This window comes from Pantoea sp. NGS-ED-1003, from assembly GCF_000738765.1.
Taxonomy (GTDB): Bacteria; Pseudomonadota; Gammaproteobacteria; order Enterobacterales; family Enterobacteriaceae; genus Pantoea; species Pantoea septica.
This window is the reverse complement of the sequence record NZ_JPQA01000006.1, coordinates 1-115,343: the sequence shown is the minus strand read 5'-3', so window position 1 is coordinate 115,343 and position 115,343 is coordinate 1. Positions and strand designations below refer to the sequence as shown.

97 protein-coding genes, 5 tRNA genes, 1 other RNA gene, 2 pseudogenes and 1 other annotated feature are annotated in these 115,343 nt (G+C 59.9%); of the genes and pseudogenes, 78 read left to right on the top strand and 27 right to left on the bottom strand.

Going from position 1 to position 115,343, the window contains the following annotated elements; all coding sequences use genetic code 11:
* Window positions 1-63: 63 nt before the first annotated feature.
* A complete protein-coding gene (locus JS46_RS13715; protein WP_033752211.1) occupies window positions 64-969 on the bottom strand; it encodes a LysR family transcriptional regulator ArgP in 906 nt (301 codons plus the stop codon).
* A gap of 207 nt (window positions 970-1,176) precedes the next feature.
* Here JS46_RS13715 and rpiA point away from each other — a divergent pair, with 207 nt between their 5' ends.
* Both rpiA and serA read left to right on the top strand, forming a co-directional pair.
* Window positions 1,177-1,836: a ribose-5-phosphate isomerase RpiA gene (gene rpiA, locus JS46_RS13710; protein WP_033752210.1), complete on the top strand. Its 660-nt coding sequence runs from the start codon at window positions 1,177-1,179 to the stop codon at window positions 1,834-1,836.
* A gap of 280 nt (window positions 1,837-2,116) precedes the next feature.
* Window positions 2,117-3,355 carry a phosphoglycerate dehydrogenase gene (serA, locus tag JS46_RS13705; RefSeq protein ID WP_033752208.1) on the top strand — a complete coding sequence of 413 codons (1,239 nt, stop codon included), beginning with the start codon at window positions 2,117-2,119 and terminating at the stop codon, window positions 3,353-3,355.
* A 75-nt stretch (window positions 3,356-3,430) separates the two neighbouring features.
* Here the strand turns inward: serA and JS46_RS13700 are convergent, their stop codons facing one another.
* The 3 genes from JS46_RS13700 to zapA all read right to left on the bottom strand — a co-directional run bounded on the left by JS46_RS13700 (window position 3,431) and on the right by zapA (window position 4,653).
* The gene (locus JS46_RS13700; protein WP_033752205.1) at window positions 3,431-4,024 is read right to left on the bottom strand and encodes a 5-formyltetrahydrofolate cyclo-ligase; all 594 of its coding nucleotides are present in this window, start codon (window positions 4,022-4,024) and stop codon (window positions 3,431-3,433) included.
* Between the two features lie 76 nt (window positions 4,025-4,100).
* A non-coding RNA gene (gene ssrS / locus JS46_RS23430) (6S RNA) lies at window positions 4,101-4,284 on the bottom strand.
* A gap of 39 nt (window positions 4,285-4,323) precedes the next feature.
* Entirely contained in the window at window positions 4,324-4,653 is a 330-nt protein-coding gene (gene zapA, locus JS46_RS13690) for a cell division protein ZapA (protein WP_033752202.1), read from the bottom strand.
* Between the two features lie 170 nt (window positions 4,654-4,823).
* Between zapA and JS46_RS13685 the strand changes: the two genes are divergently transcribed.
* The 8 genes from JS46_RS13685 (at window position 4,824) to JS46_RS13650 (ending at window position 14,878) form a co-directional block, all read left to right on the top strand.
* On the top strand, window positions 4,824-5,402 hold the full coding sequence (locus tag JS46_RS13685) for a YecA family protein (protein WP_033752199.1): 579 nt from the start codon (window positions 4,824-4,826) through the stop codon (window positions 5,400-5,402).
* Between the two features lie 50 nt (window positions 5,403-5,452).
* Window positions 5,453-6,775 (top strand): Xaa-Pro aminopeptidase, encoded by a 1,323-nt coding sequence (gene pepP, locus JS46_RS13680; RefSeq protein ID WP_033752197.1) that lies wholly within the window; start codon window positions 5,453-5,455, stop codon window positions 6,773-6,775.
* Entirely contained in the window at window positions 6,772-7,950 is a 1,179-nt protein-coding gene (gene ubiH, locus JS46_RS13675) for a 2-octaprenyl-6-methoxyphenyl hydroxylase (RefSeq protein ID WP_033752195.1), read from the top strand. The genes pepP and ubiH overlap by 4 nt, the downstream gene beginning before the upstream one ends.
* 13 nt (window positions 7,951-7,963) lie before the next feature.
* Window positions 7,964-9,166, top strand: coding sequence for an FAD-dependent 2-octaprenylphenol hydroxylase (gene ubiI, locus JS46_RS13670; protein WP_033752193.1), 1,203 nt, complete (start codon window positions 7,964-7,966; stop codon window positions 9,164-9,166).
* Between the two features lie 441 nt (window positions 9,167-9,607).
* Complete coding sequence (gene gcvT / locus JS46_RS13665; protein WP_033752190.1) at window positions 9,608-10,702, top strand: glycine cleavage system aminomethyltransferase GcvT; 1,095 nt, start codon at window positions 9,608-9,610, stop codon at window positions 10,700-10,702.
* 22 nt (window positions 10,703-10,724) lie between these two features.
* Window positions 10,725-11,111: a glycine cleavage system protein GcvH gene (gene gcvH, locus JS46_RS13660; protein WP_033752187.1), complete on the top strand. Its 387-nt coding sequence runs from the start codon at window positions 10,725-10,727 to the stop codon at window positions 11,109-11,111.
* A gap of 82 nt (window positions 11,112-11,193) precedes the next feature.
* On the top strand, window positions 11,194-14,067 hold the full coding sequence (gene gcvP / locus JS46_RS13655) for an aminomethyl-transferring glycine dehydrogenase (protein ID WP_033752184.1): 2,874 nt from the start codon (window positions 11,194-11,196) through the stop codon (window positions 14,065-14,067).
* 58 nt (window positions 14,068-14,125) lie between these two features.
* Window positions 14,126-14,878 carry an SDR family oxidoreductase gene (locus JS46_RS13650; protein WP_033752180.1) on the top strand — a complete coding sequence of 251 codons (753 nt, stop codon included), beginning with the start codon at window positions 14,126-14,128 and terminating at the stop codon, window positions 14,876-14,878.
* Window positions 14,879-14,917: 39 nt separating this feature from the next.
* Here JS46_RS13650 and JS46_RS13645 read toward each other — a convergent pair whose 3' ends face one another.
* A complete protein-coding gene (locus tag JS46_RS13645; RefSeq protein WP_033752178.1) occupies window positions 14,918-16,357 on the bottom strand; it encodes a 6-phospho-beta-glucosidase in 1,440 nt (479 codons plus the stop codon).
* A 113-nt stretch (window positions 16,358-16,470) separates the two neighbouring features.
* A complete protein-coding gene (locus JS46_RS13640; RefSeq protein WP_033752177.1) occupies window positions 16,471-17,190 on the bottom strand; it encodes a MurR/RpiR family transcriptional regulator in 720 nt (239 codons plus the stop codon).
* A 177-nt stretch (window positions 17,191-17,367) separates the two neighbouring features.
* Here JS46_RS13640 and JS46_RS13635 point away from each other — a divergent pair, with 177 nt between their 5' ends.
* Complete coding sequence (locus JS46_RS13635; RefSeq protein WP_369799167.1) at window positions 17,368-18,018, top strand: hemolysin III family protein; 651 nt, start codon at window positions 17,368-17,370, stop codon at window positions 18,016-18,018.
* A 48-nt stretch (window positions 18,019-18,066) separates the two neighbouring features.
* Here JS46_RS13635 and ygfZ read toward each other — a convergent pair whose 3' ends face one another.
* Window positions 18,067-19,050: a tRNA-modifying protein YgfZ gene (gene ygfZ / locus JS46_RS13630; RefSeq protein WP_033752176.1), complete on the bottom strand. Its 984-nt coding sequence runs from the start codon at window positions 19,048-19,050 to the stop codon at window positions 18,067-18,069.
* Window positions 19,051-19,267: 217 nt separating this feature from the next.
* Between ygfZ and sdhE the strand changes: the two genes are divergently transcribed.
* Together sdhE and JS46_RS13620 are read left to right on the top strand one after the other, a co-directional pair.
* Window positions 19,268-19,534, top strand: coding sequence for an FAD assembly factor SdhE (sdhE, locus tag JS46_RS13625; RefSeq protein WP_033752174.1), 267 nt, complete (start codon window positions 19,268-19,270; stop codon window positions 19,532-19,534).
* On the top strand, window positions 19,509-19,922 hold the full coding sequence (locus JS46_RS13620) for a protein YgfX (RefSeq protein ID WP_033752172.1): 414 nt from the start codon (window positions 19,509-19,511) through the stop codon (window positions 19,920-19,922). Before sdhE ends, JS46_RS13620 begins: the two co-directional genes overlap by 26 nt.
* Before the next feature lie 8 nt (window positions 19,923-19,930).
* On the opposite strand, the gene fldB is transcribed toward JS46_RS13620, so the two are convergent.
* A complete protein-coding gene (gene fldB / locus JS46_RS13615) occupies window positions 19,931-20,449 on the bottom strand; it encodes a flavodoxin FldB (RefSeq protein ID WP_033752170.1) in 519 nt (172 codons plus the stop codon).
* A gap of 68 nt (window positions 20,450-20,517) precedes the next feature.
* On the opposite strand from fldB, the gene xerD reads away from it, so the two are divergent.
* Genes xerD through recJ form a run of 3 tightly spaced genes read left to right on the top strand, consistent with a single transcriptional unit; the run spans window position 20,518 to window position 23,916 of the window.
* The gene (gene xerD, locus JS46_RS13610) at window positions 20,518-21,444 is read left to right on the top strand and encodes a site-specific tyrosine recombinase XerD (protein ID WP_161801252.1); all 927 of its coding nucleotides are present in this window, start codon (window positions 20,518-20,520) and stop codon (window positions 21,442-21,444) included.
* 21 nt (window positions 21,445-21,465) lie between these two features.
* Window positions 21,466-22,176 (top strand): bifunctional protein-disulfide isomerase/oxidoreductase DsbC, encoded by a 711-nt coding sequence (gene dsbC / locus JS46_RS13605; RefSeq protein WP_033752164.1) that lies wholly within the window; start codon window positions 21,466-21,468, stop codon window positions 22,174-22,176.
* 6 nt (window positions 22,177-22,182) lie between these two features.
* On the top strand, window positions 22,183-23,916 hold the full coding sequence (recJ, locus tag JS46_RS13600; RefSeq protein ID WP_033752545.1) for a single-stranded-DNA-specific exonuclease RecJ: 1,734 nt from the start codon (window positions 22,183-22,185) through the stop codon (window positions 23,914-23,916).
* Between the two features lie 5 nt (window positions 23,917-23,921).
* Here recJ and JS46_RS13595 read toward each other — a convergent pair whose 3' ends face one another.
* On the bottom strand, window positions 23,922-24,884 hold the full coding sequence (locus tag JS46_RS13595; RefSeq protein ID WP_152560708.1) for an Rpn family recombination-promoting nuclease/putative transposase: 963 nt from the start codon (window positions 24,882-24,884) through the stop codon (window positions 23,922-23,924).
* Between the two features lie 271 nt (window positions 24,885-25,155).
* On the opposite strand from JS46_RS13595, the gene prfB reads away from it, so the two are divergent.
* Both prfB and lysS read left to right on the top strand, forming a co-directional pair.
* Window positions 25,156-26,254 (top strand): peptide chain release factor 2 gene (gene prfB / locus JS46_RS13590; RefSeq protein WP_152560705.1). Its coding sequence is split into 2 segments (ribosomal slippage): window positions 25,156-25,230 and window positions 25,232-26,254, totalling 1,098 coding nucleotides; the frame shifts between segments, so codons are not numbered across the junction.
* Between the two features lie 9 nt (window positions 26,255-26,263).
* Complete coding sequence (lysS, locus tag JS46_RS13585; RefSeq protein WP_033752159.1) at window positions 26,264-27,784, top strand: lysine--tRNA ligase; 1,521 nt, start codon at window positions 26,264-26,266, stop codon at window positions 27,782-27,784.
* Between the two features lie 429 nt (window positions 27,785-28,213).
* Here the strand turns inward: lysS and JS46_RS13580 are convergent, their stop codons facing one another.
* Window positions 28,214-28,840, bottom strand: coding sequence for a hypothetical protein (locus JS46_RS13580; RefSeq protein WP_033752157.1), 627 nt, complete (start codon window positions 28,838-28,840; stop codon window positions 28,214-28,216).
* 355 nt (window positions 28,841-29,195) lie between these two features.
* Between JS46_RS13580 and JS46_RS13575 the strand changes: the two genes are divergently transcribed.
* Window positions 29,196-30,359 (top strand): MFS transporter, encoded by a 1,164-nt coding sequence (locus tag JS46_RS13575; RefSeq protein ID WP_033752155.1) that lies wholly within the window; start codon window positions 29,196-29,198, stop codon window positions 30,357-30,359.
* On the opposite strand, the gene JS46_RS13570 is transcribed toward JS46_RS13575, so the two are convergent.
* Window positions 30,356-31,276 (bottom strand): LysR family transcriptional regulator, encoded by a 921-nt coding sequence (locus JS46_RS13570; protein WP_033752541.1) that lies wholly within the window; start codon window positions 31,274-31,276, stop codon window positions 30,356-30,358. The two genes, JS46_RS13575 and JS46_RS13570, sit on opposite strands and share 4 nt — an antisense overlap.
* Before the next feature lie 98 nt (window positions 31,277-31,374).
* Here JS46_RS13570 and lysA point away from each other — a divergent pair, with 98 nt between their 5' ends.
* Window positions 31,375-32,631, top strand: coding sequence for a diaminopimelate decarboxylase (gene lysA / locus JS46_RS13565; protein WP_033752152.1), 1,257 nt, complete (start codon window positions 31,375-31,377; stop codon window positions 32,629-32,631).
* A 6-nt stretch (window positions 32,632-32,637) separates the two neighbouring features.
* Window positions 32,638-33,090 carry a GNAT family N-acetyltransferase gene (locus tag JS46_RS13560; RefSeq protein ID WP_033752149.1) on the top strand — a complete coding sequence of 151 codons (453 nt, stop codon included), beginning with the start codon at window positions 32,638-32,640 and terminating at the stop codon, window positions 33,088-33,090.
* Here JS46_RS13560 and galR read toward each other — a convergent pair.
* Window positions 33,087-34,088, bottom strand: coding sequence for an HTH-type transcriptional regulator GalR (gene galR / locus JS46_RS13555; protein WP_033752146.1), 1,002 nt, complete (start codon window positions 34,086-34,088; stop codon window positions 33,087-33,089). The two genes, JS46_RS13560 and galR, sit on opposite strands and share 4 nt — an antisense overlap.
* A gap of 178 nt (window positions 34,089-34,266) precedes the next feature.
* Here galR and JS46_RS22915 point away from each other — a divergent pair.
* The 8 genes and pseudogenes from JS46_RS22915 (at window position 34,267) to lplT (ending at window position 51,338) form a co-directional block, all read left to right on the top strand.
* Window positions 34,267-36,540 (top strand): annotated as a pseudogene (locus tag JS46_RS22915) (molybdopterin guanine dinucleotide-containing S/N-oxide reductase).
* Between the two features lie 273 nt (window positions 36,541-36,813).
* Entirely contained in the window at window positions 36,814-38,541 is a 1,728-nt protein-coding gene (locus tag JS46_RS13545; protein ID WP_033752143.1) for a penicillin-binding transpeptidase domain-containing protein, read from the top strand.
* Between the two features lie 450 nt (window positions 38,542-38,991).
* Window positions 38,992-40,221 (top strand): MdtA/MuxA family multidrug efflux RND transporter periplasmic adaptor subunit, encoded by a 1,230-nt coding sequence (locus JS46_RS13540; protein ID WP_033752140.1) that lies wholly within the window; start codon window positions 38,992-38,994, stop codon window positions 40,219-40,221.
* Window positions 40,218-43,421 carry an efflux RND transporter permease subunit gene (locus JS46_RS13535; protein ID WP_033752137.1) on the top strand — a complete coding sequence of 1,068 codons (3,204 nt, stop codon included), beginning with the start codon at window positions 40,218-40,220 and terminating at the stop codon, window positions 43,419-43,421. The genes JS46_RS13540 and JS46_RS13535 overlap by 4 nt, the downstream gene beginning before the upstream one ends.
* The gene (locus JS46_RS13530) at window positions 43,418-46,519 is read left to right on the top strand and encodes an efflux RND transporter permease subunit (RefSeq protein ID WP_033752134.1); all 3,102 of its coding nucleotides are present in this window, start codon (window positions 43,418-43,420) and stop codon (window positions 46,517-46,519) included. The genes JS46_RS13535 and JS46_RS13530 overlap by 4 nt, the downstream gene beginning before the upstream one ends.
* Window positions 46,520-46,522: 3 nt before the next feature.
* Window positions 46,523-47,911, top strand: a complete 1,389-nt coding sequence (locus JS46_RS13525) for an efflux transporter outer membrane subunit (RefSeq protein ID WP_033752132.1) — start codon at window positions 46,523-46,525, stop codon at window positions 47,909-47,911.
* A gap of 77 nt (window positions 47,912-47,988) precedes the next feature.
* Complete coding sequence (gene aas / locus JS46_RS13520; protein ID WP_033752131.1) at window positions 47,989-50,139, top strand: bifunctional acyl-ACP--phospholipid O-acyltransferase/long-chain-fatty-acid--ACP ligase; 2,151 nt, start codon at window positions 47,989-47,991, stop codon at window positions 50,137-50,139.
* Window positions 50,136-51,338, top strand: coding sequence for a lysophospholipid transporter LplT (gene lplT, locus JS46_RS13515; protein WP_033752130.1), 1,203 nt, complete (start codon window positions 50,136-50,138; stop codon window positions 51,336-51,338). Before aas ends, lplT begins: the two co-directional genes overlap by 4 nt.
* Here lplT and JS46_RS24195 read toward each other — a convergent pair.
* Both JS46_RS24195 and barA read right to left on the bottom strand, forming a co-directional pair.
* Entirely contained in the window at window positions 51,335-51,502 is a 168-nt protein-coding gene (locus JS46_RS24195; RefSeq protein ID WP_152560704.1) for a type II toxin-antitoxin system CcdA family antitoxin, read from the bottom strand. The two genes, lplT and JS46_RS24195, sit on opposite strands and share 4 nt — an antisense overlap.
* Window positions 51,492-54,221 carry a two-component sensor histidine kinase BarA gene (barA, locus tag JS46_RS13510; protein WP_033752129.1) on the bottom strand — a complete coding sequence of 910 codons (2,730 nt, stop codon included), beginning with the start codon at window positions 54,219-54,221 and terminating at the stop codon, window positions 51,492-51,494. The genes JS46_RS24195 and barA overlap by 11 nt, the downstream gene beginning before the upstream one ends.
* Before the next feature lie 78 nt (window positions 54,222-54,299).
* Here barA and rlmD point away from each other — a divergent pair, with 78 nt between their 5' ends.
* The 6 genes from rlmD (at window position 54,300) to queE (ending at window position 62,806) form a co-directional block, all read left to right on the top strand.
* Window positions 54,300-55,613 carry a 23S rRNA (uracil(1939)-C(5))-methyltransferase RlmD gene (rlmD, locus tag JS46_RS13505; protein ID WP_033752128.1) on the top strand — a complete coding sequence of 438 codons (1,314 nt, stop codon included), beginning with the start codon at window positions 54,300-54,302 and terminating at the stop codon, window positions 55,611-55,613.
* Between the two features lie 33 nt (window positions 55,614-55,646).
* Window positions 55,647-57,878, top strand: coding sequence for a GTP diphosphokinase (gene relA / locus JS46_RS13500; RefSeq protein ID WP_033752126.1), 2,232 nt, complete (start codon window positions 55,647-55,649; stop codon window positions 57,876-57,878).
* Between the two features lie 63 nt (window positions 57,879-57,941).
* A complete protein-coding gene (mazG, locus tag JS46_RS13495; protein WP_033752125.1) occupies window positions 57,942-58,730 on the top strand; it encodes a nucleoside triphosphate pyrophosphohydrolase in 789 nt (262 codons plus the stop codon).
* A gap of 229 nt (window positions 58,731-58,959) precedes the next feature.
* The gene (gene pyrG, locus JS46_RS13490; RefSeq protein ID WP_033752123.1) at window positions 58,960-60,597 is read left to right on the top strand and encodes a glutamine hydrolyzing CTP synthase; all 1,638 of its coding nucleotides are present in this window, start codon (window positions 58,960-58,962) and stop codon (window positions 60,595-60,597) included.
* A 76-nt stretch (window positions 60,598-60,673) separates the two neighbouring features.
* Window positions 60,674-61,972 (top strand): phosphopyruvate hydratase, encoded by a 1,299-nt coding sequence (eno, locus tag JS46_RS13485; RefSeq protein ID WP_033752120.1) that lies wholly within the window; start codon window positions 60,674-60,676, stop codon window positions 61,970-61,972.
* 162 nt (window positions 61,973-62,134) lie between these two features.
* Complete coding sequence (gene queE, locus JS46_RS13480) at window positions 62,135-62,806, top strand: 7-carboxy-7-deazaguanine synthase QueE (RefSeq protein ID WP_033752539.1); 672 nt, start codon at window positions 62,135-62,137, stop codon at window positions 62,804-62,806.
* A 39-nt stretch (window positions 62,807-62,845) separates the two neighbouring features.
* On the opposite strand, the gene JS46_RS13475 is transcribed toward queE, so the two are convergent.
* Together JS46_RS13475 and queD are read right to left on the bottom strand one after the other, a co-directional pair.
* Window positions 62,846-63,442, bottom strand: coding sequence for an inorganic diphosphatase (locus JS46_RS13475; protein ID WP_033752117.1), 597 nt, complete (start codon window positions 63,440-63,442; stop codon window positions 62,846-62,848).
* 129 nt (window positions 63,443-63,571) lie between these two features.
* Window positions 63,572-63,931, bottom strand: a complete 360-nt coding sequence (gene queD / locus JS46_RS13470; protein WP_033752114.1) for a 6-carboxytetrahydropterin synthase QueD — start codon at window positions 63,929-63,931, stop codon at window positions 63,572-63,574.
* Window positions 63,932-64,227: 296 nt separating this feature from the next.
* Here queD and cysJ point away from each other — a divergent pair, with 296 nt between their 5' ends.
* Genes cysJ through JS46_RS13455 form a run of 3 tightly spaced genes read left to right on the top strand, consistent with a single transcriptional unit; the run spans window position 64,228 to window position 68,488 of the window.
* Entirely contained in the window at window positions 64,228-66,033 is a 1,806-nt protein-coding gene (gene cysJ, locus JS46_RS13465; protein WP_033752111.1) for an NADPH-dependent assimilatory sulfite reductase flavoprotein subunit, read from the top strand.
* Window positions 66,033-67,757, top strand: a complete 1,725-nt coding sequence (gene cysI / locus JS46_RS13460; protein WP_033752108.1) for an assimilatory sulfite reductase (NADPH) hemoprotein subunit — start codon at window positions 66,033-66,035, stop codon at window positions 67,755-67,757. The genes cysJ and cysI overlap by 1 nt, the downstream gene beginning before the upstream one ends.
* Complete coding sequence (locus JS46_RS13455) at window positions 67,754-68,488, top strand: phosphoadenylyl-sulfate reductase (RefSeq protein ID WP_033752105.1); 735 nt, start codon at window positions 67,754-67,756, stop codon at window positions 68,486-68,488. Before cysI ends, JS46_RS13455 begins: the two co-directional genes overlap by 4 nt.
* A 73-nt stretch (window positions 68,489-68,561) precedes the next feature.
* Here the strand turns inward: JS46_RS13455 and JS46_RS13450 are convergent, their stop codons facing one another.
* Window positions 68,562-69,581: an aminopeptidase gene (locus JS46_RS13450; RefSeq protein ID WP_033752102.1), complete on the bottom strand. Its 1,020-nt coding sequence runs from the start codon at window positions 69,579-69,581 to the stop codon at window positions 68,562-68,564.
* 254 nt (window positions 69,582-69,835) lie between these two features.
* Between JS46_RS13450 and cysG the strand changes: the two genes are divergently transcribed.
* The 13 genes and pseudogenes from cysG (at window position 69,836) to rpoS (ending at window position 80,984) form a co-directional block, all read left to right on the top strand.
* A complete protein-coding gene (cysG, locus tag JS46_RS13445) occupies window positions 69,836-71,251 on the top strand; it encodes a siroheme synthase CysG (protein WP_033752100.1) in 1,416 nt (471 codons plus the stop codon).
* A 9-nt stretch (window positions 71,252-71,260) separates the two neighbouring features.
* A complete protein-coding gene (gene cysD / locus JS46_RS13440; protein ID WP_033752098.1) occupies window positions 71,261-72,169 on the top strand; it encodes a sulfate adenylyltransferase subunit CysD in 909 nt (302 codons plus the stop codon).
* A gap of 10 nt (window positions 72,170-72,179) precedes the next feature.
* Window positions 72,180-73,607, top strand: a complete 1,428-nt coding sequence (gene cysN / locus JS46_RS13435; protein WP_033752095.1) for a sulfate adenylyltransferase subunit CysN — start codon at window positions 72,180-72,182, stop codon at window positions 73,605-73,607.
* On the top strand, window positions 73,607-74,212 hold the full coding sequence (gene cysC, locus JS46_RS13430) for an adenylyl-sulfate kinase (RefSeq protein WP_033752092.1): 606 nt from the start codon (window positions 73,607-73,609) through the stop codon (window positions 74,210-74,212). The genes cysN and cysC overlap by 1 nt, the downstream gene beginning before the upstream one ends.
* A 55-nt stretch (window positions 74,213-74,267) precedes the next feature.
* Window positions 74,268-74,588 (top strand): DUF3561 family protein, encoded by a 321-nt coding sequence (locus JS46_RS13425; protein ID WP_033752090.1) that lies wholly within the window; start codon window positions 74,268-74,270, stop codon window positions 74,586-74,588.
* Window positions 74,589-74,759: 171 nt separating this feature from the next.
* Window positions 74,760-75,074, top strand: a complete 315-nt coding sequence (gene ftsB / locus JS46_RS13420; RefSeq protein WP_033752087.1) for a cell division protein FtsB — start codon at window positions 74,760-74,762, stop codon at window positions 75,072-75,074.
* Between the two features lie 3 nt (window positions 75,075-75,077).
* The gene (ispD, locus tag JS46_RS13415) at window positions 75,078-75,794 is read left to right on the top strand and encodes a 2-C-methyl-D-erythritol 4-phosphate cytidylyltransferase (protein ID WP_033752084.1); all 717 of its coding nucleotides are present in this window, start codon (window positions 75,078-75,080) and stop codon (window positions 75,792-75,794) included.
* Window positions 75,794-76,276 (top strand): 2-C-methyl-D-erythritol 2,4-cyclodiphosphate synthase, encoded by a 483-nt coding sequence (gene ispF / locus JS46_RS13410; RefSeq protein ID WP_033752536.1) that lies wholly within the window; start codon window positions 75,794-75,796, stop codon window positions 76,274-76,276. Before ispD ends, ispF begins: the two co-directional genes overlap by 1 nt.
* Entirely contained in the window at window positions 76,273-77,322 is a 1,050-nt protein-coding gene (truD, locus tag JS46_RS13405; RefSeq protein WP_033752081.1) for a tRNA pseudouridine(13) synthase TruD, read from the top strand. Before ispF ends, truD begins: the two co-directional genes overlap by 4 nt.
* Window positions 77,303-78,064, top strand: a complete 762-nt coding sequence (surE, locus tag JS46_RS13400) for a 5'/3'-nucleotidase SurE (RefSeq protein WP_033752078.1) — start codon at window positions 77,303-77,305, stop codon at window positions 78,062-78,064. The genes truD and surE overlap by 20 nt, the downstream gene beginning before the upstream one ends.
* Window positions 78,058-78,684 carry a protein-L-isoaspartate(D-aspartate) O-methyltransferase gene (locus tag JS46_RS13395; protein WP_033752075.1) on the top strand — a complete coding sequence of 209 codons (627 nt, stop codon included), beginning with the start codon at window positions 78,058-78,060 and terminating at the stop codon, window positions 78,682-78,684. The genes surE and JS46_RS13395 overlap by 7 nt, the downstream gene beginning before the upstream one ends.
* A gap of 164 nt (window positions 78,685-78,848) precedes the next feature.
* Entirely contained in the window at window positions 78,849-79,940 is a 1,092-nt protein-coding gene (nlpD, locus tag JS46_RS13390) for a murein hydrolase activator NlpD (RefSeq protein ID WP_033752073.1), read from the top strand.
* A 50-nt stretch (window positions 79,941-79,990) separates the two neighbouring features.
* A pseudogene (gene rpoS, locus JS46_RS22910) lies at window positions 79,991-80,984 on the top strand (RNA polymerase sigma factor RpoS).
* A 101-nt stretch (window positions 80,985-81,085) separates the two neighbouring features.
* Here the strand turns inward: rpoS and mutS are convergent.
* Window positions 81,086-83,647, bottom strand: a complete 2,562-nt coding sequence (gene mutS, locus JS46_RS13380) for a DNA mismatch repair protein MutS (RefSeq protein ID WP_033752071.1) — start codon at window positions 83,645-83,647, stop codon at window positions 81,086-81,088.
* A gap of 332 nt (window positions 83,648-83,979) precedes the next feature.
* Window positions 83,980-84,768 (bottom strand): A24 family peptidase, encoded by a 789-nt coding sequence (locus JS46_RS13375; protein ID WP_033752068.1) that lies wholly within the window; start codon window positions 84,766-84,768, stop codon window positions 83,980-83,982.
* A 290-nt stretch (window positions 84,769-85,058) separates the two neighbouring features.
* On the opposite strand from JS46_RS13375, the gene mltB reads away from it, so the two are divergent.
* Both mltB and JS46_RS13365 read left to right on the top strand, forming a co-directional pair.
* Complete coding sequence (gene mltB, locus JS46_RS13370) at window positions 85,059-86,141, top strand: lytic murein transglycosylase B (RefSeq protein WP_033752066.1); 1,083 nt, start codon at window positions 85,059-85,061, stop codon at window positions 86,139-86,141.
* Between the two features lie 77 nt (window positions 86,142-86,218).
* Entirely contained in the window at window positions 86,219-86,557 is a 339-nt protein-coding gene (locus JS46_RS13365; RefSeq protein WP_033752063.1) for a zinc ribbon domain-containing protein YjdM, read from the top strand.
* A gap of 33 nt (window positions 86,558-86,590) precedes the next feature.
* Here the strand turns inward: JS46_RS13365 and JS46_RS13360 are convergent, their stop codons facing one another.
* Window positions 86,591-87,478 (bottom strand): dihydrodipicolinate synthase family protein, encoded by an 888-nt coding sequence (locus JS46_RS13360; RefSeq protein ID WP_033752060.1) that lies wholly within the window; start codon window positions 87,476-87,478, stop codon window positions 86,591-86,593.
* A gap of 145 nt (window positions 87,479-87,623) precedes the next feature.
* On the opposite strand from JS46_RS13360, the gene tam reads away from it, so the two are divergent.
* The 15 genes from tam to luxS all read left to right on the top strand — a co-directional run bounded on the left by tam (window position 87,624) and on the right by luxS (window position 98,694).
* Window positions 87,624-88,403, top strand: coding sequence for a trans-aconitate 2-methyltransferase (gene tam / locus JS46_RS13355; protein WP_033752057.1), 780 nt, complete (start codon window positions 87,624-87,626; stop codon window positions 88,401-88,403).
* 99 nt (window positions 88,404-88,502) lie between these two features.
* The gene (gene pncC, locus JS46_RS13350) at window positions 88,503-88,997 is read left to right on the top strand and encodes a nicotinamide-nucleotide amidase (protein WP_033752054.1); all 495 of its coding nucleotides are present in this window, start codon (window positions 88,503-88,505) and stop codon (window positions 88,995-88,997) included.
* A 95-nt stretch (window positions 88,998-89,092) separates the two neighbouring features.
* A complete protein-coding gene (recA, locus tag JS46_RS13345) occupies window positions 89,093-90,166 on the top strand; it encodes a recombinase RecA (RefSeq protein WP_033752052.1) in 1,074 nt (357 codons plus the stop codon).
* Window positions 90,167-90,278: 112 nt separating this feature from the next.
* Window positions 90,279-90,791: a regulatory protein RecX gene (locus JS46_RS13340; RefSeq protein WP_081876066.1), complete on the top strand. Its 513-nt coding sequence runs from the start codon at window positions 90,279-90,281 to the stop codon at window positions 90,789-90,791.
* A 136-nt stretch (window positions 90,792-90,927) separates the two neighbouring features.
* A complete protein-coding gene (gene alaS / locus JS46_RS13335; protein WP_033752050.1) occupies window positions 90,928-93,555 on the top strand; it encodes an alanine--tRNA ligase in 2,628 nt (875 codons plus the stop codon).
* A 250-nt stretch (window positions 93,556-93,805) separates the two neighbouring features.
* Window positions 93,806-93,991, top strand: coding sequence for a carbon storage regulator CsrA (gene csrA, locus JS46_RS13330; RefSeq protein WP_004155916.1), 186 nt, complete (start codon window positions 93,806-93,808; stop codon window positions 93,989-93,991).
* 305 nt (window positions 93,992-94,296) lie between these two features.
* Window positions 94,297-94,389: transfer RNA gene (locus JS46_RS13325), tRNA-Ser, on the top strand.
* A 9-nt stretch (window positions 94,390-94,398) separates the two neighbouring features.
* Window positions 94,399-94,475 (top strand) — tRNA-Arg (locus tag JS46_RS13320).
* Between the two features lie 92 nt (window positions 94,476-94,567).
* A tRNA-Arg gene (locus tag JS46_RS13315) sits at window positions 94,568-94,644 on the top strand.
* A 95-nt stretch (window positions 94,645-94,739) separates the two neighbouring features.
* Window positions 94,740-94,816: transfer RNA gene (locus JS46_RS13310), tRNA-Arg, on the top strand.
* 105 nt (window positions 94,817-94,921) lie between these two features.
* Window positions 94,922-94,998: transfer RNA gene (locus JS46_RS13305), tRNA-Arg, on the top strand.
* 403 nt (window positions 94,999-95,401) lie between these two features.
* Window positions 95,402-95,968 carry a fructose-1-phosphate/6-phosphogluconate phosphatase gene (gene yqaB / locus JS46_RS13300; protein ID WP_033752042.1) on the top strand — a complete coding sequence of 189 codons (567 nt, stop codon included), beginning with the start codon at window positions 95,402-95,404 and terminating at the stop codon, window positions 95,966-95,968.
* Window positions 95,965-96,393, top strand: a complete 429-nt coding sequence (locus JS46_RS13295) for a YqaA family protein (RefSeq protein WP_033752039.1) — start codon at window positions 95,965-95,967, stop codon at window positions 96,391-96,393. Before yqaB ends, JS46_RS13295 begins: the two co-directional genes overlap by 4 nt.
* 31 nt (window positions 96,394-96,424) lie before the next feature.
* Window positions 96,425-98,029 (top strand): glutamate--cysteine ligase, encoded by a 1,605-nt coding sequence (gene gshA, locus JS46_RS13290; protein WP_033752036.1) that lies wholly within the window; start codon window positions 96,425-96,427, stop codon window positions 98,027-98,029.
* 149 nt (window positions 98,030-98,178) lie between these two features.
* Complete coding sequence (gene luxS, locus JS46_RS13285) at window positions 98,179-98,694, top strand: S-ribosylhomocysteine lyase (RefSeq protein ID WP_033752034.1); 516 nt, start codon at window positions 98,179-98,181, stop codon at window positions 98,692-98,694.
* Between the two features lie 67 nt (window positions 98,695-98,761).
* On the opposite strand, the gene JS46_RS13280 is transcribed toward luxS, so the two are convergent.
* Window positions 98,762-100,048: an HlyC/CorC family transporter gene (locus tag JS46_RS13280; RefSeq protein ID WP_033752031.1), complete on the bottom strand. Its 1,287-nt coding sequence runs from the start codon at window positions 100,046-100,048 to the stop codon at window positions 98,762-98,764.
* A gap of 18 nt (window positions 100,049-100,066) precedes the next feature.
* Window positions 100,067-100,864, bottom strand: a complete 798-nt coding sequence (locus JS46_RS13275) for an inner membrane protein YpjD (protein ID WP_033752029.1) — start codon at window positions 100,862-100,864, stop codon at window positions 100,067-100,069.
* Between the two features lie 168 nt (window positions 100,865-101,032).
* Between JS46_RS13275 and ffh the strand changes: the two genes are divergently transcribed.
* From ffh to rplS, 5 genes are all read left to right on the top strand, one after another.
* On the top strand, window positions 101,033-102,394 hold the full coding sequence (gene ffh / locus JS46_RS13270) for a signal recognition particle protein (RefSeq protein ID WP_033752026.1): 1,362 nt from the start codon (window positions 101,033-101,035) through the stop codon (window positions 102,392-102,394).
* 144 nt (window positions 102,395-102,538) lie between these two features.
* Window positions 102,539-102,787 (top strand): 30S ribosomal protein S16, encoded by a 249-nt coding sequence (gene rpsP, locus JS46_RS13265; RefSeq protein ID WP_007893313.1) that lies wholly within the window; start codon window positions 102,539-102,541, stop codon window positions 102,785-102,787.
* Window positions 102,788-102,805: 18 nt separating this feature from the next.
* Complete coding sequence (rimM, locus tag JS46_RS13260) at window positions 102,806-103,354, top strand: ribosome maturation factor RimM (RefSeq protein WP_033752018.1); 549 nt, start codon at window positions 102,806-102,808, stop codon at window positions 103,352-103,354.
* A 35-nt stretch (window positions 103,355-103,389) separates the two neighbouring features.
* The gene (trmD, locus tag JS46_RS13255; protein WP_033752014.1) at window positions 103,390-104,151 is read left to right on the top strand and encodes a tRNA (guanosine(37)-N1)-methyltransferase TrmD; all 762 of its coding nucleotides are present in this window, start codon (window positions 103,390-103,392) and stop codon (window positions 104,149-104,151) included.
* 42 nt (window positions 104,152-104,193) lie between these two features.
* Entirely contained in the window at window positions 104,194-104,541 is a 348-nt protein-coding gene (rplS, locus tag JS46_RS13250; protein WP_033752010.1) for a 50S ribosomal protein L19, read from the top strand.
* Between the two features lie 68 nt (window positions 104,542-104,609).
* Here rplS and JS46_RS13245 read toward each other — a convergent pair whose 3' ends face one another.
* Window positions 104,610-105,149: a GNAT family N-acetyltransferase gene (locus JS46_RS13245; protein ID WP_033752007.1), complete on the bottom strand. Its 540-nt coding sequence runs from the start codon at window positions 105,147-105,149 to the stop codon at window positions 104,610-104,612.
* 287 nt (window positions 105,150-105,436) lie between these two features.
* On the opposite strand from JS46_RS13245, the gene JS46_RS13240 reads away from it, so the two are divergent.
* Together JS46_RS13240 and tyrA are read left to right on the top strand one after the other, a co-directional pair.
* Complete coding sequence (locus JS46_RS13240; protein WP_033752005.1) at window positions 105,437-106,516, top strand: 3-deoxy-7-phosphoheptulonate synthase; 1,080 nt, start codon at window positions 105,437-105,439, stop codon at window positions 106,514-106,516.
* Between the two features lie 6 nt (window positions 106,517-106,522).
* A complete protein-coding gene (gene tyrA, locus JS46_RS13235; protein ID WP_033752002.1) occupies window positions 106,523-107,644 on the top strand; it encodes a bifunctional chorismate mutase/prephenate dehydrogenase in 1,122 nt (373 codons plus the stop codon).
* 67 nt (window positions 107,645-107,711) lie between these two features.
* Here the strand turns inward: tyrA and pheA are convergent, their stop codons facing one another.
* From pheA to bamD, 4 genes are all read right to left on the bottom strand, one after another.
* Window positions 107,712-108,878 carry a bifunctional chorismate mutase/prephenate dehydratase gene (gene pheA, locus JS46_RS13230; protein WP_033752000.1) on the bottom strand — a complete coding sequence of 389 codons (1,167 nt, stop codon included), beginning with the start codon at window positions 108,876-108,878 and terminating at the stop codon, window positions 107,712-107,714.
* Window positions 108,879-108,900: 22 nt separating this feature from the next.
* Window positions 108,901-109,025, bottom strand: a sequence feature (Phe leader region).
* Window positions 108,977-109,024 (bottom strand): pheA operon leader peptide PheL, encoded by a 48-nt coding sequence (gene pheL, locus JS46_RS24185; protein ID WP_100279143.1) that lies wholly within the window; start codon window positions 109,022-109,024, stop codon window positions 108,977-108,979. (Overlaps the previous feature by 48 nt.)
* Window positions 109,026-109,123: 98 nt before the next feature.
* Window positions 109,124-109,450, bottom strand: coding sequence for a ribosome-associated translation inhibitor RaiA (gene raiA, locus JS46_RS13225; protein ID WP_033751998.1), 327 nt, complete (start codon window positions 109,448-109,450; stop codon window positions 109,124-109,126).
* A 272-nt stretch (window positions 109,451-109,722) separates the two neighbouring features.
* Complete coding sequence (gene bamD / locus JS46_RS13220; RefSeq protein WP_033751996.1) at window positions 109,723-110,457, bottom strand: outer membrane protein assembly factor BamD; 735 nt, start codon at window positions 110,455-110,457, stop codon at window positions 109,723-109,725.
* Between the two features lie 131 nt (window positions 110,458-110,588).
* On the opposite strand from bamD, the gene rluD reads away from it, so the two are divergent.
* The 3 genes from rluD to clpB all read left to right on the top strand — a co-directional run bounded on the left by rluD (window position 110,589) and on the right by clpB (window position 114,993).
* Window positions 110,589-111,569, top strand: a complete 981-nt coding sequence (gene rluD / locus JS46_RS13215; protein ID WP_033751993.1) for a 23S rRNA pseudouridine(1911/1915/1917) synthase RluD — start codon at window positions 110,589-110,591, stop codon at window positions 111,567-111,569.
* Window positions 111,566-112,294, top strand: a complete 729-nt coding sequence (gene yfiH, locus JS46_RS13210) for a purine nucleoside phosphorylase YfiH (protein ID WP_033751990.1) — start codon at window positions 111,566-111,568, stop codon at window positions 112,292-112,294. Before rluD ends, yfiH begins: the two co-directional genes overlap by 4 nt.
* A gap of 125 nt (window positions 112,295-112,419) precedes the next feature.
* Window positions 112,420-114,993, top strand: coding sequence for an ATP-dependent chaperone ClpB (gene clpB / locus JS46_RS13205; protein WP_033751987.1), 2,574 nt, complete (start codon window positions 112,420-112,422; stop codon window positions 114,991-114,993).
* The last annotated feature ends 350 nt before the right edge of the window (window positions 114,994-115,343 follow it).

The following is a 115,343-nucleotide window of genomic DNA, read 5'->3' as shown; positions in this document are numbered from 1 at the left end:
TACGTCAGATAACAAATAAATCAAACGCGGGTAGCGTGCGCTCCTTGCTTAAGGCGCGCTTGCTCAGGCCGCTAAATCATCCTGGCGCAGCACGCGATGGCCGTGGGAGATCAGCGCGTCGGTGACGCGGCGCATCAGGCGGCTCTCCGGCGCAAAGCGGTGCCAGTAGAGCATGCGGCGCTGACACAGGCCCGGCGTTAAATCGAGCAGTTCGCCGCCCGCCAGCTCGCGCTCAATCTGCAGATGCGGGATCATACAGCAGGTCGACCCCTGACGCGCCAGCTGCACAAAGGCTTCCGAGGAGTTAACGATATGGCAGGGCACGCTGCCGGGCGACAGATCGAAATTCTGCTGTAAAAAGGCCTGATGCATATCGTCGAGATGGTCGAAAGCGACCGCTGGCGCCTTGAGCAGCGCCGAGCGGGTGACGCCGTTGGGAAAGTAGCGCGCGGCGAACTCCGGCGAGGCGACGAACAGATAGTCGAGCGCGCCAAGCTGATCGACCAGGCAGCTCGGCAGCGGCTGCGGCTGAATACTGACCGCGCCCACCACTTCGCCGCGGCGCAGCCGTTCCTGGGTGCGGGTTTCATCTTCGACCTGCAAATTAAGGCGCACTGGCGAGTCCGCCAGCACATCTTTCAGCGCAGGCAGTAGCCAGGTCGCCAGACTGTCGGCGTTAACCGCCAGCGACAGCAGCAGCGGCGTGGTGCCGCCGTTCTCGTCGCTCAGCCACTCCTCTTCCAGCAGCTCTACCTGATGCAGCAGCGCCAGCAGCTTCTGTCCCTGTTCGGTGGGGCGCGGCGGCACGGTGCGCACCAGCAGCGGCTGGCCGAACAGGTTCTCCAGCTGCTTGATACGCTGCGATACGGCCGACTGCGTAATGCATAATTTCTGTGCGGCGCGCTCAAAGCCGCGTTCGCGAATCACTGCATCCAGCGCCTGAAGCGTTCGATAATCGGGGCGTTTCATTGTTGTTCTCTCTCCTTCAGGGTGGACGATACTATGCCACAAAATATTCATCTGGCGCGCGTCGAAGGCGCTTTCCCTGCGCCGCGCGTCGCCTTTTTTGCGGGCTGGCTTCCAAAGCGATCACGCCAGCGGAAACAGCCGCGCACATTCGGCGGGCGTTGCTTTATACTACGCGCACTTCGTTGTCGCACAGGTTTTAAACATATCATGACCCAGGATGAACTGAAAAAAGCCGTAGGCTGGGCCGCACTGAAATATGTGCAGCCGGGTAGTGTGGTCGGCGTCGGCACCGGCTCCACCGCCGCGCACTTTATCGACGCGCTCGCCACCATGAAACATCAGATTGAAGGCGCGGTCTCCAGCTCGGAAGCGTCGACGCTCAAGCTGAAGGCGCTCGGGATTCCGGTCTTCGATCTCAACGAGATCGACGATCTCGCGATCTACGTCGACGGCGCGGATGAGATCAACCCGCAGATGCAGATGATCAAAGGCGGCGGCGCGGCCCTGACGCGCGAGAAGATCGTGGCGGCCGTCGCGCGCAAGTTCATCTGTATCGCCGACGCCTCGAAAGAGGTGGACGTGCTGGGACATTTCCCGCTGCCGGTCGAGGTGATCCCGATGGCGCGCGCCTTCGTCGCCCGCGAGCTGGTTAAGCTCGGCGGCCTGCCGGAGTATCGCCAGCATGTCGTTACCGATAACGGCAATATTATTCTCGACGTGCATAACCTGACGATCCTCGATCCCGTCGCGCTGGAAAAAAGCATCAACGCGCTGCCCGGCGTAGTCACCGTCGGCCTGTTTGCTACGCGCGGCGCCGATATCGCCCTGATCGGCACGGCGGACGGCGTAAAAACCATCGAAAAATGATCTGTCCGGCGCGCTAAACGCGCCGGTTATTTCCCTGCGCAAAACATCTTTTCTTTCGCTGCCTAAATTCGGTGACTTATGTCACATAACCGTCATCCACAGCAGGTTCGTTCTTTGTTCGTCGTTCAGCTCCCGATTTTGTGCGGCAATGTGCTGGCCTCAGGCTTGCCCATGCTGGGCGCAAGGCAATCGGTTGTATTGCCGCAGGCGTAAATTTTGATATTTTGACAGAAGGCGCGCTTATGGCGGCCATTGTTGAAATCACAATAGGGTCGGGGAAATGGCAAAGGTATCACTGGAAAAAGACAAGATTAAGTTCCTGCTGGTGGAAGGCGTTCACCAGAGCGCGCTGGAAAATCTGCGCGCGGCGGGTTACACCAACATCGAATTCCATAAAGGCGCGCTGGATGACGAAGCGCTGAAAGCCTCCATTCGGGATGCGCACTTCATCGGCATCCGCTCCCGCACCCAACTGACGGAAGAGATTTTCGCCGCGGCGGAAAAACTGGTCGCCGTAGGCTGTTTCTGCATCGGCACCAACCAGGTCGATCTTAACGCGGCGGCGACGCGCGGCATTCCAGTGTTTAACGCGCCGTTCTCTAATACCCGCTCGGTCGCCGAACTGGTTATCGGCGAAATGCTGCTGATGCTGCGCGGCATTCCTGAAGCGAATGCCAAAGCGCATCGCGGCATCTGGAACAAAAACGCCGTCGGCTCGTTTGAGGCGCGCGGTAAAAAGCTCGGCATCGTCGGCTATGGCCATATCGGCATGCAGCTTGGCGTACTGGCGGAAAGCCTGGGCATGCATGTTTATTTCTACGATATCGAAAACAAACTGCCGCTCGGCAACGCCACGCAGGTGCGTCATCTCGCTGACCTGCTGAATATGAGCGACGTGGTGAGCCTGCACGTGCCGGAAACCCCCTCGACGCAGGATATGATCGGCGCGCAGGAGCTGGCGCAGATGAAGAAGGGCGCGTTGCTGATCAACGCTTCGCGCGGCACCGTGGTCGATATTCCGGCGCTGTGCGACGCGCTGGGGAGCAAACACCTGGCGGGCGCCGCGATCGACGTCTTCCCGCTTGAGCCGGCGACTAACAGCGAACCCTTCAATTCGCCGCTGTGCGAGTTCGATAACGTGATCCTGACGCCGCACATCGGCGGATCCACCCAGGAGGCGCAGGAGAATATCGGTATCGAAGTGGCAGGCAAGCTGGCCAAATATTCCGATAACGGCTCAACGCTCTCGGCGGTCAACTTCCCGGAAGTGTCGCTGCCGATGCACGGCGCCAGCGCCAGCCGTCTGCTGCACATTCATGAAAACCGTCCGGGCGTGCTGACGGCCATCAACCAGATCTTCGCTGAGCAGGGCATCAACATCGCTGCGCAGTTCCTGCAAACCTCGCCGATGATGGGTTATGTGGTTATCGATATCGATGCGCCGCAGGATCTGGCGGACAAAGCGCTGCAGCTGATGAAGGCGATTCCGGGCACCATTCGCGCCCGTCTGCTCTACTGATTCCGCTTTACTGAAACCGGGCCGTCTGCCTTTTTTACAGACGGCCCGTCTGTTTCCGCCTCTGGCTCACGCCTGCTATTCCCACTGCCACAGGCGCGACGGCGTCAAGACGGCGGGCAGCGGCACATCCCATTCCTCCGCGGGTAACCGCTCTACCTGCTGGCAGTCATGCGCCACGCCCACCGGTAAAAAACCGTGCCGACGCCAGTTCTGCAGGGTGCGGTCGTAAAAGCCGCCGCCCATGCCGAGTCGCTGCCCGCTGCTGTCAAAGGCCACCAGCGGCACCATCATCACATCCAGCCGATCCAGGGTAATCAGCTGGCGGATATCGAGCGGCGGTTCGGGAATACGCAGTTTATTCGGCGTCAGCGTGGTTTCCGGCGTATAGCGCAGAAACAGTAGCTGGCCAGCGGAGAAAGGGTGCAGCACCGGCAGATAGACCTGCTTTTTCTGCTGCCACAGCTTAGCGATAAGCGGACGGGTGTTGAGTTCGCCATCTACCGATAAAAAAAGCGCGATATGGCTGGCGTTGGCGAGAGGGGCGAAGTTAACGGCGTGTTCCGCCAACAGAGCGGCGGCTTGTTCCTGCTGCTCAGGCGTCAGGGCGCGGCGCAGGTGGCGTACGTGCTGGCGGATATGGTGGCGATCGAGCAGAGAGGGCTGAGACACGAGAACCCCGTTGATATAGTCGCTGATTAAGCAACTATATCATTCATAACGGGGAAAGACAGATGCAGAACAGAAGGAGATCTCCGAGATGCCGCCGCAGGCTGTAACCCTTGAACCCTTGGTTCAAGGTGAATGTGCCGTCGCAACCATCAGGCTTCTCGGACGAACCGAGCATGCTCACAGGTTACAGAGCGCCACACTCTGTTGGTATGAAATATCGGCTCAGGGGACTGGCCCGCTTGCAAACATCTCAGAGAAAATGGACTTTACCGTTGCCGCTGCGCAGCAACCATAAAGTATTATTCGAACTTCGCACCCTGGCGGTCGGTTATGCGACCTTGCTCAACAAGAGCCTGTTCAATCGTCTGCTGCAGGATACGGATACGCTGTTCCATATTAGCAGCATAATCGCGCGTTTTCATTTTCTCTTGCGCCAGTTCATGGCAAATGTTTAACGCGGCGATGAACACCAGTTGCTCGGTATTTGTGACTCTAGTGCGAACTTTTAAATCTTGCAACCGTTGATTGAGGTCATCGGCAGCCGCATTCAGCGCATCTTGCTGTTCAGGCGGACAATTCACTCTCAATGAACGACCAAAAATTTGTATATCTACTGGTTGTGCAGACATGCCACCTTCCTGACTGATTACTTCGCCCGCAGCTCCCTTTGGGCTCAATGCCTTGGGAGGCGGGCAACTATATAGACCCGCGAAATAACTTACAACCCCTTTTCTGGAAACCTTGAGGCAGCTAGTGGTAGCATAACACGAACTTATTCTGCCAACGACGACGAATCCTTATGTCTTTACAGAACGTAACCCCCGATTACAACGCGCTGGCTTCAGCGCTCTCTCAACAAGGCGTGGGGATGACGCCAGCTGAAATGCATGGCCTGCTCAGCGGCATTCTGTGCGGCGGCAATCAGGACGCCAGCTGGAAAACGCTGGTGCACGATCTCACCAACGAAGGCATGGCCTTCTCGCAGAGCCTTGCGTCACCGCTTCAGGCGCTGCGCGACAGCACCGCCAGCACGCTGGAAGAAGAGGGCTACCTGTTTCAGCTGATGCTGCCGGACGACGAAGACATCAGCGTCTTCGACCGCGCCGACGCGCTGGCGGGCTGGGTTAACCACTTCTTGCTCGGCCTGGGCGTCACGCAGCCGAAACTAGAGAAAGTGACCGGTGAAACCGGCGAGGCGATTGACGATCTGCGCACCATCGCTCAGCTTGGCTATGATGAAGATGAGGACCAGGAAGAGCTGGAGCAGTCGCTGGAAGAGGTGATTGAATATGTGCGCGTGGCGGCGCTGCTGTGCCACGACACCTTCACCCGTCCGCAGCCTACCGCCCCCGAAGTGAAAAAACCGACGCTACACTAAGCCAGATATCTCAGGGCGCGAACGCGCCCGTTTCTACAGGGAGTGCAAACATGATTTCTCTGGATACTTTCCAGCAGCGTCGTCAGGCGCTGCTGGCGAAAATGGCTCCCGGCAGCGGCGCCTTGATCTTTGCTGCGCCGGCAGTGACCCGCAGCAACGACAGCGAATATCCGTTCCGGCAAAACAGCGACTTCCTCTATTTCACCGGTTTCAACGAGCCGCAGGCGCTGCTGGTGCTGATCAAAAGCGACGAAATGCACAACCACAGCGTGCTGTTCAATCGCGTGCGGGATCTCACCGCGGAGATCTGGTTCGGCCGTCGGCTAGGACAGGATGCCGCGCCTGAAAAGTTAGGCGTCGATCGCGCGCTGCCCTGGGATGATATCGGCCAGCAGCTGCACCTGCTGCTGAACGGGCTTGACGTGGTTTATCACGCGCAGGGCGAATACGCGGAAGCGGATGCGCTGGTGTTCGCGGCGCTGGATAAGCTGCGCCGCGGTTTTCGCCAGAATTTCAGCGCGCCGGCGACGCTCACCGACTGGCGTCCCTGGGTGCATGAAATGCGCCTGTTTAAGGACGAGGAAGAGATCGCCATCCTGCGCCGCGCCGGGCAAATCAGCGCGCTGGCGCATACCCGCGCGATGGAAGCCTGCCGTCCCGGCCTGTTCGAATACCATCTGGAGGGCGAAATCCACTACGTCTTCAACCGCCACGGCGCGCGCTTTCCCTCCTATAACACCATCGTCGGCTCGGGCGAAAACGGCTGTATCCTGCACTACACCGAAAATGAGAGCGAGCTGCGCGACGGCGATCTGGTGCTGATTGACGCGGGCTGCGAACTTCACGGCTACGCCGGCGATATCACCCGCACCTTCCCGGTCAACGGCAAATTCACCGCGCCGCAGCGCGCCATTTACGACATCGTGCTCGCCTCGCTTTACAAAGCGCTGGCGCTCTTCGGTCCCGGCGTCAGCATTCGCGACGTCAACGAAGAGGTGGTGCGCATTATGGTCAGCGGACTGGTAGAGCTGGGCATTCTGCAGGGCGAAGTAGAGACGCTGATCGCCGAAGAGGCGCACCGGCAGTTCTTTATGCATGGGCTGAGCCACTGGCTCGGCCTCGACGTGCATGACGTCGGCCACTACGGCACTCCTTCGCGCGACCGTATTCTGGAGCCGGGCATGGTGCTGACCGTTGAGCCGGGGCTCTATATCGCGCCGGATGCCGACGTGCCTGCGGAATATCGCGGCATCGGCATTCGCATCGAAGATGACATTCTGATCACCGAAACCGGCAACGAGAACCTGACCGACAGCGTGGTCAAGGACGCGGACGCAATCGAGGCGCTGATGGCAGCGGCGCGTCAGGCATGACGGTAATTATCGCCGGAGGCGGCATGACCGGCGCGACCCTGGCGCTGGCTATTTCCCACCTCACGCAAGGGCAACTGCCGGTGACGCTGATTGAGAACAGCGCGCCCGACAGCCGCGCCCACCCAGGGTATGACGGCCGCGCCATCGCGCTGGCCGCCGGCACGCGTCAACAGTTGCTCGATATCGATCTCTGGCGCAGCATCGAGAAATACGCCACGCCCATTACCGACATCCACGTCTCCGATCGCGGCCATGCCGGCTTCGTCACGCTGGATGCCGGGACCTATCAGATTCCGGCGCTCGGCTACGTCGTCGAGCTTTTCGACGTGGGGCAGCGGCTGTTTGAGCGCCTGAAAAGCGCGCCGGGCGTGACGCTACGCTGTCCGGCGCGCGTCATCAACGCGCAGCGCCATCAGGAGAGCGTGCAGGTGACGCTGGAGAGCGGCGAACAGCTGGAAGGGGCGCTGCTGGTGGCCGCAGACGGCTCGCGCTCGCCGCTCGCCGCCTCGTTCGGCATTCAGTGGCAGCGCGAGGATTATCAGCAGCTGGCGGTGATCGCCAATGTTTCGACTCAGTTACCGCATCAGGGACGCGCCTTTGAGCGCTTCACCGAACACGGCCCGCTGGCGCTGCTGCCGATGTCGGACAATCGCCTGTCGCTGGTGTGGTGCCATCCGCTCTCGGCGCGTGAAAAAATAGCACGCTGGAGCGACGACGAATTTCTGGCGCAGCTGCAGCGCGCGTTCGGCTGGCGGTTGGGGCGTTTTACCCATACGGGTCAGCGCGAGAGCTATCCGCTGGCGCTGCAAAGCGCCGGGCAGCAGACGTCGCACCGGCTGGCGCTGGTGGGCAATGCGGCGCAGACGCTGCATCCGATCGCCGGACAGGGCTTCAACCTCGGGCTGCGCGACGTGATGTCGCTGGCGGAGACTTTGGCGGCCGCGCATCGTCAGCAACAGGATGTGGGCAGCTACGCCGTCCTGCATCGCTATCAGCAGCGTCGTCAGCCCGATCGCGCGACGACGATCGGCATCACCGACGGGCTGGTGCGGCTTTTCGCCAATCGCTATGCGCCGCTGGTGGCGGGACGAAATCTGGGGCTGATGGCGATGGATCATCTGCCGTGGCTGCGTAATCAACTGGCCGAGCGCACGCTTGGCTGGGTTAAGCGTTAACTAAGGGGCACCGATGCAAAGTTTTGATGTGGTTATCGCCGGCGGCGGCATGGTAGGACTGGCGGTCGCCTGCGGTTTGCAGGGCAGCGGGCTGCGCGTCGCCGTGCTGGAAAAAACGGCGGAGCCGCAGTTCGACGCCGGCGCTGCGCCGTCGATTCGCGTATCGGCAATCAACGCCGCCAGCGAGCGGCTGCTGCAGAAGCTGGACGTCTGGTCCGATATTCTGGCGCAGCGCGCCAGCGCTTATCACGGCATGGAGGTGTGGGATCGCGACAGCTTCGGCGCCATTAGCTTCGATGACGAACAGCAGGGACTGACCCATCTGGGACACATTGTCGAGAACCCGGCGATTCACAGCGCGCTCTGGCAGCGCGCCAGCCGCTGCAGCGACGTGACCCTTATGGCGCCTTCGCAGCTGCAGCAGGTGGCGTTCGGCGAAAATGAAGCCTTTGTGACCCTGCAGGACGGCACCATGCTGACCGCGCGCCTGCTGATCGCCGCGGACGGCGCCAACTCCTGGTTGCGCAACAAAGCCGATATTCCTTTAACCTTCTGGGATTACGATCACCATGCGCTGGTGGCGAATATCCGCACCGAGCAGCCGCATAACGCGGTGGCGCGCCAGGTTTTCCACGGCGACGGCATTCTGGCGTTCCTGCCGATGCAGGATCCGCACCAGAGCTCTATCGTCTGGTCGCTCTCGCCGCAGGAAGCGAGCCGGCTGGAGAGCATGCCGCAGGCGCTGTTCAATCAGCAGCTGGCGGTGGCGTTCGATATGCGCCTCGGTCTCTGCGAACTGGCGAGCGAGCGTAAAACCTTCCCGCTGATGGCGCGCTACGCCCGCAATTTCGCGGCGCATCGTCTGGCGCTGGTGGGCGACGCCGCGCATACCATTCATCCGCTGGCGGGGCAGGGCGTGAATCTCGGCTTTATGGACGCCGCAGAGCTGATTGGCGAAATTCGCCGCCTGCACCAGCAGGGCAAGGATATCGGTCAGCATCTCTATCTGCGTCGCTACGAGCGCAGCCGCAAACACAGCGCGGCGCTGATGCTGGCGGGCATGCAGGGCTTTCGCGAGCTGTTCGCCGGCAGCCATCCGGCGAAAAAGCTGCTGCGCGATCTGGGGCTGAAGCTGGCGGATACGCTGCCCGGCGTTAAACCCACTATGCTGCGTCAGGCGATGGGGCTAAACGATATGCCTGCCTGGCTGCGCTAAGCCGCACATTGCTTTCGTTGAGCCAGCCTTGCGCTGGCTTTTTTACGCCTTTTGATCGCCCTGCACCAAAAACGAGCGGGACTGCACCTTTAGCGAGCCTCGTTTGATTTATTCTAATTTCACCCCCTTGTTCGCATTAGTTTTATTTATTACATGGCGATATCTGCCGAGTGCGTTGTTAACATTTTGCGCGCCATCGCTGATTATCTTGCTGCGCATAACGGCGATACGCCTCTTTCCTGCGTGGTAAATCACAAAAACGCAGTTAATTATGCTGTCATCTTTGCGCGCCGCTCAAGAGACATGCTTCAATTCGACCCTGTACAGCTTATGGTTAAATCGTCTTTTCAATGATAACGTCAGGGAAAAGAGAACGTTTGCGCCGGGCGATAAGCAGGCTGACGCCCGCCCGAAACTTACCCGCTTCGAGACAGGATGGTTATGACTCAGCAAACCCCTTTGTTTGAACAGCATCAGGCCTGCGGCGCCCGCATGGTCGACTTCCACGGCTGGATGATGCCGCTGCACTACGGTTCGCAAATTGACGAACACCATGCCGTGCGTCAGGACGCCGGGATGTTCGACGTGTCGCATATGACTATCGTCGATCTGCACGGCGCGCAGACGCGCGACTTTCTGCGGCATCTGCTGGCGAACGATGTTGCTCGCCTGACGCAGCCCGGCAAAGCGCTCTACACCGGCATGCTGAACGCCTCCGGTGGCGTCATTGACGATTTGATTGTTTACTTTATGACCGACGACTTTTTCCGTCTGGTGGTCAACTCGGCCACGCGCGAAAAGGATCTGGCGTGGATCGGCAAGCATGCTCAGGCCTATGGCGTGGCGCTGACCGAGCGTGACGACCTGGCGCTTATCGCCGTACAGGGGCCGCAGGCGCAGCAGAAGGCGCAGACGCTGTTCAGCGCGGAGCAGCGCGACGCGGTCGCCGGGATGAAGCCCTTTTTCGGCGTGCAGTCCGGCGACCTGTTTATCGCCACCACCGGTTACACCGGCGAAGCGGGCTATGAAATCGCGCTGCCAGCCGCCGCCGCCGCGGATTTCTGGCAGCGTCTACTTGAAGCGGGCGTCAAGCCGGCTGGACTGGGCGCGCGCGACACGCTGCGTCTGGAAGCGGGCATGAACCTCTACGGCCAGGAGATGGACGAAGGCGTTTCGCCGCTGGCGGCCAATATGGGCTGGACCATCTGCTGGGAGCCGACCGATCGCGATTTTATCGGGCGCGAAGCGCTGGAGATGCAGCGTGAAAGAGGCACCGACAAGCTGGTTGGCCTGATCATGACAGAGAAAGGGGTGCTGCGCGGCGGGCAGCCGGTACGCTTTACCGACGCGCAGGGCCAGCCGCAGCAGGGCGTGATCACCAGCGGCTCCTTCTCGCCGACGCTCGGCTACAGCATTGCGCTGGCGCGCGTGCCGGCAGGCATTGGCGAAAGCGCTATCGTCGAGATCCGCCAGCGCGAAATGCCGGTAAAAGTAACCAAACCTGTTTTTGTACGCGGCGGCAAGCCGGTTCAGTAATCTATTTTCAGGAGAAAGGGCGATGAGCAATGTGCCAAACGAATTGAAATACCGTGACAGCCATGAGTGGGTGCGTAAGGAAGCGGACGGCACCTTTACCGTCGGCATTACCGAGCACGCTCAGGAGCTGTTAGGCGACATGGTCTTTGTCGATCTGCCGGATGTCGGCAACAGCTACTCAGCCGGCGACGAATGCGCCGTCGCGGAATCGGTCAAAGCCGCGTCGGATATCTACGCGCCCGTCAGCGGCGAGATCGTCGCCGTCAATGACGCGCTGGGCGACGCGCCGGAGCTGGTCAACAACGAGCCCTACGCAGCCGGTTGGCTGTTCAGAATCAAACCCAGCGACGAATCCGAGCTCGATTCGCTGCTGGACGCGGACGCCTATAAAGCCTCCATCGACGAATAAGCAACAGGGCGGCCAGACCTCGCTGGCCGCTTTTTATTCCTTGCTTTCTCTGTACTCCAGCCCGATTCAGGATTGACTGCAAATGACCCAGACTTTGAGCCAGCTCGAACACAACGGCGCCTTTATTGAACGCCATATCGGTCCCTCGCCGGAACAACAGGCTTTGATGCTGGAGGCGATCGGCGCCAGCTCGCTGGACGCGCTGATCGGCGCCATTGTGCCGGCGGACATCCAGCTGCCTGGCCCGCCCGCCGTCGGCGATGCGGCGACCGAGCAGCAGGCGCTGGCCGAGCTCAAGGCGATCGCCGGTCAGAATCAGCGTTACAAATCCTGGATCGGCATGGGCTACAGCGCGGTGATCACGCCGCCGGTGATCCTGCGCAATATGCTGGAAAATCCGGGCTGGTACACCGCCTATACCCCCTATCAGCCGGAAGTATCGCAGGGCCGCCTGGAGGCGCTGCTTAACTTTCAGCAGGTGACGCTCGATCTGACCGGTCTGGACGTCGCCTCCGCCTCGCTGCTGGATGAAGCCACGGCGGCGGCGGAAGCGATGGCGATGGCGAAGCGCGTCAGCAAGCTTAAAAACGCCGGTAAATTCTTTATCGCCGACGATATCCATCCGCAAACGCTGGATGTGGTGCGCACCCGCGCCGAAACCTTCGGCTTCGAGCTGATTATCGACCGCGCCGAGAAAGCGCTGGATCACGACGCGCTGTTCGGCGTGCTGCTGCAGCAGGTCGGCACCACCGGCGAAGCGCACGACTACAGCGCGCTGATCGCCGAGCTGAAAAGCCGCAAAATCGTGGTCAGCGTCGCCGCAGACTTTATGGCGCTGGTGATGCTGGAAGCGCCCGGCAAGCAGGGTGCGGATATCGTGTTCGGATCGGCGCAGCGCTTCGGCGTGCCGATGGGCTACGGCGGTCCGCACGCCGCCTTTTTCGCCAGCCGCGACGAGCATAAGCGCTCAATGCCGGGCCGCATTATCGGCGTCTCGCGCGATGCCGCCGGTAACACCGCGCTGCGTATGGCGATGCAGACGCGCGAGCAGCATATCCGCCGTGAAAAAGCGAACTCCAACATCTGCACCTCGCAGGTGCTGCTCGCCAATATTGCCGGACTCTACGCGGTTTATCACGGTCCGAAAGGGCTGAAGCGTATCGCCTCCCGCATCCATCGTCTGACGACTATTCTGGCGGCCGGGCTGCAAAACGGCGGGCTGAAGCTGCGTCATAGCAGCTGGTTCGACACCCTGACGGTCGAGGTGGAAGATAAAGGCGCGGTGCTCAACCGCGCGCAGAGTTTCGGCGTCAACCTGCGCAGCGATATCCATCACGCGGTCGGCATTACGCTGGACGAAACCACGCGTCGCGAAGATGTGCAGGCGCTGTTCGCCATTCTGCTGGGCGACGAGCACGGCCAGGATATCGATAAGCTGGACGCCGCCGTCGCGGCCGACAGCCAGGCGATTCCCGCCGCGCTGCAGCGTCAGAGCGCCATCCTGACCCATCCGGTCTTTAATCGCCATCACAGCGAAACCGAGATGATGCGCTACATGCATAGCCTGGAGAAAAAGGATCTGGCGCTGAACCAGGCGATGATCCCGCTCGGCTCCTGCACTATGAAGCTGAACGCCGCCGCCGAGATGATCCCCATCACCTGGCCGGAGTTCGCCGAGCTGCATCCGTTCTGTCCGGCGGAGCAGGCTACGGGCTATCTGCAGATGATTGGCCAGCTGTCGCAGTGGCTGGTGCAGCTCACCGGTTACGACGCGCTTTGCATGCAGCCGAACTCCGGCGCGCAGGGCGAATACGCCGGGCTGCTGGCGATCCGTCGCTATCACGAAAGCCGTAACGAAGGCGCGCGCAACCTCTGCCTGATCCCCAGCTCCGCGCACGGCACTAACCCCGCTTCGGCGCAGATGGCGGGCATGGAAGTGGTGGTGGTGGCCTGCGACAAGCAGGGCAATATCGACCTCGGCGACCTGCGCGAAAAAGCGGCGCAGGCGGGCGAGCAGCTCTCCTGCATTATGGTGACCTATCCTTCGACGCACGGCGTTTATGAAGAGACCATCCGCGAAGTTTGCCAGATCGTGCATCAGCACGGCGGCCAGGTCTATCTCGACGGCGCCAATATGAACGCGCAGGTGGGCATTACCACGCCGGGCTACATCGGCGCGGACGTGTCGCACCTCAACCTGCACAAAACCTTCTGCATCCCGCACGGCGGCGGCGGTCCGGGCATGGGCCCGATCGGCGTGAAAGCGCACCTGGCGCCGTTTGTGCCGGGCCACAGCGTGGTGCAGATTGAGGAGATGCTGACGCAGCAGGGCGCGGTATCGGCGGCGCCGTTCGGCAGTGCCTCTATTCTGCCGATTAGCTGGATGTATATCCGCATGATGGGCGCGGAGGGGCTGAAGCGCGCCAGTCAGGTCGCGATTCTCAACGCCAACTATATCGCCAGTCGTCTGCAGTCGGCTTATCCGATCCTCTATGCCGGCCGCGACGGCCGCGTGGCGCACGAATGTATTCTCGACATTCGCCCGCTGAAAGAGCAGACCGGCATCAGCGAGCTGGATATCGCTAAACGACTCATCGACTACGGCTTCCACGCGCCGACCATGTCTTTCCCGGTCGCCGGCACCCTGATGGTGGAGCCGACCGAGTCTGAGAGCAAAATCGAGCTGGATCGCTTTATCGACGCGATGCTCTCTATCCGCATGGAGATCGATCGCGTGGCCGACGGCGAATGGCCGGCGGAGGATAACCCGCTGGTGAACGCGCCGCATACCCAGGTCGAAATCGTCGGCGAGTGGAGCCATCCTTACAGCCGGGAGCTGGCGGTCTTCCCGGCGGGCAGCGACAATAAGTACTGGCCGACGGTGAAGCGCCTCGACGACGTATTCGGCGATCGCAACCTGTTCTGTTCCTGCGTGCCGATGAGCGATTATCAGTAAACACCGCGCAACGCTGTTATCAAGGGCCGCTTATTCGGCCCTTTTTTATGGAGAAAATATGAGACTGGCTCTGGTGACCGGCGCAAGCCGGGGAATTGGCCGCGCGACGGCGCTAAAGCTGGCGCAGCAGGGCTACCGCGTGGCGGTTAACTATCTGAAGCGCGCAGACGAGGCGCAGCAGGTGGTGGCGCAGATCCGCGAGCAGGGCGGCGAAGCCTTTGCCGTGCGGGCGGATATCGCCGAGGAGGCGCAGATTATGGCGCTGTTTCAGCGGCTGGACGAGGAATCGATGCCGCTCGGCGTGCTGGTCAACAACGCGGGCATCCTCTTTACGCAGTGTCGGGTAGAGGACCTCAGCGCCGAACGCCTGCAGCGCGTCTTCGCCACCAACGTCACCGGCGCCTTTCTCTGCTGCCGCGAAGCGGTGAAACGCATGGGCACGCAGCACGGCGGTCTGGGCGGTTCGATTATCAACGTCTCTTCCGCCGCGTCGCGTCTTGGCGCGCCGGGAGAATATGTCGACTATGCAGCGTCGAAAGGGGCGATGGATTCGCTGACGAAAGGATTATCGCTGGAGGTCGCGGCGCAGGGCATTCGCGTCAACAGCGTCCGGCCCGGATTTATCTATACCGAAATGCATGCGGACGGCGGCGAGCCGGGACGCGTCGATCGCGTGGCGGCCACAGCGGGCGTCATCCCGATGGGGCGCGGCGGAGAAGCGGAAGAGATTGCTGAAGCGATTGCCTGGCTGGCGAGCGAGGCGGCCTCCTATATTACCGGCACCTTTATCGACGCCGCCGGCGGCCGCTGACCGCGAGGCCGCGCCCGTTGCGGCGCGGCCCTGCGAGGATCAGAGCGTTTCGCCGTTGCTGGCGATAACCTGCTGATACCAGCCGAAGCTCTTCTTGCGCGAGCGGGCGAAGTCGCCGCTGCCGTCGTCGTTTTTATTGACGTGGATAAAGCCGTAACGCTTGTCGTACTGACCGGTGGTAAACGAGACGCAGTCGATGCAGCCCCACGGCGTATAGCCCATCAGCTCGACGCCGTCGTGCGCCACCGCTTTTTTCATCTCGGCGATATGCGCGCGCAGGTAGTCGATGCGGTAGTCATCCTCAATCACGCCGTTCTCATTCGGTTTGTCGATGGCGCCAAAGCCGTTTTCGACGATGAACAGCGGCTTCTGGTAACGCTCATAAAGCGCGTTCAGCGCATAGCGCAGCCCCGTCGGGTCGATCTGCCAGCCCCAGTCCGACGCGCCGACGTGCGGGTTTTTTACCACGCCGTCAAAGCCGGTAATAGGATCGTCAACGCCGCTGGCGTCATGTTTTACCGCGTTGCTCATGTAGTAGCTAAAGCCGACGTAATCGGCGCAGCCGTTGCGCAGCGTCTCGGCGTCGTCCGCATCCATTTCAATCTGATAGCCTTTGCGCGCCCACTCTTTCAGGGTATAGGCCGGATAGATTCCGCGCATCTGCACGTCGCTGAAGACATAGCGCTGATGCATCGCTTCCTGCGCCAGCATCACGTCGTCAGGATGGCAGGAGTAGGGGTAAATCGGCACCATGGCGATCATGCAGCCGATCTGGAAATCGGGATTGATGGCGTGGCCGAGGCTGACCACTTTGGCGCTGGCGACAAACTGGTGATGCATCACCTGATACATTACCTCTTCCGGCTTCTCGTGTTCGGTGAACACCACGCCGGAGCAGCAGTAGCCAAACAGCGGATATTGCCAGTTGCGCTGGTTATTGATCTCGTTAAAGGTCATCCAGTACTTCACTTTGTGCTGATAGCGGCGCATCACCACGTCGCTAAAGCGCACGAAGAAATCCACCACTTTGCGGCTGCGCCAGCCGCCGTACTGTTTCACCAGATGGTAAGGCATCTCAAAGTGGGAGAGGGTGATAACCGGCTCGATGCCATACTTCAGCAGTTCGTCGAACAGATCGTCGTAAAACTGCAGGCCCGCCTCGTTCGGCTCCTGCTCGTCGCCCTCAGGGAAGATGCGCGTCCAGGCGATAGAGGTACGAAAACACTTAAAGCCCATCTCGGCAAACAGCGCGACGTCCTCTTTGTAGCGCGAGTAGAACTCCACGCCCTGATGGTTGGGATAGTGGTTGCCCGGCTGCACGCCGTCGGTGATGACGCGGCTGACGCCGTGAGAGCCGCCGGTCAGCACGTCGGCGATGCTGACGCCTTTGCCGCCCTGATCCCAGCCGCCTTCGACCTGATGCGCCGCCACCGCGCCGCCCCATAAAAAGTGTTGCGGAAAGCCTGATTCGTTATGCATACGTCCCTCTCAGCGAAATAGATCTTGCCGCGAGTGTAGCAAAGCAAAAAAGGAAGTCACGCTATAACACCGGCGCGCCAGAGTAATATGTTACGCCGGTAAAACAGCCTGTTTTATTTATTCAGCAGGCGGCCGATGGCCTCGAGAATATACATAACCGGCACCTGCGTCGTGATGTCGGAATTGTCGCTCAGACGGATTACCGGCACATGATAGGCCAGAGTAAAATCGCTCATTTTCGCCAGCGAGCTGCTCTCTGAATGGGTTATCGCCATGATCTGGCAGCGCCGCAGGCTGAACTGGCTGGCAAGGCGTAATATTTCCGGCGTCTCGCCAGAGACGGAGAGCAATATCGCCAGCGTATTTTCATCCACGTTGCCGCTGACGGGATAATAGGGATCGTCGATATAGTGGCTGAATTTTCCGACGTTAGAAAAAAAACGCGCGCCATATTTCGCCAGGCTGCCCGAGGTGCCGGCGCCAATAAAGAAAAGCTGTTCGGCGAGATTAATCATCTGCGCGGCGCGGGAAATAAGCTCGCTGAATTCATCGTTATTAATACTTTTAAAAAAGCTCAGCATTTCGCTGACGCCGACGTTCGCCTGCGCGGGCTGCGCCTGCTGCTGCGCCAGCCGGAAACGAATGCGAAATTCCGACCAGCCGTCGCACTGCATCTTGCGGCAGAAACGCAGCACGGTGGTGGTCGAGACGCCCGCCCGTTCCGCCAGTTCGCGGATGGTCATATAGCTGACGCTTTCCGGGTGTTTAATGATGTCGTGATAAACCTGCATCTCGAGGTCATTCAGGCTGGCAAGATCGTGATGAGAGAACATCTGCGGGCGCGCTCATAAAAACGAAACTGCGCGCAGTGTAGCAGATTTGCGCGCTCCGCAGGCGGTAACACGCATTCACAGATTAATTTTAGCGTACACGTGTACTCTCAAAATATTCCTGGCTATGCTGGAGGTCAGAAAATCCGCACTCATCACGACGTTGAGGAACGTGCCATCATGAAAAATCGCCTGGCCCTTGAGGGCTACTCGCTCGCTGAGGAGATCGCCAACAGCATCAGCCACGGTCTCGGCTGCCTGTTCGGCATTGTCGGTCTGGTGCTGCTGCTGGCGCAGGCGACCGAAGCGGGCGCTAACGCTATCGCTATCACCAGCTACAGCCTCTATGGCGGCAGCATGATACTGCTGTTTCTCGCCTCTACGCTCTATCACGCTATTCCCCACCAGCGCGCCAAACGCTGGCTGAAAAAACTCGACCACTGCGCCATCTATCTACTGATCGCCGGCACCTACACGCCTTTTCTGCTGGTAGGGCTGAAGTCGCCGCTGGCGCATGGGCTGATGGTGGTGATCTGGGGGCTGGCGCTGGCGGGCATCATCTTTAAGCTCACTATCGCGCACCGCTTCAAGGCGCTGTCGCTGGTGACCTATCTCTGTATGGGCTGGCTGTCGCTGGTGGTGATCTATCAGCTGGCGCTGACGCTCTCGCCGGGCGGCGTCTGGCTGCTGGCGGCTGGCGGCATCATCTATTCGCTCGGCGTCATTTTCTACGTGGCGCGGCGTATCCCCTATAACCACGCTATCTGGCACGCCTTTGTGCTGGGCGGCAGCGCCTGTCACTTCTGCGCCATCTACTTTTATGTGGCGTAACCTGGCGCGCCCGGCACCCTGACGACGGGATCCGGGCGCGGCCAGAGATTACTCTTCCAGCGAATAGGGCAGCGGCTTGATCAGCAGCCGTCCGCCTTCGTCGCCCTCAACGCGCAGTACGCTATCCGCTTCCAGGTCGTTGTTCATCACGACCTGCACCCACACTTCGCCATCGTCGAGCTGAACGGCGGCCAGCACCGTGCCGGTGCGGCGCCAGCGCTCGCCCATCTGCAGCTCCAGCGAATCGTTCGCCGCAGGTACCCGGCTCGCCTGACCGGCAAGCCAGTAAAGGGCGCGCTTGTTAGCGCCGCGGAATTTGGCGCGCGCCACCATCTCCTGGCCGGTATAGCAGCCTTTTTTAAAGCTGATGGCGTCAAGCGCCTGCAGGTTAGCGGCCTGCGGAATCAGCTGCGCGGCGGTGGCCGGCTCGATTACCGGGATGCCCGCTTCGATATCGAGCGCCAGCCACTGCGCGCTGTCATTTAGCTGCGCGTCGTCGGCCAGCTTCTGCTGCAGCGCCTGCGCCTGCTCGCGCGTGGTCACGATCAGGAAACGCTCCGCGGGCGTCGGGAACCACAACAGCGTGCTCTCCGCCTGCTGCACCACCGGATGGTCGCCGTCCGGCAGGGCGTCGAACAGGCTGGTCAGCGCCGCGCGCGCCTGGAACCCCGCCACGCCGAGCAGCACCGCGTCGTCGTCCGGCGCCAGCGTCACTTTCGAAAACACCGCATACTTTTTCAGTTCCGTCAGCTGCGTGTCGCGCAGTTCGCGGCGCACCAGATAGGCGTAACCTTCTCCGCGATGGAACAGGCGCAGATTGCTCCACATCTTGCCTTTCGCGTCGCAGTGCGCCGCCGGGCGATGCTGATCCGCGCCCAGCGCGGCGACGTCCAGCGTGAGCTGGCCTTGCAGATAAGAGGTGCTGTCGGCGCCCTGCACCGATACCAGCGCCCAGCCGTCCAGCGACATCAGGGTTAACGGCAGGCGAGAGGCGGCCACGGGCTGGCGCGGGGGTAAGCTGAAAATAGGCATTGGCTGTCCTGATTAAAAAGGTGAATCCTGAACTCAATGTTAAAAGAGCGCACTGGCTTTGCAACAGGTTTACGGAATCGGGCGCACAAATCGCGAGTCGGCGCGGCAACGGCAGGCCGACGCGTGCGGCGCGTCGCACAGCCCCACAACGGGCGCCTGCAGGCGTAAGAAAACCAGGTTACACTAGCCGCCTGTCTGAAATGCGGAAATCACACACATGGATATTCATGATAAATCGCGCATTCACTGGGCCTGCCGCCGCGGCATGCTGGAGCTGGATGTCGCTATTATGCCTTTCTTCAAATATGAATATGACAGCCTCAGCGACAGCGACAAAACGGCGTTTGTCGCGCTGCTTAAGGCGGACGATCCCGATCTCTTCAACTGGATGATGAATCACGGCGAACCGGCCGACCCGGAGCTGAAGCGCATTGTCCAGCTGATCCAGCAGCGCAACCGTGAACGCGGCCCCGTGGCAATGTAAGCTGCAACCGTCGCGCCAGGCGCGCCTGCTGCACGGCGCGCTGGCGTCTGGCGCGCTGCTAATCGTGGCGATCGCGCCGCTGCCCGCCGCGTTCTGGCTGGTTAAAATCCCGCTTTTGCTGCTGATGCTGCATGAATACCGACAGCAGCAGCGCCGGCTGACGCAGCGGCGCGGCATGCTGCAGCATAAAAGCGACGACAGCTGGCGCTGGCAGGGCGCGCGCTGGCGCATCAGCGGACCGATCCGCTGGCTGCCGGGCGCGGCGCTGCTGGTGTTGCGTAGCGAGAAAGGAGAGACGCGCAGGCTGTGGCTAATGCAGGATATGATGCCGCACGCGCGGTGGCGTCAGCTGCGCGCCCGTTTGCTCAGCCGCGCCGAGGGGCAGTAGCCCGGGCGCTACAGCAGCGCGGCGGTCTCGGTCAGGATCTGCTCGCACCACTGCTCGATACGCTCGTCGGTGACGTCGAACTGATTCACGTCGTCCAGCGCCAGGCCGACGAACTGCGTGCCGTCGGCGCTAAGCGGACGCGGGCTGGTAAATTCATAACCTTCCAGCGGCCAGTAGCCGACGAACTTCACGCCCATCGGCTGCAGCAGCTCATGCAGCATGCCCAGCGCGTCGAGAAACCATTCGCCATAGCCAAGCTGGTCGCCCATGCCGTAGAGCGCGACGATTTTTCCGCGCAGGTTGAGCGTCGACAGCTGCGGCCAGATCGCTTCCCAGTCCTCCTGCAGCTCGCCGAAATCCCAGGTAGGGATGCCTAAAATCAGCAGGTCGTACTGCTCCATCAGCAGCGGATCGTCATCTTTCACGTTGTGCAGCGTGACCAGCTCAGCGCCGATAAAGTCGCGGATTTTCTCTGCGGCCATTTCGGTATAGCAGGTGCTTGAGCCGTAAAAAAGACCAATTTTCATGCAGATAATGCTCGGATTAAGACTGACTTTGGCGCAATTGTATCAGAAGCAGGGCGGATTCAGGCATAATGAGCACGATTTCACCTCAAGGCGGGGATACCGTGCAAGACAGCGACCTGACAGAACAGTTTCTGGATGCGCTCTGGATTGAACGCAATCTGGCGCAAAATACCTTGTCCTCGTATCGTCAGGATTTAAAAACCCTGACCGACTGGCTGACGCATCGCGGGCTGACGCTGCTGACGCTGCAGGCCGAGGATTTGCAGCAGTTTCTCGCCGAACGGCTGGAAGGCGGCTATAAAGCCAGCAGTTCGGCACGGCTGCTCAGCGCCATGCGCCGCATTTTTCAGTATCTCTACCGCGAGAAGCTGCGCAGCGACGATCCCAGCACGCTGCTGGCCGCGCCGAAGCTGCCGCAGCGGCTGCCGAAAGATCTCAGCGAAGCGCAGGTGGAACGACTGCTGCAGGCGCCCAGCACCGATATTCCGCTGGAGCTGCGCGACAAGGCGATGCTGGAACTGCTCTACGCCACCGGACTGCGCGTCTCTGAACTGGTCGGCCTGACCCTGAGCGACGTCAGCCTGCGCCAGGGCGTGGTGCGCGTTATCGGCAAAGGCAATAAAGAGCGTCTGGTGCCGCTGGGCGAAGAGGCCGTTTACTGGCTGGAGCACTACCTTGAACACGGCCGCCCTTGGCTGCTCAACGGGCAGACGCTGGACGTGCTGTTTCCCAGCAGCCGCGCGCAGCAGATGACGCGCCAGACCTTCTGGCATCGCATCAAGCACTACGCCGTGCTGGCGGGCATCGACAGCGAAAAACTGTCGCCGCACGTGCTGCGGCACGCCTTCGCCACCCATTTGTTGAACCACGGCGCCGACCTGCGTGTCGTACAGATGTTGCTGGGACACAGCGATCTCTCTACCACGCAAATTTATACGCACGTCGCGACCGAGCGGCTGCGTCAGTTGCATCAACAGCATCATCCGCGCGCCTGACGCGGACATTAAGGAAAGAAGATGAAGAAATTTCTCCTGCTGGCCCTGTTGGCTGGCGCCTTCAGCAGCGTAGCTCAGGCCGATGACGGCGCGATCCTGCAGTCGCTGAAAAAGCTGGGACTGAAGCAGACGGAAATCGTGCCGTCGCCGCTGCCGGGATTTAAAACCGTGCTGACGGAAAGCGGCGTGATTTACGTTACCGAAGACGGCAAGCATATGATTCAGGGCCCGCTCTACGATGTTAGCGGCGCGCAGCCGGTCAACGTCACCAATCAGCTGCTCGACAAAAAGGTCGAGGCGCTGGCGCCGCAGATGATCGTCTATAAAGCGGCGAAAGAGCAGCACGTCATTACCGTTTTCACCGACATCACCTGCGGCTATTGCCGCAAGCTGCATGAGCAGATGGCTGACTACAACGCGCTGGGCATCACGGTGCGCTATCTCGCCTTCCCGCGTGAAGGGCTGCACGGCCAGGTGGAAAACGCCATGAAGGCGATCTGGTGCGCCGCCGATCGCAACAAAGCGTTCGACGAAGCGATGAAGGGCAACGCGCCGCAGATGAGCGCGCCAGACAGCTGCAAGATCGATCTCGACCAGCACTACAAGCTGGGCATTCTTTACGGCATCCAGGGCACCCCGGCGATCCTGACCGACTCCGGCATGATGATCCCGGGCTATCAGGGGCCGCAGGAGCTGAAGCAGGTGTTGGATCAGCAGAAGCGCGGTGGCTAATTGGCAGTGATTAAAACAGTAGAACTGCGGCGGCGCGAGATCGGCGTCGAGGATCAGCTCCCAGCAGATCTTCCGCCGCTGCTTAAACGTCTCTATCTGCAGCGCGGCGTGCGCAGCGCGGCTGAGCTGGAGCGCGGCGCGAAGCATCTGCTGCCGTTCTCCTCGCTCAACGGGCTGGATGCGGCGGTCGAGCTGCTGCATCAGGCGCTGCTCGACGGACGCCGCATTATGGTGGTGGGCGATTTCGACGCCGACGGCGCCACCAGCACCGCGCTAACGGTGTTGGCGCTGCGCAGCATGGGCGGCCACAACGTGCAGTATCTGGTGCCTAACCGCTTCGACGACGGCTACGGCCTGAGTCCGGAAGTGGTGGAGCAGGCGCGCGCGCGCGGCGCGCAGCTGATCCTGACGGTGGATAACGGCATCTCGTCCCATAGCGGCGTCGCCTGCGCCCATCAGCACGGCATTCCGGTGCTGGTCACCGATCACCATCTGCCTGGCGACACCCTGCCTGAGGCGGAAGCGATAGTGAACCCCAACCTGCGCGACTGCGAATTCCCGTCGCGCGCGCTGGCGGGCGTCGGCGTCGCCTTCTACCTAATGATGGCGCTGCGCGCGCATCTGCGTAAGCTGGGCTGGTTCGGCGCCACGCGCGCGGAGCCGAATCTGGCGGAGCTGCTGGATCTGGTGGCGCTCGGCACCGTCGCCGACGTGGTGCCGCTCGACGTCAATAACCGCATCCTGGTGTGGCAGGGGCTGAGCCGCATTCGCGCCGGAAAATGCCGTCCCGGCATTCGCGCGCTGCTGGAGATCGCCAATCGCGACGCGCGCCAGCTGGTGGCGAGCGATCTCGGTTTCGCCCTTGGTCCGCGCCTGAATGCGGCGGGGCGGCTCGACGATATGTCGGTCGGCGTCGCGCTGCTGCTTACTGACGACATTACCCAGGCGCGAATGCTGGCCAACGAACTCGATGCGCTCAATCAGACGCGCAAAGAGATTGAGCAGGGCATGCAGAGCGAGGCGCTGGCGCTCTGCATGGAGCTGGAGCGTAAGCAGACCGATTTGCCGCTGGGGCTGGCTTTCTACCATCCCGAATGGCATCAGGGCGTGGTGGGCATTCTCGCCTCGCGGCTGAAAGAGCGCTTTTATCGTCCGGTTATCGCGTTCGCGCCTGCGGGCGACGGCACGCTAAAAGGCTCTGGACGGTCGATTCCCGGTCTGCACCTGCGCGACGCGCTGGAGCGACTCGATACGCTCTATCCCGGCATGATGCTAAAGTTCGGCGGACACGCCATGGCGGCGGGCCTGTCGCTGGAAGAGACGCAGTTTGAGGCGTTTCGCCAGCGCTTCGCCGACCTGCTGGGCGAGTGGCTGAGCGAAGAGTCGCTGCAGAGCGTTATCTGGTCAGACGGCGCGCTGCAGCCGGGCGAATTCAGTTTGCAGACCGCCGAACTGCTGCGCGAAGCGGGCCCCTGGGGACAGGCGTTTCCCGAGCCCGCTTTCGACGGCAAGTTTAAGCTGCTGCAGCAGCGGCTGGTGGGCGAGCGGCATCTGAAAGTGATGCTGGAGCCGCTCGGCGGCGGCCCGCTGATCGACGGCATCGCTTTTAACGTCGATACCACCCTGTGGCCCGACAACAGCGTGCGTCAGGTCGAGCTGGCCTTTAAGCTCGATATCAACGAATACCGTGGCAATCGCTCGGTGCAGCTGATTATCGATCACCTCTGGCCGCTGAGTTAACGCTCTTAGTGACGGATCTGCTGCAGATCCGCCGCCGACAGCCCGGTCACTTCCTGCACCAGCTTCAGGTCGATTCCTCTGGCCAGCATATTGCGCGCAATCGCCAGCGTCGCCTCGCGCTGGCCTTTATTGCGTCCCTCGGCAAGGCCTTCATTGCGGCCCTTTGCAAGGCCTTCGTGACGGCCTTCGCTAAGGCCCTGCTCGCGTCCCATTTGCTTAAGCTGTTCTGCAATCGTCATCAGTTCCTCCTTTTGCTGCGGCACGCGCCGCGCCAGCTGCTCAATAAAGCTTTTCGCCTGCGGCGCTTCGCCCGCCTGAATCATATAGTTAATCAGCGCCAGCCGCTGTTTGCGGCTCACTGAATCTTGCAGCATAAGCGTCATCAGCTGCTCAAACAACTCGGTGAGATCACGCTGGCGAATATGTTTCTGCAGCAGCGTCAGTGCCGCCATACTGCGATGACGCGCAATCTCGCTGTCGGCGATAACGGTAACGTCGACCAGCGGAAAGGGGCCGCCATAGAGGCGCGCGGCCAGTTCCGGCTCGCTGAAAAGCGCGGTCCAGCGCATGCTGAAAGGCCAGGGACGTTGTTTGCCGTGATAGAAGAGCAGCGGGATCACCAGCGGCAGATGACGATGACCCGCATCCAGATGGCGCTGCATCACCGCGACGGCGTAACGCATCAGCCGGAATGCCATCAGCCGGTCCGGCGAGCTTTGATGTTCGATGAGGACGTAGACATAGCCTTTTTTTCCTATGGTTTGTAGCGAGTAGAGGATGTCGCTGTAGTAAGCGCGCAGATCTTCTTCGATAAAACTGCCAGAGGTCAGGTGCAGGGTCGAGAGATCGCAGATGCGCAGCAGCCAGTCGGGCAAGTGCAGCGCTAAAAAGTCGCGCGCGGTATGCGCATGGGTAAGAAAGGTTTTGAATACTACGTCGTGCGGCGTGGCGCTTTTTTTTGCTGTCATCATCGTCCCTTTGTTTTCGCTCCTGTAGCGCCCAGGCTAGCACCATCCTTTCAGCAGCGGTGGCGGGGAGAGAGAGTAAACGTCATCCGTGCGGCGCACTGCACAGCGCGGACTGCGCTGTGCCTGTCCATCCCATAAAAGCACGCGCCGCGCCGCACATTTCGCCGGCCGCTGCTGCTGTCGGCGCGCGACTGAAACCCTACAATCTCACGGCTATTTCAGTTAGACTGCGGGGTTTCCATCCCGACATTCAGCGAAAAGACCCGAAGCCATGTTTGAAATTAATCCGGTTAAAAACCGCATCCAGGACCTCACCGAGCGCAGCGCCGTTCTTAGGGGGTATCTTTGACTACGATGCCAAGAAAGAACGCCTCGAAGAAGTAAACGCCGAACTGGAGCAGCCAGACGTCTGGAACGAGCCTGAACGCGCTCAGGCGCTGGGCAAAGAGCGCTCGTCGCTGGAGGCGATCGTGCAGACCCTGGATCAGATGTCGCAGGGCCTGGAAGATGTGCAGGGTCTGCTTGAGCTTGCCGTAGAAGCCGAAGACGAAGAGACATTCGACGAAGCGGTCGCTGAGCTCGATACGCTGGAAAGCAAACTGGGCGAGCTGGAATTCCGCCGCATGTTCTCTGGCGAATATGACAGCGCCGACTGCTATATCGATCTGCAGGCAGGTTCCGGCGGCACCGAAGCGCAGGACTGGGCCAGTATGCTGATGCGTATGTATCTGCGCTGGGCCGAATCCAAAGGTTTTAAAACCGAAATTATTGAAGAGTCAGAAGGCGAAGTGGCGGGCATCAAGTCCGTAACGATTCGCGTCTCAGGCGACTACGCCTTTGGCTGGCTGCGTACCGAAACCGGCGTGCATCGCCTGGTGCGTAAGAGTCCGTTTGACTCCGGCGGCCGCCGCCACACCTCATTCAGCTCTGCGTTTATCTATCCGGAAGTGGATGACGATATCGATATCGACATCAACCCAGCGGATCTGCGCATTGACGTCTACCGCGCGTCGGGCGCGGGCGGTCAGCACGTTAACCGTACGGAATCGGCGGTGCGTATCACCCATATTCCCACCGGCACGGTGACGCAGTGTCAGAACGATCGCTCTCAGCATAAAAACAAAGATCAGGCGATGAAACAGATGAAGGCGAAGCTGTACGAGCTTGAGATGCAAAAGAAAAATGCTGAGAAGCAGGCGCTGGAAAACAACAAGTCCGACATCGGCTGGGGCAGCCAGATCCGCTCCTATGTGCTGGACGACTCCCGCATCAAAGATCTGCGCACCGGCGTTGAAACCCGCAACACCCAGGCGGTGCTGGATGGCGATCTCGACCGTTTTATCGAAGCAAGTTTAAAAGCAGGGCTATAAGGAACCGACATGTCTGAACAACAACCGCAGAGCGCTGATGCCGCCCTTGAGTTAAATAACGAACTGAAAACGCGTCGCGAAAAACTCAGCGCGCTGCGTGAAAACGGCGTGGCGTTTCCTAACGATTTCCGCCGGGACACCACCTCGGACGCGCTGCACGCGCAGTATGACGAGAAGAGCAACGAAGAGCTGGAAGATTTAGGCGTTGAGGTCAGCGTCGCTGGTCGTATGATGACCCGCCGCATTATGGGCAAGGCGTCGTTCGTGACGCTGCAGGACGTGGGCGGCCGCATTCAGCTTTACGTGGCGCGCGACGATCTGGCGGAAGGCATTTATAACGAGCAGTTCAAAAAGTGGGATCTCGGCGATATCCTCGGCGCGCGCGGCAAGCTGTTCAAAACCAAAACTGGCGAGCTGTCGATCCACTGTCACGAACTGCGCCTGCTGACCAAAGCGCTGCGTCCGCTGCCGGACAAATTCCACGGACTGGCCGATCAGGAAACTCGCTACCGTCAGCGCTATCTGGACCTTATCGCCAACGACGAGTCGCGCAACACCTTTAAAATTCGCTCGCAGATCATGGCAGGTATCCGCCAGTTCATGGTCGGCCGCGACTTTATGGAAGTCGAAACGCCGATGATGCAGGTGATCCCGGGCGGCGCCTCTGCGCGTCCTTTTATCACCCATCACAACGCGCTCGATATCGATATGTATCTGCGTATCGCGCCGGAACTCTACCTGAAGCGTCTGGTGGTCGGCGGCTTTGATCGCGTATTCGAGATCAACCGCAACTTCCGCAACGAAGGCATCTCGCCGCGCCATAACCCTGAGTTCACCATGATGGAACTCTATATGGCCTATGCGGACTACAAAGACCTGATCGAGCTTACCGAAAGCCTGTTCCGCACGCTGGCGCAGGACGTTCTCGGCACCACAAAAGTGCCTTACGGCGACCAGGAGTTCGATTTCGGCAAGCCGTTTGAGCAGCTGACCATGCGCGAAGCGATCAAAAAGTACCGCCCGGAAACCGATCTGGCGGATCTGGATGATTTCGATAAAGCGGTGGCGATTGCGCAGTCTATCGGCATCAAGGTCGAGAAGAGCTGGGGTCTGGGCCGCGTAGTGACGGAGATTTTTGAAGAGACGGCGGAAGCGCATCTGATTCAGCCGACCTTTATCACCGAGTACCCGGCGGAGGTGTCGCCGCTGGCGCGCCGCAACGACGAGAACCCGGAAATCACCGATCGCTTTGAGTTCTTTATCGGCGGCCGCGAAATCGGCAACGGCTTTTCCGAGCTGAACGACGCGGAAGACCAGGCGGAGCGTTTCCAGCAGCAGGTCAACGCCAAAGACGCAGGCGACGACGAAGCGATGTTCTACGACGAAGATTACGTGACGGCGCTGGAGCACGGTCTGCCGCCGACGGCGGGTCTGGGCATCGGCATCGACCGCATGGTCATGCTGTTCACCAACAGCCATACCATCCGCGACGTGATCCTGTTCCCGGCGCTGCGTCCGACCGCGAAGTAATTAATAACCAGCTGCTAACAGGTTTTTCAGCAACGCCTAAGCCTGAAACGCGGCTGGCAGGGCCAGATGAGCAAAGCGTCCCACGACAGGGACAAAAACGCAGGGAGCGTTTTTGAACAACGCGGCGCGTTGGCCCGTTTACGGGCGCACTTCAGGGATGAGGTGCGTAATTGTGCGGGCCGAGCTGGCAGGGATGCCGCTTCTTGCGTCTTTGCGATCTGGCCCTGCCAGCCGCGTCAGCATCAAGCTAACAGCCACTAAGGCCGGATATTCCGGCCTTTTTCTTTGGGCTTTGCGCTAGCACGGCGAGTAGCGTCCGATCGCAAAGTCGCTCAAGGCATCCCAGCGCGCTCGGCCCGCGACATCCCTGTCGCGGGACGCTTTGCTCTTCGGACGCTACTTACCGTGCCATGGCTTCTGAGCAGGCGGTCAGGACTTCACCACGCCGTTCAGCCAGGCCTCAAAACGCGCATAGGGCACATAGAGCGCGACGTCGTGATAGAGCGTCTTCCCACTCTGGTTATCATCAATGCGGCTGCTGTAGCCGACAATCACGCCCGCCAGGGTATCGTCCGACGCGTTATAGACCGCGCCGCCCGACATGCCTTTCACCACGCCCGCACTGGCCGCCACCACCACGCACTGCGCCTTGTTCCAGCTATTCGCCAGCGAGGTATTAATCAGGTTCTCGCCGCTGGAGCTGACCGGCATCGCGCTAATAAAGCTATAGCCGTAAAGATTCACCTTGTCGCCGATGCGGCTGTTGCGAAAACGCGGCGGCAAATTCGCTTCGGCATTCTTGTGGTACACCACGGCGATATCGCACTCTGGATGCCAGGCCTTAACGCGATAGAGCGAAAATTTGGCGACGTGCGCGGCGGTCAGGCTGTACTCCGCCGTCAGCGGAATCGTCGTGCCCAGCGTCCCCAGACCGAGCGCGGTGGGAATGCCGGTATAGGTCATATCGACGCGCTTTTGCGCTTCGCTGCTGTACTCGTAGTGGCCGACGGAGCAGCCGCTGAGACAGAGCGCCGTCAGGGCGATTAGCCGCTGCATATTCTCTCCCCGCATAAGAATGGCTTCACATTACCGGATAGGGCAACTGGGGTATCGGCAGCACGCGCCATTCCTTTACCTGATTGAATCCACACGCAAAGCGCGCCTTCGCGCCACGCGCCTGGCGCTTACCATCAAGCGTAGCGCGTAAAAGAGAAGGGGATTGTTAAGATTCCATCACGCGTACGGCGCGCCATTATTGCGTCTGCGGCAAAAGATCCTTGCCGCACGCAGGGTGTATGCAAGCTGACGGCTATGATTTAATACTCACCGTGACGAAGTTCAAATTTTTATAACCGTCCGCGCCCGGCGTCCGCTGCGGCGTTCACCTGCATATCGATTGGGAGAGTGTGTTATGCCTGTTGCTTTACTGGCGCTGGCGCTGAGTGCGTTTGCGATTGGAACCACCGAGTTCGTCATTATGGGCCTGCTGCCCGACGTGGCGGGCGATCTGCAGGTCTCGATCCCGTCAGCGGGCTGGCTGATTAGCGGCTATGCGCTGGGCGTCGCCATCGGCGCGCCGATTATGGCGCTGTTAACCGCAAAGCTGCCGCGTAAAAAGACACTTATCCTGCTGATGATCATCTTTATTATCGGTAATGTGCTCTGCGCGCTCGCCTACACCTACAACCTGCTAATGATGGCCCGCGTGATTACCGCGCTCTGTCACGGCGCCTTCTTCGGCATCGGCGCAGTGGTAGCGTCGAGCCTGGTGGCGCCGGGCCGTCAGGCGTCTGCGGTGGCGCTGATGTTCACCGGCCTGACGCTGGCGAACGTGCTCGGCGTACCGCTCGGCACCTGGTTTGGTCAGCTGTTCGGCTGGCGCGCCACCTTCTGGGGCGTCGCCATTATCGGCGTACTCGCCTTTATCGCGCTGATTGTCAGCCTGCCCACCAATAAAGAAGAGAAGCCGGTGCATCTGGCGAGCGAAATCAGCGCGCTGGCCAACGGCAAACTGTGGCTTTCGCTGCTGATGACGGTATTCTTCGCCGCGGCGATGTTCGCGCTGTTCAGCTATATCGCGCCGCTGCTGCTGCAGGTGACCGGCATCAGCGCGCGCGGCGTCAGCTGGACGCTGTTCCTGATCGGCGCCGGTCTGACCGTCGGCAATATTCTCGGCGGCAAGCTGGCGGACTGGAAGGTCTCCTTCAGCCTGATTTTAAGCTTCTCGCTGATCGCCATCTTCTCGCTGCTGTTTAGCTGGACCAGCCATGCGCTGTGGCTGGCGGAGGTGACGCTGTTCCTGTGGGCGATGGCGACGTTCGCCACCGTGCCGGGCCTGCAGATCAACGTGGTGCGCCACGGCAAAGAGGCGCCGAATCTGGTCTCGACCCTGAATATCTCTGCCTTTAACGTCGGCAACGCGCTGGGCGCATGGGTCGGCGGCGCGGTGATCGGTCGAGGCTACGGCCTGACCGCCGTGCCGGTGGCCGCCGCCGCGCTGGCCGCTATTGGCCTGATTATTTGCCTGATCACCTTCCGTAAATCGGGCGGCAACGCCGCCGCAGTGCGCGCTTAAGCCAGCCGTTCGGCGATGCGCTGAGGAAAATCGGCCACCTGCGCTTGCAGGTGGTCGATAAAGGCCGCCACCAGCGCCGACGCGGGGCGGTGCAGCGGCCGCACCAGGCTCACGGTAAAGGGCACTGCGACGCTGAAGCGGCGCATAACCACGCCGCTGTCGGCATAGTCGAGCGCCGTCAGCGGATTCACCACTGAAATGCCCACGCCTGCGCGCACCATGGCGCACACCGACGCCGCGCTGTGCGTCTCCAGCGCCAGCCTGCGCTCCACGCCCTGCTCATGAAACAGCGTATCCAGCAGCTGACGATAGCTGTCGGCACGCGACAGGCTGACGTAGTTCTCTCCGGCGAAATCCTGCGGCGTCAGCACCGCGCGCGCGCAAAGCGGATGATCCTGCGGCAGTACGCAGACCTCGTCGCAGGTCAGCAGCGGCAGCCGCTCCGTGCCGGCGGGCGCATGCTGGGTTTCGGTCAGGCCGAGATCGTAGCGCTGCGCCGACAGCCACTCCTCCAGCAGCGGCGACTCCTGCGGAATAATATTCAGGCTGACGTCGGGATAGCGCTGCATAAAAGGCTGCACCAGCGGCGGCAGCAGCGACTGCGAAAAGACCGGCAGGCAGGCGACCGACAGTTCGCCCTGACGGAACTGACGCAGCCCGTCGGCGGCTTCCATAATGCGATCCAGCCCGTACCATGAGCGCTGCACCTCTTCGAACAGCCGCAGACCCTGCACCGTGGGCTGCAGCCGACCGCGCACGCGCGCGAAGAGCCGCAGGCCGAGCTGCTTTTCCAGCCGCGCCAGTTCGCGGCTAACGGTAGGCTGCGAGGTGTTTAACAGCGCGGCGGCCTGCGTCAGATTGCCGCTGGTCATCACCGCATGAAAAATCTCTATATGCCGCCAGTTGATTTTCGCCATATGCTGCCATATCCATTTTGCATAGAAGCTATTAAAACAGATATTTTTCTGCATGGCACGCGTCTGGCCTAATAGGAGCAACTCACAGGAGAATGCTTATGCCACGCGCCTTAACCGACCACACCACCGCGCTTAACGCCGCGCAGCTGCTGCCGCTGGCGCAGCAGTATAATGGCCCATTCTGGGCCTATGACGCCCAGATTATTCAGCAGCGTATCGAACAGCTGCGCGCCTTCGACGTGGTGCGCTTTGCGCAGAAAGCCTGCTCAAACATTCATATTTTGCGTCTGATGCGCGCGGCGGGCGTCAAAGTCGACTCCGTGTCGCTTGGCGAAATCGAACGCGCGCTGGCGGCGGGCTTTCAGCCGGGCGGCGAGGATATCGTGTTTACCGCCGACGTATTCGACCGGCCGACGCTGGCGCGCATTGCCGAACTCAAGGTGCCGGTGAACGCCGGCTCGGTGGATATGCTGCACCAGCTGGGCCAGGTTTCGCCAGGCCACGCGGTATGGCTGCGCATCAACCCCGGTTTCGGCCACGGCCACAGTCAGAAAACCAATACCGGCGGCGAAAACAGCAAGCACGGCATCTGGCACAGCGAACTGCCGCAGGCGCTGGCGGCGATTAAAACCTACGGGCTGCGCCTGACTGGACTGCATATGCATATCGGCTCCGGCGTCGATTACGGCCACCTGCAGCAGGTGTGCGACGCGATGGTGGAGCAGGTGATCGCGCTCGGCCACGACCTTGAGGCGATTTCGGCGGGCGGCGGGCTCTCTATTCCTTATCGCTTCGGCGAAGAGGCGATCGACACCGCGCACTATTTCGGTTTGTGGGACGCGGCGCGTCAGCGTATCGCCGCTCACCTCGGCCACGCAGTTAAGCTGGAGATCGAGCCGGGCCGTTTCCTGGTTGCCGAGGCGGGCGTGCTGGTATCGCAGGTGCGCGCGGTGAAAGCGATGGGCAGCCGCCACTTTGTGCTGGTGGATGCGGGCTTCAGCGATCTGATGCGTCCCTCAATGTACGGCAGCTATCACCATATTTCGCTGCTGCCGGGCGACGGTCGCGCTATCGACGAGCAAAAGTGCATCGATACCGTGGTTGCCGGGCCGCTGTGCGAGTCGGGCGACGTCTTTACCCAGCAGGAAGGCGGCAAGGTAGAAACGCGCGCGCTGCCGGCGGCGCAGGTGGGGGACTATCTGGTGTTTCACGATACCGGCGCTTACGGCGCCTCGATGTCCTCAAACTACAACAGCCGCCCGCTGATCCCGGAAGTGCTGTTCGAGCAGGGCGAACCGCGTGAAATCCGCCGCGCGCAGACCATTCAGGAGCTGCTGGCGCTTGAGCTGGGCTAAGGCGCGATGAAGATCTTCTCTTTGCGCGACGCCCCGCAGTTCGCCGAACAGGTGATCGACTGGCTGTGGCGCGCCTTTGACGCGGAGAACGGACGCGACTTTATGGCCAGCGTAGTGGAGAGCTCGCTGCATGGAGCGGCGTTTCCCGTCACTTTCGTCGCGGTCGACGACGCGGGCAGGGCGGTGGGCACGGTGGGCTTCTGGCGCTGCGATCTGATTAGCCGCCAGGATCTCTTTCCCTGGCTCGCCGCGCTCTACGTCGATGAAAGCGCGCGCGGAACCGGCCTGAGCGCGGCGCTGCAGCAGCATGTGATCGACTATGCGCGGCAGCGCGGCCACCCTAGCCTGTGGCTCTGGTCGACTTTCGGCGGCTATTACGAACGCTGCGGCTGGACGCCGGCGGGCGAGGCGCTGGACTATCCCGATAAAAAGGTCAGGCTCTACCGGCGCGAGCTTTAACCTGGCCCGCTCACCGAATGGCGCCGTACCAGCGTCGGGCTAAACATATTGGTCACCTCCGGCAGCGGCTGCGCATGGGCCAGGGCTAACGCCAGCTCCGCCGCCTGCTGCGCCATGGTGACGATAGGATAGCGCACCGTGGTCAGGCGCGGGCGCACATAGCGCGACACCAGCACGTCATCGAAGCCGATCAGCGACATCTCTTCCGGCACGCGCACGCCGTTATCGCTCAGCACCGCCAGCGCGCCAGCGGCCATCGAATCGTTATAGCAGGCCACGGCGGTAAAGCTGCGGCCGCGTCCCAGCAGCTCGGTCATCGCCTGCTCGCCGCCCACTTCATCCGGTTCGCCAAAGGTCACCAGCCGATCGTTGGCGGGCAGGCCGTGCTCTTTCAGCGCGTCGTAGTAGCCCTGCAGGCGATCTTCGGAGTCGGAAATCGGGTGGGTCGAGCAGATAAAGGCGATATTCTGATGTCCCTGCTGAATAAGATGGCGCGTCGCCAGCCAGGCGCCGTAGCGATCGTCAAGCGCGATACAGCGCTGTTCAAATCCTTTCAGCAGCCGGTTCAGCAGCACCATGCCCGGCATCTGCTTCATCAGCAGCTCCAGCTCGGCGTCAGGGATTTTCTTCGCATGCACCACCAGCGCGGCGCAGCGGTGGCGCATCAGCTGCTCAATCGCCTGCCGCTCTTTTTGCTCATTGTGGTAACCGTTACCAATCAGCAAAAAGTTGCCGGTCTGTCCGGCGATCTCATCAACCGCCTTAACCATTGCGCCGAAAAAAGGATCCGATACGTCGCCGACCACCAGGCCTAAGGTTTCGGTCGACTGCTGCGCCAGGGCGCGCGCGTTGGCGTTAGGATGATACTGCAGCTCCTCCATCGCCTGGCTGACGGCCTGACGCGAGCTTTCGCTGGCTTTAGGCGAATTATTAATCACACGGGACACCGTCGCGACGGAAACACCCGCCAGTCTGGCAACATCCTTAATCGTAGCCATGCCTCGACCTGTTTTAGGGAAAACGTTTACACATGGCAGCAGTGTTACGGAAAAGGCGGCCTGTATCAAGCCGACAGAATGTCTGCGCCGTCGCAAAAAGGGGGAAAACTCCAGGCTTAACCCGGCGCGGGGTCGCGTGGTATCCTGCATTTTTCCCTTACCTGCCGTAAAAGAAACCATGAAAAAGCGAGTGCCACATCTGGCGCACTGGGGCGCGTTCAGCGCCGTGACTGAAAACGATCGTCTGATCGGCTGCGAGCCGTTCTTCGCCGACCCCGATCCGTCGCCGATGCTGAACACCATTCCCGAGCTGGTCTATTCCGATAAACGTATTCGGCAGCCGATGGTGCGCCGCTCCTGGCTGAAATCGCGCGAAAACAGCGACCGCACGCTGCGCGGCCGTGAAGATTTCGTCGCAGTCGACTGGGAGACCGCGCTGGATCTGGTGGCGGACGAAAACCGCCGCGTCCGCGAACGTTACGGCGCCTCCGGCATTTTCAACGGGTCTTACGGCTGGTCGTCGGCGGGCCGCGTCAACCATGCGCGCACCCTGGTGCGCCGCTTCTATTTTCAGGGCGGCGGCGGCGTCGATCAGTAGGGCAACTACAGCTGGGGCGCGGCGCAGTTCTTCCTGCCCTATGTGATCGGCACCTATATGCCGCTGACCGGTCGCGTCACCGACTGGCCGCAGGTGGTGGAGCATGCGGAAATCTTCGTCGCCTTCGGCGGGCTGGCGCTGAAAAACGCCCAGGTGGCGTCGGGCGGCGCAGGCCAGCACAGTCTGAAGCCGGCGCTGGAGCAGCTGGCGGCCAAAGGCACGCCGGTGATTAATATCAGCCCGATGCGCGACGACTGCCCTGATTTCGTTAACGCCGACTGGATCCCGATTCGCCCTAATACCGACGTGGCGCTGATGCTGGCGCTCGGCTACGAGATCGCCCAGCGCAACGCGGTGGACGAGGCGTTTCTCGCCAGCCACTGCACCGGCTGGCCGCAGCTGCGCGCCTACCTGCTGGGCGAAAGCGACGGCGTCGCCAAAACCGCCGGCTGGGCGAGCCGCATCACCGGCATCCCGCCGGAGCGCATCGTGCGCCTGGCCGAACAGCTGACTGGCAAGCGCAGCTTTATTACCTGCTCCTACTCGGTGCAGCGCGCCCATCGCGGCGAGCAGCCTTACTGGATGATGATCGCGCTCTCGTCGATGCTCGGCCAGCCCGGCCTGCCGGGCGCGGGCTTCTCGTTCGGCCACGGTTCGATGAACAGCGTCGGCAACCCGCGTCAGGACGGCCCGGCGCCGCTGATGGCGACCGGCCCCAATCCTTCCGGCTTGTCGATTCCGGTGGCGCGCATCAGCGATATGCTGCTCAATCCCGGCCAGCCTTACGCGTTCCAGGGCGAGACGCTGACCTATCCCGACATTCATCTGGTGCACTGGGCGGGCGGCAATCCTTTCCACCATCATCAGCAGCTTAACCGGCTGGTCGAAGGCTGGCAGAAGCCCGACACCGTGGTGGTGCAGGATATCGTCTGGACGCCGGCGGCGCAGATGGCGGATATCGTCCTGCCCGCCACCACCACGCTGGAGCGCAACGATATCGGCGGCTCCTCGCGCGACCGTTTTGTGCTGGCGATGCATCAGGCGATTAAGCCGCAGCATCAGGCGCGCAACGACTTCGATATTTTCGCCGATCTGGCCGAACGCCTCGGCTATCGCCAGCAGTTCACCGAAGGACGCGACGAACGTCAGTGGATTGAACACCTTTATCAGCAGTGCGCGACGGCGCATGCGCGTAAGGGCATCGACTTTCCGGAGTTCGCCGAGTTCTGGTCGCGCGGCTTCGTTGAGATCCCGGAAGGCGGCAAGCCCTACATCTTTATGGAGGATTTCCGCGCCGATCCCGTGCGACACCCGATCAAAACCGCCAGCGGCAAGATCGAACTCTTTAGTCAGACCATCGCCGACTATGATCTGGCCGATTTCGCCGGTCATCCGGAGTGGCGCGAACCTCAGGAGTGGCTGGGGGCGGCGCTGAGCGAGCAGTTCCCGCTGCATATGATCTCTATCCAGCCTTCAGATCGGCTGCACAGCCAGCTTGACGCCACGCCGACGGTGCAGGGCAACAAAACCGCCGGCCATGAAACGCTCTATCTGCATCCGCAGGACGCAGCGGCGCGCGACATTGCCGACGGCGAGGTTGTTGAGGTGCGTAACGCGCGCGGCGCGATGCTGGCGGGCGTGCGTCTGACCGACGGGTTGACGCCGGGCGTGGTCATCGTCGCCACCGGCGCCTGGTTCGATCCCGGCTTCGGCGCGGAGTGGCAGCCGTTTGACCGTGCGGGCAACCCCAACGTTCTGACGCTGGATATCGGCACCTCGTCGCTGACGCAGGGCCCCAACGCCATGAGCTGCCTGGTGGACATCAAAAAACATGCGGTTTGCAAAATCGCTTAACAAACACATGGCTGGTTACATTTTGCCGGACACTGTTGCGTTTGAGTGATGGCAGCCCGTCTCGCGGCCTTGTTACAGTCAGGGTCCCAGAGGTATTGATGGGTGAACATCAATAGATTTTCTTGATTACACCGACCTGCGCAGATGCGCAGGTTTTTTTTTGCCTGGCGCGCCGATTACGAACTGATACACAGTTTTCCTGTTAACGGCGTAGCGCTTTCTTTATAACTGCTCGCGTGGATATTTTTTTACTTTTCTTTGCAGCGGATTGCTATGCCCCGGATAAAAAAACTACTGGGAAAAGACCAGATCAAAGCCCCGTTTAACCCGTTTCGTTTTCGCCTGATTTGCCTTGGCGTGCTGACCTGCATGGTGATACTGATGGCGCGCATCGCCGATCTGCAGTTTCTGAATCAGCCGATGCTGGAGCATGAGGCGGATCAGCGCTCGCTGCGCACCGTTACGCTGCCGACCAACCGCGGCACCCTGCTGGATCGCAACGGCGAAGCGCTGGCGCTCTCGGTGCCGTCGCGCGACGTTATCGCCGATCCCATGCGCGTGCTGGAGGCGAATCCCGACTTCCTTAGCGCCAAGTGGGCCTACCTGGCGTCGGCGCTGAATATGCGGCCCGAGCAGATCGCCGCGCAGATCACCGCCAATCCGAAACGCCGCTTTCTCTATCTGGGGCGGAAGATCGAGCTTGGCATCGCCAAAGATATCGCCGAGCTGCATTTGAAAGGCATCAGCGAAGTCTATGACGATAGCCGCTTTTACCCGATGAGCGAAGCGGCGGCGCCGCTGATCGGCATCGTTGGCGCAGACAATAGCGGTCTGAACGGGCTGGAAAAAGGCTACGACAAGATTCTGCAGGGCGTGCCGGGCAAAGAGGTTTATCGCCAGGACGCCGCGGGCCACATTATCTCCATGCTGAGCTATACGCCGCCGACGCAGCCGCCAACGGTGCAGCTCAGCATCGACAAGTTCGATCAGTACACGCTCTACAGCAAGCTGCGCGACGGCGTGCTGCTCAACAAGGCGGATTCGGGCGCGGCGGTGCTGGTGAAGATCGATACCGGTGAAATTCTCGGCATGGCCTCTTATCCGTCGTTTAACCCGAACAACTATGACGGCGCCACTCCGGCGCAGATGCGCAACGCGGCGATCAACGACAGCTACGAGCCGGGTTCGACGGTGAAACCGCTGGTGGTGATGGAAGGGCTGGAGCGCCATCTGGTGCGCCCCGATTCAGTGATCGACACCACGCCCTATCGGGTAAACGGCCACCTGATCCGCGACGTCGGCCACTGGCCGCGCCTGACCATGACCGGTATTTTGCAAAAATCGAGCGACATCGGCGTCTCCCATATCGCGCTGGCGATGCCCGCCGAGGCGCTGGTCAACACCTACCAGGCGTTCGGCCTGGGCAAACCGACGGGTCTGGGACTGACCGGCGAGAGCGTCGGCTACTTCCCGGCGCACCGTCAGCGCTGGGCCGATATCGAGCGCGCCACCTTCTCCTTCGGCTATGGCCTGCGCGTGACGCCGCTGCAGATTGCACGTGAATATGCCACGCTGGGCGCGTTCGGCGTTTACCGTCCGCTGTCGATTACCCGCGTGACGCCGCCGGTGCTCGGCAAGCAGGTGGCGAATCCGGAAACGGTGAAGGAGGTGGTGCATATGCTGGAGAGCGACGTGCTGCCTGGCGGCACCGGTATCAAAGCGGCGGTGCCGGGCTACCGGCTGGCGACCAAAACCGGTACCGCGGAGAAGATGGGCGACAGCGGCAAATATGACGGCGGCTATATCAACTACACCGCCGGCGTGGCGCCCGCCAGCCATCCAGAGGTGGCGCTGGTGGTGATGATCAACCATCCTACCGCCGGCGATCACTTCGGCGGCTCGGTTGCCGCGCCGATCTTCGGCAATATTATGGGACCGGTGCTGAAGCATATGAATATCGCGCCGGACGCTATCTATAATAAGCCTTCAGATAAATCTTAGTAAAATCAGTATGTAACCGGGTATGGAACTTATTCATACCTGGTTTCATTTCCCCGAATTCCGTTGCGTTTTCGCGCTGTTTTGTCCCGCCGCAGAGTGCGAGGATAGCAGTCCCAGAGGTATTGATAGGTGCGAAAACACGCTGCTCCAGGCAGCGGCATCCGCAAGGATAATCCACCCTGTTTATTGCACCAACCCACGCGGATGCGTGGGTTTTTTTTGCCTGTTATTAACCACTTACGTTTACTCACTCACGTCAGAAAATGACGCTGCATGACACGCTGAGCCTCGGCTGGAAAGTCTGACCATTCTTAACGCAACCCTTACGGTTTGCCGATGGAAAAACAGACGGGGCTTCGCGGATAATACGCGGCGTGATGATTGATAAACGCAATAATCCCCTGAAAAGGAGGGGGTTTTTTCTTTCTACTTCTGGCAAGACTGTTAACCATGACTAATGCGTCCCGCACCTTCCGTTCCCGCTGGCTTAAATGGCTGCTGCTGTTCATCCTGATGGTGATTATTGCCGGCGTTGTCTGGCGGATGCTGCCGGCCGGCAAAGGAGAGGGCGCGATGCCGCCCGGCGGTCGTCACGGCGGACGCGGCGGGCCGGCGGGCATGGCGATGATGGGCGGCGGCGCGACGCTGGTGCACAGCGGCGTGGCGACCACCGCCGACGTGCCGGTTTACCTCAACGCGCTCGGCACGGTGATCCCTAACGCCAGCGTTACCGTCACCAGCCGCGTCGACGGCCAGCTGGAGAAGGTCTACTTCACCGAAGGGCAGAAGGTCGAGGCGGGCCAGCTGCTGGCGCAGATCGATCCGCGCGGCTTTCAGGCGACGCTGAATCAGTACCAGGCGGAGCTGAGCGAAAACCAGGCGCTGCTGAAAAGCGCCGAGCTGACGCTGGCGCGCTACCGCAAACTCTACGCGCAGGATTCGCTGGCGCGTCAGGATCTCGACACCCAGACCGCCACCGTCGGGCAGTATCGCGGCGCGGTGGCTGCCGACCAGGCGCAGATCGCCAGCGCGAAGCTGAGCATTGAGTATGCGCGCATCACCGCGCCGGTCAGCGGCCGCGTCGGGCTGCGGCTGGTGGACCCGGGTAATATGGTGCAGAGTTCCAGCACCACCGGGCTGGTGACCATTACCCAGATGCAGCCCGCCGCCGCGACCTTTAGCGTGCCGCAGAGCAATATCCCCGAGCTGATCAAGGCGCTGCACAGCGGCCAGACGCTGCCGGTCACCGCGTTCGACCAGGACAACAGCCGCGCGCTGGCGCAGGGCGAAGTGAAGTTCATCAGCAACCAGATCGACACCAGCACCGGCACCGTGGCGCTGAAGGCGACTTTCGCCAACGAGGACGAGGCGCTCTACGCTAACCAGTTCGTCAATCTGCGTTTGCAGACCAGCATCCTGAAAGGGGCGACGGTGATCCCGTCGCAGGCGTTGCAGCTGAGCAGCGACGGCAGCTTTGTCTTTGTGATCAATAAAGACAACAGCGTGACGCGCAAAGCGGTCTCCGCCGGTCCGGCGTTCGGCGACGACAGGCAGGCGATCCTCAAGGGCGTCGAGCCCGGCGATCGGCTGGTTACCGAAGGGATCGATCGCCTGACCAACGGCAGCAAAGTGCAGCTGGCGGATGAGACGCAACCGACCGCAACCGCCGAGGCAAAATGAATCCGTCACGCCTGTTTATCCAGCGCCCGGTCGCCACCATCCTGCTGATGGTGGGCGTGCTGGTCGCCGGCATTTTTGCCTATAAATTCCTGTCGACCTCGGCGCTGCCGCAGGTGGACTATCCCACTATCCAGGTCACCACCCTCTATCCCGGCGCCAGCCCCGACGTGATGGCGTCGTCGGTGACCTCGCCGCTGGAGCGCCAGCTGGGGCAGATGGCGGGGCTGAGCCAGATGACCTCGACCAGCTCCAGCGGCTCCTCCATTATTACCCTGAAGTTCGGCCTCGATCTCTCGCTCGACGTGGCAGAGCAGGAGGTGCAGGCGGCGATCAACGCCGCCAACAATCTGCTGCCGACCGATCTGCCTAACCCGCCGACCTATAAAAAGGTCAACCCGGCGGACAGCGCGGTGATCACCCTGGCGGCCAGTTCAGACACCCTGCCGCTGACCCAGGTGCAGGATCTGGTGAATACCCGCGTGGCGCTGAAGCTGTCGCAGATCGCCGGCGTCGGCATGGTGACGCTGGCGGGCGGCCATCAGCCGGCGATTCGCGTGCAGATGAACCCGACGGCGCTCGCCGCTCATCATCTGACGCTGGAAGATGTCAACACGCTGATCGGCAACAGCAACGTCAACGGCTCCAAGGGCGGCTTCGACGGCAAATATCACTCGGTGACCATCGACGCCAACGACCAGCTGCGCACTGCCGAGGAGTACGGCAACCTGATCCTCACCTATCAGAACGGCGCGGCGCTGCGCCTGAAGGATATCGCCCATATCGAGCAGGGGCCGGAAAACAGCTTCCAGTCCGCCTGGGCCAACAACAGCCCGGCGATTGTCATCAGCGTGCAGCGCCAGCCGGGCGCCAACGTGATTCAGGTGGTGGACAACATCAAGGCGGCGCTGCCGACCCTGCAGGCCGCGCTGCCGGACGGGGTAAAGATAACGATACTTTCCGATCGCACCCAGACCATCCGCGCCTCCATCAGCGACGTGCAGTTCGAGCTGTTGCTCTCCATTGCGCTGGTGGTAATGGTCACCTTTCTGTTCCTGCGCAACGTGGCGGCGACGCTCATCCCCAGCGTGGCGGTGCCGCTGTCGCTGGTGGGCACCTTCGGCGTGATGTATCTGGCGGGCTTCAGCCTCAATAACCTGTCGCTGATGGCGCTGACCATCGCCACCGGCTTCGTGATCGACGACGCCATCGTGGTGGTGGAGAATATCTCGCGGCGGCTGGAGGAGGGCGAAACGCCGATGCAGGCGGCGCTGAAGGGCTCGCAGCAGATCGGCTTTACCATTATCTCGTTGACCTTCTCGCTGATTGCGGTGCTGATCCCGCTGCTGTTTATGGGCGATGTCGTTGGGCGGCTGTTTCGCGAATTCGCCATTACCCTGGCGGTGTCAATTCTGGTGTCGATGCTGGTGTCGCTGACCTTAACGCCGATGCTGTGCGCTTATCTGCTGCGCCATATCCCACCGGAGCGGCAGTCGCGCTTTGCGCGCAAGGGCGGCGAGCTGTTCGACAAGCTAATCCGCGGCTATGACCGGCTGCTGACGGGGGTGCTCAATCACCAGAAGCTGACGCTGCTGGTGGCGCTGGCCACCTTCGCGCTCACCGCGCTGCTCTATATGGCGGTGCCGAAAGGCTTCTTCCCGACCCAGGACACCGGGCTGATCCAGGGTATCACGCTGGCATCGCAGGATGTCTCTTTTAGCGAGATGGCGAAGCGTCAGCAGGCGCTGGCGAAGGTGGTGCTGGCCAACCCGGCGGTGGAGAGCGTCTCTTCCACCATCGGCATCGACGGCAGCAACACCAGCCTCAACAGTGGACGTCTGCAGATTAACCTGAAGCCGTTCGACCAGCGCGACGACAAGGCCGACGTGGTGATTAAACAGCTGCAGCAGGCGGCGACCCAGGTGGCGGGCATTCAGCTCTATATGCAGCCGGCGCAGGATCTGACGGTTAACGATCAGGTGACGCCGAGCCAGTATCAGTTCACCCTCGACGATGCCGACAGCGAAAATCTGGTCAGCTGGTCGCCGCAGCTGGTGGCGGCGCTGCAGAAGCGGCCGGAATTCAACGGCGTGGTCAGCAACCTGCAGGATCAGGGGCGCATAGCCTGGGTCGAGCTGAACCGCGATAAAGCGGCGCGCTACGGCATTACCGCCTCGGACGTCGATACCGCGCTCTACAACGCCTTCGGCCAGCGTCTGGTCTCGACCATCTTCACCCAGTCGAACCAGTATCGCGTGGTGCTGGAGGTGGCGCCGCAGTATCAGCAGTCGCCCGCCTCGTTTGAGGATATCTATCTGCAGCCCGCGACCAGCAGCAGCAGCGCGACGTCGGGCAGCTCGACCTCAACCTCGACCAGCGCCAGCTCGACCTCGACGACCAGTTCGACGTCCGCCACCAGCACGACCGCGGGCATGGTGAAGCTGACCGCTGTCGCCACCATTCATCAGCGCGCCGGTTCGCTGATGCATATGCGGCTGAATCAGTTCCCGGCGGTGACGATCTCTTTTAACCTGAATAACGGCTACTCGCTGGAGGATGGGCAGAAGGCGATCGCCGAGGTGCAGCAGCAGCTGGCAATGCCGTCGAGCATTACGCTGCGCTATCAGGGCGAAACCGCCGCCTTCCAGAGCGCCACCGGCAATACCCTGTGGCTGATCCTCGCCGCGCTGCTCACCATGTATGTGGTGCTGGGCATTCTCTACGAGAGCTTTATTCACCCGGTGACTATTCTCTCCACGCTGCCCTCGGCGGCGGTCGGCGCGCTGCTGACGCTGCTGCTGGCGGGCAGCGAGTTCAGCCTGATTGCGCTAATCGGCGTGATCCTGCTGATCGGCATCGTGAAAAAGAACGCCATTATGATGATCGACTTTGCGCTGGAGGCGGAGAACAAGCAGCACCTCAGCCCGCGCGAGGCGATCCATCAGGCCTGCCTGCTGCGCTTTCGCCCGATTCTGATGACCACCATGGCGGCGCTGCTCGGCGCGCTGCCGCTGATGCTGGCGTCGGGCTCCGGCGCGGAACTGCGCCAGCCGCTGGGGCTGGTGATCGTCGGCGGGCTGATCGTCAGCCAGGTGCTGACGCTCTTCTCCACGCCGGTGATCTATCTCTGGTTTGACGCCGTCGCGCAGCGCGGCAACGGCTGGGTGACACGCCGCCAGCAGCGGTCGCGAGGCGCGTCATGAACCTGACGCGGCTGTTTATCTTCCGGCCGGTCGCCACGCTGCTGCTGACGCTGGCGATCCTGCTGCTCGGCGCGCTCGGCTACCGGCTGCTGCCGGTGGCGCCGCTGCCGCAGGTCGATTTCCCTACCATTATGGTGAGCGCCAGCCTCGCCGGCGCCAGTCCGGAAACCATGGCGGCGACGGTGGCGACGCCGCTGGAGCGCGCGCTCGGGCAGATCGCCGGCATCAGCGAAATGACCTCCAGCAGCTCGCAGGGATCCGCCAGCATTATTTTGCAGTTTGAGCTGGACCGCGATATCAACGGCGCGGCGCGCGACGTGCAGGCGGCGATCAACGCCTCGCGCAGCCTGTTGCCGAGCAGCATGGCGTCGCTGCCGACCTACCGCAAGGCTAACCCCTCCGACGCGCCGATCGTGATGCTGGCGCTCACCTCGGAGACGCGCACCCCCGGCGAACTCTACGATCTGGCCGAGAGCAAGATCGAGCAGGCGATGGGGCAGGTGAAGGGGGTAGGCGAAGTCTCGCTGATGGGCAGCGCGCTGCCTGCGGTGCGTATCGACCTGCAGCCGCAGAAGCTGACGCACTACGGCATCGTGCTCGATACGGTGCGCAGCGCCGTCGCCAACAGCACCACCAATTTGCCGAAAGGGATGCTGCAGGGCAGCAGCCAGTCGTGGGTGGTGGACAGCAACGGCCAGCTCGACAAGGCGGCGCAGTACCGCGATCTTATCATCGCTTATCAGGACGGCAAGGCGGTGCGGCTGCACGACGTCGCCACCGTCTACGACTCGGTGGAGGATCAGTATCAGGCCGGCTTCCTTAACGCCGCGCCGTCGGTGATGATCGGCATTAAGCGCCAGGCGGGCGCCAATATGCTTGACACTATCGACGCCATTAAGGCGCAGCTGCCGGCGCTGGAGAAAGATCTGCCCGCCGATACGCAGCTCAACGTGGTCATCGACCGTTCGCCCGGGGTGCGCGCCTCGCTCTACGACACCGAAGAGACGCTGCTGATCGCGGTGCTGCTGGTGATCGCCGTGGTGTTTATCTTCCTGCGCAACCTGCAGGCGGTGGTGATCCCGGCGCTGGCGCTGCCGGTGTCGCTGATTGGCACCTGCGCGGTGATGTATCTGCTGGGCTACAGCCTCGACAACCTGTCGCTGATGGCGCTGATCATCTCCACCGGCTTTGTGGTGGATGACGCCATCGTGGTGCTGGAGAACATTACGCGCCATATCGAAGAGGGCTTAGGGCCGGTGCGCGCGGCGGTGCGCGGCGCGCGCGAGGTGAGCTTTACCGTGCTGTCGATGACGGTGTCGCTGATCGCCGTCTTTATCCCTATCCTGCTGATGGGCAGTATCGTGGGCCGCCTGTTCCGCGAATTCGCCGTTACCCTCACGGTGTCGCTGCTGATCTCGATGTTCGTCTCGCTCAGCCTGACGCCGATGCTCTGCTCGCGGCTGCTGAAGCGCAAGCCGCGCGTCACGAAAAGGCCGCACCCGGTCTATCAGTTTATCGAGAACCATCTCAACGCGCTGCTGGCCGCCTATGCGCGCGGGCTGAACTGGGTGATGCGCCATCAGAAGTTGACGATGTTCAGCCTGCTGCTGACCGTGCTGCTCAATCTGTTTCTTTATAGCGTGGTGCAGAAGGGCTTCTTTCCCAATCAGGATACCGGCCTGCTGATGGGCGCGCTGCGCGCCGAGCAGAATATTTCGTTTCAGGCGATGAAGCCGAAAATGCTGATGTTCACCAAAATCATTCAGGCCGATCCGGCGGTAGAGAGCGTCATGTCCTCGATGGGCAGCGGCATGTTCGGCTCGCGCAACAGCGCCAATTTCTTTGTGCGGCTGAAGGATCTCGACCAGCGCGACGTCACCGCCACCGAAGTGGCCAACCGGCTGAGCATGAAAACCAGCCATATCGCCGGCGCGCAGATGTTTCTGATGGCGGCGCAGGATCTGCATATCGGCGGACGCAGCGCCAACGCCAGCTATCAGTACAGCCTGCAGGCGGACGACCTCGATCTGCTGCGCAGCTGGACGCCGAAGGTGCAGGCGGCGCTGGCGGCGATCCCGCAGCTCAACAGCGTCGATTCCGACTCGCAAACCGGCGGCCAGGAGGTGGTGATTAATATCGATCGCGATCGCGCCACGCGCCTCGGCGTCAACGTGCAGATGCTCGACACCATGCTCAACAACGCCTTCAGCCAGCGCCAGGTCGCCACGCTCTATCACACGCTGAATCAGTATCACGTTGTGATGTCGCTTAACAGCAGCTACACGCGCGATCCGGCGATTTTGCAGCAGCTCTATGTGGTTAACGACAGCGGCGATCGGGTGCCGCTCTCCGCCTTCGCTACGCTGACCAGCGGCAACGCGCCGCTGTCGGTGGCGCATCAGGGACAGTCGGCCACCAGCACCGTCGCCTTTAACCTCAACGACGGCGTCTCGCTGGAGCAGGCGCAGGCGCTGATCAAGCAGGCGATGGCGAAGCTCGGTCTGCCCTCCAGCATCCAGGCCGGTTTTGCCGGCACCGCCGCCGCCTTCGGCCAGCTGACGGCCACCATGCCCTGGCTGATCCTGGCGGCGCTGGCGGCGGTCTATATCGTGCTGGGCGTGCTCTACGAGAGCTACGTGCATCCTCTGACCATCCTCTCGACGCTGCCGTCGGCGGGCGTCGGCGCGCTGCTGCTGCTGTTGCTCACCAACACGCAGCTCACGGTGATCGCGCTAATCGGCATCATCCTGCTGATCGGCATCGTCAAGAAGAACGCCATTATGATGATCGACTTTGCGCTCGACGCCGAGCGCCGTCTCGGCCTGACGCCGCAGCAGGCGATTGTGCAGGCCTGCCTGATGCGCTTTCGCCCCATCATGATGACCACGCTGGCGGCGTTTTTCGGCGCGCTGCCGCTGGCGCTCGGCAGCGGCGGCGACGCCGATCTGCGCAGCCCGCTCGGCATCGCCATTGCCGGCGGCCTGGCGCTGAGCCAGCTGCTGACCCTGTTTACCACGCCGGTGGTCTATCTCTGGTTCGACCGTCTGAGTCGCGCCACCCAACGTCAGTGGCGCCGTTTGCGCCATGCGGGATCCTGATTGATGAAAACGCTTTCTCTCGCTTTACTGCTGCTGCTCGGCGGCTGCGCCGTCGGCCCCGACTATCAACGCCCCAGCGCCAGCGTGCCGCTGCACTATAAAGAAGCCAAAGGCTGGCAGCGTGCCACGCCGCAGGACGATCAAAGCAAAGGCGAATGGTGGGCGGTCTATCACGACGACACCCTGAGCGGCCTGCTGCGGCAGGTGAGCATCTCTAACCAGAACGTCGCCAGCTACGCCGCGCAGTACCGCGAAGCGCAGGCGCTGGCCGCTCAGTCGCGCGCCGCGCTCTTTCCCACGCTCGGCTATGACGCCAGCGCAACGCGCAGCGGCACCCGTTCGACCAACAGCGGCGCGCGCAGCGTCACCAACAGCAACTCGGCGCAGCTAAGCGCCAGCTGGGAGGCGGATCTGTGGGGCAAGCTGCGCCGCACCCGCGAAGAGAATGCCGCCAGCGCCCAGGCAAGCGCCGCCGAACTGGCGAACGTGACGCTCAGCGCCCAGTCGGAGCTGGCGCAAGACTATTTTCAGCTGCGTATTATGGATGAGAAGATCGCGCGCTATCAGCAAAGCGTGGCGGCCTACGATCGCTATCTGAAGGTCATTGAGAATAAATACCAGGCGGGCAGCGAATCGCGCGCCACCCTGGCGCAGGCGCAGATGCAGCTGGAGAGCGCGCGCGCCTCGGCGCTCGACCAGCAGTGGCAGCGGGCCCAGATGGAGCACGCTATCGCGCTGCTGATCGGCAAAGCGCCGGCCGACTTCAGCCTGCCGGCGGCGAAGCTGACCGCGACGCTGCCGCCGCTACCGCAGGCGCTGCCGTCGCAGCTGCTGCAGCGCCGTCCCGATATCGCTTACGCCGAACGCAACGTCGCCGCCGCCAACGCCGCCGTCGGCGTGGCGATTGCCGGCTACTATCCCGATCTGACGCTGAGCGCCAGCGGCGGCACCAGCGCCTCGGCGCTGCATAATCTTTTCTCGCTGCCCTATCGCGTCTGGTCGCTCGGCCCCGATCTGAGCGGCACGCTGCTCGACTTCGGCGCTACCTCGGCGAAGGTGGATCAGGCGCGCGCCGCCTGGGACGCCAGCGTCGCCAGCTATCGCCTGGCGGTGCTGACGGCGATGCAGGAGGTCGAGGACGATCTGGTGGAGCTGAACACCCTGACCAGCGAGCTCGCGGCGCAGCAGCGCGCCACCGATGCCGCGCGCGAGTCGGCACGCGTCACGCGCAACCAGTATGAGGCGGGTATGATCGACTATCTCGACGTCGCCACTACCGAAACCAGCAGCCTGAGCGCGCAGCAGAGCCTGCTGACGCTGCAAAGCACGCAGTGGGTTGCCAGCGTGGCGCTGATCGCCGCGCTCGGCGGCGGCTGGCAGAGCGCGCCCTAAATCGCGCCTTTACGCTTGTCGAACGACGTCAGATCCTGCATCGTTAGGAACCTTTTTAGCGATGCTATGGAGCTGGCATGTTGTTTACATTTTTACGTCTGGTCTGCCGCCTGCTGTGGCGGGTGGAACTGCGCGGCGACGCCGCCGCGCTGCATCAGGGAAAAGTGCTGATCGCGCCGAATCATATCTCTTTTCTCGACGGCGTGCTGCTGGCGCTGTTCCTGCCGATCAGACCGGTTTTCGCGGTTTACTCCGCCGTCAGCGATCGGTGGTATATGCGGCTGGTGAAGCCGCTGATCGATTTCGTTCCGCTCGATCCAACCCGGCCGATGTCGATCAAGCAGCTGGTGCGGCTGATCGACAGCGGCCGTCCGGTGGTGATTTTCCCGGAAGGGCGCATTACCGTGACCGGCTCGCTGATGAAAATCTACAGCGGCGCGGGGTTCGTCGCCGCCAAATCGCAGGCCAACGTGGTGCCGATGCGCATCGAAGGCGCGGAGTACACCCCTTTCGGCCGCCTGGCGGGCGTCTTTAAGCGCCGCCTTTTTCCCCGTATCACCCTGACCATCCTGCCCGCCACGCGCATTCCGATGCCGGAGGCGAAGCGCGCGCGCGACCGACGCCAGCTCGCCGGCGAGCACCTGCACCATATTATGATGGAAGCGCGCATGGCGGTGCGCCCGCGCGAAACGCTCTATGACGCTTTCCTCAACGCCCGCACCCGCTACGGCGCCTTCAAGCCCTGCATCGAAGACGTCAACATGCAGCCCGACAGCTATACCGGCCTGCTGAAAAAGGCGCTCGGCGTCGGGCGCATTCTTGAGCGCTACAGCCAGCCGGGCGAGATCGTCGGCCTGCTGCTGCCGAATGCGACGGTGACCGCGGCAGCGATCCTCGGTGCGTCGATGCGCGGGCGCGTGCCGGCGATGCTCAACTACACCGCCGGCGTCAACGGCATGCGTGCGGCGCTCACCGCATCGCAGGTGAAAACTGTCTTCACCTCGCGCCAGTTTCTGGAGAAGGGCAACCTCTGGCATCTGCCGCAGGGGCTGACCGAGGTCGAGTGGATCTATCTGGAGGATCTGCGCGACACCGTGACGACGCAGGACAAGCTCTGGATCCTCGCGCATCTGCTGCTGCCGCGCCGCGCGCAGGTGGCGCGCCAGCCGGAAGAGGCGGCGATGGTGCTCTTCACCTCCGGCTCGGAAGGTAACCCCAAAGGGGTGGTGCATTCGCATAAAAGCCTGCTGGCGAACGTGGAGCAGATCCGCACCGTGGCTGATTTCACCCCGCGCGATAAATTTATGTCGGCGCTGCCGCTGTTCCACGCCTTCGGCCTGACGGTGGGCCTGTTCACGCCGCTGATGACCGGCGCGCAGGTGTTTCTCTACCCCAGCCCGCTGCACTATCGCGTCGTGCCGGAGCTGGTCTACGACCGCAACTGCACCGTGCTGTTCGGCACCTCGACCTTTCTCGGCAACTACGCGCGCTTTGCCGCGCCTTACGATTTCGCCCGCCTGCGCTACGTGGTGGCGGGCGCGGAGAAGCTGCAGGAAGCGACGCGCCAGATCTATATGGAGAAGTACGGTATCCGCATTCTGGAAGGCTACGGCGTAACCGAATGCGCGCCGGTGGTGGCGATCAACGTGCCGATGGCGGCGAAAACGCACACCGTCGGCCGTATCCTGCCGGGCATGGATTCGCGGCTGATGTCGGTAGAGGGCATCGAGCAGGGCGGAAGGCTGCAGCTGCGCGGGCCGAATATCATGAACGGCTATCTGCGCGTCGAGAATCCCGGCGTGCTGGAAGCGCCCGTCGCCGACAACGGCGAAGGGCAGATGGAGGCGGGCTGGTACGATACCGGCGACATCGTCTCCTTTGACGAAGGCGGTTTCTGTCAGATTCAGGGGCGCGCCAAACGCTTCGCCAAGGTCGCCGGCGAGATGGTATCGCTGGAGAGCGTCGAGCAGATCGCCCTGAAGGCGTCGCCGGAGAAACAGCACGCGGCGTCGCTGCGCGCCGATGGCAACCGCGGCGAAGCGCTGGTGCTCTTTACCACCGACGCCGGGCTGAAGCGCGATGGGCTGCAAAAGGCGGCGCGCGAGCTGGGCGCGCCGGAGCTCGCCGTGCCGCGCGACATTCGCGTGATGAAACAGCTGCCGATGCTGGGCAGCGGCAAACCGGACTATGTCAGCCTGAAAAAACTGGCGGATGAGGAGCAGGCATGAGCAGGCTAAACACGCAGGCGATGTCGCTGAGGTCGCGCGGCATGCTGGCGGTGATGGGCGCGCAGTTCTTCTCCGCCTTCGGCGATAATGCGCTGCTTTTCGCCACGCTGGCGCTGCTGAAAAGTCAGCTCTATCCCGAGTGGAGCCAGCCGGTGATGCAGATGTTGTTCGTCGCCGCCTATATTCTGCTGGCACCCTTTGTCGGTCAGATGGCGGACAGCTTCGCCAAAGGCCGCGTCATGATGTTCGCCAACAGCCTGAAGCTGCTGGGGGCGCTGCTGATCTGCTTCGGCTTTAATCCTTTCGTGGGTTATACGCTGGTGGGCATCGGCGCGGCCGCTTATTCGCCCGCCAAGTACGGCATTCTTACCGAGCTGACCTCCGGCGAGAAGCTGGTGAAGGCCAACGGCATGATGGAGAGCTCTACCATCGCCGCGATCCTGCTCGGATCGGTATCGGGCGGCGCGCTCGCCGACTGGAGCCTGCCGGCGGCGCTGGCGCTCTGCGCGGCCACTTACGCGGTGGCAGTGGCGGCAAACCTGTTTATTCCTGCGCTTGCCGCGGCGCGGCCGGGGCAGAGCTGGCACCTCGGCGCGATGCTGCGCCGCTTTTTCCATGCCTGCTCAACGCTGTGGCATAACGCGGAGACGCGCTTTTCCATTCTCGGCACCAGCCTGTTCTGGGGCGCGGGCGTGACGCTGCGCTTCCTGCTGGTGCTCTGGGTGCCGGTGGCGCTCGGCATCAGCGACAACGCCACGCCGACGACGCTCAACGCCATGGTGGCGATCGGCATCGTGGTCGGGGCCGGCGCTGCGGCGAAGCTGGTGACGCTGGAGACGGTGCGCCGCTGCATGCCCGCAGGCGTGCTGATCGGCGTGATGGTGGCGATCTTCTCGCTGCAGCATTCGCTGGTGAACGCGTACCTGCTGCTGATGGTGATCGGCGCGCTGGGCGGCTTTTTCGTGGTGCCGCTTAACGCGGTGCTGCAGGCGCGCGGCAAGGCGAGCGTCGGCGCGGGCAATGCGATCGCGGTGCAGAACTTCGGCGAGAATATCGCCATGCTGGTGATGCTGGGGCTCTATACGCTGGCGGTGAAAGCGGGCGCGCCTGCGGTCGCGACCGGCGTCGGCTTCGGCGCGCTGTTTGCGCTGGCGATTGCGGCGCTGTGGCTGTGGCGGCCGAAAGCCGCCGCGCGTTAAAACTGCAGGTGCTGGTCCGAGAGTAAACCGTGCGCTTGCGTTATTCGGTTGAGTTCGGCCAGCGCCGCCGCGTTAACCTGTCGCCACGGCTGTGGCGATGCGGCGACAGAAGGCTCTCTGCATTGCCTGCCGCCGCGCTCTTTTTTGTTCTCTTTAGCTTTCACCCAACAACCTCCGTGCCTCGCGCGCCACGTTTTCCATTTCGTCCTGCAGCTCCAGCAGCTCTGGCTCCAGGTCGTCGATATCGCCGATCTGGCGCAGGTTCTTCTCCAGCTGACGACAGAGTTGCTTCATGCGCGGCACGCCGCTGTAGCTGGCGCTGCCGTGCAGCTTATGAATGATCTCGCGCAGTCCCTGCACATCTTTCGCCGCCATAAAGGCGTCGAGTTTTTCATGCACCTCAGGTAGAAAGTCGAGCAGCATTGTCAGCATATCACGCGCCAGATCGGGCTTGTTCGCCGCCTGGCGCAGCGCCAGCTCCCAGTCGAGCGACGGCGAAACGGCAGGCACCGGCGGCAGCACAGCAGGCAGCGCCGGACTGTAGCGCGCCAGCAGCTGGCTGAGCCGGGTTTCGTCGATCGGCTTCGCCAGATAGTCGTTCATCCCGGCTTTAATCAGATGTTCGCGCTCGCCGTCGATGGCGTGCGCGGTGACCGCCACAATCGGCGTACTGGCGTGCAGCGGCAGGCTGCGAATAATTTCGCTGGCGCGAATGCCGTCGATCTCCGGCATCTGGATATCCATCAGGATGATATCCAGCGGCTGCGCGCGTGCTGCGGCGATCGCCTGCTCGGCGTTGTTGCATAACAGAATATGCTGCACCTGCTCCTCCAGCAGCGCGCCGATCAGCTTGAGGTTGGCGGGATTATCGTCCACCGCCATGACCCGCAGCGGCAGACGCGCGCCGTTGGGCAGTTCGCTGCGCTGGCGGGTATGCAGATCGGCCAGCAGCGGCAGCAGACGCGTGGTGGAGACCGGTTTGGTGATGCAGCCGTGAATGCCGCGCACCTTGAGCCGATCCGCCAGCAGCATCATGGCGCTCGGCAGTGCCAGCAGCACGCAGTCGGCGCGGTTGAGCAGGGCGTCGATAAAGGCGTCGTCCAGCAGCTCCTGCTGCGTGATGTCGATCGGCAGCCCGACCAGCAGCAGCGGATAGTGCGGCTCACGCAGGCCCGACAGCGTTTCGCTGTGCTCGACCTGCAGCGGCGTAACGCGCAGCATCTTCAGCGCCGCGTCGGCCGAGGCGGCATGCGCTTCGACATAGGCCATGCGCGAGCGCGACAGGGCGTCGAGCGCGCGCGGCAGCGTCGGCGCGTTGGGATTGAGATCGAGCTGTATCCGCACCCAGAAGGTCGAGCCTTCGTTGACGCGGCTGTGGAAGGCGATCTCGCCGCCCATCTCGCTGACCAGCTTCTGGGTGATCACCAGCCCCAGCCCGGTGCCGCCGTGGCGGCGGGAAATACTGGCGTCCGCCTGGCGAAACGCCTGAAACAGCTGGGTTTGCTGCTGCTCGGAAATGCCGATGCCGGAGTCGTGCACCTGAATCTCCAGCTCGACGCGCGTGGCGCTGACGGCGCGCTGTTCGACGCGCAGATCGATAGTGCCGCGCTCGGTAAACTTAATGGCGTTACCCAGCAGATTGATCAGAATCTGCTGCAGGCGCAGCGGATCGCCGATAACGTTATCCGGCACGCTGCTGTCGCACAGCACCGTCAGCTCCAGCCCTTTTTCGTGCGCCGACGGCGCCAGCAGCACGATGGTTTCATCCAGGGTGGCGCGCAGCGGGAAAGGGATCGACTCCAGCACCAGCTTGCCCGCCTCCAGCTTGGAGAAGTCGAGCACATCATTGATAATGCTGAGTAAATTATTGGCTGAGCGCTCAATGGTGTGCATGTAGTCGCGCTGGGTGGTGCCAAGGGCGGTTTTCAGCATCTGACGGGTAAAGCCGATCACGCCGTTGAGCGGGGTGCGCAGCTCGTGAGACATATTGGCGAGAAACTCCGACTTGATGCGCGCCGCTTCCTGGGCGCGCTTTTTCGCCAGGTCCAGCTCGACGTTCTGAATTTCCAGCTGCTCCAGCGTTTCCCGCAGATCCCAGGTCGCCTGATCGATATTGTGCTGCATCTCTTCATGGTAGGCGGTGAGCGACATCGCCATGGCGTTGATGCCGTTTTTCAGAATGCTGAGCTCCCCCAGCATATAACCCTCGACGCGGCTGTCGAGCTGACCGCGACGAATGCGGTCGACGGTGGTAACCATATTGCGAATCGGACCGGTAACGTCGCGCATCAGGCGATAGGCGAACAGCATGGCGAGGCAGAGACAAAACAGCAGCATCAGGGTGGCGACAAACACTTCTTTATACTGCTGCAAACGCACCGACTGGAGATCGAGCTCGATCGCCACGTAGCCGAGCGGATTGCCCGCCGGTTTCGCCTCTTCGCTCGGCTGTTCGTCTACCGCATAGTGCTCAGAGGTTATCGGCGTGCGCAGGATCAGCAGTGTGCCGTGGCGCTCCATCGAGACGTCGTCCGGCAGCGCGTGGATATCCTCTTTCTGCAACAGGCTCAGGTTCTGATTGTTATTCGAGGTGACGTAGAGACGGTTATTGTTGTCGAACACGGAAATGGCGCGGACAATATCGGAGTGACGGCGGTGCAGCAGGCTGACCAGCGCGCGCAGCGCGTCGCGGTCGTGCCAGCTCATACTGTATTCGCTGGAGATCGCCAGCGGCTCGATGATGCTGGCGCCCGCGTCCACTACCTGCCGCTGCAGTTCGTTGTAGCGATGCACCACGAAAAACGAGCTGAGCAGCAGCCCGATCATTAACGTCGGCGCCAGGATTAAAATCATCATTCGCGCCCGCAGGCTGTATTTCGTCATAATAGTCGCTGGCTTAGCCTGTTATCCCTGTGCGCGACAACGCGCGCACGCTGAATTTTATTGAGAATGTAGAACACTATGGCGCAATTTTACTCCGCAAAACAGCGCGTGACGACTAAGCAACGCATCACCGTCACCGTGGACGAGCTCGATCCCTTTGGCCAGGGCGTGGCGCGGCATCAGGGCAAGACCCTGTTTATCAGCGGCGCGCTGCCCGGCGAGCAGGCGGAGGTGACGCTGGTGGAGGAGAAACGTCAGTATGCGCGCGGCAAAGCGACGCGGCTGCTCAGCCTCAGCCCGGAGCGCGTGACGCCGCGCTGCCCGCACTTTACCCGCTGCGGCGGCTGTCAGCAGCAGCACGCCGCCGAGCCGCTGCAGCAGCGCAGCAAAGCGGCGGCGCTGTCGCGCATGCTGGGCCAGGCGGCGCAGCGCGCCGTCGCGGTGGACGAGATCCTTGCCGGGCCCGCCTGGGGCTACCGTCGTCGCGCGCGCCTCGGCCTGCAGTGGCAGCCGAAAACCCGCGAGCTGCAGATGGGGTTTCGCCAGGAGGCGAGCAACGATCTGGTGGCCATTCGCGTCTGCCCCATTCTGGCGCCCGAACTTGAAGCGCTGCTGCTGCCGTTGCGCGACTGCCTCAGCGCGCTGAAGGCGGCCAGCCGGCTGGGGCACCTCGAGCTGGTGCTGGCGGACAACGGGCCGCTGATGGTATTGCGCCATCTCGACGCGCTGCACGCCGACGATCGCGAAAAACTGGAACGTTTTTCGCATGAGCAGAGGCTGATGCTGTTTCTCGACAACGGCGAGCGGCTCGAGCAGGTGCGCGGCGAGGAACCTTTTTACCATTCGGGCGAGGTGCGGTTGACCTTTAGTCCGCAAGACTTTATTCAGGTCAACGACGCGGTCAATCAGCAGATGGTGGCGCAGGCGATCGCCTGGCTCGATCTGCGGCCGGAAGACCGCGTTCTCGATCTCTTTTGCGGCATGGGAAACTTTACGATCCCTGTAGGAAAATTCGTACAAAATGCTGTGGGTGTGGAGGGCGTTGCAGCATTAGTGCGGCAGGCAGCGTATAATGCGCAACTGAATAATCTTAAAAATGTCCGCTTTTTCCAGCACAACCTGGAGGAAGATGTTGCGCGCCAGCCGTGGGCGGCGCAGGGATTTAACAAGGTATTGCTCGATCCGGCGCGCGCCGGGGCCGCGGGCGTGATGGCGCATGTGGTTAAACTTGCGCCAGAGCGCGTGGTCTATGTTTCGTGTAATCCCACAACGCTTGCTCGCGACAGCCAGACATTGCTGTCGGCGGGCTACCATCTGGAAAGGGTCGCGATGCTGGATATGTTCCCTCATACCCGTCATCTCGAATCCATGGTGCTGTTCAGCAAAACATAAGCGGCAATTGATGCTGCTGTGGCAGGAGAGGATATGGTTGCGGTCAGAAGTGCGCATTTAAATACGGCAGGAGAGTTCGCTCTCGATCAGTGGATCGCCAGTCTTGGCATTGCCAACCCGCAATCATGTGAACGTATCGCCGAGACCTGGCGCTATTGCGAAGCCCAGACGCAGGGGCACCCCGATCAGTCGCTGCTGCTGTGGCGCGGCATCGAGATGGTTGAGATCCTGTCGATGCTCAGCATGGATATCGAAAGCTCCTGCGCCGCGCTAATCTTCCCGCTGGCGAATGCGGAAGTGGTGAGCGAAGAGGAGCTGGGCGAAACCTTCGGCAACGGCATCGTCACGCTGGTGCACGGCGTGCGCGATATGGACGCCATTCGCCAGCTGAAAGCGATCCACAACGACTCCATGGCGTCCGAGCAGGTGGACAACGTGCGCCGCATGCTGCTGGCGATGGTGGAAGATTTCCGCTGCGTGGTGATCAAGCTGGCGGAACGCATCATGAACCTGCGCGAGATGAAAGACGCGCCGGAAGATGAGCGCGTGCTGGCAGCCAAAGAGAGCACCAATATCTATGCGCCGCTCGCCAACCGGCTCGGCATCGGCCAGCTGAAATGGGAGCTGGAGGATTACTGCTTCCGCTACCTGCATCCCGATGAATACAAACGCATCGCCAAACTGCTGCATGAGCGCCGTATCGATCGCGAGCAGTATATCGAGAACTTCGTCGATTCCCTGCGCAAAGAGATGGTGAAAGAGGGCGTGCGCGCCGAGGTTTACGGTCGTCCGAAACATATCTACAGCATCTGGCGCAAGATGCAGAAGAAGTCGCTGGCGTTCGACGAGCTTTTCGACGTGCGTGCGGTGCGCATCGTCGCCGAACGTCTGCAAGACTGCTACGGCGCGCTCGGCATCGTGCATACCCTCTATCGTCATCTGCCGGCGGAGTTCGACGACTATGTCGCCAACCCCAAACCGAACGGCTATCAGTCGATTCATACCGTGGTGCTCGGGCCGAAAGGCAAAACCGTGGAAATTCAGATCCGCACCCGGCAGATGCACGAAGACGCCGAGCTGGGCGTCGCCGCGCACTGGAAATATAAAGAGGGGCCGAGCACCGGCAGCGCGCGCGGCGCCTCCGGACACGAAGGGCGTATCGCCTGGCTGCGCAAGCTGATCGCCTGGCAGGAAGAGATGGCCGACTCCGGCGAGATGCTGGAAGAGGTGCGCAGTCAGGTGTTCGACGATCGCGTTTATGTCTTTACCCCCAAAGGCGATGTGGTGGATCTGCCCGCCGGATCGACGCCGCTCGACTTCGCCTATCACATTCACAGCGATATCGGTCACCGCTGCATCGGCGCCAAGATCGGCGGCCGCATCGTGCCCTTTACCTATCAGCTGCAGATGGGCGATCAGGTTGAAGTGATCACTCAGAAACAGCCGAACCCGAGCCGCGACTGGTTGAACCCCAACCTCGGCTATATCACCACCAGCCGCGGACGCGCCAAGATCCATAACTGGTTCCGCAAGCAGGACCGCGACAAAAACATCGCCGCGGGCCGTCAGATCCTCGACAACGAGCTTAATCAGCTCGATATCAGCCTGCGCGAAGCGGAGAAGCTGCTGCTGCCGCGCTATAACGTTACCTCGCTCGATGAGCTGCTGGCGGCGATCGGCGGCGGTGATATTCGCCTCAATCAGATGGTCAATTTCCTGCAGGCGAAGCTCAACAAGCCGAGCGCGGAGGAGGAAGATCGCGAGGCGCTGCGCCAGCTGACGCAGAAAAGCTACTCGCCGCCGTCGCGCAAAGAGAGCGGCCGCGTGGTGGTGGAAGGGGTCGGCAACCTGATGCACCATATCGCGCGCTGCTGTCAGCCGATTCCGGGCGACGATATTGTCGGATTTATCACTCAGGGCCGCGGCATCTCTATCCACCGCGCCGACTGCGACCAGCTGGCCGAGCTGACCGCTCACGCGCCGGAACGCATCGTCGACGCGGTGTGGGGCGAAAGCTACTCCAGCGGCTATTCGCTGGTAGTGCGCGTTACCGCCAACGATCGCAGCGGTCTGCTGCGCGACATCACCACCATTCTCGCCAACGAGAAGGTCAACGTGCTGGGCGTCTCCAGCCGCAGCGACACCAAAAAACAGCTGGCGACCATCGATATGGATATTGAAATCTACAATCAGCAGGTGCTGGGCCGCGTGCTGTCGCGGCTGAATCAGGTGCCTGATATCATTGACGCCCGACGTCTTCACTGATGTTGCGGGATGGGCGCGCGCCCATCCCCGCGCTTATGACCCCGTGTTTGAAAAGGACTGACTATGAGCTCACTCGATCGCCTGCTGGGCATTATGCAAACCCTGCGCGATCCGCAACGCGGCTGTCCGTGGGATCGCGAGCAAACCTTCGCCTCGATCGCGCCCTATACGCTGGAAGAGACCTATGAAGTGCTGGACGCTATCCAGCGAGAGGACTTCGACGATCTGCGCGGCGAGCTGGGCGATCTGCTGTTTCAGGTGGTGTTCTACGCGCAGATGGCCAGCGAGCAGGATCGCTTTACCTTCGAAGATATCTGCGACGCCATCAGCGACAAGCTGGAGCGCCGCCATCCTCACATCTTCGGCGACGCCAGCGTGGCGGACAGCGCGGAGGTGCTGAAAAACTGGGAGGCGATCAAAGGCGCGGAGCGGGCGGAAAAGGCGCAGCACTCGGCGCTCGACGACATTCCCAAAGCGCTGCCGGCGCTGATGCGTGCGCACAAAATCCAGAAGCGCTGCCATAACGTCGGCTTCGACTGGACCTCGATCGGCCCGGTGCTGGATAACGTGCATGAAGAGATCGACGAAGTGATGCACGAGGCGCAGCAGGCGACAATCGATCCGCACAAGCTGGAAGAGGAGATCGGCGATCTGCTGTTCGCCACGGTTAACCTGTCGCGCCATCTGGGCAGCAAAGCGGAAACCGCGCTGCAAAAGGCGAACGACAAGTTCGAGCGCCGTTTCCGCGCGGTAGAAGCGATTATCGCCGCGCAAGGGCTCGCCATGTCCGAGGCGACGCTGGAGCAGATGGAGGCAGCCTGGCAGCAGGTGAAAGAAGGCGAAAAGCGCTGATTATTCCAGCGCCGCATACAATTTAGCCGGTCACGCTTACTCGATTCAGCGCGAGAAAAAAGTTGTGACCTGCATCAACATTTCCCTGGCCGCTATCCGCTATGTTACCCGCTGCAATGCGTTGGAGGATGGCGGTGATTCATCAATTGTGGCTAACAGGGGTTTCAGGTATACTGTTTTCCCGTCCTGGTTATTCCACCGTCTTTAAACCTAAACTCTCAGGTTCAGCATGACAACGAATTATATTTTTGTGACCGGCGGGGTCGTTTCCTCTCTGGGTAAAGGCATTGCCGCAGCCTCCCTCGCAGCCATTCTCGAAGCACGTGGTCTCAACGTGACCATCATGAAGCTGGATCCCTATATCAACGTCGATCCGGGCACCATGAGCCCTACCCAGCACGGTGAAGTGTTCGTCACCGACGACGGGGCCGAAACCGATTTGGATTTGGGTCACTACGAGCGCTTCATTCGCACTAAAATGACGCGCCGCAACAACTTCACCACGGGTCGTATCTACTCTGAAGTGCTGCGCAAAGAGCGCCGCGGCGACTATCTCGGCGCGACCATTCAGGTTATCCCGCATATCACTAACGCCATTAAAGAACGCATTATCGCAGGTGGCGAAGGTCACGACGTCGTTCTGGTGGAGATCGGCGGCACCGTCGGCGATATCGAGTCGCTGCCGTTCCTGGAAGCGATTCGCCAGATGGCGGTCGACGTTGGCCGTGAGCACACCATGTATATGCACCTGACGCTGGTGCCTTATATGGCGGCGGCGGGCGAGGTGAAAACCAAGCCGACCCAGCATTCCGTTAAAGAGCTGCTCTCTATCGGCATCCAGCCGGACGTGCTGATCTGCCGTTCCGACCGCGCCGTGCCCGCCAACGAACGCGCCAAGATTGCGCTGTTCTGTAACGTGCCGGAAAAAGCGGTTATCTCGCTGAAAGATGTCGACTCCATCTACAAAATCCCGGGCCTGCTGAAGTCGCAGGGTCTGGATGACTATATCTGCAAGCGCTTCAACCTGAACGCGCCGGAAGCTAACCTGTCCGAATGGGAACAGGTGATCTACGAAGAGGCCAATCCGGGCGGCGAAGTGACCATCGGCATGGTCGGCAAATATGTCGAACTGCCGGACGCGTACAAATCGGTGATTGAAGCGCTGAAGCACGGCGGCCTGAAAAATCGCGTCACGGTCAACATCAAGCTGATCGATTCGCAGGACGTCGAGACGCGCGGTGTCGAAATTCTGAAAGATCTGGATGCGATTCTGATCCCCGGCGGCTTCGGCTACCGCGGCGTGGAAGGCAAGCTGATGACCGCGCAGTACGCGCGTGAAAACAACGTGCCTTATCTGGGCATCTGCCTCGGCATGCAGGTTGCGCTGATGGAGTTCGCGCGCAACGTCGCCGGGATGGAAGGCGCCAACTCCACTGAATTTGTGCCAGACTGTAAATATCCGGTGGTGGCGTTGATCACCGAATGGCGCGATGAAAACGGCAACGTGGAACAGCGTACGGAAACCAGCGACCTGGGCGGCACCATGCGCCTTGGCAGCCAGCAGTGTCAGCTGACGCCGGACAGCAAAGTCCGTCAGCTGTACGGTTCCGACACCATCGTCGAGCGCCATCGCCACCGCTACGAAGTCAACAATCTGCTGCTGAAGCCGATTGAAGCCGCAGGGCTGCGCATTGCCGGACGTTCTGGCGACGACCAGCTGGTCGAGATCATCGAGATCCCGAACCACCCCTGGTTTGTGGCTTGCCAGTTCCACCCGGAGTTCACGTCAACACCGCGCGACGGTCATCCGCTGTTCGCCGGCTTTGTTAAGGCCGCGCAGGATCACCAGAAGCGTTTAGCGAAGTAAGTTTCACGAGCAACGCGCGAACTTTTCGCGCGTTGTTTGTCTTAGGATTGACTAACTTGTACTGAGGAAAATCGTAATGGCCAAAATCGTTAAAGTCATCGGTCGCGAAATCATCGACTCCCGCGGCAACCCAACTGTAGAAGCGGAAGTACATCTGGAAGGTGGTTTTGTTGGTCTGGCAGCGGCACCGTCAGGCGCTTCTACCGGTTCACGCGAGGCGCTGGAGCTGCGCGACGGCGACAAATCTCGTTTCCTGGGCAAAGGCGTAACTAAAGCAGTTGCTGCGGTTAACGGTCCGATTGCGGATGCGGTAAAAGGCAAAGACGCGAAAGATCAGGCGAACATCGATAAGATCATGATCGACCTGGACGGTACTGAGAACAAATCCAACTTCGGCGCAAACGCCATTCTGGCGGTATCGCTGGCTGCGGCGAAAGCGGCAGCGGCCTCTAAAGGTCAGCCGCTGTACGAGCACATCGCTGAGCTGAACGGCACCCCGGGCAAATTCTCTATGCCGCTGCCGATGATGAACATCATCAACGGCGGTGAGCACGCCGACAACAACGTCGACATCCAGGAATTCATGATCCAGCCGGTTGGCGCTTCAACGGTGAAAGAAGCGATCCGCATGGGTTCTGAAGTGTTCCATCACCTGGCGAAAGTGCTGAAGTCTAAAGGCCTGAACACCGCTGTTGGCGACGAAGGCGGCTACGCGCCGAACCTGGGTTCTAACGCCGAAGCGCTGGCTGTTATCGCGGAAGCGGTAAAAGCGGCGGGCTACGAGCTGGGCAAAGATATCACCCTGGCGATGGACTGCGCGGCGTCTGAATTCTACAAAGACGGCAAATACGTGCTGGCTGGCGAAGGCAACAAAGCCTTTACCTCTGAAGAGTTCACGCACTTCCTGGAAGATCTGACCAAACAGTACCCGATCGTCTCTATCGAAGATGGTCTGGACGAGTCAGACTGGAACGGCTTTGCTTACCAGACTAAAGTGCTGGGCGACAAAATCCAGCTGGTGGGCGACGACCTGTTCGTGACTAACACCAAGATCCTGAAAGAAGGCATCGAGAAAGGCATCGCTAACTCCATCCTGATCAAGTTCAACCAGATCGGTTCTCTGACCGAAACCCTGGCGGCGATCAAAATGGCGAAAGACGCAGGCTACACCGCGGTGATTTCACACCGTTCAGGTGAAACCGAAGACGCCACCATCGCTGACCTGGCGGTCGGTACTGCAGCAGGCCAGATCAAAACCGGTTCTATGAGCCGTTCTGACCGCGTCGCTAAGTACAACCAGCTGATCCGTATTGAAGAAGCGCTGGGTTCAAAAGCGCCGTTCAACGGTCTGAAAGAAGTGAAAGGCCAGGCGTAATCGCCTGCCGGTGCCGTCGCGTGACGGCACAAGCCTGAATCAAAGCCCCGCCTTGCGCGGGGCTTTTGCTTTATCTGGCGCAGAGAAAAGGCACATCGCGTGGTTGAGCTGCGCGGCAAATCTGCCATAATCAGCGCCCTGTTTTTTTCTAGCGAGTCCGTAATGCAATACCCGATTAATGAAATGTTCCAGACGCTGCAGGGAGAAGGATTTTATACCGGCGTTCCGGCCATCTTTATCCGCTTACAGGGATGTCCGGTGGGTTGTAGCTGGTGTGATACCAAACATACCTGGGAGAAGCTGGCCGATCGGGAAACGGCGCTGGGCGATATTCTGGTCAAAACGGTGGAAACGGATGCCTGGGGCAACGCCGATGCGGCGCTGCTGATTGAGACTATCCAGCGTCAAGGCTGGACGGCGCGCCATGTGGTGATTACCGGCGGCGAGCCGTCGATTTACGATCTGCGCCCGCTGACCACGGCGCTGGAAGCGCAGGGTTTTCAGTGCCAGATCGAAACCAGCGGCACGCACGAAGTGCACTGCTCCGAGAAAACCTGGGTGACGGTATCGCCGAAGGTGAATATGCGCGGCGGCTATGACGTGCTGGCGCAGGCGCTGCAGCGCGCGGATGAGATCAAGCATCCGGTGGCGCGCGAGCGCGACATAGAGGCGCTTGATGAACTGCTGGCAACGCTGAGCGACAGCAAAGCGCGCATTATTGCGCTGCAGCCTATCAGCCGCAAAGACGCGGCGACGAAACTTTGTATTGAAACCTGTATCGCGCGCAACTGGCGCTTATCGATGCAGACTCATAAATATCTTAATATCGCCTGACGGCAGAGAGCTGGGCGGCGGCCGCGCCGCCCGCTAGCGTCACTGCTTCGCTTTATAGGCGTCAAACGCCTTCTTGATCTCACTCTTCGCCACGTCGGCGCTCTCAAATCCGTTCAACTCGACCTTCTTGCGCCCCTCCGGCAGTTGCTTATAAACGCGGAAAAAGGCCTCGAGGCGCGCCTGTTCCATCTTCGGCAGATCGCTCATGCTCTTAATATCGTCCCAGGTGGGATCGATTTTGCTGGTCGGCACCGCGACGATCTTGTCGTCCACTTCGCCGCCGTCGATCATCTTCAGCACGCCAATAGCGCGCAGTTTGATTAGCGTGCCCGGCTGCAGCGGCGCGCGGGTATAGAAGATCACGTCGAGCGGATCGTTATCGCCGCCCAGCGACTGCGTCAGGGATCCGTAATTGGCTGGATAGGCCACTGGCATCGACTGAAAACGGTCCGCCACGATAAAGCCAGTTTTGGCATCGGTCTCATATTTGATGGTGCCGCCGGCGGGAATTTCGGTCACGGCGTAGAACTCGTCCGGCACGTTGTCCGGCTGGGGAAAGTCGAGCACGTTTTGCGCCTGTACGGCGGCAGAGGCGGTAAAAAGCAGCGCGAGGGCGGCAAGGCGTTTCAGGTTCATTGTTGATTCTCTTGATCTTTAATAGAGGAGAGAACAACGTAGAGACGTCAGATGACAGAAAGATGACCCAAGCGTAAAGAAGCGTAGGGTGGAAAGGGCGGGCTGTGCGGACCACAGCCCTGACGGGACTTATCCTTTATAGACGCAGCCCGCCGTGCAGGTCTCTTTGATCATCACCGCGCTCAGCTCAGGCAGCTGCGGCTTCATCTGATCCCAAATCCACTTTGCCAGCACTTCGCTGGTAGGATTTTCAAGGCCGGCGATCTCATTCAGATAGTGGTGATCGAGGCGCTCATACAGCGGCTTGAACGCCGCTTTCAGTTCGGCGAAGTCCATCACCCAGCCGGTATGCGCGTCCACTTCGCCGGTAATTTCCAGTCGCACCAGAAACGAATGGCCATGCAGGCGACCGCATTTGTGTCCTTCCGGGACGTTAGGCAAATGGTGAGCGGCTTCGAACTGGAACTCTTTAAACAATGTGGTAGACATAATGGCTCTCAGGCTGAAAAACCGAGGAATTCTACCTGAAATACGGAATTTTCGCATCCGTACCGTTGTAAAGAGGGATCTGCGCGGCCAGCGCAATAACGCTCCCTTTTAACTGACTGATAAATATTCACTTTATATACCAGTTTTACTGATTATGCCTACCTGAAAAACCACTTAGTCATTTTGGTTATTAATTATGTCGAAGCTGTATTTAATCGTTAATATACGGGCCGGTAACCTACCACTCTTCCTGCTACTTTACCGTCCGGACTCTGGATACTGGAATTCTTAACGCGATGACGACTCAGGCACCCCCAGGTTCTCTGCTCCCGCTCAACCCGGAGCAACTTGCGCGCTTACAGGCGGCAACGACTGATTTTTCTCCCACCCAGCTGGCGTGGATCTCTGGCTACTTCTGGGGAATGATCAATCAGACGCCCGGCAGCGTCGCGGCCAGCGCGCCAGCGGCGGCGGAGATCCCGGCGATTACGCTGATTTCCGCTTCGCAAACCGGCAACGCGCGCCGCGTCGCCGAGCAGCTGCGCGACGATCTGCAGGCGGCGAAGCTGAACGTTAAGCTGGTTAACGCCGGCGATTACAAGTTCAAGCAGATTGGCCAGGAGAAGCTGCTGGTGGTGGTGACCTCCACGCAGGGTGAAGGCGATCCGCCGGAAGAGGCGGTGGCGCTGCATAAATTCCTGATGTCGAAGAAAGCGCCGAAGCTGGATGGCGCCGCTTTCGCGGTGCTCGGCCTCGGCGACACCTCTTACGAATTCTTTAGCAAAGCGGGCAAGGACTTCGACAGCCGCCTGGCGGAGCTGGGCGCAGAGCGCCTGCTGGATCGCGTCGACGCCGACGTCGATTTCGCCGAGGCGGCTGCCAGCTGGCGCCGTGCGCTGGTCGAGGTGCTGAAACAGCGCGTGCCGAGCGAAACGCCGGCGCAGGCAGTGGCGACCGCGACCGGCAGCGTCAATGAAGTGCACAGCAGCCCCTACACCAAAGAGGCGCCGCTGACCGCCAGCTTTGCCGTAAACCAAAAAATTACCGGCCGTCATTCTGACAAGGACGTGCGTCATATCGAAATCGATCTGGGCGACTCCGGTTTACGTTACCAGCCGGGCGACGCGCTGGGCATCTGGTATGAAAATGACCCGGATCTGGTCGCCGAGCTGCTGAGCCTGCTGTGGCTGAAAGGCGACGAGCCCGTACAGATCGACAACGAAACCCTGCCGCTTAGCGACGCGCTGCAAAAACGCTTTGAGCTGACGGTAAACACCGCGCAGATCGTTGAGCAGTACGCCGCGCTGTCGCGCAACGACGCGCTGCTGGCGCTGGTGGGCGATAAGGCGAAGCTGCAGCACTACGCGCAGACCTTCCCGATCGTCGATATGGTGCGTAACGCACCGACCGAACTCAACGCCGAACAGCTGACGACGCTGCTGCGTCCGCTGACGCCGCGCCTCTACTCTATCGCCTCGTCGCAGGCGGAGAATGAAACCGAAGTCCATATCACCGTCGGCGCGGTGCGCTTCGATATCGACGGCCGCGCGCGCGCGGGCGGCGCCTCCAGCTATCTGGCTGACCGCCTGGAAGAGGATGCGGAAATTCGCGTCTTTATCGAGCATAACGATAACTTCCGTCTGCCCGCCAGTCCCGACGCGCCGGTCATTATGATTGGTCCGGGTACCGGCATCGCGCCGTTCCGCGCCTTTATGCAGCAGCGCGACAACGACGGCGCTGGCGGCAAAAACTGGCTCTTCTTCGGCAATCCGCACTTCACCGAGGATTTTCTCTATCAGGTTGAGTGGCAGCAGTATGTAAAAGATGGCCTGCTGACCCATATCGATCTCGCCTGGTCACGCGACCAGGAGCAGAAAGTCTACGTGCAGGACAAAATCCGCGCCAAAGGGGCGGAAGTGTGGCGCTGGATCGAAGAGGGCGCGCATATTTATGTCTGCGGCGACGCCAACCGTATGGCGAAGGATGTCGAGCAGGCACTGCTGGATGTGGTGGTCGAACACGGGGCAATGGATCGTGAAACGGCCGACGAATTTTTAAGCGAGCTGCGCATTGAGCGCCGCTATCAGCGAGACGTTTACTAATGAGCGAAAAACACCCCGGACCGCTGGTCGTTGAAGGCAAGCTGGTCGACGCCGAGCGTCTTAAAAAAGAGAGCAACTATTTACGCGGCACCATTCTGGAGGATCTGGATGATGGCCTGACCGGCGGCTTTAACGGCGATAATTTCCTGCTGATCCGTTTCCACGGCATGTACCAGCAGGACGATCGCGACATTCGCGCCGAGCGCGCCGAGCAGAAGCTGGAGCCGCGTCACGCTATGATGCTGCGCTGCCGTCTGCCTGGCGGTATCATCACGCCGACGCAGTGGCTGGCGATCGATAAATTCGCCACCGAAAAAACGCTGTACGGCAGCATTCGCCTGACTAACCGCCAGACCTTTCAGTTCCACGGCATTCTGAAGAAGAACGTCAAGCCTTCGCACCAGATGCTGCACGAAGTCGGGCTCGACGCGCTGGCGACCGCTAACGACGTCAACCGCAACGTGCTCTGCACCTCAAACCCGGTCGAGTCGGAGCTGCATCAGGAAGCCTACGAGTGGGCGAAGAAAATCTCCGAGCATCTGCTGCCGCGCACCCGCGCCTACGCAGAAATCTGGTGGGATAAAGAGAAGGTTGCGACCACGGATGAGGAGCCGATCCTCGGCGAGACCTATCTGCCGCGTAAGTTTAAAACCACGGTGGTGATCCCGCCGCACAACGACGTCGATCTGCACGCCAACGACCTGAACTTTATCGCGGTGGCGGAGAAGGGCAGGCTAATCGGCTTTAACTTGCTGGTCGGCGGCGGCTTGTCGATCGAGCACGGCAACAAAGCGACCTATGCGCGCACCGCCAGCGAGTTCGGCTATCTGCCGCTGGAAAAAACGCTGGAGGTCGCGGCTGCGGTGGTGACCACCCAGCGCGACTGGGGCAACCGCACCGATCGTAAAAACGCCAAAACCAAATATACCCTGGAGCGCGTCGGCGTCGAGACCTTCAAAGCGGAAGTCGAAAAGCGCGCCGGGCTGACCTTCGAGCCGATTCGCCCTTACGAGTTCACCACCCGCGGCGATCGCATTGGCTGGATCAAGGGCATCGACAAGAAGTGGCACCTGACGCTGTTTATCGAAAACGGCCGCCTGCTCGACTACCCGGACCGTCCGCTGAAAAGCGGCATCGCGGCGATTGCGCGCGTGCATCAGGGCGACTTCCGCCTGACGGCGAACCAGAACCTGATCGTGGCCGGCGTGCCGGAGAGCGAAAAGGCGAAAATCGAGGCGATTGCGCGTGAACACGGCCTGATGGAGAGCGTGACCGCGCAGCGCGAAAATTCGATGGCGTGCGTCTCGTTCCCGACCTGCCCGCTGGCGATGGCGGAAGCGGAGCGTTTTCTGCCCGCCTTTGTCACTAAAGTCGAAGAGATCATGCATAGCCACGGCGTGGGCGAAGAGCACATAGTGCTACGCGTCACCGGTTGTCCCAACGGATGCGGCCGTGCCATGCTGGCGGAAATCGGGCTGGTGGGCAAAGCACCGGGCCGTTACAACCTGCATATCGGCGGCAACCGCATCGGCACGCGCATTCCGCGCATGTACCGCGAGAACATCACCGAAAGCGAGATCCTCGCCAGCATCGACGAGCTGGTGGGCCGCTGGGCGCGCGAGCGTCACGGCGCTGAGGGCTTCGGCGACTTCGCGATCCGCGCAGGTATCGTCAAGCCGGTCGTCGATCCGGCACGAGATTTCTGGGATTCGGAGACAGTATGAGTCAGTTCGACCTCGCAGCACTGGGTGAAATGAACAAAGTCGAGCGCACGCTGGCGCTGGCGTCCGTGAACGCGCAGCTGGAGAAAAGCTCGGCGGAGGCGCGCGTCAGCTGGACGCTGGAAAACCTGCCGGGCGCTTTTGTGCTCTCGTCAAGTTTCGGCATTCAGGCGGCGGTGTCGCTGCATCTGGTCACGCGGCAGATGCCCGATATTCCGGTGATCCTTACCGATACCGGCTATCTCTTCCCGGAAACCTACCGTTTTATCGATCAGCTGACGGATCAGCTGGGCCTGAATCTGCAGGTGTTTCGCGCCGAAACCTCGGCAGCCTGGCAGGAAGCGCGCTACGGCAAGCTGTGGGAGCAGGGCGTGGAAGGCATTGAGCAGTACAACCAGATCAACAAGGTTGAGCCGATGAACCGCGCGCTGCAGACGCTGGGCGCGCAGACCTGGTTCGCCGGGCTGCGGCGCGATCAGTCCGGCAGTCGTGCGAATCTGCCGGTGCTCGGCGTGCAGCGCGGCGTGTTCAAGGTGCTGCCGATTATCGACTGGGACAACCGTCAGATTCATCACTATCTGCAGCAGCACAACCTTAAATACCATCCGCTGTGGGATGAGGGCTATTTGTCGGTGGGCGATACCCACACCACGCGCAAATGGGAGCCCGGCATGGCGGAAGAGGAGACGCGCTTCTTCGGCCTGAAGCGCGAGTGCGGCCTGCACGAAGGCTGAGTCTTAGCGCGCGCTGCCTGACTTACCCCGGGCAGCGCGCCCCCGCATCATCCCCTCTGATATCACTACTCAGTTACACTTTCGGATTGGTCAACTCGCCCAGCAGCGGCAGCAGCACCTTCACGCTGTCGCGCGTGCGCAGGGAAATACGGCCCGGCAGCCAGCGATCGAGATAGCTGAGGTTATCGCGATCGGTCTGATGGCGCGTAGTGCCGTCCGGGAAATGCTTCGAGCGGCTGCGCTGCTGCGCGCCGTCTTTGCCGCCCAGCGCCCAGTTGCTCGCCGTCACGTCCAGCAGCGGAAAACCCGCCTGATCGAACGCGTTGGCAGCGTTATAGTCGCGCGCGGTCATCTGATGGCTAGCGGCGGGAATGCCGAGCTGCTGCGCGAGGCGCAGCGCGCGCTCGCTGGTCTGCTTGCGCACCGCGCGCGGCGTATTGCTGCCGCTGTTGAAATAGAGATGGTCGCCGGCGATCAGGCTGTTGAGATCCACTACCAGCAGCGTGTTCTTTTTCTCTTTCTCGCTCATGCGCGCCACGTAATCCTGCATGCCGCCCAGCGCGGTTTCGCCTGCGCTCAGCGCCACGAAGCGCACGCCGTAATGTAGCGGCCGGCGGCTCAGCTGCTGCGCCAGCTCCAGCATCACGCCCAGCCCTGACGCGTTGTCGTCGACGCCCTGCAGACGCAGGCCGCCAAGGTTATGCTCGGCATCGCTGCTGCTGAGCGGCGTCCAGGTGTCGAGATGCGCCACAATCAGGATCTCCTGCGGCGCGCTGCCGGCGCGAGCGGCGATCACCGAGGTCGCCGTCACTTTATGCCAGCGCAGATCGCCATTGGTTTCGCGCCAGCGGTAGCCGGTATTGAACTGGCGGGTATTACTCTGAAAACCGAGCGCGGTAAACTGCTGCTGCAGGTAGTCGGCGGTCATCATTTCGGCCGGGCTGCCGCTCATGCGGCCAGGGAAGTAAGTGGCGATGTGACGAAGCTGCTGCTCGGCAAATGCCCCCGGCGCAACGCTGGCGGCCTGGGCGTGCAGAGCGAAACCGCAATTCAACAGCGCAGCCAGCGCGGTCAGGCGGAGAAGGGCAAACATGCGGTGTTCCTTGTGGGTCATCCTGTGACGAAAAGCCAAAATTTTTTCGCTCTCCAGTATGAAACTGTGATCGCCATTAAACAATTTGATTCGCTCTGAAAGCCTTGCCAGATCATTCGTTAAGCACATTTTGTTATGAGCTTGCCTGGCGCGTTATTCCATTCGGTAACTACTCATTCCAATTCGTAATTTCATCTGCCAGAAGGGCGCAACGTATAGTCGCGTTAAATTACGGTTACAACGCCAGGGTTATCGTGGACTATTTGCCTCTTTTCGCCGATCTCAAAGGTCGTCCGGTGCTGGTCGTCGGCGGCGGCGACGTCGCGGCGCGCAAAATCGAACTGCTGCGTCGCGCTTCCGCGCAGGTGCGCGTGGTGTCGCGCGAGCTCTGCCCTGAACTTCAGGCGCTGCATCAGGAACAGCAGATCGAATGGCTGGCGACGGCATTCGAGCCGGCGCAGCTCGACGCGGTTTTTCTCGCTATCGCCGCGACCGACGATAACCTGCTCAACCGCCAGGTTTACGACGAGGCCAACGCCCGTCACCGACTGGTCAACGTGGTAGACGACCAGCCGAAGTGCAGCTTTATCTTCCCCTCTATCGTGGACCGCTCTCCGCTGGTGGTCGCTATCTCCTCCAGCGGCACCGCGCCGGTGCTGGCGCGTATGCTGCGCGAAAAGCTGGAGGCGCTGCTGCCCGCCAGCCTGGGGCAGATGGCGGAGGTCGCGGGCGGGTTTCGCGACCGCGTAAAACAGCGTTTTAGCCGCATGTCCGATCGCCGTCGCTTCTGGGAGCGCGCCTTTAACGGCCTGTTCGCCAGCCAGATGTCGGCGGGCAACGTGGACGAGGCGACGCGCACGCTGACGCGCGAGCTCAATGAAGAACCGAACCGCGCAGGCGAGATCATTCTGGTCGGCGCCGGACCCGGCGACAGCGGCCTGCTGACGCTGCGCGGCCTGCAGGTGATGCAGCTGGCGGACGTCGTGCTTTACGACCATCTGGTCAGCGACGAAGTGCTGGATCTGGTGCGCCGCGACGCCGACCGCATCTGCGTCGGCAAACGCGCCGGCGCGCACTCGGTGCCGCAGGAAGAGACCAATCGCCTGTTGGTGGAGCTGGCGCGCAAAGGCAAACGCGTGGTACGCCTGAAAGGGGGCGATCCCTTTATCTTCGGCCGCGGCGGCGAAGAGCTACAGGCGGCGCAGGAGGCGGGGATCCCGTTTCAGGTGGTGCCCGGCGTGACGGCGGCAGCAGGCGCTACCGCCTACGCCGGTATTCCGCTGACGCACCGCGATCACGCGCAGAGCGTGCTGTTTATTACCGGTCACTGTCGCGCCGACGGCGACGACATCGACTGGCCGTCGCTGGCGCGCGCACGTCAGACGCTGGCGATCTATATGGGCACGGTAAAGGCAGCGGCGATTAGCGAAGGGCTGATACGTCACGGCCGCGATCCCGCGACGCCGGTTGCGGTGATTGGCCGCGGCACGCGGCAGGATCAGCAGGTACTGACCGGCACGCTGGAACACCTTGAGACGCTGGCTGCCGCCGCGCCGACGCCAGCGCTGCTGGTGATCGGGGAAGTGGTGAAGCTGCACGAGCAGCTGGCGTGGTTTCAACATTCTGCACAGCAGGCGACCCGCGAGTCCGCCGTTGTCACACTGGCTTGAGGAAAAATCATGGATCAAAAAAGACTCACTCATCTGCGTCAGTTAGAGGCGGAAAGCATTCATATCATCCGCGAGGTCGCAGCGGAGTTCGGCAATCCGGTCATGATGTACTCCATCGGCAAAGATTCGTCGGTGATGCTGCATCTGGCGCGTAAAGCCTTCTATCCAGGCACGCTGCCGTTTCCGCTGCTGCACGTCGATACCGGCTGGAAATTTCGCGAGATGTACGCCTTTCGCGATCGCACCGTGAAAGAGATGGGCGCCGAGCTGCTGGTTCACCGCAATCCGGAAGGCGTGGCGATGGGCATCAATCCCTTCGTGCACGGCAGCGCCAAGCACACCGATATCATGAAAACCGAAGGGCTGAAGCAGGCGCTGAACAAATATGGCTTTGACGCCGCGTTCGGCGGCGCGCGCCGCGACGAAGAGAAGTCGCGCGCCAAAGAGCGTATCTACTCTTTCCGCGATCGTTTCCACCGCTGGGATCCAAAAAACCAGCGCCCGGAGCTGTGGCATAACTACAACGGCCAGATCAACAAGGGCGAAAGCATTCGCGTCTTCCCGCTGTCGAACTGGACCGAACTCGATATCTGGCAGTATATCTTCCTGGAAAACATCGAAATCGTGCCGCTCTATCTCGCCGCGCCGCGCCCGGTGCTGGAGCGCGACGGCATGCTGATGATGGTGGATGACGACCGTATCGATTTGCAGCCTGGCGAAGTGATCAAGCAGCGTATGGTGCGCTTCCGCACCCTGGGCTGCTGGCCGCTTACCGGCGCGGTGGAATCCGAGGCGCAGACGCTGCCGGAAATTATCGAAGAGATGCTGGTCTCTACCACCAGCGAACGTCAGGGCCGCGTGATTGACCGCGATCAGTCCGGTTCGATGGAACTGAAAAAACGTCAGGGTTATTTCTAAGGAGACGCAGATGAATACCGTTATTGCACAACAGATTGCCGATCAGGGCGGCGTGGAAGCCTGGCTGACCGCGCAACAGCATAAAAGTCTGCTGCGTTTTCTCACCTGCGGCAGCGTCGACGACGGCAAAAGCACGCTGATCGGCCGCCTGCTGCACGATACGCGTCAGATCTATGAAGATCAGCTCTCCTCGCTGCACAACGACAGCAAGCGTCACGGCACTCAGGGCGAGAAGCTCGACCTGGCGCTGCTGGTGGACGGGCTGCAGGCGGAGCGCGAGCAGGGCATCACCATCGACGTGGCTTACCGCTATTTCTCCACCGAGAAGCGTAAATTTATTATCGCCGACACGCCGGGACACGAGCAGTACACCCGCAACATGGCGACCGGCGCTTCGACCTGCGATCTGGCGATTCTGCTGATCGACGCGCGCAAAGGCGTGCTGGATCAGACTCGACGCCACAGCTTTATCTCGACGCTGCTGGGCATTAAGCATCTGGTGGTGGCGATCAACAAAATGGACCTGGTGGAGTATCGCCAGGAGACCTACGAGCAAATTAAACAGGATTACCTCGACTTTGCGGCGCAGCTGCCGGAAGACCTGGATATTCGCTTCGTGCCGATGTCAGCGCTGGAGGGCGACAACGTCGCCACGCCGAGCCAGACCATGCCGTGGTACAGCGGTCCGACGCTGCTCGACGTGCTGGAGACCGTCGAGGTGAAGCGCGTGGTGGATCAGCAGCCGATGCGCTTCCCGGTGCAGTATGTTAACCGTCCGAACCTGGATTTCCGCGGCTATGCGGGTACGCTCGCCTCTGGCGCGGTGCGGGTCGGCCAGCGCGTGAAGGTGCTGCCGTCGGGCGTGGAGTCCACCGTGGCGCGCATCGTTACCTTTGACGGCGACCTGCAGGAAGCGGGCGCGGGCGAAGCCATTACTCTGGTGCTGAACGACGAGATCGATATCAGCCGCGGCGATCTGCTGGTCGACAGCGACGCCGAGCTGGAGGCGGTGCAGTCCGCCACCGTCGACGTGGTATGGATGGCGGAGCAGCCGCTGCAGCCGGGCCAGAGCTACGATATTAAAATCGCCGGCAAGAAGGCGCGCGGCCGCGTGGAGAAGGTGATTCATCAGGTTGAGATCAACACGCTGGAGAAGCGCGCCGCCGAAACGCTGCCGCTGAACGGCATCGGCCTGGTGGAAGTGACCTTCGACGAACCTATGGTGCTGGATAAATACCAGCAGAACCCGGTGACGGGCGGCATGATCTTTATCGATCGCCTGAGCAACGTCACCGTGGGGGCTGGCATGATCCATCAGCCGCTGAGCGGCGCGGCGCGCCAGGCAGGCCAGTTCAGCGAGTTCGAGCTGGAGCTGAATGCGCTGATCCGCCGCCACTTCCCGCACTGGAACGCGCGCGATCTGCTGGGCGGTGAGTAATGGCGCAGCACGATGAAAACGTGGTGTGGCACGATCATCCGGTGACGCGCGAGGCGCGCGAGCGGCAGCACGGCCATCAGGGGGCGGTGCTGTGGTTTACCGGCCTCTCCGGCTCCGGCAAATCGACGGTGGCCGGCGCGCTGGAGCAGGCGCTGCATCCGCTCGGCGTCAGCACCTATCTGCTCGACGGCGATAACGTGCGTCACGGCCTCTGTCGCGATCTGGGCTTCAGCGACGCGGATCGCAAAGAGAACATCCGCCGCGTCGGCGAAGTGGCGAAGCTGATGGTGGATGCGGGACTGGTGGTGCTCACCGCCTTTATCTCGCCGCATCGCGCCGAGCGTCAGATGGTGCGCGATATGCTGCCGGAAGGGCGCTTTATCGAGATCTTCGTCGATACCCCGCTGGCGGTGTGCGAAGCGCGCGATCCCAAAGGGTTATATAAAAAAGCGCGCGCGGGCGAGCTGCGTAATTTTACCGGCATCGACAGCGTCTACGAGGCGCCGGAGCAGCCGGAAATACGCTTAGCGGGCGAACAATTGGTTACAAAACTGACCGGCCAATTGTTAGACCTGCTGCGCCACCGCGATATCATCGAATCCTGAACAGACAAGCGGCAAATCGAGGTTGATTTGCCGCCTTCGCGTCAACAGGATCTCTATGCAGAACGTTACTCCTATGCTGGCCCGCAAAGATGAAAGCATCCCGGACGAGCCGCGCTCGTCGCTGCCGGGCGGCATCATCGGCTTTCTCTCATACTGGTGCGCGCTGGCGATCCCCTTCCTGTTGTACGGTTCCAATACGCTTTTCTTCTTCCTCTATACCTGGCCCTTTTTCCTGGCGCTGCTGCCGGTATCGGTGCTGATCGGCATCATTTTCAGCATGGCGCTGCGCGGCAGGCTGCTCTGGACGACGCCCGCTACGGCGATAGTGGTGGTCTGCCTTTTCTGGCTGCTCTTCTCTTTTTTATCCGGCTGGTGACGCCTGCCGATGTGGAAACGCGTCGGCAGGTTACAAAACTTTACCTGTCTCCTTTCTTGCCATCCTAATCAGAATTTGCGCAGACAGCCGGTAAAGCGGGCCATTTTCACCGCTGGAGTGGAGTCCTGCACCAAGTTATGGGATGATTGAGCCGTTTTTCAGGGGGCGGGGATGGGAAAACTGACGTTACTGCTACTGGTGCTGCTCGGCTGGCTGCAATATTCGCTGTGGCTGGGCAAAAACGGTATTCACGACTATACGCGCGTCAATGACGACGTCGCGGTGCAACAGGCGAACAACGCCAAACTTAAAGCGCGTAACGATCAGCTGTTTGCCGAAATTGACGATCTCAATGGCGGCTCGGAAGCGATCGAGGAACGCGCACGCAATGAGCTGGGCATGATTAAGCCCGGTGAGACCTTCTATCGTCTGGTGCCGGATCAGAACAAACGCAACGCGCAGGCTGCGCAAAACCAACAACGATAACTCATGAACATGCACTCTCTCCCTGCGGAGGTGATCGCCGTGGTGCCCGCTGCCGGTATCGGCAGCCGGATGCAGGCGACTTGTCCTAAGCAGTATCTGACCATCGGTCAGCAGACGCTTCTGGAACACAGCATCGCACGTCTGTTTTCCCATCCCGCTATCAAACAGGTCATCGTCGCGCTTAGCCCGGACGACGCGCAGTTCGCGTCGCTGCCGCTGGCGCGGGATCCGCGCGTGCTCAGCGTGACGGGCGGCGAAACGCGCGCGGAGTCGGTGCTGGCGGGGCTACGCGCCGCGCAGGGCGCAGGCTGGGTGCTGGTGCACGACGCGGCGCGTCCTTGCCTGCACCCTGACGATCTTGCGCGTCTGCTGCAGGTGCGGGAAACCAGCCGCGTCGGCGGCATTCTGGCAGCGCCGGTGCGCGACACCATGAAGCGCGGCGAGCCGGGCGTCGCCGCCGTAGCGCATACCGTCGAGCGCGAAGATCTCTGGCACGCGCTGACGCCGCAGTTTTTTCCTCACCAGCTGCTGACCGCCTGCCTGACGCGCGCGCTGGCGGAAGGCGCGACTATTACCGACGAAGCCTCTGCGCTCGAATATTGCGGCTATCATCCGCTGCTGGTCAGCGGACGCAGTGATAACATCAAAGTCACCCGGCCGGAAGATTTGGCGCTGGCGGCATTTTACTTAACCCAGATTCAGTTAAAGGAGAGCGCATGATGCGTATCGGTCACGGTTTTGACGTTCACGCTTTCGGCGGCGAAGGTCCGCTGGTGATTGGCGGCGTGCGGATCCCGTTTGAACAGGGTTTCCTCGCCCATTCCGACGGCGACGTGGCGCTGCATGCGCTGACCGACGCGCTGCTTGGCGCGGTGGCGATGGGCGATATCGGCAAGCTGTTTCCCGATACCGATCCCGCCTATAAGGGCGCGGACAGCCGCGGCCTGCTGCGCGAAGCCTGGCGACGCATCGCGGCAAAGGGCTACCGCATCGGCAACGTCGACGTCACTATCATCGCTCAGGCGCCGAAAATGCTGCCCCATGTGCCGCAGATGCGCGTCAATATCGCTGAAGATCTGGGCTGCCATATGGATCAGGTCAACGTCAAAGCGACCACTACCGAGAAGCTGGGCTTTACCGGGCGCGGCGAAGGCATCGCCTGCGAAGCGGTCGCGCTGCTGCTGAAGGCGGATGCGGCATGACGCTGGAGAACCAGGCTTTTCTGCACGGCAAGCCGACCGCGCGCGGCATGATCAAAGCGAACCCCGAAGATTTCGTGGTGGTGGAGGATCTTGGTTACGGCGCCGACGGCGAAGGGGAGCATCTGCTGGTGCGCATTCGTAAAACCGGCGCTAATACCCGTTTTGTGGCGGAAGCGCTGGCGAAGTTCCTCGGCGTGCATCAGCGCGATATGAGCTATGCAGGAATGAAAGACCGCCATGCGGTGACCGAGCAGACGCTCTGTTTCCGTATTCCGGGCAATGCGATGCCCGATCTGAGCGGCTTTTCGCTGGAAGGGGTCGACATTCTCGAGGCGACACGCCACAAGCGTAAGCTGCGCGTCGGGGCGCTGGCGGGCAACGCCTTTCGTCTCGTGGTGCGCCACATCAGCGATCGCGACGCGGTGGAATCGCGCCTGGCGCTGATCCGCGACGCCGGCGCTCCCAACTACTTCGGCACGCAGCGCTTTGGCCGCGGCGGCAATAACCTGACCATGGCGCAGCAGTGGGCGCGTAGCGAAATCAGCCTGCGCGATCGCAACAAGCGCAGCCTGATCCTCTCGGCGGCGCGTAGCGCGCTGTTTAATCAGGTTACCAGCGCGCGCCTGCAGCAGCAGGGATCGCTGACGCAGGTGATAGAGGGCGATGCGCTGCAGCTTACCGGCCGCGGCAGCTGGTTTGTCGCGCAGGCGGACGAGCTGAGCGAGCTGCAAACCCGCGTCGATCAGCATGAACTGCGCATTACTGCGCCGCTGCCGGGACGCGGCGAGCCGGGCCCTCAAGCGGAGGCGCTCGCCTTTGAGCAGCAATCTCTGGCGGGCGGAGCAGAATTGGTTACACTGCTTGAGCGAGAGCGAGTGGATGCGGCGCGGCGCGCGATGCTGGTGGTGCCGCGCGATCTGCGCTGGAGCTGGTGGGACGACGTCACGCTGGAAATGCAGTTCTGGCTGCCGGCAGGCAGTTTCGCCACCAGCGTGATTCGGGAACTTCTGCAACAGGAAGGTGACGATGCGGATATTGCTGAGTAATGACGACGGAATTCATGCGCCGGGCATTCAGACGCTGGCAAAGGCGCTGCGCCATATCGCCGAGGTGCAGGTGGTCGCGCCTGACCGCAACCGCAGCGGCGCCTCCAACTCCCTGACGCTGGAGACGCCGCTGCGCACCTTTACCCATGAAAACGGCGACATCGCCGTGCAGATGGGCACGCCGACCGACTGCGTCTACCTCGGCGTCAACGCGTTGATGCAGCCGCGACCGGATATCGTGGTTTCCGGCATTAACGCCGGCCCCAATCTGGGCGACGACGTTATCTACTCTGGCACCGTGGCGGCGGCGATGGAAGGGCGTCATCTCGGGCTGCCCGCGCTGGCGGTATCGCTCAACGGGCATCAGCATTACGATACGGCGGCGGCGGTCACCTGCGCGCTGCTGCAGGCGCTGACGCGCGAACCGCTGCGCACCGGACGTATTCTCAATATCAACGTGCCGGATCTGCCGCTGGAAGAGATCAAAGGCATTCGCGTGACGCGCTGCGGCAGCCGTCATCCCGCCGATCAGGTTATCGCGCAGCAGGATCCGCGCGGCAACACGCTCTACTGGATTGGACCGCCGGGCGAAAAGTTCGATGCCGGCCCGGATACCGATTTCGCCGCCGTGGATCAGGGCTATGTCTCCGTGACCGCTCTGCATGTCGACCTCACCGCGCACGGCGCGCAGGATGTGCTGATTGACTGGCTGGAGAAGGCGGAGGTCAGTCTCGTATGGTGAACCGGCGTATCGAAGCGTTGCTGGAGCAGCTACGCCAGCAGGGCATCCACGATGAGATCCTGTTAAAGGCCATTGCGGACGTGCCGCGCGAACGTTTTATCGACGAAGCCTTCGAGCATAAAGCCTGGGACAATGTGGCGCTGCCCATCGGTTCCGGGCAGACGATTTCGCAGCCCTATATGGTGGCGCGCATGACCGCGCTGCTGGAGTTGCAACCCCATTCGCGCGTGCTGGAGATCGGCACCGGTTCCGGCTATCAGACCGCCATTCTGGCCCATCTGGTGGATCACGTTTACTCCGTCGAACGCATTAAAGGGCTGCAGTGGCAGGCAAAACGCCGCCTCAAACAGCTCGACCTGCATAACGTTTCGACGCGCCACGGCGACGGCTGGCAGGGCTGGCCCGCACGCGGTCCTTTCGACGCCATCATCGTCACCGCCGCGCCGCCGGAAATTCCGACTGCGCTGATTGCGCAGCTCGACGAGGGCGGCATTATGGTGCTGCCGGTGGGGGAGGATCAGCAGGTGCTGAAGCGTCTGCGCCGCCAGGGTGGCGACATTGTGGAAGAAACTATCGAGCCGGTGCGGTTCGTTCCGCTGGTTCAGGGCGATTTGGCCTGAGGTTTACCCTACGTATTTCTTCACAACTGTTTCATAGCACCATCCTTTTGATCTTGTTACTATCCATTTTCATGCGTTATACGCAGGCTTTAATACGCCTCACAGAGCTTTGTGCTGGTGCGTTAGCAAGAAGCGTTATTCAGGTTTGCCATCACGGGGGAACAATGAGCACGGGAAGCCCAATATTTCAGTTACGCCGCCTTGCGGCGCTTTCTCTGGTTGGATTTTGGCTGGCAGGCTGTAGTTCAGGCGACAACACACAAGCACCCATTAGCCAGGTTGGAGATAATGGCAGCAGCGGCGGCATGCTTAGCGCGTCAGGCGGCGTTCCATCGATGCCACGTCAGGGAGGTATGATTAGCAACACTGTACCTTCCGCGCCCAGCAGCGGTGCAATGGTTAGCGGCAATGATAATGTTCAGACGCAAAACGGCCGCATCGTATACAACCGCAGTTATCAGAATATTCCGAAAGGTAGTTACGCCGGCGATACTTATACCGTTAAACGCGGCGACACGCTGTTCTATATCGCCTGGATTACCGGCAACGATTTCCGCGATCTGGCGCAGCGCAACAACGTGCAGGCCCCGTACGGCCTGAATGTCGGCCAGACGCTGCAGGTTGGCAACGGCTCAGGCCAGCCGATTACGGGCGGCAATGCGATTACCGCAGCCGACGCAACGCAGGGCGGCGTCCCGACCGCGCCGCAAATTAAACCAGCGCCTGTTGCACAGCAACCAGTTATTACGTATTCTGATGATTCGGGTAACTCGTCTGGTAGCAAAATGTTGCCGTCGAAGGGAACAAATGTTGCAACGACAACAGCTCCCCCCGTGGTTGCCGCACCGCCCACGGTTAGCAGTACAACGAACAGTTCGACGCCGGTTGGAAGCTGGCGTTGGCCGACCGATGGGAAGATTATCGATAACTTCTCCGCCTCTGAAGGGGGGAACAAAGGAATCGATATCGCTGGTTCGCGTGGACAACCTGTCGTCGCTACCGCATCAGGAAGAGTAGTGTACGCAGGCAACGCGCTTCGGGGTTACGGCAACCTGATCATCATTAAGCACAATGATGATTACCTGAGTGCCTACGCCCATAACGATACAATGCTGGTCCGGGAACAACAGGAAGTTAAGGCGGGGCAAAAGATCGCTACCATGGGTAGCACCGGAACCAGTTCAGTTAGATTACATTTTGAAATTCGTTACAAGGGGAAATCCGTAAACCCGTTGCGTTATTTGCCGCAGCGATAAACCGGCAGAACCCTGCTGTTCTGCCCTGGGATCACGGGTAGGAGCCGCTTATGAGCCAGAATACGCTGAAAGTAAACGAGTTACATGAAGATGCGGAATTCGAGGAGAACGGAGCTGAGGTTTTTGATGAGAAGGCTCTTGTTGAAAACGAACCCAGTGATAACGACGTAGCGGAAGAAGAGTTGTTGTCACAGGGTGCGACGCAGCGCGTTTTGGATGCGACGCAGCTCTATCTCGGGGAGATTGGCTATTCCCCGCTGTTAACGGCAGAGGAAGAAGTGTTCTTCGCTCGCCGCGCATTACGAGGCGATATTCCTTCTCGTCGCCGCATGATTGAAAGTAACTTACGACTGGTGGTGAAGATTGCCCGCCGCTACAGCAATCGTGGTCTCGCGCTGCTTGACCTGATTGAAGAGGGCAATCTCGGTTTAATCCGTGCCGTTGAGAAGTTCGACCCAGAGCGTGGGTTCCGTTTCTCAACCTATGCCACCTGGTGGATTCGTCAGACGATTGAACGGGCGATCATGAATCAAACCCGTACCATCCGCCTGCCGATTCACATTGTTAAAGAGCTGAATGTTTATCTGCGCACCGCGCGTGAACTCTCCCACAAGCTCGATCATGAGCCGAGTGCGGAAGAGATCGCGGAGCAGCTGGATAAGCCCGTTGACGACGTCAGCCGTATGCTGCGTCTTAACGAGCGCATCACCTCGGTTGATACGCCGTTAGGCGGGGACTCCGAAAAAGCGCTGCTGGACATTCTGGCCGATGAGAAAGACAACGGTCCGGAAGACACCACGCAGGATGACGATATGAAGCAGAGTATCGTTAAGTGGCTGTTCGAACTGAACGCCAAGCAGCTGCGAAGTGCTGGCGCGTCGTTTCGGCCTGTTAGGCTATGAAGCGGCAACGCTTGAGGACGTGGGCCGCGAAATCGGTCTGACCCGCGAGCGCGTACGCCAGATTCAGGTTGAAGGCCTGCGTCGTCTGCGTGAAATCCTGCAGGCGCAGGGTCTGAACATTGAAGCGCTGTTTCGTGAGTAAGTGACAAGTTGTAAGTACAAAAAAGCGGTGGCCGTGGGCCTCCGCTTTTTTTTTGCTGCGACAGCGGCGGCAGGGCCGGGAAGACCTGCCGCCAGGGAGCGCTACACCAGTGACTTCAGTCGGTAAATCCACTCCAGCGCCTGACGCGGCGTCAGGGTGTCGGGATCCAGCGCTTCAAGCGCCTCCACGGCTGGCGAGCTCTCTTCAACCAGCAGCGGCAGCTGCGAGCCGTCGAGGGTCGAAGAGGCGGAATGGTTCGACAGCGTCTCCAGCTCCTTCAGCTTATTGCGCGCGCGCTTGATAACCTCTTTCGGCACGCCCGCCAGCGCCGCGACCGCCAGACCGTAGCTTTTGCTGGCTGCCCCTTCCTGCACGCTGTGCATAAAGGCGATGGTGTCGCCATGTTCGACCGCGTCCAGATGGACGTTGAACACGCCTTCCATTTTCTCCGGCAGCGTGGTCAACTCGAAATAGTGGGTGGCGAACAGCGTCATCGCCTTGATGCGGTTCGCCAGGCTCTCCGCGCAGGCCCAGGCCAGCGACAGGCCGTCATAGGTCGAGGTGCCGCGCCCGATTTCATCCATCAGCACCAGGCTGTTTTCGGTGGCGTTATGCAGAATATTGGCGGTTTCCGTCATCTCCACCATAAAGGTCGAACGGCCCGAGGCGAGATCGTCCGCCGCGCCGATACGGGTAAAGATACGATCCAGCGGACCGGTCACCGCCTCTTCCGCCGGCACAAAGCTGCCAATCCAGGTCATCAGCGCGATCAGCGCCGCCTGACGCATGTAGGTGCTCTTACCGCCCATATTGGGGCCGGTGATGATCAGCATGCGGCGCTGTGGCGTTAGCGACAGCGGGTTGGCGATAAACGGCTCTTTCAGCACCTGCTCAACCACCGGATGGCGACCGCCGGTGATTTTAATGCCGGGTTTCTCCTGCAGCGTCGGGCGGCAGTAGTTCAGCGTCCAGGCGCGTTCCGCCAGGTTGCTCAGCACGTCCAGCTCGGCGAGCGCGGCGGCGCTGAGCTGCAGCGCTTCCAGATGGGGCAGCAGCTGGTCAAACAGCGACTCGTAGAGGCTTTTCTCCAGCGCCAGCGCCTTGCCCTTCGAGGTCAGCACCTTATCCTCGTACTCTTTCAGTTCCGGGATGATATAGCGCTCGGCGTTTTTCAGCGTCTGGCGGCGCACGTAGTGGATCGGCACATGGTCGCTCTGGCCGCGGCTGACCTGAATGTAGTAGCCGTGGATGGCGTTGTAGCCAACCTTGAGCGTGTCGAGGCCAAGCTTTTCGCGCTCGCGGATCTCCAGCCTGTCCAGATAGTCGGTGGCGCCGTCCGCCAGCGCGCGCCACTCATCCAGCTCCGCGTTGTACCCTGGCGCGATAACGCCGCCGTCGCGGATCAGCACCGGCGGCGCCTCGATAATCGCCGCTTCAAGCAGCTCGCGCAGCTCGGTGAACTCGCCCATATGTGCGCGCAGACGGATCAGCGCCGTCGATTCGACGTTGGCCAGCAGGGCGTTCAGCTCCGGCAGCTGCTGAAAAGCGTGGCGCATGCGGGCTAAATCGCGCGGACGCGCGGTACGCAGCGCCAGACGCGCCAGAATACGCTCCAGATCGCCCACCTGGCGTAGCACCGGCTGCAGGGTGTCGCTCAGCGGCTGAAGCTCGGCGATGGCGTCCTGGCGCTGACCGATCGTCTGCGCGTCGCGCAGCGGCATATGCAGCCAGCGCTTGAGCATGCGGCTGCCCATAGGCGTCACGGTTCGATCCAGCACCGCCGCCAGCGTGTTCTCCGTGCCGCCGGCGAGGTTCTGCGTAATTTCCAGATTGCGGCGCGTGGCGGCGTCCATGATGATGCTGTCCTGCTGCCGCTCCATGCTGAGCGAGCGGATATGCGGCAGGCTGGTGCGCTGCGTATCCTTAACGTACTGTAGCAGGCAGCCCGCCGCGCGCAGCGCCTGATGCGCCTGCTCGACGCCGAATCCATTAAGATCGCGGGTGCCGAACTGCATATTCAGCTGCTGACGCGCGGTCGCGATCTCGAACTCCCACAGCGGACGACGGCGCAGGCCGCGACGCTGATCAATCAGCGACATCGCCTGCAGATCTTCCGGATAGAGCAGTTCGGCAGGATTGGTGCGCTGCAGTTCGGCGGCCATGGTTTCGGCGTCCGCCGGTTCGCTCAGGCGAAAACGGCCGGAGCTGATATCGAGCGTGGCGTAGCCGAACCCCTGCGGGCTCTGCACGATGGCGGCCAGCAGGTTGTCGTGACGCTCCTGCAGCAGCGCTTCGTCGCTGATGGTGCCCGGAGTGACGATGCGCACCACCTTGCGTTCAACCGGCCCTTTGCTCAGCGCCGGATCGCCGATCTGCTCGCAAATCGCCACGGATTCGCCCAGCTGCACCAGTTTCGCCAGATAGCTCTCCACCGCATGGTAGGGCACGCCCGCCATCGGGATCGGTTCGCCTGCCGAAGCGCCGCGTTTGGTCAGTGAGATCTCCAGCAGCTGCGAGGCGCGTTTCGCGTCGTCATAGAAGAGCTCGTAGAAGTCGCCCATGCGGTAAAACAGCAGAATGTCAGGGTGTTCCGCCTTGAGGCGCAGATACTGCTGCATCATAGGCGTATGAGCGGTGATGTCCTTATCGACTGATTTGTTCATAAATAATTAGCTCTTAAATCATTCGGTTATTGGGCAAGCCTTGCATCGGACTGCGCGATCTGGCGTATGTAACGGGATCAACCCATTCAGAAACAGAGAGGATGCACGGAAAAATGCGGCCCTGGCTGTGAGATAAGCTGCGTCTGAAAGCCATTATGAAAAGTTGCCTGCTGAACATCAAGGCTGCCGCTTTTTCACCGCCAGGGCAAACGCGCTTCGTCCTGAACGAATAAGGCGAGTGCCGCAAAACCTGGGTTAATGCGCACGACGTTATCAGGCCGCGGCCTAAAAGCCCAACGGATCTCCGTTTGATAGCGAGCCTGTGCGAGGCGCTACGCAAAAGGCGCTGATGCCAGCTGCTCCAGCAGCAGCATTTCACCCGCCAGCGCCAGGCAGGGGCCGAAAGGCAAGGGCAGATGCAGCGGACGCCGCATACACAGGCGCGCCAGCAGCGCGGCGCTTAAACCGGCGCAGGAGGCGATCAGCAGCAGCAGGGGAAGCGGCTGCCACCCTAGCCAGGCACCGAGCGCCGCCAGCAGCACGGCGTCGCCGCCGCCCAGCGCCTCCCGATGACGGAACAAACGCCAGGCCCAGGCCAGCAGCCGGAACAGCAAATAGCCGCTGGCGGCACCAAGGATCGCCTCCGCCGGACTGCTGCGCGGCAGAACACCCAAGGCCTGAAACAGCAGCCCGAGCCAGAGCAGCGGCAGAGTCAGCGCATCGGGCAGCAGCTGGACGCGCAGGTCGATCAGCGATAACGTCAGCAAAAAGCCGCTCATCACCAGCGCCGCCAGCAGCGCGCCGTTCCACGGCAGCCGCCAGGCAAGCAGCAGGCTTATCGCCAGCGCGGCGAGTTCGATCGCCGGGTAACGCCATGAAATGGGACGGCAGCAGCTGCGGCAGCGGCCGCGCAGGCGCAGCCAGCCGAGCAGCGGAACGCAGTCGCCTGCGCGCACCGGCGTTTTGCAGCACGGGCAGTGGGAGCGAGGCAGCAGCAGCGAGAATCCCGGCTGCGGTTGCAGCACCATCAGCGGCAGGCGATAGATCACCACGTTGAGAAAGCTGCCGACGCAGAGCGCGGCGGCGGCCAGCAGCAACCAGCATAAGAGGTCATAGCTCATCGGTTTCGGTTCCTCTTCCTTGATGCGCCGGTTTTGAGCAACCGGCTTAACCGCCAGGGTCTGAACGCACTCTATCTTTATTGCTGTCGGCGTACAGCATAACCTGCTGTTTTCCGTGAGCCTTGCGTCCCGTGCCGCAGGATGACGCTGAAACAGCGCGGCCGTTTGCCGCGCTTCCTGCGCCAGTTCACAGCTATGCACTGGCGCTATTTTTGCGTTTCGCCCTGTCTATTCCGTGAGTGAATGTTTACCATAATTCGTTACCTTCACTGCATGCTTATGGATATCAAATGCGTTTTAAGATCACCTTGCTTCCGCTTGTTGCCTTACTTGCCGCCTGCAGCAGTAAACCTGAATCCGCGCCGCAGGCCGCTACCCTGGCAGCGCCGAAAGGGGGCTTTCTGCTGGAACAGTCTCACGCCGTCCAGCCTGTGCTTGGCGACTTTGCCGGTAATCCGGCCGCCGAAAAATTCATCGACCAGATGGTGGAGAAGCATGGCTTCGATCGCCAGCAGCTGCACGCGGTTATCGGCCAGGCGAAACGGCTGGACTACGTACTGCGCCTGATGGATCGTCAGGCACCCGCCTATACGCCGCCCGCCGGGCCCAACGGCGCCTGGATCCGCTATCGCAAGCAGTTCATTACGCCGGACAACGTGCAGAACGGCGTCGCCTTCTGGAACCAGTACCAGGACGCCTTAACGCGCGCGCAGCAGGTCTACGGCGTGCCGCCGGAGATTATTGTCGGCATTATCGGCGTAGAGACGCGCTGGGGCCGCGTCATGGGGAAAACGCGCATTCTCGACGCGCTCGCCACGCTGTCGTTTAACTATCCGCGCCGCGCCAGCTACTTCAGCAGCGAGCTGGAAACCTTCCTGCTGATGGCGCGCAACGAAGAGGACGATCCGCTGGATCTGAAGGGATCGTTCGCCGGCGCGATGGGCTACGGTCAGTTTATGCCTTCTTCCTATCAGCAGTATGCGGTGGATTTCAACGGCGACGGCCACGTCAATCTGTGGGATCCGGTAGACGCCATCGGCAGCGTCGCGCACTACTTCAAAGAGCACGGCTGGCGCAGCGGAGAGGGCGTCGCCGTTCCCGCCAGCGGTCAGGCACCGCTGCTGGAGAACGGCTTCAAAACCAGCTACACGCCGCAGATGCTGGCGGCGTCCGGCCTCTCTCCGCAGGGTTCGCTCGACGGCAATAACCAGGTCAGCCTGCTGCGTCTGGATATGGGCACCAGCTATCAGTACTGGTACGGACTGCCTAACTTCTACGTTATTACCCGCTACAACCACAGCACGCACTACGCGATGGCGGTATGGCAGCTGGGCGAGGCGGTTAGCAAAGCGCGCAGCGGCGCGATGTTCTGATAGTTGCCCTTATCAATAGTGCGGGTATATGATGGCGCCCCTCTGGCGTCATCATATCTGTTGTTTCAGGAGCTGTTATGCAATCACTTCCCGCATGTCCCCTTTGTCAGGCTGATTACAGCTGGCAGGATGGCGACAACCTCAACTGTCCCGCCTGTGGTCATATCTGGTCGCCGGGCGAAGGCGAAAGCACTGCGGATCGTCTTGTGGTGCGCGACGCCAACGGCAATCTGCTGGAAGATGGCGATACGGTGACCGTGATTAAAGATCTCAAAGTGAAGGGCAGCTCCTCCACGCTGAAGATCGGCACCCGCGTGAAAGGGATCCGTCTGGTTGAGGGCGATCATAATATCGACTGCAAGATCGACGGTTTCGGCCCGATGAAGCTGAAATCGGAGTTCGTAAAGCGCGGATAACGCAGGCGGGCGCGTCGCGCCCGCATCAGCGCCTTAGTCAAACAGCCGGTCGAGCGCCTCGCATTGCTCAGCGCTCAGCGCGCCGCCATAGTTGCGCGACTGGCTGGTCATCGAATCGAACCGACGTGCCACCGCGGTTTTAATGGTGGTGACAAAATCCTCTCCGATGGCGTAAATCGCCATCATCTTGCCGATGCGCTGCTGAATGCGCGTCAGCGCCGCCAGATCCTGCTCGCGCCACGCCTGCATCGCCGCGGCGAAAAGCTCCGGCACGATGTTATTCAGACCTGAAATCACGCCCGCGCCGCCTGCCAGCAGATTCGGCACCAGATATTCGTCATAGCCGGAGAGCACGGCGAAATCGTCGCGCACCTTTTTAGTTTCTTCGATCAGCGCGCGATTATGCGACAGGCAGTCGACCGTATCTTTTATGCCGATAAAATTAGGCAGTTCGGCCGTCAGCTCGCTGACCAGCGTCGGCGTCAAATCGCAGCCGGTACGCGCCGGAAAATTATAGGCGAACCATCTGCCGCCGATCTGCTTATCCAGCGCGCGGAAGTAGCTGAGCAGCTGACGCGGCGTCTGGCCGTAGTAGTAGGGCGGCAGCACCATCACCGCGTCGAAGTCGTTTTGCCAGGCGGCCTCGGCCAGCGCCAGCATATCCGACACGCAGGTGCTGGAGATATTGGCGACCATGCTGAGCGGCGAGAGCTGTCGCGCCTCGCGAATCAACAGCAATCGCTCCTGCTGCGTCAGCGAAGCAAATTCGCCAATGCTGCCCATCAGCAGTAAGGTATTAATGCCTGACGCGTTTAGTCGGGCGAAGTGGCGACCCAGCGCGTCGATATCTGGCTCTCCTTGCGACGTAAAAGGCGTAACGGAGGGGCACCACACGCCGGAAAATGCGGGTTGCGAGATCATAAACGCTCCTGAACGTGAAAAATGAAACACAGTTTTAAACTAATGCGCAGCGTGACGCTCTGCCAGCGCAGCGCGTAAAATTGGGCAGCGCATCGCATTTTTCCGCTTCGCAGCGTATTCAGGCTTACTCACACAGAGGCTCAAGATGCAGGACTGGGATCCCCAACTTTATCGACAGTTCGAATCGGAAAGGACGCGGCCTGCGCAAGAGCTGCTGGCACGTATTCCCGTTACCGACGTGCGTTTCGCCACGGATTTAGGCTGCGGACCAGGCAACAGCACCGAGCTGCTGGCTCACGCCTGGCCCGACGCGCGGATTATCGGGCTGGACAGTTCTGAAGCGATGCTGGCGCAGGCGCGCGAACGGCTGCCGCACTGCACTTTCCTCAAGGAGGATATTCGGCGCTGGCGCGCCGCTGAGCCGCAGCAGGTAATTTATGCTAATGCTTCGCTGCAGTGGCTGGACGCGCACGACAGCCTGTTGCCGCAGCTGGCGAGTCAGCTGGCGAGCGGCGGCGCGCTGGCGATACAGATGCCGGATAATCTGCAGGAGCCTTCGCATCGTCTGATGCGCGAAATCGCCGCCTGCGATCCCTGGCGTCAGCGTATCGGCGACGTAGAGCGGAAAAAGCCGCTCACCAGCGAGCGCTATTACGATTTGCTGGCGCAGGCGGGCTGCGAAGTGGATCTCTGGCGCACCACCTATTACCACGTAATGCCCGACGCGCAGGCGATTGTCCTGTGGCTGCAAGCGACCGGACTGCGGCCGTTTCTCAACGCGCTGGAACCTGACGAGCAGCCGCGTTTTCTGGAGCAGTATCATCAGGCGCTGCGGCTGGCCTATCCGCCGCGCGCCGACGGCCGCATTTTGCTCGCCTTCCCGCGTCTTTTTATCGTAGCGGTGAAAAAGGGGACTTCGCGCTGAGAGGCGTTGCGCAAAGCGGGCAGGCAATGTGCGGGACGGGTTGAAAATATCCCGCTTCTGCACCATGTTCTCTTAACCAGGCTAAAAGGATGAGTGGCGATGAACGATCTGGAACTGCAGCGCTTAAGCGCGGCAATAGGCAAACGCCTTCAGGCGGCAAGCGCGACGGTAACCTGCGCCGAGTCCTGCACGGGCGGCTGGATCGCCAAAGTATTTACCGACATCAGCGGCAGCTCCGCCTGGTTCGAACGCGGTTTCGTAACCTACAGCAATGAGGCCAAGCAGGAGCTGGTGGGGGTTGCTGCGGCTTCGCTTGCGCAGCACGGCGCGGTGAGCGAAGCCGTGGTGCGCGAGATGGCGCAGGGCGCACAGCGCGCCGCGCAGGCGGACTATGCGCTATCGGTCAGCGGCATCGCCGGACCGGACGGCGGCAGCGCGGAAAAACCGGTCGGCACCGTATGGTTCGGCTTCGCGGCGCCAGGCGGAAAAGTAGTAGCGAAACGCCAGCAATTTCAAGGGGATCGCGAGGCGGTACGTCGGCAGTCCGTAGCCTTTGCGCTACAGACATTACAGGACGATTTTTTGGCAAATTAAGCTTGATACTGTATGACTATACAGTATAATTAGCAGCAACAGAAAGCGAGCAGGCATTTGTAGCGTGCTTACCCCCGTATGAGTCAGGAGTAGAAATGGCAATTGACGAAAACAAACAGAAGGCTTTAGCTGCTGCGCTGGGCCAGATTGAGAAGCAATTCGGTAAAGGCTCCATCATGCGTCTGGGTGAAGACCGCTCAATGGACGTGGAAACCATTTCTACCGGTTCGCTTTCACTGGATATCGCGCTGGGCGCCGGCGGTTTGCCGATGGGCCGTATGGTCGAAATCTATGGTCCGGAATCTTCTGGTAAAACTACGCTGACGCTGCAGGTTATCGCTTCAGCACAGCGCAAAGGCAAAACCTGCGCCTTTATCGATGCTGAACACGCGCTGGATCCGGTGTATGCCAAGAAGCTCGGCGTAGACATCGACAATCTGCTCTGTTCTCAGCCGGACACCGGCGAGCAGGCGCTAGAAATCTGTGACGCGCTGGCGCGTTCAGGCGCCGTGGACGTTATCATCGTCGACTCCGTCGCGGCGCTGACGCCGAAAGCGGAAATCGAAGGCGAAATCGGCGACTCTCACATGGGCCTTGCGGCGCGTATGATGAGTCAGGCGATGCGTAAGCTGGCGGGTAACCTGAAGCAGTCCAACACGCTGCTGATCTTCATCAACCAGATCCGTATGAAAATCGGCGTTATGTTCGGTAACCCGGAAACCACTACCGGTGGTAACGCGCTGAAGTTCTACGCTTCTGTTCGTCTTGATATCCGTCGTATCGGCGCGATCAAAGAGGGCGACGAAGTGGTCGGCAGCGAAACCCGCGTTAAAGTGGTGAAAAATAAAATCGCCGCGCCGTTTAAGCAGGCCGAGTTCCAGATCATGTACGGCGAAGGCATCAACACCTTCGGCGAGCTGGTCGACCTGGGCGTGAAGTATAAGCTGGTGGAAAAAGCAGGCGCCTGGTATAGCTACAACGGCGACAAGATTGGCCAGGGTAAAGCGAACGCCACCAACTTCCTTAAGGAAAACCCGGCGATCGCCAACGAGCTGGACGTTAAACTGCGTGAGATGCTGCTGAACAGCGCGAATGCCGAAGCGGGCGCCGCTAATGCGCCAGCAGGCGCGCTGGAAGACGCAGCCAGCGAGACGAACGAAGATTTCTAACCCTGTAACGGGAGTGGGCAATCCACTCCCGTTTTTAGTTTTAACGACCCTCTCTTTTCTTCCCCCTCGTTCTGCCGCCATAATCCCCTTCTGATTGAGCAAGGTGACCGCTATGAGTGAACAACCGCAACCTAAGGAAATCGCTTTTCCGCGACTGCTCGACCGCGCTATGCGCATTCTGGCGCAGCGCGATCACAGCGAGGCCGAACTGCGCAGAAAGCTGCAGCAGTCAGTGCAGCGAGCGGCCTTTATCCAGCAGAACGACCCTGAAATCATTACCGACGCGCAGCTGGATAAAGTCATCGGCTGGTGCCAGGAAAACGGCTGGCTTAATGAGGCGCGCTTTACTGAGCGCTTTATCCAGAGCCGCAGCCGTAAAGGGTACGGCCCGCAGCGTATCCGGCTAGAGCTGGGACAAAAAGGCATCGCGCGGCCAGAAATTGATATTGCGATGGAAGCCTGTGAGATTGACTGGGGCGCCTGCGCCGCGCAGCTGGCGGAGCGCAAATTCGGTCTTCCTTTGCCCACGGAATGGAAGGCAAAAGCCAAAGTTCAGCGCTTTTTGCAGGCAAAAGGCTTTTTCATGGAGGATATTCAGTCCGTTTTCAGAAATTTTGATGACTGAAAGCCGCGCGGGGTTTTACTTCCCTGTGAAGAAAATTTATCTTATTCCCACTTTTTTGTTCCACTGAACGGACAACTGCGCGGATGCGGCTTGTCTGACCGGACGGAACTTTCGTTAGCGTGATTCCAGGATATATATGAGCAAGAGCACTGCTGAGATCCGTCAAGCGTTTCTCGACTTTTTCCATAGCAAGGGACATCAGGTTGTAGCCAGCAGCTCCCTCGTACCGAATAACGACCCGACGCTGCTGTTCACCAACGCCGGCATGGTTCAGTTCAAGGATGTTTTCCTTGGACAGGACAAGCGCAACTATTCGCGCGCGACCACGTCGCAGCGCTGCGTGCGTGCAGGCGGCAAGCACAACGATCTGGAAAACGTCGGTTATACCGCACGTCACCACACTTTCTTTGAAATGCTGGGCAACTTCAGCTTCGGCGACTACTTCAAGAAAGAGGCGATTGCTTATGCCTGGGAACTGCTGACGGGAGAAACCTGGTTCGCTCTGCCGAAAGAGCGTCTGTGGGTCACCGTTTATGAGACCGATGACGAAGCCTACGACATCTGGGCCAACGATATCGGCGTGCCGCGCGAGCGCATTATTCGTATCGGCGACAACAAAGGCAGCGCGTACGCCTCTGACAACTTCTGGCAGATGGGCGATACCGGTCCTTGCGGACCATGCAGCGAAATTTTCTACGATCATGGCGACCACATCTGGGGCGGACCGCCGGGAAGCCCGGAAGAAGATGGCGATCGCTATATCGAGATCTGGAATATCGTCTTTATGCAGTTCAACCGTCAGCCGGACGGCACCATGCTGCCGCTGCCGAAGCCCTCGGTCGATACCGGCATGGGCCTGGAGCGTATCTCCGCCGTGCTGCAGCACGTTAATTCCAACTATGAAATCGATCTGTTCGACAAACTGATCAAAGCGGTAGCCAGCGTCACCGGCGCGACTGACCTCAGCAATAAGTCGCTGCGCGTTATCGCCGACCATATCCGCTCCTGCGCGTTTCTCATCGCCGACGGCGTTATCCCGTCGAACGAAAACCGCGGCTACGTACTGCGCCGCATCATTCGTCGTGCGGTACGCCACGGCAATATGCTGGGCGCGAAAGAGGCGTTCTTCTACAAGCTGGTCGCCCCGCTGGTCGAGGTAATGGGCGCTGCGGGCGACGATCTTAAGCGTCAGCAGAGCCAGGTGGAAACGGTACTCAAGACTGAAGAAGAGCAGTTCGCGAAAACGCTGGAGCGCGGTCTGGCGCTGCTGGACGAGGAGCTGGCCAGGCTGCAGGGCGATACGCTGGACGGTGAAACCGTCTTCCGTCTGTACGATACCTTCGGCTTCCCGGCCGATCTTACGGCCGACGTCTGCCGCGAGCGCAACCTGAAAATCGACGAAGCCGGCTTTGAAAAAGCAATGGAGCAGCAGCGCCAGCGCGCGCGCGAGGCCAGCGGTTTCGGCGCCGATTACAGCAACGTCATCAGCATCGATGCGGCCTCCGCCTTCAAAGGCTACGACCAGCTCGATCTAGCGGCTAGCGTGAAGGCTATTTACGTTGACGGCGTCGCGGTAGAGGAAGTAGCCGCAGGTCAGGAAGCGGTCGTGGTGCTGGACGAAACGCCGTTTTATGGTGAATCGGGCGGCCAGGTAGGCGATACAGGCTTGCTGAAAGGGAAGAATGCTGAATTTAGCGTCCAGGATACACAAAAATATGGTCAGGCTATCGGCCATATCGGTAAGCTGACGGCTGGTCATCTGCGTATCAACGATCGCGTTGAGGCGCAGGTTGACGAAGCGCGCCGCGCGCGCATTCGTCTGAACCACTCTGCAACGCATCTGCTGCACGCGGCGCTGCGTGAAGTTCTCGGCGAACATGTGGCGCAGAAGGGGTCGCTGGTCAATGATAAGTATCTGCGTTTCGACTTCTCGCATTTTGAAGCGATGAAACCGCAGGAGCTTCATCAGGTCGAAGAGATCGTCAACGCGCAGATCCGCCGCAACCTGCCGGTCGAAACCGAAGTGATGGATATCGACGCGGCGAAAGGCAAGGGCGCGATGGCGCTGTTCGGCGAGAAGTACGATCAGCGCGTGCGCGTGCTGACCATGGGCGATTTCTCCATCGAACTGTGCGGCGGTACCCACGCTGCGCGCACCGGCGATATTGGCCTGTTCCGCATTTTGAGCGAGTCCGGCACGGCCGCAGGCGTACGCCGTATCGAAGCCGTAACTGGCGAGGGCGCGCTGGCGCAGGTTTATGCGCAGAGCAGTCAGCTGAACGAGATTGCGCAGTTGGTGAAAGCCAACAGCAGCAATCTGAACGACAAGGTGCGCGGACTGGTCGATCATGTGCGCTCGCTGGAGAAAGAGCTGCAGCAGCTGCGCGATCAGCAGGCTGCGCTTGAGAGCGCTTCATTGAGCAATAAAGCGATCGACATTCAAGGCGTGAAGCTGCTGGTTAGCGAACTGAGCAACGTAGAGCCGAAAATGTTGCGCACCATGGTAGACGATCTGAAAAATCAGCTGGGTTCGGCGGTCATTGTGCTGGCGACCGTAGCGGAAGGAAAAGTGTCGTTAATTGCAGGCGTAACCAAAGATCTCACTGACCGCGTAAAAGCGGGCGAGCTGGTGGGCGAACTGGCGCAGCAGGTTGGCGGCAAAGGCGGCGGGCGACCCGATATGGCCCAGGCCGGCGGCACCGATGCGCAGGCGCTGAAAGGCGCGCTGGCGGGCGTTGAAAGCTGGGTCAGCAGCCGCCTGTAACGAAATAGAACAATGCATCGTGAAAAGCGCCAGGGCCTGAGGTTCCGGCGCTTTTTAATACGATGTGCATCAGGTAATGACAAAGTCAGGTTGATGTAGTGTATTTCGGCTAAACTAACTATCAGCAGAATGTATTGGCGTAGCGACGTACATTGGTGTATTTGTCATAGTCAATGTTCAGCGTTAAATGATGGATAATGCCGGGAGCCCAAACAGAGCCCGACTCTTTTAATCTTTCAAGGAGCAAAGAATGCTTATTCTAACTCGTCGAGTTGGTGAAACCCTCATGATTGGCGATGAGGTGACTGTAACGGTGCTGGGTGTGAAAGGTAACCAGGTTCGTATTGGTGTGAACGCGCCAAAAGAGGTCTCAGTGCATCGCGAAGAGATTTATCAGCGCATTCAGGCCGAAAAAACTCAGCAAACGAGTTACTAACGGATTCAGCGCCTCGCCGGATTTTGCGAGGCGCTACCGCTTTTCCGCTTTACGCCTCTTTTCTTCCCGCTTCGCCTTGGTTTACTCCCGCTCCGTCTTTCTGATTATTTTCCTGACTGCTCGCTTTTACTGTTGATAATTCACTCTTTTTGTCGGCAAATTACGCCAATTGAGCGTCATTTGTGCAAACGATCGAGCGGTGGGAAAAATTGTTTGACTTATAAGTGCGGGAAAGTAATATGTGCGCCACGCAGTGCCGATGAGCAGATACAACGTTCAGACGCACGGTTCGGAAGAACGCGTAAGGTGAGGTGGCCGAGAGGCTGAAGGCGCTCCCCTGCTAAGGGAGTATGCGGTCAAAAGCTGCATCCGGGGTTCGAATCCCCGCCTCACCGCCATTTTCCGATGCATCCGTAGCTCAGCTGGATAGAGTACTCGGCTACGAACCGAGCGGTCGGAGGTTCGAATCCTCCCGGATGCACCATCTTTTAAAGATGCGGAATAAAAAAGTAAGTGAAAGAGTCGTTCCTTTCTCGGTGAGTTGTTAGCACCCTGCGTTGTACAAGAATTATCTATGCATCCGTAGCTCAGCTGGATAGAGTACTCGGCTACGAACCGAGCGGTCGGAGGTTCGAATCCTCCCGGATGCACCATATCTCTGGATATGGGCAAGATGTCTCAGGCGAGACGCGTTAATTCTGGCACTTCCTGGTTGTCTGATTTAATCCCTGTAAAACGATTTCCCGATGCATCCGTAGCTCAGCTGGATAGAGTACTCGGCTACGAACCGAGCGGTCGGAGGTTCGAATCCTCCCGGATGCACCATACTTTGCGATATCGACAGTATGGGCAAGATGTCTCAACGCGAGACGCGTAATTGCCGGCACTTCCTGGTTATCTGATTTACCCCCTGCAAAATGCTTTCCCGATGCATCCGTAGCTCAGCTGGATAGAGTACTCGGCTACGAACCGAGCGGTCGGAGGTTCGAATCCTCCCGGATGCACCATAATTTACGATATGAACAGTGCGCCCCGAACTGATATGGCCTGACTGAATGCCAGACAGTACGAGGGAGGAAAACGTTGCGTGAGCAACGGCCCGAGGGCGAGGCGAAAGCCGAGTAATCCTCCCGGATGCACCATACTCCACGATATGAACAGTACCTCATCTCCTGTCTAAGCCCCTTTTTCAATACGCTTTATTCTCCTTTCCTGCTTACCATTCACAGCTGTAACAAAACTCAAACTCACTGAAATTTCCGGCAATTATCTCCGGCATCGCGCGATCATCTTTTTCTGAAAAGAAAAATTGCTAATGCTTTCAAAGCATTTGCTGTTCATGTCCCCTGGCGACAACCTGGGCGCATTAGGCTAAAGTAATGGCTCATTTGTTGGATGTCCGGAGTGACGATGTACGATCAATATGACGCACTGATTTTCGATATGGACGGCACGATTCTCGATACCGAGCCGACACATCGAAAAGCGTGGCATCAGGTACTGGGACGATATGGATTGTCGTTAGACGAATCGCAAATGGTTGGTTTCAACGGCGCGCCCACCTGGCGACTTGCGCAATTTATTATCGAACAAAACCGCTCCTCTCAGGATCCGTATCAGCTGGCCGCCGAAAAAACCGCGGCGGTTAAGGCCATGCTGCTGGAAAACGTGCGTCCGCTTCCGCTGATGGAGGTGGTGAAAGCCTATCACGGCCGCCGTCCGATGGCGGTCGGCACAGGAAGCGAACACAGCATGGCGGATGCGCTGCTCAACCAGCTGGGCGTTCGCGAGCTCTTCACTGCGGTGGTGGGCGCCGACGACGTCGAGCGTCACAAACCCGAACCCGATACGTTTTTACGCTGCGCAGCGCTGATGGGCGTCGAGCCCGCACGGTGCGTAGTGTTCGAAGACGCCGATTTTGGCGTACAGGCGGCGAAAGCGGCCGGTATGGATGTGGTTGACGTGCGCCTGCTGTGAGTGACGTTCTGGCGCTTGCTTCTCTGTTTGGCAGCAGCTTTCTCAGCGCCACCCTGTTACCGGGAAGTTCTGAGGCGCTGCTGATTGCGTTACTGGTTGCCAAAAAGGCTTCCGTTTTTGGATTGATTGTCGCTGCATCAGTGGGAAATACGCTGGGCGGCATAACCAATATTTTTCTTGGTCGCTTGCTGCCGTTGAAACGGCAGGGGCGATGGCATGACACAGCAATAACGTGGTTGCACCGACTGGGACCTGCAGCGCTGTTGCTGAGCTGGCTGCCGGTAATCGGCGACCTGCTCTGCGTGCTCGCAGGCTGGATGCGCTTTGCCTGGCTTCCGGTCCTGCTGTTTCTCGCCGTCGGGAAAACACTGCGTTATATCGTTATCGCGACCGCCACCTTACAGGGTTTGCAATGGTGGCATTGATTCGCACAGATTCGAGGCTAGGGTTAACATTATGCTGAACAAAAATAAATTACTGTCCCAGCGGGAGGTTAATGTGATCCCGGACGTATCTAAAGCGCTCTCCTGGCTGGAAGCGCATCCCAATGCCTTGAAAGGTATTGGCCGCGGCATTGAACGCGAAACGCTGCGCGTAAAGCCTGATGGTCATCTGGCGGAGAGCGGCCATCCCGACTCGCTGGGATCGGCGCTGAAGCATGACTGGATTACCACCGACTTCGCGGAAACGCTGCTGGAATTCATCACGCCGGTGGATCAAAACATCGACCATATGCTGGCGTTTCTGCGCGATATCCATCGCCATGTGGCGCGCGAGCTGGCTGAAGAGCGCATGTGGCCTTTCAGCATGCCTTGTTTGATCGACGACGCCGATCGCATCGAGCTGGCGCAGTACGGCAGTTCTAACATTGGACGCATGAAGACGCTCTATCGTCAGGGGCTGAAAAATCGCTACGGCGCGCTGATGCAGACCATCTCCGGCATCCACTATAACTTCTCGCTGCCGCTGAGCTTCTGGCAGGAGTGGGCGGACGTTAAAGATGCCGAAAGCGGCAAAGAGACCATCTCTGCCGGCTATCTGCGCCTTATCCGCAACTACTACCGTTACGGCTGGGTGATCCCTTATCTCTTCGGCGCCTCGCCGGCGATTAGCTCCAGCTTCCTGCAGGGACGCGAGAGCAAACTGCCGTTTGAAACCGATGGCAAAGATTCGCTGTGGCTGCCCTATGCGACCTCGCTGCGCCTGAGCGACCTCGGCTACACCAACAAGTCGCAGAGCGGTCTCGGTATTACCTTCAACTCCCTTGAGGGATACGTTAAGGCGTTAAAAGCCGCCATCAAAACGCCGTCTGAAGAGTATGCCGCGATGGGCACGAAAGATGCGGACGGCAACTGGCTGCAGCTTAATACAAACGTACTGCAGATTGAGAACGAGCTTTACGCGCCGATCCGTCCGAAGCGCGTAACCCGCTCCGGCGAAGCGCCTTCCGATGCGCTGCTGCGCGGCGGCATTGAGTATATCGAAGTGCGCTCGCTCGACATCAACCCGTTCTCTGCCATCGGCGTCGACGCCAACCAGGTGCGTTTCCTCGATCTCTTCCTGATCTGGTGCACGCTGGCCGACGCGCCTGAAATGAGCGCCGATGAGCTGCTGTGCACGCGTAAAAACTGGAATCGCGTGGTGCTGGAAGGGCGCAAGCCGAACCAGAAAATTTCGGTCGGCTGCAGCGAAACTGAACATTCGCTGGTAGAAGTGGGCAAAGCGCTGTTCGCCGATCTGCATCGCGTGGCGGAAGTGCTCGACAGCAATCAGGGCAGCACGCAATATCAACAGGTGTGCGATCAACTGGTAGCGTCCTTTGACGATCCTGAGCTAACCTATTCGGCGCGCATTCTGCAGGCGATCAAAGCCAGCGGCGTCACCGATACCGGCATCGCTCTGGCGGAACAGTATCGTCATATGCTGTGCGAAGAGCCGCTGGAAGTGATTAGCGAAGAAGATTTTACGCGTCAGGCGCTGGAGTCGGTTGCGGCACAGAAGAAGCTGGAAGAGGGCGATACGCTCGATTTTGAAGCTTACCTTGCCAGTCGCGAAGGCTAGAAAAGAAAAAGGCCACATCAATGTGGCCAAATTAACATCTCTGTTGTCAGGGATGATGATAACAAATGCGCGTCTTTCATATATTCAGACGTTGGGCGAACAGAAAAGTTTCATCGTTTATAAAAAAATTTCAAAACAGGAGGTGACGTATGCCACTACTGGACAGTTTTACCGTTGACCATACCATTATGGCCGCGCCCGCAGTGCGTGTTGCGAAGACCATGAAAACTCCCCATGGCGATACCATCACCGTTTTTGACCTGCGTTTCTGCCGTCCCAACAAAGAGATCCTGACCGAGCGCGGTATCCATACGCTCGAGCATCTCTTCGCGGGCTTTATGCGTAATCACCTTAACGGCGACGGCGTAGAAATCGTGGATATCTCTCCAATGGGATGCCGCACCGGTTTCTACATGAGCCTGATCGGCACGCCGGACGAGCAGCGCGTCGCCAGCGCATGGAAAGGAGCAATGGAAGACGTTCTGAAGGTGAAGGATCAGAATCAAATCCCTGAGCTGAATGAATACCAGTGCGGCAGCTACAAGCTGCATTCGCTCGACGAAGCGCAGCAGATCGCGCGCAACGTGCTGGCGCACGATATCGGCGTGAACCGCAACGAAGATCTGAAGCTGCCGGCTGAAAAGCTGCAAGAGCTGCATATCTAGTCGTGGTGGGTCACGCGCAGTAAAAAAAACGCCGCATCGATGCGGCGTTTTTTATGGGCGGGCGTCGTCAGGAGCCGACAGAGGACTTCAGCGGCGTCTGCGGCGTAATGCGCACCTGCTTTACCATATTGTCCTGCACGTCAAGAATATCGACGGCGTAGTTCGCCAGTTCAACGCGCGTGTTGATCTCGGGGATCTCCTCCAGCGCTTCCAGCAGCATGCCGTTGATGGTGCGCGCTTCCTGCTCCGGCAGATGCCAGTTAAACGCCTTGTTAATTTCCCGCACGTTGGCGCTGCCTTCCACCAGCACAGAGCCGTCGTTCTGCGGCATCACCTCTTCCGCAAGGGTAGGGGACATTGAGGTGGTAAAGTCGCCGACGATCTCTTCCAGAATATCCTCGATGGTTACCAGGCCTTTGATATCGCCATACTCATCCACCACCAGACCGACTTTCTTTTTGTTGCGCTGGAATTTTACCAGCTGAATATTGAGCGGCGTGCCTTCTGGTACGTAGTAGATCTCATCGGCGGCGCGCAGCAGGGTCTCTTTGTTGAACTCTTTCTTCTCGGTCATGGTGCGCCAGGCTTCGCGTACGCGCAGCATGCCGACGCAGTCGTCCAGCGAGTCGCGGAACAGCACGATGCGGCCGTGCGGCGAGTGGCTGAGCTGGCGCATCACCGACTTCCAGTCGTCGTTGATATTGATGCCGACGATTTCGTTGCGCGGCACCATGATGTCGTCAACGCTGACTTTTTCCAGATCGAGCACTGACAGCAGCATATCCTGATTGCGGCGCGACATCAGGCTGCGCGACTCGTAGACAATGGTGCGCAGCTCTTCCTTGCTTAGCGCCGAGCTGGCGGCGCCCTCGGTTTTCATGCCGGCCATACGCATCAGCAGGCGCGTGATGGTGTTCAGCAGCCAGACCAGCGGCGACATAACGATCTGCAGCGGGCCCAGCAGCATGCTGCTGGGAAAAGCGACCCGCTCGGGATAGAGCGCCGCCACGGTTTTCGGCAGCACTTCCGCAAACACCAGCACGACAAAAGTCAGGATGCCGGTCGCAATGGCGACGCCTTCATCGCCATGCAGGCGCATGCCCACGATGGTAGCGAGCGCGGAAGCCAGAATATTCACCAGGTTGTTGCCGATCAGCACCAGGCTGAGCAGGCGGTCGGGGCGGCGCAGCAGCTTTTCCACCCGGCGGGCGGCGCGGCTGCCGTTTTTCGCCTGATGGCGCAGCTTATAGCGGTTAAGCGTCATCATGCCGGTTTCCGACCCGGCGAACCAGGCGGAAACCAGCACCATAACGACCAGAATAATAATAAGGGTGGTGGTTGAAACCTGTTCCAACGCAGAACTTCCTTTTGGTTAAGACGAGTGAGTCAGCAGGTGCTGTAAGATACGACTGCCGAAGTAGGCCATAGTCAACAGCAGCGCGCCGCCGCAGTTGAACCACACAACGCGACGTCCGCGCCAGCCTTCATGATAGTGGCCCCAGAGCAAAACGATATAGACGAACCAGGCAAGAATCGACAGCACCGCTTTATCGACGTTCTCGGCGCTGAACAGGTTATGCATATAAAACAGGCCGGTGCAGAGCACCAGCGTCAGCAGCACGACGCCAACCTGGGTGATATGAAACATTTTACGCTCGATGCTCAGCAGCGGCGGCATATCCTGGGTAAAGGCCAGCTTTTTGTTTTTCAGCTGATAGTCGATCCATGCCAGCTGCAGCGCGTAGAGCGCGGCGATAATCAGCGTCGCGTAGGCGAACAGCGACAGGCCGATATGGATCATCATGCCCGGGGTGGTTTCAAGATGGGTGATAAAGGCGTTGGGCACAAAGGTGGCGAACGCCAGATTGATCAGGGCGAAGCTGTAGACGATCGGCAGCAGCAGCCAGCCGCGGTTGCGCGAGGCGACGATGGTCATAATGGCGCAGATAAGCAGGCTCACCAGCGAGCCGATATTCAGCAGGCTGAGGTTCTGCCCGCTGTCGACGGCGAAGATGCGCTGCTGCAGCGCCACAGCGTGCGCCACCAGCGCGAAACAGGCGGAAAGCACCGCCATTCGCCGCCAGCCGCTATTGCGCTTCAACAGGCTGGGAATAATCAGTGCAATACTCAGGGAGTAGGCGAACAGCGCCAGGAGCGAGAAAACGGACATAGATCCTTACAGGTATCAGCGAGATGAAAGGAAAAAGGCAGTATAGCGCCAGCCGAAGCCGCCTCCAACCGATCTGAGGCGCAATAGCAGAGATCGTTGCAGCTTCGTGTTATAATCCGCCGCATTATGCCGATCAGGCGCCTCGCGATTTTTTTTGAGTGAGAGACAATGTTTGACAATTTAACCGATCGTTTGTCGCAAACCCTGCGCAATATCAGCGGCCGCGGAAGGCTGACAGAAGACAACATCAAAGACACGCTGCGCGAAGTGCGCATGGCGCTGCTGGAAGCGGACGTTGCGCTGCCGGTGGTGCGCGACTTTATCAACCGCGTCAAAGAGAGCGCGGTGGGGCACGACGTCAACAAAAGCCTGACGCCAGGCCAGGAGTTTATCAAAATCGTGCGCAACGAGCTGGTTGCGGCGATGGGCGCGGAGAATAACGCGCTTAACCTGGCCGCGCAGCCGCCGGCCGTGGTGCTGATGGCAGGTCTGCAGGGCGCGGGTAAAACCACCAGCGTCGGCAAACTGGGTAAATTCCTGCGCGAAAAGCACAAGAAGAAAGTGCTGGTCGTCTCTGCGGACGTTTATCGCCCGGCGGCGATCAAACAGCTTGAAACCCTGGCGCAGCAGGTCGGCGTCGATTTTTGCCCGTCCGATCTGAGCCAGAAGCCGGTCGACATCGTTAAGAACGCGCTGAAAGAAGCGAAGCTGCAGTTCTACGACGTGCTGCTGGTGGATACCGCCGGTCGTCTGCACGTCGACGAAGCGATGATGGATGAGATCAAGCAGGTGCACGCCGCGATCAATCCGGTCGAAACGCTGTTCGTGGTCGACGCCATGACCGGCCAGGATGCGGCGAACACGGCGAAAGCCTTTAACGAAGCGCTGCCCCTGACCGGCGTCATCCTGACGAAGGTCGACGGCGACGCGCGCGGCGGTGCGGCTCTGTCGATTCGTCATATCACCGGCAAACCGATCAAGTTTATGGGCGTCGGTGAGAAAACCGAGGCGCTGGAGCCTTTCTATCCCGATCGTATCGCCTCGCGTATTCTCGGCATGGGCGACGTGCTGTCGCTGATCGAGGATATCGAGAGCAAGGTTGACCGCGATCAGGCGGAAAAGCTGGCGAAAAAGCTCAAAACCGGCGACGGTTTCGACCTCAACGACTTTCTCGAGCAGCTTAAGCAGATGCGCAACATGGGCGGCATGGCGAGCCTGATGGGCAAACTGCCGGGCATGGGGCAACTGCCGGACAACGTGAAGTCGCAGATGGACGATAAGGTGCTGGTGCGTATGGAGGCGATTATCAACTCCATGACGCGCAAAGAGCGCGAGAAGCCGGAGATTATCAAAGGCTCGCGCAAACGCCGCATCGCTACTGGCGCCGGCATGCAGGTGCAGGACGTCAACCGCTTGCTGAAGCAGTTCGACGATATGCAGCGCATGATGAAGAAAATGAAGAAGGGCGGCATGGCGAAAATGATGCGCGGTATGAAAGGCATGATGCCCCCAGGATTCCCCGGACGCTAAGCGTTCGGCAATAAAAGCCCGAAAGGTTGCCCTCACAGGTTGCTTTTTGCGCCGAAATGAGTAAAATTTTCGGGCTTTTTATATTGCACCCGGGCCCCGTTCCCTCAATGGGGCCCGGTTGTTTTATTAACTTAAGAGGATGTTATGGTAACAATTCGTTTGGCACGTCACGGCGCTAAAAAGCGTCCGTTCTATCAGGTCGTCGTTACTGACAGCCGCAATGCACGTAACGGTCGCTTCATCGAGCGCGTTGGTTTCTTCAACCCGATCGCATCTGGTCAGGCTGAAGGTCTGCGTCTGGATCTGGACCGTATCGAGCACTGGGTTGGCCAGGGCGCAACGCTTTCCGATCGCGTTAACGCGCTGATCAAAGAAGCAAAAAAAGCAGCTTAATCTGTCACGGTGGTGAGCATGAGCAAAGAAGTTGCCGCACAGCCTCCCGTTAAGCCCCTCGTACTGGGCAAAATGGGCGCTGCCTACGGCATACGTGGCTGGCTCAAAGTGTTTTCCTCCACCGAAGCGGCCGAAAGTATCTTCGACTACCAACCCTGGTTCATTCAGCGCGCCGGTAAATGGCAGCAGGTTGAGCTGGAAAGTTGGCGGCATCACAATCAGGACCTGATCATCAAAGTCAAAGGCATTGACGATCGGGACGCGGCGACGCAGCTGACCAATTGCGAAATTACGGTCGACTCGGCGCAGCTGCCGCAGCTGGATGACGGCGATTACTACTGGAAAGACCTGATGGGTCTCCAGGTGGTCAACGTTGACGGCTACGAGATGGGCAAAGTCATCGATATGATGGAGACCGGCTCGAACGACGTACTCGTCGTTAAGGCGAACCTGAAAGATGCGTTCGGTGTGAAGGAGCGGTTAATTCCGTTTCTTGATGAACAGGTTATCAAGAAAGTCGATCTCGCTACTGGCGTCATTGAAGTAGACTGGGATCCTGGTTTTTGATCTCCGAATCGCAAGGTAACGTAACGGCGAAAACGATGTGGATTGGTGTTATTAGCCTCTTTCCAGAGATGTTTCGCGCAATTACCGATTACGGGGTAACTGGCCGGGCAGTAAAAAATGGCCTGCTCAGCATCGAGAGCTGGAGTCCTCGCGATTTCGCTCACGACCGGCACCGCACGGTGGACGATCGTCCTTACGGCGGCGGACCGGGAATGCTGATGATGGTGCAGCCCTTACGGGATGCAATCCACGCAGCGAAAGCGGCGGCGGGAGAAGGGGCCAGGGTAATCTACCTGTCACCTCAGGGACGCAAACTTGACCAACAGGGCGTTTGCGAACTGGCGACGCAGCAGAAGTTAATTCTGGTCTGCGGCCGCTATGAAGGTATTGATGAGCGCGTAATTAAAACCGAAATTGACGAAGAGTGGTCAATCGGCGACTACGTGCTCAGCGGCGGCGAACTGCCAGCCATGACGATGATTGACTCAGTGGCCCGGTTAATTCCTGGCGTGCTGGGCAAGCAGGCGTCAGCCGAGGAGGATTCGTTCTCTGACGGCTTGCTGGACTGTCCGCACTATACCCGACCTGAAGTGCTGGAAGGCATGGAGGTACCGGCAGTTTTACTGTCTGGCAACCATGCAGAGATTCGCCGTTGGCGCCTGAAACAGTCGCTGGGCCGTACCTGGCTAAGAAGACCTGAACTTCTGGAAAACCTGGCTCTGACTGAAGAGCAAGCAAGGTTGCTGAAAGCGTTCCAGCTGGAACATCAGCAACAAAACGATGAGGCGGCAGAGTAATCTCCCGCGACTATCAGTTTACCCAGGATAAGAGATTTAATTATGAGCAACATTATCAAGCAAATTGAACAAGAGCAGATGAAACAGGACGTACCTTCCTTCCGCCCGGGTGATTCCGTGGAAGTGAAAGTATGGGTCGTTGAAGGTTCTAAAAAACGTCTGCAGGCATTCGAGGGCGTGGTTATCGCTATCCGTAACCGCGGTCTGCACTCTGCATTCACTGTTCGTAAGATTTCTAACGGCGAAGGCGTTGAGCGTGTCTTCCAGACTCACTCTCCGGTCATCGACAGCATCTCTGTCAAACGCCGTGGTGCTGTGCGTAAAGCCAAACTGTACTACCTGCGTGAGCGTACTGGTAAGTCAGCTCGTATCAAAGAGCGTCTTAACTAAGGTATCGCTAACGCGACATCTAAAAGTTAATAGCAAACAAGGGGTTGGCGTGATGCCAGCCCCTTTTTTTATGCCTGCGCCTCGGGACGATGCACATGGTATATCGCTGTATTCACCGGCCCGCTCTCCAGCACGATTAAACCGTAGCGCATATCGATAAAGCGCGCGCCGCAGCGCTCCGCTACCGCGCGGCTGGCGCGGTTCTCTTCCGCCGCAAGAATTTCGATGACCTTCACCTCCGGTCGTGCAAATCCCATCTCAAGCAGCAGTGCAACGGCGCGGCTGGCGACGCCCTGTCGCTGCATATCGCTACGTACCCAGTATCCTAGCGCGGCAAACTGACCCGGTTCGCGGGCAAAACGGATCCCGGCGCCGCCCAGCAAACGATCCCGATCGTCAACAATGGCGAACTCTTCCGCTTCGCCCTTTATTCGCTGCTGCTGCGTAAAAGCGATCCAGCTCGCTGCCTCTTCGGGTTGATAGTCTGGATGCGCCCATACCATCCAGGGCTGCAGCGTATTCAGCGAGGCGTTGACGGCAGCGGTAAAGGAAGGGATGTCGTCGCGGGTAAAAGGACGCAGTCGAATCGAAGAGGCCAGAGAAGTCATAAAGTACCTGATGGAAAAGGGGTTTTAGCAAAGCGTATCAGGCGATAAGAGAGAATGCTAAACTTGTGGTGTAATTTATTATTTACACTTGTTTGGGGTTCGTTTTGTTAGGTTTGTATTTAATTAAATGAAAATTATGATTTTTTTAAATAGGCGCGCATACAATATTCTTGTGTGGTAATAAAAGTGTACATAAATGGATTGCTTGTTTTACGTTCTGTGATAGAGTGTCCTCTATCCTGTCAGAGGATCATTCACCGCATAACGAGGAAAAAAGGATCGTAGCCATGCAAAAAGACGCGCTGAACAATGTCCACATTGCGAATGAACAGATTTTAATTACGCCGGAAGAGCTGAAAGCGAAATTTCCGCTGACCGCCCAGCAGGAAGCGCAGATCGCCGCTTCGCGCCAGACCATTTCCGACATCATCGCCGGCCGCGATCCGCGCCTGCTGGTGGTTTGCGGTCCCTGTTCGATCCATGACACCGAAGCCGCTCTGGATTACGCTCGTCGCCTGAAAGATCTCTCTGACCAGCTGAAGGATCAGCTCTATATCGTTATGCGCGTCTATTTTGAAAAACCCCGCACCACCGTCGGTTGGAAAGGGTTGATCAACGATCCTTACATGGACAACTCCTTTGATATGGAAGCGGGTCTGCACATTGCGCGCCAGCTGCTGGTGAACCTGGTAGAGATGGGGCTGCCGCTCGCCACCGAAGCGCTCGATCCAAATAGCCCGCAATACCTCGGCGATCTCTTCAGCTGGTCGGCGATTGGCGCGCGCACTACTGAGTCGCAAACGCATCGCGAAATGGCGTCAGGCCTCTCAATGCCGGTCGGCTTCAAGAACGGCACCGACGGCAGCCTCGGCACCGCGATCAACGCCATGCGCGCCGCCGCGATGCCGCACCGTTTCGTTGGCATTAATCAGGCGGGGCAGGTTTGCTTGCTGCAGACGCAGGGCAACCCAGATGGTCACGTTATTCTGCGCGGCGGCAAAGCGCCGAACTACGGTCCGGAAGACGTGGCGCAGTGTGAAAAAGAGATGGTCAAAGCGGGACTGCGCCCGGCCTTGATGATAGATTGCAGCCATGGCAATTCTAACAAAGACTACCGCCGCCAGCCTGGCGTCGCCGAATCGGCGATAGCCCAGATCAAAGATGGCAACCGCTCGATTATTGGCCTGATGCTGGAGAGCCATATTAATGAAGGCAGCCAGTCTTCCGAGCAGCCGCGCAGCGAAATGAAATACGGTGTTTCCGTGACAGATGCCTGCATCAACTGGGAAACCACCGAAACGCTGCTGCGCGAGATGCATCAGGATCTGCAAGAGGTGCTGTCGGCGCGTCTGTCACACGAGGTGTAATGAGCAATGGTGGCTGAACTGACCGCGCTGCGCGATCAAATTGATACTGTCGATAAGGCGCTGCTGGATCTGCTGGCGAAACGCCTGGAGCTGGTGGCTGAAGTTGGCGAAGTAAAGAGCCGCTACGGCTTGCCTATCTACGTACCGGAGCGCGAAGCGTCAATGCTGGCTTCGCGCCGTAAAGAGGCGGAAGCGCTCGGCGTTCCGCCCGATCTGATTGAAGATATCCTGCGCCGTGTGATGCGCGAGTCCTATACCAGCGAGAACGATAAAGGCTTTAAAACCCTTAACCCAGCGCTGCGTCCAGTAGTGATCGTTGGCGGAAAAGGGCAGATGGGCAGCTTGTTTGCGCGCATGCTGACGCTGTCGGGCTACAACGTGAAGACGCTGGATAAAGAGGACTGGGATCGCGCGCCGTCGCTGCTGAGCGATGCCGGCATGGTGATTATCAGCGTGCCGATCCATCTTACGGAGCAGGTGATCGCACAACTGCCGCCGTTGCCGGAAGACTGTATTCTGGTGGATCTGGCCTCGGTCAAGAACCGTCCTTTGCAAGCAATGCTGGCGGCGCATGCGGGCCCGGTGCTGGGTCTGCATCCCATGTTCGGGCCGGACAGCGGCAGTCTGGCGAAACAGGTGGTGGTCTGGTGCGACGGACGCCAGCCTGAAGCCTATCAGTGGTTCCTGGAGCAGATTCAGGTGTGGGGCGCGCGGCTGCATCGCATCAGCGCGGTTGAGCACGACCAGAATATGGCGTTTATACAGGCGCTGCGCCACTTCGCGACTTTCGCCTACGGTCTGCATCTCGCGGAAGAGAACGTCAACCTCGATCAGCTGCTGGCGCTCTCATCGCCGATTTATCGTCTCGAGCTGGCGATGGTGGGACGGCTGTTCGCGCAGGATCCTCAGCTCTATGCGGACATCATTATGTCCTCCGAAAGCAATCTGGCGCTGATTAAACGTTATTACCAGCGCTTTGGCGAAGCTATTAAGCTGCTGGAACAGGGCGATAAGCAGGCATTTATCGCCAGCTTCAACCGCGTCGAACACTGGTTTGGCGATCACGCTAAACGCTTTATGGTTGAAAGCCGCAGCCTGCTGCGCTCCGCTAACGACAGTAGACCGTAAAAAACGGCTCACGCATGCCAGCCCCTGAACCGCAATTAAAAACGGCATCCTTACGGATGCCGTTCTGTTATGCGCTGCGCGGCTCCACCGCGACAACATTCTCGCCAGGATAGCATCCCAGCACTTTCAGCATGCGGGTCAGCCCTTTTAGCTCCTGCAGCGCCTGCTGCATGCTGTCTGACTCAAGATTGCCCTGCACGTCGATATAAAACATCTCTTCCCACGGGTTGCCGTTAATCGGACGCGACTCCAGCTTGCTCATAATCAGGTTATGCTGACGCAGCACCAGCAGCGCTTCCACCAGCGCGCCCGCCTGCTGGCCGGTCGCCATCAGCAGCGTGGTTTTCGCCGGAACCTGATCGGAGACGGCGATGGCCTTACGCGCCAGCACGATAAAGCGAGTATGGTTTTGCTGCTGATTCGCCAGATTGCGCTCCAGAACCTGCAGATGATAGAGCTCGCCGCCTGCCTCGCTGCCCAGCGCCGCCGCTTTCGGTGAGTTCAGCGCCGCGACTTTTTCCATAGCGGCAGCGGTGCTCTCGGTATATTCGATCTTCCAGTGCGGGAAACGACTAATAAACTGGCTGCACTGCTGGAACGGCTGCGGGTGACTATAAACGGTTTCAATCTGCTGCAGATCGGTGTCGCCTGTTACCAGCACGCAGTGCTCGATAGGCTGGGTCAGTTCGCCCACAATCGAGAGGCTGGTCTGCTGCAGCAGATCGTAAACGTCATTGATCGAGCCGGAACTGGTGTTTTCAATCGGCAGCACCGCGTAATCAGCCTGGCCGTTTTCAACCTGACGAATAATATCCTGAAACTTGAGGCAGCCGATCTCTACCATATTGTCGAAGTGGCGCGCGGCATACTGGCGTGCGGCGAGATGGGAATAGGAACCTTTCGGGCCAAGGAAAGCGATGCGCGCCGCCAGCGCATGAGCATGGTTCAGGTTTTTCTGCAGCAGCGCCTGCTGCGTCAGAACGGAATCTTCAATGATTTGCTGAAACAGGCGCGTGATGTAGTGCGCATCCAGCTGATGTTTCTTGCCAAGCACGATCAGGTGCTCCAGCAGCGCACGCTCGCGTTCGATATCGCGAATCGGCCGGTGTGTGGCCAGTTTCGCTTCGGCAACCTTCACGGCCAGCGCGCGACGCTCAGCCAGCAGCGTCAGCAGTTTCTCATCTACGGCGCTGATCTGGTCACGCAGCGCCAGCAAGGGATTATCGGGATTCATAGGGCTCACCTGTAAGCTGTCCAATAAAAAAGCCTCCCGGTTGGGAGGCTTTGTTGTTCGTCTTCGCTTTCGTTTTCACACGACGAATCGCCTCCCAGTCAGGGGAAGGTAAAAAAGAAAGCGAAGAAAAACGGCAGACGTTTCATGGTGATTTCCATTCAAAAGGTGATTTGAGAGTACCCGTACTGATTTAAGGCTGTCAATAAAAAACGCGCCCGCAGGCGCGTTTGCTAAAACTGTATGTATCAGGTGGCCGGCGTGAAATTTTTCACGCTGGTCGCTGCCCGACGGGCTTCAGGCTTATGCTGAACCTTATTCAACTGACGCTCAAGCTTACCGATGAGATCGTTAATCGCCGTATACATATCCTCGTGCTTAGCGCTGGCCACCAGCGTGCCGTTGGGCGTATTGATCGTGGCGTCGGCCACGAATTCTTTCGGCGCTTTAGAGAGAACGATGTGCGGATTTATCAGATGAGCTTGCCATTTTTCCAGCTTGGCGAGACGGTCTTCGACATGGTCGCGGATAGCCGCGGTGATTTCCATTTGTTTGCTGGTAATGTTCAGAATCATAGGTCTACCTCTCTGTCATTTCCGTCTGGGTAGATCCAGCATAACGCGCTGAACAATGAAATGTGTGATTTTGATCACGAAAAAATGTCACTTTTTGTCAATGGCAATGATTTGTGAGAAAGGCTGGGAATGCAGCCGAAATGCCTTGAATCGGTGCGCGGAGAGGCGCATGATTGACGGGTTACATTAGCGAGGAATTCACAAAATCGTCGATTTTTCGCCCATAAAAAAGCAGCCATTACGGCTGCTTTTTCATTTTTTCGGACTCAGTTTTAGCTGGAGCTATTTGCGGCAATAATTTTCGCCACTTTGTCCGCTTCGGCATTCAGCTGCAGATTGCGATAGGCTTTTTCCATCAGCGGCAGCGCATCGCGCGTGGCCTGCGTATCAGGATAATCGCGCATCATGCCTTCAACGCGGTTAACAACCGCGACATACGCTTCGCGCTTAGTATAGAATTGCGCCACCGACAGCTCATATTTCGCCAGGCGGTCTTTCAGATAGACCAGGCGTTTTTGCGCATCGGCTGCATACTGGCTGTTTGGATAGTTACGCAGCAGCTGCGAGAAGTCGCGGAACGCGTCGCGAGCATGGGTCGGATCGCGATCGGAACGGTCGATGCCGAAGAAGCCCTGCAGCGCAGAGTCGTCCAGCGCCATATCCGTCAGGCCGCGCATATAGATAACGTAGTCGATGTTCGGATGGGTCGGGTTAAGACGCATAAAGCGATCTATGGCAGCCTGCGCCAACGGCAAATCGGCGTTTTTGTAGTAGGCATAGATCAAATCAAGCTGTACCTGCTGAGAATAAGGACCAAAAGGATAACGGTTGTCCAGCGCTTCCAGTTGCTTAATCGCCGCTTTAAAGTTACCGTCCTGCAGCTTTTCCTGAGCGGTAGCGTAGATTTCGGAAGGCGGGCTGTCCGGTACTGTGTCCTTTGAGCTGGAACAACCCACAAGGGCCAGGCTCAGTGTGGCAGCAGCCACCAGATATTTCATACGCGTCATGACGAAATGGTTATCCTCAAATTTGTTATGGCGGAAGCTGTCCGTATAGCTCCCGGTAATGACCAGGTACGATAGCACATTATATTAAACGGCATCGCCGTGAAAACCCAACGTTAACGAAGAAGCTGTATATGGCACAACAAGTTCAACTCACCGCAACGGTCTCCGAAGCGCAGCTGGGACAACGCTTAGATCAAACTTTGGCGGAATTGTTCCCCGATTATTCACGCTCGCGCATAAAAGAGTGGATCCTTGACCGACGCGTCAGCGTTAACGGCGCGATTGTCGATAAACCGAAAGAGAAAGTATTGGGCGGCGAACAGGTCGCTATCGATGCAGAAATCGAAGAAGAGCAGCGCTGGGAAGCGCAAAACATCCCGCTGAACATCGTGTATGAAGATGACGATATTCTGGTGATCAACAAGCCGCGCGATCTGGTGGTGCATCCCGGCGCCGGCAACCCCGACGGCACCGTACTGAATGCGCTGCTTTATCACTATCCCGCCATTGCCGACGTGCCGCGCGCCGGTATCGTGCATCGACTGGATAAAGACACCACCGGGCTAATGGTAGTGGCGAAAACCGTCCCGGCGCAGACCCACCTGGTGGAAACGCTGCAGCTGCGCGAAATCACCCGCGAGTACGAAGCGGTGGCAATTGGAACGATGACGGCGGGCGGCACGGTAAACGAGCCCATCAGCCGTCACTCGACCAAACGCACCCATATGGCCGTGCATCCGATGGGGAAACCGGCGGTAACGCACTACCGTATTATGGAGCACTTCCGCGCCCATACGCGTCTGCGTCTGCGTCTCGAAACCGGCCGTACGCATCAGATTCGCGTGCATATGTCGCACATCAACCATCCGCTGGTGGGCGACCCGCTGTACGGCGGTCGTCCGCGTCCGCCGAAAGGCGCTTCGGACCAGTTCATCGCTACGCTGCGCGCGTTCGATCGCCAGGCGCTGCACGCGACCATGCTGCGTCTTTACCATCCGATTACCGGAATCGAGATGGAGTGGCATGCGCCGCTGCCGCAGGACATGGTGGAGCTGATTGAGGTACTGAAAGCGGATACCGAAGAGTTCCGCGACCAGATGGACTGGCTATGAGTTGGGTCCTGCCGGACTGGCCCGCGCCCGCCAGCGTAGGTGCCTGCTCAACGCTACGCGGCGATGGCGCCAGCCTGGCACCCTGGGATGCGTTCAACCTGGGCGGCCATGTTGGTGACGATCCGGCACACGTGGCTACCAACCGACAGAGCCTGGTAACGCGCGCTGCGTTGCCGGCGATGCCGCACTGGCTTGAGCAGGTTCACGGCACCGATGTGGTTCGCCTGCCTGTTGAGCAGACAGAGCCCTTACGGGCGGATGCCTGCATCACGCGCGAAGCGGGCGTGGTGTGCGCGGTGATGACGGCGGATTGTCTGCCGGTGCTGTTCTGCTCTTATGACGGCAGCGAAATTGCCGCAGCGCATGCGGGCTGGCGCGGCCTGTGCGCGGGGGTGCTGGAAAATACGCTGGCGCGGTTCGCTGCGCCAGCCAGCCAGATACACGCCTGGCTTGGGCCGGCAATCGGTCCCGACGCCTTTGAAGTCGGCAGCGAAGTGCGCGATGCGTTTATGGCGCATGACAACCGTGCTCAGCAGGCCTTTCGTCCGGCGGGCGCTAAGTATTTCGCTGATATCTGGCTGCTTGCGCAGCAGCGGCTGCAGGCGGCGGGCGTCACCTCCGTGAGCATGACGCGTCGCTGCACCTTTCATGAGAGTGGCGATTTTTTCTCCTTCCGACGCGACGGAACCACCGGGCGTATGGCTTCTTTAATTTGGCTGAGATAACCTTACGCCACAAGACGATCCAGTAGCGTATTTTTTGCTCATGATGCAGGTCATTAACCTTGAAAATTTGAGGGATGACCTCATTTTAATCTCCAGTAGCATTTTGACCTGTAATGGGAGGAATCATGCGTCTGGATCGTCTTACCAACAAATTCCAACTGGCCCTTGCCGACGCGCAGTCCCTTGCTCTGGGACACGACAACCAATTTATTGAACCTCTGCATCTGATGAGCGCGCTGCTCAATCAGGAAGGTGGATCCGTTCGTCCGTTATTAGCCTCTGCAGGCGTTGACGTTGCCGCTCTGCGCAACGGCGTCGAGCAGGCTATCAACCGTTTGCCCCAGGTAGAGGGCAGCGAAGGGGATGTTCAACCGTCCGCTGACCTGGTTCGCGTGCTTAACCTGTGCGACAAGCTGGCGCAGAAGCGTGGCGACAATTTTATCTCATCTGAACTCTTTGTTCTGGCTGCCCTCGACTCGCGCGGCTCTTTAGCCGATCTGCTGAAATCGGCCGGTGCGACCACTGACAAGCTAACCAAAGCGATTGAGCAGCTGCGTGGAGGCGACAACGTGAACGATCAAGGGGCTGAAGATCAGCGCCAGGCATTAAAGAAATACACCATCGACCTGACCGAGCGCGCCGAACAGGGCAAGCTCGACCCGGTCATCGGCCGTGACGAAGAGATTCGCCGCACTATTCAGGTGTTGCAGCGCCGCACCAAAAACAATCCGGTGCTGATTGGTGAACCCGGCGTGGGTAAAACCGCCATCGTGGAAGGCCTGGCGCAGCGCATCATTAACGGCGAGGTGCCGGAAGGGCTGAAAGGCCGTCGCGTACTGGCGCTGGATATGGGGGCGCTGGTGGCGGGCGCAAAATACCGCGGCGAGTTTGAAGAGCGTTTGAAAGGCGTACTTAACGATCTGTCGAAGCAGGAAGGCAACGTTATCCTGTTTATCGATGAGCTGCATACTATGGTCGGCGCCGGTAAAGCTGACGGCGCGATGGATGCCGGCAATATGCTGAAGCCGGCACTGGCGCGCGGCGAGCTGCACTGCGTCGGCGCGACCACGCTGGACGAATATCGGCAGTACATCGAAAAAGATGCCGCGCTGGAGCGCCGTTTCCAGAAAGTCTACGTCGCTGAACCGAGCGTGGAAGATACCATCGCTATCCTGCGCGGTTTGAAAGAGCGCTATGAGCTGCATCACCATGTGCAAATTACCGACCCAGCGATTGTCGCGGCGGCGACGCTGTCGCATCGCTACATCGCCGACCGTCAGCTGCCGGATAAAGCCATTGACCTGATCGACGAGGCCGCGTCCAGCATCCGTTTGCAGATCGACTCGAAACCGGAACCGCTCGATCGCCTGGAGCGCCGCATCATTCAGCTGAAGCTGGAGCAGCAGGCGCTGAAGAAAGAGTCGGATGACGCCAGCATTAAGCGTCTAGAAATGCTGGAAAGCGAACTCGACCAGAAAGAGCGCGAATACGCGGAGCTGGAAGAGGAGTGGAAAGCAGAGAAGGCCTCTCTTACCGGCACGCAGAATATCAAGGCGGAACTGGAGCAGGCACGCTTGTCGCTGGAACAGGCGCGTCGCGTGGGCGACCTGGCGCAAATGTCCGAGCTGCAGTATGGCAAGATCCCGGAGCTGGAAAAACAGCTGGCGGCCGCCACGCAGTCTGAAGGTAAGACCATGAAGCTGCTGCGCAACCGCGTTACCGATGTCGAGATCGCTGACGTGCTGGCGCGCTGGACCGGCATTCCCGTGGCGCGCATGATGGAAGGCGAGCGTGATAAGCTGCTGCGTATGGAGCAGGATCTGCACGCGCGCGTTATCGGCCAGAACGAGGCGGTGGAAGCGGTATCGAACGCGATTCGTCGTAGCCGCGCAGGCTTGTCGGATCCAAATCGACCTATCGGTTCGTTCCTGTTCCTCGGTCCGACCGGTGTGGGTAAAACCGAGCTCTGTAAAGCGCTGGCGAATTTCCTCTTCGACAGCGACGACGCCATGGTGCGCATCGACATGTCGGAATTCATGGAAAAACATTCCGTGTCGCGGCTGGTGGGCGCGCCTCCGGGATATGTCGGTTATGAAGAGGGCGGCTATCTGACAGAAGCGGTGCGTCGTCGTCCTTACTCGGTCATTCTGCTGGATGAGGTAGAGAAAGCGCATCCGGATGTGTTCAACATTCTGCTGCAGGTGCTGGACGACGGACGTCTGACGGATGGACAGGGCCGCACCGTCGACTTCCGCAATACCGTAGTGATCATGACGTCGAACCTGGGCTCCGATCTGATTCAGGAACGCTTCGGCGAACTGAACTACGCGGAAATGAAAGATGTGGTGATGAATGTGGTCGGCCATCACTTCCGTCCGGAGTTCGTCAACCGTATCGACGAAGTGGTAGTGTTCCATCCGCTGGGCGAGCAGCATATTGCTTCTATCGCGCAGATTCAGCTGCAGCGTCTGTATAAACGTCTGGATGAACGCGGCTACCAGCTGCATATCTCCGACGAAGCGCTGAAACTGCTGGGGGAGAACGGCTACGATCCGGTCTATGGCGCGCGTCCTTTGAAACGTGCGATTCAGCAGCAGATCGAAAACCCGCTGGCGCAGCAGATCCTTTCCGGTCAGCTGGTGCCGGGCAAAACCATCGAAATGGACGTCAAAGAGGGCGAAATCGTCGCTCATCAGTAACTGACATCAGCGAAACGGGCCTGCGGGCCCGTTTTTTTATGCTAAAAAGCGCTATTTTGACGCAATTTTCAGCGCATTGCCTGGAAAACAGGCGGTTGGTAAAAAAGTTTAAATTAGCACTTGTCAGCCCGGAAGAACTCCCTATAATGCGCCTCCACTGACACGGCACAACGGCTTACGGAATGCGGTGTTCAGGAGATTCGGTTCGCTGAGTCGCCGGATAAAATCCCTGAAAAAAGGGGTTGACTCCGAAGGAGAGTAGCGTAATATACGCCACCTCGCAGCAGCAGGCTCGGCCGCTGACTGCACCGCTCTTTAACAATTTATCAGACAATCTGTGTGGGCACTCG

What these genes read in the sequence shown, in the direction of transcription:
- JS46_RS13715 (WP_033752211.1), bottom strand. Translation starts at nt 969, where the DNA reads ATGAAACGCCCCGATTATCGAACGCTTCAGGCGCTGGATGCAGTGATT.
- rpiA (WP_033752210.1), top strand. Translation starts at nt 1,177, where the DNA reads ATGACCCAGGATGAACTGAAAAAAGCCGTAGGCTGGGCCGCACTGAAA.
- serA (WP_033752208.1), top strand. Translation starts at nt 2,117, where the DNA reads ATGGCAAAGGTATCACTGGAAAAAGACAAGATTAAGTTCCTGCTGGTG.
- zapA (WP_033752202.1), bottom strand. Translation starts at nt 4,653, where the DNA reads ATGTCTGCACAACCAGTAGATATACAAATTTTTGGTCGTTCATTGAGA.
- JS46_RS13685 (WP_033752199.1), top strand. Translation starts at nt 4,824, where the DNA reads ATGTCTTTACAGAACGTAACCCCCGATTACAACGCGCTGGCTTCAGCG.
- pepP (WP_033752197.1), top strand. Translation starts at nt 5,453, where the DNA reads ATGATTTCTCTGGATACTTTCCAGCAGCGTCGTCAGGCGCTGCTGGCG.
- ubiH (WP_033752195.1), top strand. Translation starts at nt 6,772, where the DNA reads ATGACGGTAATTATCGCCGGAGGCGGCATGACCGGCGCGACCCTGGCG.
- ubiI (WP_033752193.1), top strand. Translation starts at nt 7,964, where the DNA reads ATGCAAAGTTTTGATGTGGTTATCGCCGGCGGCGGCATGGTAGGACTG.
- gcvT (WP_033752190.1), top strand. Translation starts at nt 9,608, where the DNA reads ATGACTCAGCAAACCCCTTTGTTTGAACAGCATCAGGCCTGCGGCGCC.
- gcvH (WP_033752187.1), top strand. Translation starts at nt 10,725, where the DNA reads ATGAGCAATGTGCCAAACGAATTGAAATACCGTGACAGCCATGAGTGG.
- gcvP (WP_033752184.1), top strand. Translation starts at nt 11,194, where the DNA reads ATGACCCAGACTTTGAGCCAGCTCGAACACAACGGCGCCTTTATTGAA.
- JS46_RS13650 (WP_033752180.1), top strand. Translation starts at nt 14,126, where the DNA reads ATGAGACTGGCTCTGGTGACCGGCGCAAGCCGGGGAATTGGCCGCGCG.
- JS46_RS13645 (WP_033752178.1), bottom strand. Translation starts at nt 16,357, where the DNA reads ATGCATAACGAATCAGGCTTTCCGCAACACTTTTTATGGGGCGGCGCG.
- JS46_RS13640 (WP_033752177.1), bottom strand. Translation starts at nt 17,190, where the DNA reads ATGTTCTCTCATCACGATCTTGCCAGCCTGAATGACCTCGAGATGCAG.
- JS46_RS13635 (WP_369799167.1), top strand. Translation starts at nt 17,368, where the DNA reads ATGAAAAATCGCCTGGCCCTTGAGGGCTACTCGCTCGCTGAGGAGATC.
- ygfZ (WP_033752176.1), bottom strand. Translation starts at nt 19,050, where the DNA reads ATGCCTATTTTCAGCTTACCCCCGCGCCAGCCCGTGGCCGCCTCTCGC.
- sdhE (WP_033752174.1), top strand. Translation starts at nt 19,268, where the DNA reads ATGGATATTCATGATAAATCGCGCATTCACTGGGCCTGCCGCCGCGGC.
- fldB (WP_033752170.1), bottom strand. Translation starts at nt 20,449, where the DNA reads ATGAAAATTGGTCTTTTTTACGGCTCAAGCACCTGCTATACCGAAATG.
- xerD (WP_161801252.1), top strand. Translation starts at nt 20,518, where the DNA reads ATGAGCACGATTTCACCTCAAGGCGGGGATACCGTGCAAGACAGCGAC.
- dsbC (WP_033752164.1), top strand. Translation starts at nt 21,466, where the DNA reads ATGAAGAAATTTCTCCTGCTGGCCCTGTTGGCTGGCGCCTTCAGCAGC.
- JS46_RS13595 (WP_152560708.1), bottom strand. Translation starts at nt 24,884, where the DNA reads ATGACAGCAAAAAAAAGCGCCACGCCGCACGACGTAGTATTCAAAACC.
- lysS (WP_033752159.1), top strand. Translation starts at nt 26,264, where the DNA reads ATGTCTGAACAACAACCGCAGAGCGCTGATGCCGCCCTTGAGTTAAAT.
- JS46_RS13580 (WP_033752157.1), bottom strand. Translation starts at nt 28,840, where the DNA reads ATGCAGCGGCTAATCGCCCTGACGGCGCTCTGTCTCAGCGGCTGCTCC.
- JS46_RS13575 (WP_033752155.1), top strand. Translation starts at nt 29,196, where the DNA reads ATGCCTGTTGCTTTACTGGCGCTGGCGCTGAGTGCGTTTGCGATTGGA.
- JS46_RS13570 (WP_033752541.1), bottom strand. Translation starts at nt 31,276, where the DNA reads ATGGCGAAAATCAACTGGCGGCATATAGAGATTTTTCATGCGGTGATG.
- lysA (WP_033752152.1), top strand. Translation starts at nt 31,375, where the DNA reads ATGCCACGCGCCTTAACCGACCACACCACCGCGCTTAACGCCGCGCAG.
- JS46_RS13560 (WP_033752149.1), top strand. Translation starts at nt 32,638, where the DNA reads ATGAAGATCTTCTCTTTGCGCGACGCCCCGCAGTTCGCCGAACAGGTG.
- galR (WP_033752146.1), bottom strand. Translation starts at nt 34,088, where the DNA reads ATGGCTACGATTAAGGATGTTGCCAGACTGGCGGGTGTTTCCGTCGCG.
- JS46_RS13545 (WP_033752143.1), top strand. Translation starts at nt 36,814, where the DNA reads ATGCCCCGGATAAAAAAACTACTGGGAAAAGACCAGATCAAAGCCCCG.
- JS46_RS13540 (WP_033752140.1), top strand. Translation starts at nt 38,992, where the DNA reads ATGACTAATGCGTCCCGCACCTTCCGTTCCCGCTGGCTTAAATGGCTG.
- JS46_RS13535 (WP_033752137.1), top strand. Translation starts at nt 40,218, where the DNA reads ATGAATCCGTCACGCCTGTTTATCCAGCGCCCGGTCGCCACCATCCTG.
- JS46_RS13530 (WP_033752134.1), top strand. Translation starts at nt 43,418, where the DNA reads ATGAACCTGACGCGGCTGTTTATCTTCCGGCCGGTCGCCACGCTGCTG.
- JS46_RS13525 (WP_033752132.1), top strand. Translation starts at nt 46,523, where the DNA reads ATGAAAACGCTTTCTCTCGCTTTACTGCTGCTGCTCGGCGGCTGCGCC.
- aas (WP_033752131.1), top strand. Translation starts at nt 47,989, where the DNA reads ATGTTGTTTACATTTTTACGTCTGGTCTGCCGCCTGCTGTGGCGGGTG.
- lplT (WP_033752130.1), top strand. Translation starts at nt 50,136, where the DNA reads ATGAGCAGGCTAAACACGCAGGCGATGTCGCTGAGGTCGCGCGGCATG.
- barA (WP_033752129.1), bottom strand. Translation starts at nt 54,221, where the DNA reads ATGACGAAATACAGCCTGCGGGCGCGAATGATGATTTTAATCCTGGCG.
- rlmD (WP_033752128.1), top strand. Translation starts at nt 54,300, where the DNA reads ATGGCGCAATTTTACTCCGCAAAACAGCGCGTGACGACTAAGCAACGC.
- relA (WP_033752126.1), top strand. Translation starts at nt 55,647, where the DNA reads ATGGTTGCGGTCAGAAGTGCGCATTTAAATACGGCAGGAGAGTTCGCT.
- mazG (WP_033752125.1), top strand. Translation starts at nt 57,942, where the DNA reads ATGAGCTCACTCGATCGCCTGCTGGGCATTATGCAAACCCTGCGCGAT.
- pyrG (WP_033752123.1), top strand. Translation starts at nt 58,960, where the DNA reads ATGACAACGAATTATATTTTTGTGACCGGCGGGGTCGTTTCCTCTCTG.
- eno (WP_033752120.1), top strand. Translation starts at nt 60,674, where the DNA reads ATGGCCAAAATCGTTAAAGTCATCGGTCGCGAAATCATCGACTCCCGC.
- queE (WP_033752539.1), top strand. Translation starts at nt 62,135, where the DNA reads ATGCAATACCCGATTAATGAAATGTTCCAGACGCTGCAGGGAGAAGGA.
- JS46_RS13475 (WP_033752117.1), bottom strand. Translation starts at nt 63,442, where the DNA reads ATGAACCTGAAACGCCTTGCCGCCCTCGCGCTGCTTTTTACCGCCTCT.
- queD (WP_033752114.1), bottom strand. Translation starts at nt 63,931, where the DNA reads ATGTCTACCACATTGTTTAAAGAGTTCCAGTTCGAAGCCGCTCACCAT.
- cysJ (WP_033752111.1), top strand. Translation starts at nt 64,228, where the DNA reads ATGACGACTCAGGCACCCCCAGGTTCTCTGCTCCCGCTCAACCCGGAG.
- cysI (WP_033752108.1), top strand. Translation starts at nt 66,033, where the DNA reads ATGAGCGAAAAACACCCCGGACCGCTGGTCGTTGAAGGCAAGCTGGTC.
- JS46_RS13455 (WP_033752105.1), top strand. Translation starts at nt 67,754, where the DNA reads ATGAGTCAGTTCGACCTCGCAGCACTGGGTGAAATGAACAAAGTCGAG.
- JS46_RS13450 (WP_033752102.1), bottom strand. Translation starts at nt 69,581, where the DNA reads ATGTTTGCCCTTCTCCGCCTGACCGCGCTGGCTGCGCTGTTGAATTGC.
- cysD (WP_033752098.1), top strand. Translation starts at nt 71,261, where the DNA reads ATGGATCAAAAAAGACTCACTCATCTGCGTCAGTTAGAGGCGGAAAGC.
- cysN (WP_033752095.1), top strand. Translation starts at nt 72,180, where the DNA reads ATGAATACCGTTATTGCACAACAGATTGCCGATCAGGGCGGCGTGGAA.
- cysC (WP_033752092.1), top strand. Translation starts at nt 73,607, where the DNA reads ATGGCGCAGCACGATGAAAACGTGGTGTGGCACGATCATCCGGTGACG.
- JS46_RS13425 (WP_033752090.1), top strand. Translation starts at nt 74,268, where the DNA reads ATGCAGAACGTTACTCCTATGCTGGCCCGCAAAGATGAAAGCATCCCG.
- ftsB (WP_033752087.1), top strand. Translation starts at nt 74,760, where the DNA reads ATGGGAAAACTGACGTTACTGCTACTGGTGCTGCTCGGCTGGCTGCAA.
- ispD (WP_033752084.1), top strand. Translation starts at nt 75,078, where the DNA reads ATGAACATGCACTCTCTCCCTGCGGAGGTGATCGCCGTGGTGCCCGCT.
- ispF (WP_033752536.1), top strand. Translation starts at nt 75,794, where the DNA reads ATGCGTATCGGTCACGGTTTTGACGTTCACGCTTTCGGCGGCGAAGGT.
- truD (WP_033752081.1), top strand. Translation starts at nt 76,273, where the DNA reads ATGACGCTGGAGAACCAGGCTTTTCTGCACGGCAAGCCGACCGCGCGC.
- surE (WP_033752078.1), top strand. Translation starts at nt 77,303, where the DNA reads ATGCGGATATTGCTGAGTAATGACGACGGAATTCATGCGCCGGGCATT.
- JS46_RS13395 (WP_033752075.1), top strand. Translation starts at nt 78,058, where the DNA reads ATGGTGAACCGGCGTATCGAAGCGTTGCTGGAGCAGCTACGCCAGCAG.
- nlpD (WP_033752073.1), top strand. Translation starts at nt 78,849, where the DNA reads ATGAGCACGGGAAGCCCAATATTTCAGTTACGCCGCCTTGCGGCGCTT.
- mutS (WP_033752071.1), bottom strand. Translation starts at nt 83,647, where the DNA reads ATGAACAAATCAGTCGATAAGGACATCACCGCTCATACGCCTATGATG.
- JS46_RS13375 (WP_033752068.1), bottom strand. Translation starts at nt 84,768, where the DNA reads ATGAGCTATGACCTCTTATGCTGGTTGCTGCTGGCCGCCGCCGCGCTC.
- mltB (WP_033752066.1), top strand. Translation starts at nt 85,059, where the DNA reads ATGCGTTTTAAGATCACCTTGCTTCCGCTTGTTGCCTTACTTGCCGCC.
- JS46_RS13365 (WP_033752063.1), top strand. Translation starts at nt 86,219, where the DNA reads ATGCAATCACTTCCCGCATGTCCCCTTTGTCAGGCTGATTACAGCTGG.
- JS46_RS13360 (WP_033752060.1), bottom strand. Translation starts at nt 87,478, where the DNA reads ATGATCTCGCAACCCGCATTTTCCGGCGTGTGGTGCCCCTCCGTTACG.
- tam (WP_033752057.1), top strand. Translation starts at nt 87,624, where the DNA reads ATGCAGGACTGGGATCCCCAACTTTATCGACAGTTCGAATCGGAAAGG.
- pncC (WP_033752054.1), top strand. Translation starts at nt 88,503, where the DNA reads ATGAACGATCTGGAACTGCAGCGCTTAAGCGCGGCAATAGGCAAACGC.
- recA (WP_033752052.1), top strand. Translation starts at nt 89,093, where the DNA reads ATGGCAATTGACGAAAACAAACAGAAGGCTTTAGCTGCTGCGCTGGGC.
- JS46_RS13340 (WP_081876066.1), top strand. Translation starts at nt 90,279, where the DNA reads ATGAGTGAACAACCGCAACCTAAGGAAATCGCTTTTCCGCGACTGCTC.
- alaS (WP_033752050.1), top strand. Translation starts at nt 90,928, where the DNA reads ATGAGCAAGAGCACTGCTGAGATCCGTCAAGCGTTTCTCGACTTTTTC.
- csrA (WP_004155916.1), top strand. Translation starts at nt 93,806, where the DNA reads ATGCTTATTCTAACTCGTCGAGTTGGTGAAACCCTCATGATTGGCGAT.
- yqaB (WP_033752042.1), top strand. Translation starts at nt 95,402, where the DNA reads ATGTACGATCAATATGACGCACTGATTTTCGATATGGACGGCACGATT.
- gshA (WP_033752036.1), top strand. Translation starts at nt 96,425, where the DNA reads ATGCTGAACAAAAATAAATTACTGTCCCAGCGGGAGGTTAATGTGATC.
- luxS (WP_033752034.1), top strand. Translation starts at nt 98,179, where the DNA reads ATGCCACTACTGGACAGTTTTACCGTTGACCATACCATTATGGCCGCG.
- JS46_RS13275 (WP_033752029.1), bottom strand. Translation starts at nt 100,864, where the DNA reads ATGTCCGTTTTCTCGCTCCTGGCGCTGTTCGCCTACTCCCTGAGTATT.
- ffh (WP_033752026.1), top strand. Translation starts at nt 101,033, where the DNA reads ATGTTTGACAATTTAACCGATCGTTTGTCGCAAACCCTGCGCAATATC.
- rpsP (WP_007893313.1), top strand. Translation starts at nt 102,539, where the DNA reads ATGGTAACAATTCGTTTGGCACGTCACGGCGCTAAAAAGCGTCCGTTC.
- rimM (WP_033752018.1), top strand. Translation starts at nt 102,806, where the DNA reads ATGAGCAAAGAAGTTGCCGCACAGCCTCCCGTTAAGCCCCTCGTACTG.
- trmD (WP_033752014.1), top strand. Translation starts at nt 103,390, where the DNA reads ATGTGGATTGGTGTTATTAGCCTCTTTCCAGAGATGTTTCGCGCAATT.
- rplS (WP_033752010.1), top strand. Translation starts at nt 104,194, where the DNA reads ATGAGCAACATTATCAAGCAAATTGAACAAGAGCAGATGAAACAGGAC.
- JS46_RS13245 (WP_033752007.1), bottom strand. Translation starts at nt 105,149, where the DNA reads ATGACTTCTCTGGCCTCTTCGATTCGACTGCGTCCTTTTACCCGCGAC.
- JS46_RS13240 (WP_033752005.1), top strand. Translation starts at nt 105,437, where the DNA reads ATGCAAAAAGACGCGCTGAACAATGTCCACATTGCGAATGAACAGATT.
- tyrA (WP_033752002.1), top strand. Translation starts at nt 106,523, where the DNA reads ATGGTGGCTGAACTGACCGCGCTGCGCGATCAAATTGATACTGTCGAT.
- pheA (WP_033752000.1), bottom strand. Translation starts at nt 108,878, where the DNA reads ATGAATCCCGATAATCCCTTGCTGGCGCTGCGTGACCAGATCAGCGCC.
- raiA (WP_033751998.1), bottom strand. Translation starts at nt 109,450, where the DNA reads ATGATTCTGAACATTACCAGCAAACAAATGGAAATCACCGCGGCTATC.
- bamD (WP_033751996.1), bottom strand. Translation starts at nt 110,457, where the DNA reads ATGACGCGTATGAAATATCTGGTGGCTGCTGCCACACTGAGCCTGGCC.
- rluD (WP_033751993.1), top strand. Translation starts at nt 110,589, where the DNA reads ATGGCACAACAAGTTCAACTCACCGCAACGGTCTCCGAAGCGCAGCTG.
- yfiH (WP_033751990.1), top strand. Translation starts at nt 111,566, where the DNA reads ATGAGTTGGGTCCTGCCGGACTGGCCCGCGCCCGCCAGCGTAGGTGCC.
- clpB (WP_033751987.1), top strand. Translation starts at nt 112,420, where the DNA reads ATGCGTCTGGATCGTCTTACCAACAAATTCCAACTGGCCCTTGCCGAC.